Annotated in this window: 83 protein-coding genes, 1 other RNA gene and 2 riboswitches (1 of these 86 cut by a window edge); of the genes, 60 read left to right on the forward strand and 24 right to left on the reverse strand. The window is 68.0% G+C overall.

Annotation, left to right across the window (positions count from 1 at the left end):
* The 3 genes in view from gspD to DX912_RS05130 are tightly spaced (each overlapping or abutting the next) and all read left to right on the forward strand, a layout consistent with a single transcriptional unit that may run on beyond the window.
* Positions 1–439 carry the 3' portion of a type II secretion system secretin GspD gene (gene gspD / locus DX912_RS05120; protein ID WP_115841390.1) on the forward strand. It extends 1787 nt beyond the left edge of the window, so the window shows 439 of its 2226 coding nt (coding positions 1788–2226); its start codon lies off the left edge, out of view; the stop codon is at positions 437–439.
* Complete coding sequence (locus DX912_RS05125; protein ID WP_233433479.1) at positions 436–1293, forward strand: glycosyltransferase; 858 nt, start codon at positions 436–438, stop codon at positions 1291–1293. The genes gspD and DX912_RS05125 overlap by 4 nt, the downstream gene beginning before the upstream one ends.
* Positions 1280–2143 carry a glycosyltransferase family 2 protein gene (locus DX912_RS05130; RefSeq protein WP_115841503.1) on the forward strand — a complete coding sequence of 288 codons (864 nt, stop codon included), beginning with the start codon at positions 1280–1282 and terminating at the stop codon, positions 2141–2143. The genes DX912_RS05125 and DX912_RS05130 overlap by 14 nt, the downstream gene beginning before the upstream one ends.
* 3 nt (positions 2144–2146) lie before the next feature.
* On the opposite strand, the gene DX912_RS05135 is transcribed toward DX912_RS05130, so the two are convergent.
* The gene (locus DX912_RS05135) at positions 2147–3490 is read right to left on the reverse strand and encodes an NCS2 family permease (RefSeq protein WP_115841391.1); all 1344 of its coding nucleotides are present in this window, start codon (positions 3488–3490) and stop codon (positions 2147–2149) included.
* A gap of 302 nt (positions 3491–3792) precedes the next feature.
* Between DX912_RS05135 and DX912_RS05140 the strand changes: the two genes are divergently transcribed.
* Positions 3793–5511 carry a DUF1800 domain-containing protein gene (locus DX912_RS05140; RefSeq protein WP_181902710.1) on the forward strand — a complete coding sequence of 573 codons (1719 nt, stop codon included), beginning with the start codon at positions 3793–3795 and terminating at the stop codon, positions 5509–5511.
* Between the two features lie 9 nt (positions 5512–5520).
* A complete protein-coding gene (locus DX912_RS05145) occupies positions 5521–6966 on the forward strand; it encodes a DUF1501 domain-containing protein (protein ID WP_115841393.1) in 1446 nt (481 codons plus the stop codon).
* A 306-nt stretch (positions 6967–7272) separates the two neighbouring features.
* Here the strand turns inward: DX912_RS05145 and pyrF are convergent, their stop codons facing one another.
* From pyrF to lpxO, 3 genes are all read right to left on the reverse strand, one after another.
* Entirely contained in the window at positions 7273–8088 is an 816-nt protein-coding gene (gene pyrF, locus DX912_RS05150; RefSeq protein WP_115841394.1) for an orotidine-5'-phosphate decarboxylase, read from the reverse strand.
* A gap of 150 nt (positions 8089–8238) precedes the next feature.
* A complete protein-coding gene (gene ettA, locus DX912_RS05155; RefSeq protein WP_115841395.1) occupies positions 8239–9900 on the reverse strand; it encodes an energy-dependent translational throttle protein EttA in 1662 nt (553 codons plus the stop codon).
* 237 nt (positions 9901–10137) lie between these two features.
* Positions 10138–11043, reverse strand: coding sequence for a lipid A hydroxylase LpxO (lpxO, locus tag DX912_RS05160; RefSeq protein ID WP_233433480.1), 906 nt, complete (start codon positions 11041–11043; stop codon positions 10138–10140).
* A 168-nt stretch (positions 11044–11211) separates the two neighbouring features.
* On the opposite strand from lpxO, the gene glyA reads away from it, so the two are divergent.
* The 10 genes from glyA to DX912_RS05210 all read left to right on the forward strand — a co-directional run bounded on the left by glyA (position 11212) and on the right by DX912_RS05210 (position 19462).
* Positions 11212–12465 (forward strand): serine hydroxymethyltransferase, encoded by a 1254-nt coding sequence (gene glyA / locus DX912_RS05165; protein ID WP_115841397.1) that lies wholly within the window; start codon positions 11212–11214, stop codon positions 12463–12465.
* Between the two features lie 101 nt (positions 12466–12566).
* A complete protein-coding gene (nrdR, locus tag DX912_RS05170; RefSeq protein WP_115841398.1) occupies positions 12567–13088 on the forward strand; it encodes a transcriptional regulator NrdR in 522 nt (173 codons plus the stop codon).
* Entirely contained in the window at positions 13088–14191 is a 1104-nt protein-coding gene (ribD, locus tag DX912_RS05175; RefSeq protein ID WP_115841399.1) for a bifunctional diaminohydroxyphosphoribosylaminopyrimidine deaminase/5-amino-6-(5-phosphoribosylamino)uracil reductase RibD, read from the forward strand. Before nrdR ends, ribD begins: the two co-directional genes overlap by 1 nt.
* Before the next feature lie 22 nt (positions 14192–14213).
* Positions 14214–14969 carry a class I SAM-dependent methyltransferase gene (locus tag DX912_RS05180; protein WP_115841400.1) on the forward strand — a complete coding sequence of 252 codons (756 nt, stop codon included), beginning with the start codon at positions 14214–14216 and terminating at the stop codon, positions 14967–14969.
* A gap of 95 nt (positions 14970–15064) precedes the next feature.
* Positions 15065–15255, forward strand: a riboswitch (FMN riboswitch).
* 178 nt (positions 15256–15433) lie between these two features.
* Positions 15434–16036, forward strand: a complete 603-nt coding sequence (locus DX912_RS05185; protein ID WP_115841401.1) for a riboflavin synthase — start codon at positions 15434–15436, stop codon at positions 16034–16036.
* Between the two features lie 4 nt (positions 16037–16040).
* Entirely contained in the window at positions 16041–17153 is a 1113-nt protein-coding gene (ribB, locus tag DX912_RS05190; RefSeq protein WP_115841402.1) for a 3,4-dihydroxy-2-butanone-4-phosphate synthase, read from the forward strand.
* An 84-nt stretch (positions 17154–17237) separates the two neighbouring features.
* Entirely contained in the window at positions 17238–17705 is a 468-nt protein-coding gene (gene ribH / locus DX912_RS05195) for a 6,7-dimethyl-8-ribityllumazine synthase (RefSeq protein WP_115841403.1), read from the forward strand.
* Positions 17702–18163 carry a transcription antitermination factor NusB gene (gene nusB, locus DX912_RS05200; protein ID WP_115841404.1) on the forward strand — a complete coding sequence of 154 codons (462 nt, stop codon included), beginning with the start codon at positions 17702–17704 and terminating at the stop codon, positions 18161–18163. Before ribH ends, nusB begins: the two co-directional genes overlap by 4 nt.
* 70 nt (positions 18164–18233) lie before the next feature.
* Positions 18234–19202 (forward strand): thiamine-phosphate kinase, encoded by a 969-nt coding sequence (thiL, locus tag DX912_RS05205; RefSeq protein ID WP_115841405.1) that lies wholly within the window; start codon positions 18234–18236, stop codon positions 19200–19202.
* A 74-nt stretch (positions 19203–19276) separates the two neighbouring features.
* Positions 19277–19462 carry a hypothetical protein gene (locus tag DX912_RS05210; protein WP_115841406.1) on the forward strand — a complete coding sequence of 62 codons (186 nt, stop codon included), beginning with the start codon at positions 19277–19279 and terminating at the stop codon, positions 19460–19462.
* Positions 19463–19471: 9 nt separating this feature from the next.
* On the opposite strand, the gene DX912_RS05215 is transcribed toward DX912_RS05210, so the two are convergent.
* The 5 genes from DX912_RS05215 to DX912_RS05235 form a co-directional block, all read right to left on the reverse strand.
* Positions 19472–20854 carry an FAD-binding oxidoreductase gene (locus DX912_RS05215; RefSeq protein WP_115841407.1) on the reverse strand — a complete coding sequence of 461 codons (1383 nt, stop codon included), beginning with the start codon at positions 20852–20854 and terminating at the stop codon, positions 19472–19474.
* Positions 20851–21384, reverse strand: coding sequence for a metal-dependent hydrolase (locus tag DX912_RS05220; protein WP_115841408.1), 534 nt, complete (start codon positions 21382–21384; stop codon positions 20851–20853). Before DX912_RS05220 ends, DX912_RS05215 begins: the two co-directional genes overlap by 4 nt.
* Before the next feature lies 1 nt (position 21385).
* Positions 21386–22348 carry a DUF4349 domain-containing protein gene (locus tag DX912_RS05225; RefSeq protein WP_181902711.1) on the reverse strand — a complete coding sequence of 321 codons (963 nt, stop codon included), beginning with the start codon at positions 22346–22348 and terminating at the stop codon, positions 21386–21388.
* A gap of 95 nt (positions 22349–22443) precedes the next feature.
* Complete coding sequence (locus tag DX912_RS05230) at positions 22444–22824, reverse strand: YraN family protein (RefSeq protein ID WP_115841410.1); 381 nt, start codon at positions 22822–22824, stop codon at positions 22444–22446.
* Positions 22808–24202 (reverse strand): penicillin-binding protein activator, encoded by a 1395-nt coding sequence (locus DX912_RS05235; RefSeq protein ID WP_115841411.1) that lies wholly within the window; start codon positions 24200–24202, stop codon positions 22808–22810. Before DX912_RS05235 ends, DX912_RS05230 begins: the two co-directional genes overlap by 17 nt.
* A 68-nt stretch (positions 24203–24270) precedes the next feature.
* Here DX912_RS05235 and rsmI point away from each other — a divergent pair, with 68 nt between their 5' ends.
* From rsmI to lpxC, 17 genes are all read left to right on the forward strand, one after another.
* Positions 24271–25128 (forward strand): 16S rRNA (cytidine(1402)-2'-O)-methyltransferase, encoded by an 858-nt coding sequence (gene rsmI / locus DX912_RS05240; RefSeq protein WP_115841412.1) that lies wholly within the window; start codon positions 24271–24273, stop codon positions 25126–25128.
* Positions 25129–25360: 232 nt separating this feature from the next.
* Positions 25361–25714: RNase P RNA component class A (rnpB, locus tag DX912_RS05245), an RNA gene on the forward strand.
* A gap of 533 nt (positions 25715–26247) precedes the next feature.
* A complete protein-coding gene (gene mraZ, locus DX912_RS05250) occupies positions 26248–26694 on the forward strand; it encodes a division/cell wall cluster transcriptional repressor MraZ (RefSeq protein WP_115841413.1) in 447 nt (148 codons plus the stop codon).
* An 11-nt stretch (positions 26695–26705) separates the two neighbouring features.
* Positions 26706–27815 (forward strand): 16S rRNA (cytosine(1402)-N(4))-methyltransferase RsmH, encoded by a 1110-nt coding sequence (rsmH, locus tag DX912_RS05255; protein WP_115841414.1) that lies wholly within the window; start codon positions 26706–26708, stop codon positions 27813–27815.
* On the forward strand, positions 27812–28081 hold the full coding sequence (ftsL, locus tag DX912_RS05260) for a cell division protein FtsL (RefSeq protein ID WP_232338521.1): 270 nt from the start codon (positions 27812–27814) through the stop codon (positions 28079–28081). Before rsmH ends, ftsL begins: the two co-directional genes overlap by 4 nt.
* Positions 28078–30021 carry a peptidoglycan D,D-transpeptidase FtsI family protein gene (locus DX912_RS05265; RefSeq protein WP_115841415.1) on the forward strand — a complete coding sequence of 648 codons (1944 nt, stop codon included), beginning with the start codon at positions 28078–28080 and terminating at the stop codon, positions 30019–30021. Before ftsL ends, DX912_RS05265 begins: the two co-directional genes overlap by 4 nt.
* Positions 30018–31490: a UDP-N-acetylmuramoyl-L-alanyl-D-glutamate--2,6-diaminopimelate ligase gene (locus tag DX912_RS05270; RefSeq protein ID WP_115841416.1), complete on the forward strand. Its 1473-nt coding sequence runs from the start codon at positions 30018–30020 to the stop codon at positions 31488–31490. The genes DX912_RS05265 and DX912_RS05270 overlap by 4 nt, the downstream gene beginning before the upstream one ends.
* Positions 31487–32872, forward strand: coding sequence for a UDP-N-acetylmuramoyl-tripeptide--D-alanyl-D-alanine ligase (locus tag DX912_RS05275; protein WP_233433481.1), 1386 nt, complete (start codon positions 31487–31489; stop codon positions 32870–32872). Before DX912_RS05270 ends, DX912_RS05275 begins: the two co-directional genes overlap by 4 nt.
* Positions 32862–33947 carry a phospho-N-acetylmuramoyl-pentapeptide-transferase gene (mraY, locus tag DX912_RS05280; RefSeq protein WP_115841417.1) on the forward strand — a complete coding sequence of 362 codons (1086 nt, stop codon included), beginning with the start codon at positions 32862–32864 and terminating at the stop codon, positions 33945–33947. Before DX912_RS05275 ends, mraY begins: the two co-directional genes overlap by 11 nt.
* A complete protein-coding gene (gene ftsW / locus DX912_RS05285) occupies positions 33947–35275 on the forward strand; it encodes a putative lipid II flippase FtsW (protein ID WP_115841418.1) in 1329 nt (442 codons plus the stop codon). The genes mraY and ftsW overlap by 1 nt, the downstream gene beginning before the upstream one ends.
* Positions 35275–36366, forward strand: coding sequence for an undecaprenyldiphospho-muramoylpentapeptide beta-N-acetylglucosaminyltransferase (murG, locus tag DX912_RS05290; RefSeq protein ID WP_115841419.1), 1092 nt, complete (start codon positions 35275–35277; stop codon positions 36364–36366). Before ftsW ends, murG begins: the two co-directional genes overlap by 1 nt.
* The gene (gene murC / locus DX912_RS05295) at positions 36363–37817 is read left to right on the forward strand and encodes a UDP-N-acetylmuramate--L-alanine ligase (RefSeq protein ID WP_425477906.1); all 1455 of its coding nucleotides are present in this window, start codon (positions 36363–36365) and stop codon (positions 37815–37817) included. Before murG ends, murC begins: the two co-directional genes overlap by 4 nt.
* Positions 37814–38800, forward strand: a complete 987-nt coding sequence (locus DX912_RS05300) for a D-alanine--D-alanine ligase (RefSeq protein WP_267896496.1) — start codon at positions 37814–37816, stop codon at positions 38798–38800. Before murC ends, DX912_RS05300 begins: the two co-directional genes overlap by 4 nt.
* Entirely contained in the window at positions 38797–39534 is a 738-nt protein-coding gene (locus DX912_RS05305) for a cell division protein FtsQ/DivIB (protein ID WP_115841420.1), read from the forward strand. Before DX912_RS05300 ends, DX912_RS05305 begins: the two co-directional genes overlap by 4 nt.
* Positions 39531–40766: a cell division protein FtsA gene (gene ftsA, locus DX912_RS05310; protein ID WP_115841421.1), complete on the forward strand. Its 1236-nt coding sequence runs from the start codon at positions 39531–39533 to the stop codon at positions 40764–40766. Before DX912_RS05305 ends, ftsA begins: the two co-directional genes overlap by 4 nt.
* Before the next feature lie 181 nt (positions 40767–40947).
* Positions 40948–42171: a cell division protein FtsZ gene (ftsZ, locus tag DX912_RS05315; RefSeq protein ID WP_115841422.1), complete on the forward strand. Its 1224-nt coding sequence runs from the start codon at positions 40948–40950 to the stop codon at positions 42169–42171.
* A gap of 302 nt (positions 42172–42473) precedes the next feature.
* Positions 42474–43388 carry a UDP-3-O-acyl-N-acetylglucosamine deacetylase gene (gene lpxC / locus DX912_RS05320; RefSeq protein ID WP_115841423.1) on the forward strand — a complete coding sequence of 305 codons (915 nt, stop codon included), beginning with the start codon at positions 42474–42476 and terminating at the stop codon, positions 43386–43388.
* Between the two features lie 220 nt (positions 43389–43608).
* On the opposite strand, the gene DX912_RS05325 is transcribed toward lpxC, so the two are convergent.
* Entirely contained in the window at positions 43609–44064 is a 456-nt protein-coding gene (locus tag DX912_RS05325) for a DciA family protein (protein ID WP_115841424.1), read from the reverse strand.
* Between DX912_RS05325 and DX912_RS05330 the strand changes: the two genes are divergently transcribed.
* The 3 genes from DX912_RS05330 (at position 44063) to DX912_RS05345 (ending at position 49171) form a co-directional block, all read left to right on the forward strand.
* Positions 44063–44986 carry a M23 family metallopeptidase gene (locus tag DX912_RS05330; RefSeq protein ID WP_115841425.1) on the forward strand — a complete coding sequence of 308 codons (924 nt, stop codon included), beginning with the start codon at positions 44063–44065 and terminating at the stop codon, positions 44984–44986. The genes DX912_RS05325 and DX912_RS05330 overlap by 2 nt on opposite strands.
* Positions 44987–45358: 372 nt before the next feature.
* Positions 45359–48088, forward strand: a complete 2730-nt coding sequence (secA, locus tag DX912_RS05340; RefSeq protein ID WP_115841427.1) for a preprotein translocase subunit SecA — start codon at positions 45359–45361, stop codon at positions 48086–48088.
* A 141-nt stretch (positions 48089–48229) separates the two neighbouring features.
* Positions 48230–49171, forward strand: coding sequence for a Nudix family hydrolase (locus DX912_RS05345; protein ID WP_425477909.1), 942 nt, complete (start codon positions 48230–48232; stop codon positions 49169–49171).
* A 12-nt stretch (positions 49172–49183) separates the two neighbouring features.
* Here DX912_RS05345 and coaE read toward each other — a convergent pair whose 3' ends face one another.
* From coaE to DX912_RS05385, 8 genes are all read right to left on the reverse strand, one after another.
* Positions 49184–49801: a dephospho-CoA kinase gene (coaE, locus tag DX912_RS05350; RefSeq protein ID WP_115841428.1), complete on the reverse strand. Its 618-nt coding sequence runs from the start codon at positions 49799–49801 to the stop codon at positions 49184–49186.
* A 46-nt stretch (positions 49802–49847) separates the two neighbouring features.
* Entirely contained in the window at positions 49848–50711 is an 864-nt protein-coding gene (locus tag DX912_RS05355) for a prepilin peptidase (protein WP_115841429.1), read from the reverse strand.
* Positions 50712–50756: 45 nt separating this feature from the next.
* Entirely contained in the window at positions 50757–52016 is a 1260-nt protein-coding gene (locus tag DX912_RS05360; RefSeq protein ID WP_115841430.1) for a type II secretion system F family protein, read from the reverse strand.
* 3 nt (positions 52017–52019) lie between these two features.
* Positions 52020–53741 (reverse strand): type IV-A pilus assembly ATPase PilB, encoded by a 1722-nt coding sequence (gene pilB / locus DX912_RS05365; protein ID WP_115841431.1) that lies wholly within the window; start codon positions 53739–53741, stop codon positions 52020–52022.
* Positions 53742–53857: 116 nt separating this feature from the next.
* Entirely contained in the window at positions 53858–55804 is a 1947-nt protein-coding gene (locus DX912_RS05370) for a tetratricopeptide repeat protein (RefSeq protein ID WP_115841432.1), read from the reverse strand.
* Between the two features lie 78 nt (positions 55805–55882).
* On the reverse strand, positions 55883–56311 hold the full coding sequence (locus DX912_RS05375; protein WP_115841433.1) for a pilin: 429 nt from the start codon (positions 56309–56311) through the stop codon (positions 55883–55885).
* 487 nt (positions 56312–56798) lie between these two features.
* The gene (locus tag DX912_RS05380; RefSeq protein WP_115841434.1) at positions 56799–58262 is read right to left on the reverse strand and encodes a sigma-54-dependent transcriptional regulator; all 1464 of its coding nucleotides are present in this window, start codon (positions 58260–58262) and stop codon (positions 56799–56801) included.
* A gap of 83 nt (positions 58263–58345) precedes the next feature.
* Positions 58346–59971, reverse strand: a complete 1626-nt coding sequence (locus tag DX912_RS05385; RefSeq protein ID WP_233433483.1) for a sensor histidine kinase — start codon at positions 59969–59971, stop codon at positions 58346–58348.
* A gap of 216 nt (positions 59972–60187) precedes the next feature.
* Here DX912_RS05385 and sucC point away from each other — a divergent pair, with 216 nt between their 5' ends.
* From sucC to DX912_RS05405, 4 genes are all read left to right on the forward strand, one after another.
* Complete coding sequence (gene sucC, locus DX912_RS05390; RefSeq protein ID WP_115841435.1) at positions 60188–61354, forward strand: ADP-forming succinate--CoA ligase subunit beta; 1167 nt, start codon at positions 60188–60190, stop codon at positions 61352–61354.
* A gap of 12 nt (positions 61355–61366) precedes the next feature.
* Complete coding sequence (sucD, locus tag DX912_RS05395; protein WP_115841436.1) at positions 61367–62242, forward strand: succinate--CoA ligase subunit alpha; 876 nt, start codon at positions 61367–61369, stop codon at positions 62240–62242.
* 273 nt (positions 62243–62515) lie between these two features.
* On the forward strand, positions 62516–62899 hold the full coding sequence (locus DX912_RS05400; protein WP_115841437.1) for an endonuclease domain-containing protein: 384 nt from the start codon (positions 62516–62518) through the stop codon (positions 62897–62899).
* A 17-nt stretch (positions 62900–62916) separates the two neighbouring features.
* Entirely contained in the window at positions 62917–64551 is a 1635-nt protein-coding gene (locus DX912_RS05405; protein WP_115841438.1) for an NAD+ synthase, read from the forward strand.
* 190 nt (positions 64552–64741) lie between these two features.
* Here the strand turns inward: DX912_RS05405 and DX912_RS05410 are convergent, their stop codons facing one another.
* Positions 64742–65587: an outer membrane protein assembly factor BamD gene (locus DX912_RS05410; RefSeq protein WP_115841439.1), complete on the reverse strand. Its 846-nt coding sequence runs from the start codon at positions 65585–65587 to the stop codon at positions 64742–64744.
* A 79-nt stretch (positions 65588–65666) separates the two neighbouring features.
* Between DX912_RS05410 and rluD the strand changes: the two genes are divergently transcribed.
* The 7 genes from rluD (at position 65667) to gloA (ending at position 71109) form a co-directional block, all read left to right on the forward strand.
* Positions 65667–66653: a 23S rRNA pseudouridine(1911/1915/1917) synthase RluD gene (rluD, locus tag DX912_RS05415; protein WP_115841440.1), complete on the forward strand. Its 987-nt coding sequence runs from the start codon at positions 65667–65669 to the stop codon at positions 66651–66653.
* Between the two features lie 4 nt (positions 66654–66657).
* Positions 66658–67413, forward strand: a complete 756-nt coding sequence (gene pgeF, locus DX912_RS05420) for a peptidoglycan editing factor PgeF (protein WP_115841441.1) — start codon at positions 66658–66660, stop codon at positions 67411–67413.
* Positions 67410–67958 (forward strand): DUF4166 domain-containing protein, encoded by a 549-nt coding sequence (locus tag DX912_RS05425; protein ID WP_115841442.1) that lies wholly within the window; start codon positions 67410–67412, stop codon positions 67956–67958. The genes pgeF and DX912_RS05425 overlap by 4 nt, the downstream gene beginning before the upstream one ends.
* Positions 67948–68364 carry a thiol-disulfide oxidoreductase DCC family protein gene (locus DX912_RS05430; RefSeq protein ID WP_181902712.1) on the forward strand — a complete coding sequence of 139 codons (417 nt, stop codon included), beginning with the start codon at positions 67948–67950 and terminating at the stop codon, positions 68362–68364. Before DX912_RS05425 ends, DX912_RS05430 begins: the two co-directional genes overlap by 11 nt.
* Positions 68361–68795 (forward strand): DUF3574 domain-containing protein, encoded by a 435-nt coding sequence (locus DX912_RS05435; protein ID WP_115841444.1) that lies wholly within the window; start codon positions 68361–68363, stop codon positions 68793–68795. The genes DX912_RS05430 and DX912_RS05435 overlap by 4 nt, the downstream gene beginning before the upstream one ends.
* 116 nt (positions 68796–68911) lie before the next feature.
* Positions 68912–70525, forward strand: a complete 1614-nt coding sequence (locus DX912_RS05440) for a SulP family inorganic anion transporter (RefSeq protein ID WP_115841445.1) — start codon at positions 68912–68914, stop codon at positions 70523–70525.
* A gap of 56 nt (positions 70526–70581) precedes the next feature.
* Positions 70582–71109, forward strand: coding sequence for a lactoylglutathione lyase (gene gloA / locus DX912_RS05445; protein ID WP_115841446.1), 528 nt, complete (start codon positions 70582–70584; stop codon positions 71107–71109).
* Positions 71110–71155: 46 nt separating this feature from the next.
* Here the strand turns inward: gloA and otsA are convergent, their stop codons facing one another.
* Genes otsA through otsB form a run of 3 tightly spaced genes read right to left on the reverse strand, consistent with a single transcriptional unit; the run spans position 71156 to position 75106 of the window.
* On the reverse strand, positions 71156–72526 hold the full coding sequence (gene otsA / locus DX912_RS05450; RefSeq protein WP_115841447.1) for an alpha,alpha-trehalose-phosphate synthase (UDP-forming): 1371 nt from the start codon (positions 72524–72526) through the stop codon (positions 71156–71158).
* Positions 72523–74316, reverse strand: a complete 1794-nt coding sequence (locus DX912_RS05455; protein WP_115841448.1) for a glycoside hydrolase family 15 protein — start codon at positions 74314–74316, stop codon at positions 72523–72525. The genes otsA and DX912_RS05455 overlap by 4 nt, the downstream gene beginning before the upstream one ends.
* 40 nt (positions 74317–74356) lie before the next feature.
* Positions 74357–75106 carry a trehalose-phosphatase gene (gene otsB, locus DX912_RS05460; protein WP_115841449.1) on the reverse strand — a complete coding sequence of 250 codons (750 nt, stop codon included), beginning with the start codon at positions 75104–75106 and terminating at the stop codon, positions 74357–74359.
* Between the two features lie 159 nt (positions 75107–75265).
* On the opposite strand from otsB, the gene clpB reads away from it, so the two are divergent.
* The 13 genes from clpB (at position 75266) to DX912_RS05525 (ending at position 89520) form a co-directional block, all read left to right on the forward strand.
* A complete protein-coding gene (clpB, locus tag DX912_RS05465; protein ID WP_115841450.1) occupies positions 75266–77851 on the forward strand; it encodes an ATP-dependent chaperone ClpB in 2586 nt (861 codons plus the stop codon).
* Between the two features lie 105 nt (positions 77852–77956).
* A riboswitch (cobalamin riboswitch) is annotated at positions 77957–78177 on the forward strand.
* Between the two features lie 24 nt (positions 78178–78201).
* Complete coding sequence (gene btuB / locus DX912_RS05470; RefSeq protein ID WP_115841451.1) at positions 78202–80151, forward strand: TonB-dependent vitamin B12 receptor; 1950 nt, start codon at positions 78202–78204, stop codon at positions 80149–80151.
* 28 nt (positions 80152–80179) lie between these two features.
* Entirely contained in the window at positions 80180–80758 is a 579-nt protein-coding gene (locus DX912_RS05475; protein ID WP_115841452.1) for a hypothetical protein, read from the forward strand.
* Between the two features lie 12 nt (positions 80759–80770).
* The gene (locus DX912_RS05480; protein ID WP_181902713.1) at positions 80771–81382 is read left to right on the forward strand and encodes a hypothetical protein; all 612 of its coding nucleotides are present in this window, start codon (positions 80771–80773) and stop codon (positions 81380–81382) included.
* Complete coding sequence (cobO, locus tag DX912_RS05485; RefSeq protein ID WP_115841454.1) at positions 81379–82005, forward strand: cob(I)yrinic acid a,c-diamide adenosyltransferase; 627 nt, start codon at positions 81379–81381, stop codon at positions 82003–82005. Before DX912_RS05480 ends, cobO begins: the two co-directional genes overlap by 4 nt.
* Entirely contained in the window at positions 82002–83300 is a 1299-nt protein-coding gene (locus DX912_RS05490) for a cobyrinic acid a,c-diamide synthase CobB (protein ID WP_233433485.1), read from the forward strand. The genes cobO and DX912_RS05490 overlap by 4 nt, the downstream gene beginning before the upstream one ends.
* Positions 83297–84214 (forward strand): adenosylcobinamide-phosphate synthase CbiB, encoded by a 918-nt coding sequence (cbiB, locus tag DX912_RS05495; protein WP_115841456.1) that lies wholly within the window; start codon positions 83297–83299, stop codon positions 84212–84214. The genes DX912_RS05490 and cbiB overlap by 4 nt, the downstream gene beginning before the upstream one ends.
* Entirely contained in the window at positions 84207–85202 is a 996-nt protein-coding gene (gene cobD / locus DX912_RS05500) for a threonine-phosphate decarboxylase CobD (RefSeq protein WP_115841457.1), read from the forward strand. The genes cbiB and cobD overlap by 8 nt, the downstream gene beginning before the upstream one ends.
* Entirely contained in the window at positions 85199–86671 is a 1473-nt protein-coding gene (locus DX912_RS05505; protein ID WP_115841458.1) for a cobyric acid synthase, read from the forward strand. The genes cobD and DX912_RS05505 overlap by 4 nt, the downstream gene beginning before the upstream one ends.
* Complete coding sequence (gene cobU / locus DX912_RS05510; protein WP_115841459.1) at positions 86659–87180, forward strand: bifunctional adenosylcobinamide kinase/adenosylcobinamide-phosphate guanylyltransferase; 522 nt, start codon at positions 86659–86661, stop codon at positions 87178–87180. Before DX912_RS05505 ends, cobU begins: the two co-directional genes overlap by 13 nt.
* Positions 87177–88223 carry a nicotinate-nucleotide--dimethylbenzimidazole phosphoribosyltransferase gene (cobT, locus tag DX912_RS05515; protein WP_115841460.1) on the forward strand — a complete coding sequence of 349 codons (1047 nt, stop codon included), beginning with the start codon at positions 87177–87179 and terminating at the stop codon, positions 88221–88223. Before cobU ends, cobT begins: the two co-directional genes overlap by 4 nt.
* Positions 88220–88774, forward strand: coding sequence for a histidine phosphatase family protein (locus DX912_RS05520; RefSeq protein ID WP_115841461.1), 555 nt, complete (start codon positions 88220–88222; stop codon positions 88772–88774). Before cobT ends, DX912_RS05520 begins: the two co-directional genes overlap by 4 nt.
* Positions 88774–89520, forward strand: coding sequence for an adenosylcobinamide-GDP ribazoletransferase (locus DX912_RS05525; protein WP_425477907.1), 747 nt, complete (start codon positions 88774–88776; stop codon positions 89518–89520). Before DX912_RS05520 ends, DX912_RS05525 begins: the two co-directional genes overlap by 1 nt.
* A 3-nt stretch (positions 89521–89523) precedes the next feature.
* On the opposite strand, the gene DX912_RS05530 is transcribed toward DX912_RS05525, so the two are convergent.
* Together DX912_RS05530 and ybaL are read right to left on the reverse strand one after the other, a co-directional pair.
* Positions 89524–90171 carry a YceH family protein gene (locus DX912_RS05530; protein WP_115841463.1) on the reverse strand — a complete coding sequence of 216 codons (648 nt, stop codon included), beginning with the start codon at positions 90169–90171 and terminating at the stop codon, positions 89524–89526.
* A gap of 10 nt (positions 90172–90181) precedes the next feature.
* On the reverse strand, positions 90182–91867 hold the full coding sequence (ybaL, locus tag DX912_RS05535; protein WP_115841464.1) for a YbaL family putative K(+) efflux transporter: 1686 nt from the start codon (positions 91865–91867) through the stop codon (positions 90182–90184).
* A 200-nt stretch (positions 91868–92067) separates the two neighbouring features.
* On the opposite strand from ybaL, the gene DX912_RS05540 reads away from it, so the two are divergent.
* A partial coding sequence (locus tag DX912_RS05540; RefSeq protein ID WP_147298567.1) for an ATP-binding cassette domain-containing protein occupies positions 92068–92337 on the forward strand: 270 nt, incomplete at its 3' end.

A 92337-nucleotide genomic window follows, 5' to 3' on the forward strand; every position in this document is an offset into this window, starting at 1 on the left:
GGACACCGGCACGATCCTGAAGGTGCGCCCGCGCGTGGCGAAGGACGGCGTCGTGTTCCTGGACATCGTGCAGGAAGTCAGCTCGCCCGGCGCGCAGGACACCGCCGACCGCAACGGCAACGTGCGCATCGACACGCGCAAGCTCAAGACCGAAGCGGCCGTGCAGAGCGGCGACACGGTCATGCTCGCCGGTTTGATCAGCGACGGCGTGGAGCGCGGCGCGTCCGGCTTCCCGGGCCTGAGCCGCATTCCCGTGATCGGCGGCCTGTTCGGCCAGCAGCGTTCGAGCAAGACGCGCAATGAAGTCATCGTGCTGCTGACGCCCACCATCGTGCGCAACCCGCAGGAAGCGCGCGACATGACCGACGAATACACCCGCCGCTTCCGCGCGATGGAACCGCTGCAGAAGACGCCGCGCCGGCCAGGCCAGCAACAGTGACCAAGGCGGCCGCCGCGCCGGCGGTCGTCGGGCCCATCGTGATCGTCCCGGTCGGCACGGACGACGACGCGCTCGACGCCTGCCTGGCCGCACTCGATGCCGCCACCGCGCCGGGCACGCCGGTGTGGCTGGCCGACGACGCGCAGGCGGGCCCGCGCGGCTACGCGATCATCGAACGCTGGATCGCGCGCACCGCGTTGAAGGCGGACTACACACGCCGCCAGCGCAGCGTGGGCGAAGTCGCACACCTGGACGAAGTGCTCGCCGCGTGTGGCGATGCCGACGTCGCCGTGCTCGCGAGCGATGCCTTCCCGGCGCCCGGGTGGTTGTCGCGTCTGTCGTCGGCCCTCGCCAGCGATGGCGCGATCGCCACCGCCACGCCCTGGAGCAACGCGGGCGAAGCCGCGGCGTGGCCCCGCATCGGCGAGATCGACCCCGTGCCGGACGACCTGGAGCGCATCTCGCGCGCCGCGAAGGCGATGCCCGCGCTGCATCCCGAACTACCCGCTGCCGTGAGCCACGCCGTGCTGCTGCGCGGCGCGGCCCGTCGTCGCGCCGGCGGCCTGGACGCGACCAGTTACGCGTCGTGGTACGCCGCGCTGATCGACCTGTCGTTGCGACTGGCCGGGCTGGGATGGCGCAACGCGCTGTGCGATACCGCGTTCGTCGCCCGTCGCGGCGAAGGCGGCCCCTTCGACGGCGACATGGACGCGCTCGCCGCGCGCTGGCCCGACTGGCACGCGCGACTGGCCAATTACCTGATGCAGGATCCGCTGCGCGCCTCGCGCGTGCAGCTGGCGTCGCTGCTCGAACATCTCGGCCCCCCGGAACCGCAACGTGATCTCTTCGTCTGACGCCAGCGCCGGCATCGCCGCGGTGGTGGTGACCTACCGCAGCGCCGAAACCATCGACGATTGCCTCGCGCGCCTGCGCGCGGCCGACGGCGTGGCGGCCATCCGCGTGGTCGACAACAACTCCGACGACGGCACGCTGGAAATCGTCCAGCGCCACGCCAGCAGCGATGCGCGCGTGCGCTTCATCGCCAATCCCGACAACCCCGGCTTCGGCGTCGCCTGCAACCAGGGCGCGCGCGACGCGGGCGAAGGCGTGCAGTGGCTGGCCTTCGTCAACCCCGATTGCATGGTCGAACACGACACGCTCTCTCGCCTGCGCGCGCTGGCCGCACCGCAGGGCGAAGCGCTGCTGGGTGCCGACCTGGTCGACGACCATGGCGTGCGCGACGGCGCCGCGCGTCGTCGCGATCCCGACTTCGCCGCGATGCTCTCCGCGGCGCTCGGTGGCACGCCCGCGCCGAAACTCGAACTTCCCGTCGACGACACGCGCGCGCTGCAAGCGGTTGAAGCGGTGTCGGGTGCGTTGATGCTGATGCCGCGCGCGTTGTTCGAGCGCCTGCACGGCTTCGACGAAGGCTATCGCCTGCACGCCGAAGACCTCGACCTGTCCCGTCGCGCGCGCGAGTCCGGCGCGCTCGTCGCCGTCGCCAACCACGTGCGCGTGCTGCACGTGCGCGGCGTGTCGAGCCGCTCGCGTCCGTTCTTCGTCGAATGGCACAAGCATCGTGGCCTGTGGCGCTATTACCGCAAGTTCGAGGCGCCGCGCCGCAGTGCCGGCATGAGCGCGGCGGTGTTCGCGGCGATCTGGCTGCGGTTCCCGCTCGCCTACCTGAAAGCGAAGGCGCGCTGATCGCTACTCCAGCGCGAACCGCACCACGAACAACGCCGCCACCAGCCACACCGCTGCGTGCACTTCGCGCGCGCGGCCGGTGAAGAGTTTCAGCACCGCGTAGGTAATGAAGCCGAACGCCAGCCCGTTGGCGATCGAATACGTGAACGGCATCGCCAGCGTGCACAGCGCGGCGGGGATCGCTTCGGTGAGGTCGTCCCAGTGCACGTCGCCGAGTTCGCGCAACATCAACCCGGCGACGAAAAGCAGCGCCGGCGCGGTCGCGTACGGCGGCACCATGCCCGCCAGCGGCGAGAACAGCAGCGCCAGCAGGAACAGCGCGGCGACGACGAGCGCGGTAAGCCCGGTGCGTCCGCCGGCCTGCACGCCGGACGCGCTTTCGATATACGCCGTCGTGCTGCTGGTGCCGAGCACGGAACCGGCGAGGATCGCCGTGCTGTCGGCGAACAACGCACGGCCGAAGCGCTTCTGCTGCGCGGCGGAGGCGTCGTCGGGCGGAAGCAGGCCCGCGCGACGCGCGACGCCCATCAGCGTGCCGGTCGCATCGAACACTTCCACCAACACGAACACGATCACCACGTGGAGCATCGCGGCGATGGAGAACCCGTCGCCGCCGCCCAGTGCGCCGCGGATGTCCAGCTGCATGAACGTGGGCGCGAGGCTCGGCGGAAGATCGACGATGCCGTGGTACTGCACGCGTCCGAACACCAGCGCGGTGGCGGTGACGGCGAGGATCCCGATAAGGATCGCGCCACGCACGCGCCATGCTTCGAGCACGGCGATCAGCAGGAAACCGGCGACGGCGAGCAGCGGTTCGGGTTCGCGCAGATCGCCCAGCGCGACCAGCGTGTCGGGGTCGCCGACGATCAGTTCGGATTTCTGCAGCGCGATGATGGCAAGGAACAGCCCGATGCCGGCGGTGATCGCGCTGCGCAGCGAATGCGGAATGCCGGCGATCAGCCATGCGCGCGCGCCGGTGATGGTGAGCAGCAGGAACACGATGCCCGAAACGAACACCGCCCCCAGCGCCTGTTGCCACGTGTAACCCATCGCGCCGACGACGGTGAAGGCGAAGAACGCGTTCAGGCCCATGCCCGGCGCCATGCCGACCGGGTAGTTCGCGGCGAAGGCCATCACCAGCGAGCCGATCGCCGCCGCCAGGCAGGTCGCGACGAACACCGCTCCGGTGTCCATGCCCGTGTTGCCTAGCACGCTCGGGTTCACGAACACGATGTAGGACATCGTCAGGAACGTGGTCAGGCCGGCGACCAGTTCGGTGCGCACGTCGGTGCCGTGCTGGCGCAGCCTGAACAGCGAATCCAGCACGCGGGGGGCGGGGCGGGCCATCGGGAATCCTGGGGGAGCACGCGGGGGGCATGCGGGACGGTCGGAGAGGGTAGCCCGCGCCGACGACCCGAAGCATCGGGAAATGGTCGCCCGCGCGGCGTGACGTTCCCGACCGGCCCGGTGGCCGGTTTGTGTCGCTCGATGCCGTGGTTTTCACGCGTTGCACACATTGGATGCAAAACCTGCGGACGCCGTCACGTTCAGCATCTCCAAAAGGCGACGGAGCGCCGGTTGTGACGGCGCGGCGGACGCTACCGTGCGCACCGCTCGCCGCGTGCTCCGCGGCCGACAGGGGAAAACCGATGAACATCACGCAGGGTGCGCGAGCGGGCATGCTCGCGCTTGGGCTGTGCATGCTCGCCGCGTGCGGGGGAGGCGGTGGCGGCGATGACGGCGGCGGTACCTACGCTCCGCCGGCAAGCGGTGGCGGAACGCCGCCGACGCCCGAAGCGTATCCCGACGTCCCCGCGACCGACGCCGAGGCTGCGCGTTTCCTGACGCAGGCGACGTTCGGCCCGACCGCGACCGAAATCGCGCGGGTGCGGCAGATCGGCTACAAGCGCTGGATCGACGGCCAGCTCGCGCAAACGCCGACGCTGATCCTGCCGCACCTGCAGCAACTGGTCGCCAACGGCGTGACCACGCCGACGCCGCAGAATCGCCGCAACTACTGGCTGTGGCAGACGGCGAATGCGCCGGACCAGTTGCGCATGCGCATGGCCTTCGCGCTGAGCGAAATCCTGGTGGTGTCCGATCGGGAAACCGCCGATGACGACGCCACGGTCTTCCGCATCGCCGACTACCAGGACACCCTGTCGCGCGGTGCATTCGGCAGCTACCGCACCCTGCTGGAGAAGGTTACGGTGCATCCGGCGATGGGCTATTTCCTCAGCCACGTCGGCAACCGCAAGGCCGATCCCCGCCGCAACATCACGCCCGACGAGAACTACGGCCGCGAAGTGATGCAGCTGTTCTCCATCGGCCTGGTGAAGCGCAACAAGGACTTCAGCCCGGTGCTGGATGCCAACGGCCAGACCATCCCGACCTACGACGAGCAGGTCGTCAGCGCGATGGCGCGCGTGTTCACCGGCTGGACCTACGCGGGACAGACCGACGCGCAGTTCGGTCGCGGCGACAACACCAGCTACGCGCCGATGGAATGCCATCCCGCATTCCATGACGACCAGCCCAAGCAGATCTTCGACGGCATCGTCGTCAGCGAAGGCAACAACTGCACGGCGAGCATGACCAGGACGGTGCAGGCGCTCGCAGACCACAGCAACACCGCGCCGTTCATCAGCCGCCAGCTGATCCAGCGCTTCGTCACCAGCAATCCGACGCCGCAGTATGTCGAGCGTGTCGCCAAGGTGTGGGACACGAGCAAGGGCGACCTCGGCCAGGTGATCCGCGCGATCCTGCTCGACACCGAAGCGCGCCTGCCGCCGCCCAACGGCTCCTTCGGCAAGCCGCGCGAGCCGCTGGTGAAGCTGGCCACGCTGTGGCGCGCGTTCAACGCGCAGTACGTGCCCAACGCCATGGGAGAGGTGCGGTTCGCGTTCTCGAACGCGGGCGACCTGGCCAACTCGCTGCAACAGGATTCGCAGCGCGCGCCGTCGGTGTTCAACTTCTTCGAACCCGACTACCGACTGCCCGCGGCCGACGGCGTGCAGGGCATGTTCGCGCCGGAGTTCCAGATCCTCACCGAGGCGACGTACCTGAGCATGCTCAACCAGCACGATTCGCTGGTGTGGAACAACGCCGCGACGCCGCCCACGACCACGCCGAACGCGCCGTACCTCGACCTCACCAAACTCACCACGATGGCCGAAGGAAACGACCACGCTGGCATGGTGGCGCAGGTGAACCTGCTGCTGTTCCACGGCGCGCTGAGCAGCGCCAACGCGCAGGCGATGGTGGGCATGCTCGACCGCCTCGGCACCGCCAAAGAAACCGCCGCCAATCGCGCCAAATCGCTGGTGCTGCTGGCGATGGCCACTCCCGAATTCGCGATCCAGCGCTAGGAGCCCGTCATGTCCCGTCCCATTCGCGAAGACCGCCGCGCGTTCCTGCGTCGCGTGCAGGCCGTGATCGCCGGCGGCGCCGCGTACGCGCTGATGCCGCAGCTGGAGCTGGTCGGCCGCGCGTTCGCCGCCGAGCCGCTGCCCGGCAACGACTACAAGGCGCTCGTCTGCATCTTCCTGTTCGGCGGCAGCGATTCGTTCAACATGCTGATCCCGCATGACTCGGCCGAGCATGCGACGTACCTCACCAGTCGCGGCGGCGTGTTCGAAGCGACCTCGAACCCGTTCGGCCTGGGTTACGCGCGCGACACGCTGGTGCAGGTCGCCGACACCAACGGCAAGACCTGGGGCCTGAATCCCTTGTGCGCGGCGATGAAGCCGCTGTTCGATGCGGGCGAGCTGTCGTTCCTGGCCAACGTCGGTTCGCTGACGGTGCCGTTGACGAAGGAAGACGTCACCAAGCGCCTGAAGACGTTGCCGCCATACCTGTATTCGCACAACGACCAGCAGAAGCAGTGGATGCGCGGGCACACCAACCGCGCCGGCGTCACCGGCTGGGGTGGCCTGCTCGGCGATCGCGCGGAGGCGTCGAACCTCGGGCTGCAATCGCTGCCGCCGTCGATCTCGATCGCCGGCAGCAACCTGTTCCAGTTCGGCCGCACGACGCTGCCGTTCGCGATGGGCTCGGGCGGCGCGACGACGGTCAACCGTTTCCGCAACAACGGCAGCGCCACCGACCGCGTCCGCTACGAGTCGCTGCGCGCGATCATCGAGTCCCAGCACAACCCGATCCTGCAGGACCAGTACGCGGTGATCGGCGAAAGCGCGATCAACCTCAACGACACGCTGCGCGTCACGCTGGATCCGGCCAACGGCGGCGACATCGCCACGGTGTTCCCGACCGGCAGTGGCGTCGCTTCGCAGCTGCGCATGGTCGCGCGCATGATCAAGGCCGCGCGCACCTCGGCGATCAACCATCGTCGCCAGATCTACTTCGTGAGCCTCGGCGGCTTCGACACGCACCAGAACCAGATGGCCGCCAACGGCCACGGTCGCCTGCTGCAGCAGCTGGCCGAGGGCCTCGCGGCCTTCCGCACGGCGCTGTCGGAGATCAACGCGCTCAACGACACGGTGACGTTCACCATGAGCGACTTCGCGCGCACCCTCAACAGCAACGGCAACGGTACCGACCACGGTTGGGGCGGCGTGCAGCTGGTGATGGGCGGCTCGTCGACCAACGGCGGCGCGCTGCGCGGCAAGCAGGTGTGGGGCAGTTACCCGATCCTGGAACTGGACGGCGCGCAGGCCGTGGGCCGCGGCCGCATGGTGCCGACGATGTCGGTCAGCCAGATGGGGTCGACGCTGGCGCAGTGGTTCGGTTTGCCGGCCGGCGAAGTCGGAACGATCTTCCCGGGGATCGAGAACTTCGATCCGAAGATCGGGTTCCTTGGGTGAGGCTCGGTCGCCGACGACAGCGGCGACGGATCCGTTTCAAGCCCCTGTCCCACCGGGAGAGGGGTTGGGTGAGGGGGCGGAGCCACAGCGGTGAACGATCGCTCCCGCACAGCGCTGCGCTGTGGCTTCCCACCTCGATCGTCAAATCAGAATGGGTTCCAGCTTTCGCTGGAACGACGGTGAACGTTGTTCGCCGGAAAGGGAATGCCCGAAGGTCGCCGGCCTGGGTCCCGGCGTCCGCCGGGATGACGATGGGCGCGCGTCGGCAACTGGCGACCTCGTGCGCTGCCAAGGCAGCGCACCACCTCAGCGAAACCGGTTGATCTGATCCTGCAACTCGCGCGCCGCATTCGCCGCGGCTTCGGCGTAGTCGTCGCCCTTGGACGCGTACAGGATCGCGCGCGAACTGCTCACCATCAGGCCCGTGCCCGCGGCGTTCTTCGCGTTGGTGACGACGGCTTCGACATCGCCGCCCTGCGCACCGACGCCCGGCACCAGGAACGGCACGTCGTCGCCGACGATCGCGCGCACTTCCTTCAGCTGCGCCGGCCAGGTCGCACCCACCACGAGCGAGCAGTTGCCGTTCGTGTTCCATTCGCGCGCCACTTTTTCGGCGACGTGCTGGTACAGCGGACGGCCGTCGATGACGAGGTCCTGCAGGTCGCCCGCGCCGGGATTCGACGTGCGGCACAGGATCACCACGCCGCGGTCGGCGCGATCGAGGAACGGCTGCACCGAATCGCGGCCGAGATACGGATTGGCCGTCACCGCGTCGGCGGCGTAGCGGTCGAAGGCCTCGGCGGCGTAATGCTGCGCCGTGCTGCCGATGTCGCCGCGCTTGCTGTCGAGGATGACCGGCACGCCGGGATGCGTGGCGTGGATGTGCGCGATGAGCCGCGCGAGTGCGTCTTCGGCACCGAGCGCGGCGAAGTGCGCGATCTGCGGCTTGAACGCGCAGGCGTACTGCGCGGTGGCGTCGGCGATGTCGCGGCAGAAGGAGAACACGGCATCGGCGTCGTTGGCGAACCGGGCCGGGAATTTCGCCGGTTCCGGATCGAGGCCCACGCAGACCAGCGAGTCGGCGTCGTTCCAGCGCTGTTTCAGGGATGACGTGAAGGTCATGCTGGCCTCGGCATTCGATGGATCTTGTTGACGGGCGTCGATCCTGCGCCCGCAGGACCGACGCGTAACCGCAACGACACTGGGTCCCGGCTTTCGCCGGGATGACGAACCGGCAAAGGCGCCCGCGCTACGCGCGGACGCGCCGGTTCGTCACTTCAACGCCTTGAAACGCAGGCGGTGCGGCTGGGCGCCTTCCGCGCCGAGGCGACGCTTCTTGTCTTCCTCGTACTCGCGGTAGTTGCCCTGGAAGAACTCCACGTGCGAGTCGCCTTCGAAGGCGAGGATGTGCGTGGCGATGCGGTCCAGGAACCAGCGATCGTGCGAGATGACGAACGCGTTGCCCGGGAACTCGAGCAGCGCGTCTTCCAGCGCGCGCAGCGTTTCGATGTCCAGGTCGTTGGACGGTTCGTCGAGCAGCAGCACGTTGCCGCCCTGCAGCAGCGTCTTGGCCATGTGCAGGCGGCCGCGCTCACCGCCGGACAGCGAGCCGACCATCTTCTGCTGGTCCTGGCCCTTGAAGTTGAAGCGGCCGATGTAGGCGCGCGACTGGATCTCGATGCCGTTGATGTTGAGGATGTCCAGGCCGCCGGAGACTTCCTGGAACACGTTGTGGTTGCCGGTCAGCGCATCGCGGCTCTGGTCGACGTACGCGAGCTTCACCGTCGAGCCCATGTCGATCTCGCCCGAGTCCGGCTTCTCCTGCCCCGTGATCATCTTGAACAGCGTCGACTTGCCGGCGCCGTTGGGACCGATGATGCCGACGATCGCGCCCGGCGGAACCGAGAACGACAGGTTGTCGATCAGCAGGCGATCGCCGAACTTCTTGCTGACGTTCTTGAACTCGACGACCTTGTTGCCCAGGCGCTCGCCCGGCGGAATGAAGATCTCGTTGGTTTCCTGGCGGCGCTGATAGTCGACCGACTGCAGCTCTTCCATGCGCGCAAGGCGCGCCTTGCCCTTGGAACGGCCGCCCTTCGCGTTCTGGCGCGACCACTCCAGTTCCTTCTGGATGGCCTTCTGGCGGGCCTTTTCCTGGTTCTCTTCCTGCTTCAGGCGCTCGTCCTTCTGGACCAGCCATTCGGTGTAGTTGCCCTTCCACGGGATGCCGCGGCCGCGGTCGAGTTCGAGGATCCACTCGGCGGCGTTGTCGAGGAAGTAGCGATCGTGCGTGACGGCCACGACGGTGCCGGTGTAGCGCGCGAGGAACTGCTCCAGCCACTCGACCGATTCGGCGTCGAGGTGGTTGGTCGGTTCGTCGAGCAGCAGCATGTCCGGCTTCTGCAGCAGCAGGCGGCACAGCGCGACGCGGCGCTTCTCGCCGCCCGACAGGTTGCCGATCTTCGCGTCCCACGGCGGCAGGCGCAGCGCGTCGGCAGCGACTTCCAGCTGGTTTTCCAGCGTGTGCGCATCGCCGGCGGCGAGGATGGCTTCCAGGCGTTCCTGCTCCTTGGCCAGCGCGTCGAAGTCGGCGCCTTCCTCGGCGTAGGCGGCGTAGACCGCTTCCAGCGCGGCCTGGGCGTTGATGACCTCGCCCACGCCTTCCTCGACGGCCTGGCGCACCGTCATCTCGGGATCGAGCTGCGGTTCCTGCGGGAGGTAGCCGACCTTGATGCCCGGCTGCGGACGCGCCTCGCCGACGAAGTCGGTGTCCACGCCGGCCATGATCTTCAGCACGGTGGACTTGCCGGCGCCGTTGAGGCCGAGCAGGCCGATCTTCGCGCCCGGGAAGAAGGACAGCGAGATGTCCTTGATGATCTGACGCTTCGGCGGCACGACCTTGCTGACGCCGTTCATGGTGTAGATGTATTGCATGCGCTCTCCGGAACCGGGACGCGCCCATGCCGGCCGGGTTGGCCTGGTCGGGCGGATGGAAGCGGCGATTATCCCGCACGCGGCGCGGGTTTCCCAGTCTGATCGGCCGGTGCGCTTCAGTTTGGCGGCTCCCTTCTCCCCGCTCGCGGGAGAAGGTGCCCGGCAGGGCTGATGAGGGGCAGGGCGCCTGCCCTCACCCCAACCCCTCTCCCGCATGCGGGAGAGGGGCTTCAAGGCTCAGATCCAGACGATGAAAACCACCGCGAGCGCCACGGCGGCATATTTCAGCCCGTAATACAGCGACTTGTTGCGCTCGCGCAGGCCCTTGGCCTTCAGGCGCAGGGCGTAGAAGTACTTGAACAGCCGGTTGAAGCCGCCGGTCTTGTCGCCTTCCTGGTTCGGCGACGCGCCGGCGGCGATCAGGTTCCGCGCGACGAAACGGTTGAAGGCGCGGGCCGGGGCGGTGTGCAGCGGGCGCTCCACGTCGCAGAACAGGATGATCCGGTTGCCCTGCGTCTCGTTGCGGGCGCTGTGGATGTAGGTCTCGTCGAACATCGTCCACTCGCCATCCCGCCAGCTGTAGCGCTGGCCGTCGACCTCGATGAAGCAGCCGTCGTCGTTCGGCGTTTCCAGCCCCAGGTGCAGGCGCAGCGAGCCGGCGTAAGGGTCGCGGTGCGGGCGAAGCTCGCTGCCCGGCGGCAGCTCGGTGAACATCGCCGCTTTCACGCTCGGAATCTGCTTCAGCAGCGCGGTGGTCTGCGGGCACAGCTCGGCGGCCGAAGGGTGGGCGTCGTCGTACCACTTCAGGTAGAAGCGCTTCCAGCCGCGGCGGAAGAACGAGTTGAAGCCCACGTCCGTATAGCCGTCAGCAGCCTTGATGTGCTGCAGCTCGCGCAGGCGCAGGGCCTCGGCGCGGATTGCCTGCCAGTTCTGGCGGAGCGGTTCCAGCTCGGGGAAGTGGCGGCCCGGTTCGGCGATGAACGGCGTGGTCGGCACGCGCGAGAACGCGTACATCAGCACGTTGATCGGGGCCATGAAGGTGGAGTGGTCCAGCAATTGCCGGCCCAGGCGGTGCCGAACCCGGCCGCGGTAGTGCACGTACACCGCGCTGGCGAGGAACAGCAGGACGAAGACCCATTTCACGGTCGGAGGTTTCCCTGTGGGGGTGGGGGCGGAACGCTCGCATTGACGGCTGACCGGCCGGGTGCTCGCTGGCCGCATTTTAAGCCCTGGGCTACCATCTTCGACCCGGCCAAGGCAGCTTTTCCGGGCCCCCGCCGGCCCCCGCCCATCCACGCCCGAGGTTGCCGAATGTTCCCCAGCTCCGCCCGCATCGCCGGTTACGACGATGAACTCGCCCAGGCCATCGCCAACGAGGCGCGCCGCCAGGAGGACCATGTCGAGCTGATCGCCTCGGAGAACTACGCCTCGCCGCGCGTGATGGAGGCCCAGGGCAGCGTGCTGACCAACAAGTACGCCGAGGGCTATCCGGGCAAGCGCTATTACGGCGGCTGCGAGTACGTGGACGTCGCCGAGCAGCTCGCCATCGAGCGCCTGAAGCAGCTGTTCGGGGCCGATTACGCCAACGTCCAGCCGCATTCGGGCTCGCAGGCCAACCAGGCCGTGTACCTGGCGCTGCTGAACCCGGGCGACACGATCCTGGGCATGTCGCTGGCGCACGGCGGCCACCTGACCCACGGCGCCAAGGTCAACGTCAGCGGCAAGCTGTTCAACGCGATCCAGTACGGCGTGAACGACCAGGGCCTGATCGACTACGACGAAGTCGAGAAGCTCGCGCTGGAGCACAAGCCGAAGATGGTCGTCGCCGGTTTCTCGGCGTACTCGCAGCAGATCGACTGGGCGCGCTTCCGCGCCATCGCCGACAAGGTCGGCGCGTACCTGTTCGTCGACATGGCGCACGTGGCGGGCCTGGTCGCCGCCGGCGTCTACCCGAACCCGCTGCCGCACGCGCACGTGGTCACCTCGACCACGCACAAGACGCTGCGCGGCCCGCGCGGCGGCATCATCGTGGCGAAGGGCGCCGGTGAGGACATCGAGAAAAAGCTGCAGTCGATCGTCTTCCCGGGCATCCAGGGCGGTCCGCTGATGCACGTCATCGCCGCCAAGGCGGTGGCCTTCAAGGAAGCGCTGGAGCCGGAATTCACCGCCTACCAGCAGCAGGTCGTGAAGAACGCGCAGGCGATGGCGAAGACGATCATCTCGCGCGGCTACAAGATCGTGTCCGGCGGCACGCAGAACCACCTGATGCTGATCGACATGATCGGCAAGGGCGTGACGGGCAAGGACGCCGAAGCCGCACTCGGCAAGGCGCACATCACGGTCAACAAGAACGCGGTGCCGAACGACCCGCAAAAGCCGTTCGTTACCTCCGGCCTGCGCATCGGTACGCCGGCGGTCACCACGCGCGGTTACGGCGAGGCCGACTGCATCGAGCTCGCCAACTGGATCTGCGACGTGCTCGACGCGCCGAAGGACGAGAGCGTCATCGCCGCCGTGCGCGAGAAGGTGACGGCGCAGTGCGCGAAGTTCCCGGTGTACGGCTGAAAGGCGGGGATTCGGGATGAAGGAATTCGGGATTCGCAATCGACGTTACGCGCTTTCGCCTTTCCGAATCACGAATCCCGAATCACGAATCCCGGCCTGATATGCACTGCCCTTTCTGCCAGCACCCCGACACGCGCGTGATCGATTCGCGCGTGTCCGATGACGGCGCGACGATCCGCCGTCGTCGCGTCTGCGAAGCCTGCGGCGAGCGTTTCTCGACGCAGGAAACCATCGAGCTGAAGCTGCCGCTGATCATCAAGAGCGACGGCCGCCGCGAGGCGTTCGACGCGCGCAAGCTGCGCGCGAGTTTCGATCGCGCGCTGCAGAAGCGCCCCGTTTCGGAAGAACAGATCGAATCGTCCGTGCGTGCGGTCGTGCACCACCTGCGCATGACGGCCGAACGCGAATTGCCTTCGCGCCGCGTCGGCGATTTCGTCATGACCGAGCTGCGCAAGCTCGACCACGTCGCGTACGTGCGATTCGCGTCGGTGTATCGCGCGTTCCAGGACGTGGCGGATTTCCGCGAGGAACTCGATCGCCTGGAAAGTGACAGCTCCGCCGAAGGCCAGCTGCCGCTGCTCGACGAGGAAGCAGAGCCGTCGCCGCGCAAGGGCAAGCGCTGATGACAACGGATTCGTTCACCGCCACCGATCACGCGATGATGGCGCGCGCGCTGCGGCTCGCCGAGCGCGGCGCGTACACGACCAAGCCCAATCCGATGGTCGGCAGCGTGATCGCGCACGGCGAGGAAATCGTCGGCGAAGGCTGGCACGAGCGCGCCGGCGAGCCGCACGCGGAAGTGCATGCGCTGCGCGTCGCGGGCGAACGCGCGAAAGGCGCGACGGCCTACGTCACGCTGGAACCGTGCGCGCACACCGGGCGCACCGGTCCGTGCGCGGACGCACTGATCGCCGCTGGCGTTTCGCGCGTGATCGCGGCGATGCGCGATCCATTTCCGCAGGTCGACGGCGCGGGTTTCGACAAGCTCCGTGCCGCCGGCATCGAGGTTGCCTCGGGTTTGATGGAAGCGCAGGCGCGCGCGCTCAATCGCGGTTTCCTGTCGCGCGTGGAGCGCGGTCGTCCGTGGCTGCGCGTCAAACTCGCGACCAGCCTGGATGGGCGCAGCGCGCTCGCCAATGGCGAATCGAAGTGGATCAGCGGCGAGGCTTCGCGCCTGGACGTGCAGCACTGGCGTGCGCGTAGCGGCGCGATCGTCACCGGCGCAGGCACCGTACTCGCCGACGATCCCGCGCTCACGGTGCGCATGGGCGACGACACGCCGTTCGTGCCGCCGCTGCGCGTGGTGCTCGATCCCGGACTTGCGACCGTCGCGCGCGGACGCGTGCGCGAAGGCGATGCGCCGACGCTGTACCTGCACGCGCCCGACGCGAAGCCGCCGCGCGGTTTGCTCGCACAGCACGCGGCCGTGCCGCTGCGTGATGGCCGGTTCGACCTGCATGCGGTGCTTGCGCTGCTCGCCGAGCGCGGCGTCAACGAAATCCAGCTCGAAGCCGGTGCGACGCTGGCCGGCGCATTCCTCGGCGCAGGCCTGGTCGACGAAGTGCTGCTGTATGTCGCGCCCGTATTGCTCGGCGAACGCGCGCGGCCGATGTTCGACGGCCTCGCCATCGACACGATGACGCAGAAACTCAAGATGGCGATCGTGGAATCGCGCTACATCGGACAGGACATCCGCCTGCTGCTGCGGCCCGAATCGACAGTCTGATCGCACCACCGCGGGGGCGCAGATGAGCGGCTTCAAGGACCATTTCTCCGGCGTCGCCGATGCGTACGCACAGGCGCGGCCGGAGTATCCCGACGAATTGTTCGACACGATCGCCGCCGTCGTTCCGCGCGACGCACGCGTGTGGGAACCCGGCTGCGGCAGCGGGCAGGCGACGCGCGGACTCGCCGCGCGTTTCGCACACGTGCACGCGACCGAGCCGAGCGCGAAGCAGCTCGCGCAGCACTGGGCGCAGCCGGGCACGGACAAGGTGAGCCTCGCGGTGGAGCCGGGCGAGCGCACCGCGCTGCCGGATGCGAGCGTCGAGTTGATTGCGGTCGCGCAGGCGCTGCACTGGTTCGACCGGGCGAAGTTCTTCGCCGAATGCGAACGCGTGCTCGCGCCCGGCGGCGTCCTGGCCGCGTGGGGTTACGCGGATTTCGTCGCACCGGAAGGGATGGTCGACGAGGTCGAGGCGTTCCGCAGTCGCATCGACCCGTACTGGCCGCCGGAACGCGAACAGATCGACGCGCACTACGCCGGCTACGACTGGCCGTTCCCGGCGCTGCCCGCGCCATCGCTGTGGCTGGAGATGGACTGGTCGCTCGCGCATTTCCTGCGCTACCTGTCGAGCATGTCGGCCGTGGCGCGGTGCACCGCGGACACCGGCGGGGATCCGGTCGCCCGACACGCCCCGGCGCTGGCCGCCGCATGGGGCGATCCGGACGAGACGCGGGCGATCCGCTGGCCGCTGTTCCTGCACCTTCGCCGGAAGGGCTGACGGGCCGGCGTCATCGGCGGAACAGTCCATCCGGCGGGCCCTCCAGGGGCCGGATGCTAGAATCCGCGGGCCGGCTCGCCGGCAACCACAACACGTAACGTCTTCAGGGCGGGGTGCAATTCCCCACCGGCGGTAGGTGCGGTGGCGCTGTCGAAGGCGCCGTTCGCACGAGCCCGCGAGCGCTTAGTCGCCTCTGGCGAAGAAGGTCAGCAGATCCGGTCCGATGCCGGAGCCGACGGTCGGAAAGCGCGAGCTTTCCGGAAAGTCCGGATGAAAGAAGACAGCCGCACACGGCCCCGCGCCGTGTGCCTGCCTCATGCCTTGAGGCGTTTTTCGCTCATTCTTGAACGGGAAACGTTTCATATGCAGGTCCGTCTGCCAAAGCCCGCACATCCATGTGCGGGCATCTCAAAAAAAGCACAGCTTCGCTCTCGCGTCTTCGTGCGTTCAATGGAGGCGCGCTGATGTTCACCGGCATCATCGAAGGCGTCGGCCGGCTGGCCACGCTTGAACACCGCGGCGGCGACGTCCGCCTCACCATCGACGTCGGCACGCTGCCGTTCGACGCCGTGCAACTGGGCGAGAGCATCGCTGTCAACGGCGTGTGCCTGACGGTGATCGAGTTCGACGCACGCAGTTTCGCCGCCGACGCCTCCAACGAAACGCTCGCGCTCACCACGCTCGGCGCGCTCGCGATCGGCGACGCGGTGAACCTGGAGCGCGCGATGCGTCCGACCGATCGCCTCGGCGGACATCTGGTCAGCGGGCACGTCGATGGCCTCGGCCGCGTCGAGCGCATCGAACCCGACGCGCGCGCGCAACGCTGGCGTTTTTCCGCGCCGGCGCCGCTGCTGCGCTACATAGCGAAGAAGGGCTCGATCTGCGTCGATGGTGTCAGCCTCACGGTGAACGAAGTCGACGATGCGGGCTTCGACGTCGCGCTGATTCCGCATACCGTCGCGCACACGCGTTTCGCGCACACGCAGGTGGGCGACGCGGTGAACCTGGAAATCGACCTGGTCGCGCGCTACGTCGAGCGCCTGCTCGCCGGCCGCGCGGGGGAATAACGCCATGCCTTTCAGCCCGATCCCCGAACTGCTCGAGGAAATCCGCAACGGCTGCATGGTCGTCATCGTGGACGACGAAGACCGCGAGAACGAAGGCGACCTCATCATGGCCGCCGAACTCGTGCGGCCGCAGGACATCAACTTCATGGTCACGCATGCGCGCGGCCTGGTGTGTTTGTCGCTCACGCGCGAGCGATGCCGCCAGCTCGGCCTGCCACCGATGGTGCGTGACAACACCTCGCCGCACCACACCAACTTCACGGTGAGCATCGAAGCGGCCGAAGGCGTGACCACGGGCATCAGCGCCTACGATCGCGCGCATACCGTGCGCACGGCGGTGCGGCCGGATGCATCGGCAAGCGATCTCTCGCAGCCCGGCCACATCTTCCCGCTGCAGGCGCAGCCGGGCGGCGTGCTCAACCGCGCGGGACACACCGAAGCGGCGAGCGACCTGGCGCTGCTCGCGGGCCTTGAACCTGCCGGCGTGCTGGTGGAGATCCTCAACCCCGACGGCAGCATGGCGCGCCGGCCGGAACTGGAAGCCTTCGCTGCCGAGCACGGGCTGAAGATCGGCTCGATCGAGGAGCTGATCCGTTACCGTCTCGAGACCGAGCACACCATCGAGCGCGTGGATGCGCGCGAGATCGAGACCGAGCACGGCCCGTTCGAACTGTTCACCTACCGCGACCGCCTGAGCCACGCGCTGCATTTCGCGCTGCGCCGCGGCGAGCCGGACGTCGCCACGCCGACGCTGGTGCGCGTGCACGTGCAGAACCCGCTGGCCGACGCATTGCACTGGCGGCGCCCGGACTTCGGCCCGGCGGTGGGCGACGTGCTGAAGGCGATCGCCGCCGAAGGCCGCGGCGCGCTGGTGCTGCTGGCCGACCACGCCGATGCCGACGCGCTGCTGGCGCGCATCCGCGCACCCCAGCATGCCGACGAGGCCGGCGCGGGCCGCGGCCACGCGCTCGCCGAATGGCGGCGCAACGGCGCCGGCGGCCAGATCCTCGCCGACCTCGGCCTCGGCAAGCTCCGCGTGCTGGGCACGCCGCGCAAGCAGATCGGCCTGGCGGGGTTCGGGCTCGAGGTCGTCGAGTACGTCGAGATCTCGCACTGACCCCGCCACCGGCCGCGCCCGCCGCCCTTACCCGGGCTGGCGGGCCGGTCGGGTAAACTTCCCGCCCTTCACGAAGAACGCCCCATGACCCACTACGAAGGCGACCTGCGCAGCCCCCCGGGCGCGCGTTTCGCGATCATCGCCAGCCGCTGGAACCCGCGCATCACCGATACGCTGGTCGCTGGCGCGCGCAAGACCTTCGCCGAAAATGGCGTGGACGAGTCGGCGGTCGATGTCATCCGCGTGCCCGGCGCGTGGGAAATCCCGGTCGTCGCCACGCGGCTGGCCAAGGCGGGGCAGCATGCTGCGGTGGTCGCGCTAGGCTGCGTCGTGCGTGGCGACACGCGTCATTACGAGCAGGTCGCCGACGGGTGTTCCGACGGCCTGATGCGCGTGCAGCTGGATTACGGCCTGCCGGTCGCCAACGGCGTGCTGGCGGTGGAGCGCCACGAGGATGCCGAGGCCCGCGCCGGCGGCACGCACGGCAACAAGGGCGAGGAAGCGGCGCTGGCCGCACTTGAAATGAGTCACCTGCTGGGGCAACTGCCATGAACCGTCGTCGTCCGGATGGAATCGATCCCGTTGCCCGTTCGCGTGCGCGTCGCCGCGCGCTGCAGGCCGTCTATGCGTGGCAGATGTCCGGTTCGAGCGCGCGCGACGTGATCGGGCAGTTCGCGCACGAACAGGCCAAGGAACAGGCGGACCTGGAGTATTTCGAAGACCTCGTGCGCGGGGTCGAAGCGAACGTCGAGTCGTTGGACGACGCGCTCAAGCCGTTCCTGGATCGCGACATCGAGCAGGTCGACGCGATCGAACGCGCCGCGCTTCGCATCGCCGCGTACGAACTGCGCATGCGTCCGGACGTGCCGTATCGCGTGGTCATCAACGAGGCCATCGAAAGCGTGAAGCGCTTTGGCGCCGAGCACGGCCACACCTACGTCAACGGCGTGCTCGACCACGCCGCCGCCGACTGGCGCGCGGTCGAAGTGAAGGCGCCACGGCCGCGATGACGCCGCACGGCCGCGACGCTGGCAACGCATCGCGGCCGCAACGTTCCACCGCGTTGCATCGGAGCATGTCGTGACACAGCCGCCTTCCGATGCCCACGAATTCGACCTGATCGAACGCATCCGTCGCCGCGTGCATTCGCGCGACGATGTCGTGCTCGGCATCGGCGACGACGCTGCGCTGCTGAAAGTCCCCGCAGGGCAGCTACTCGTCGTCGCCATGGACACGCTCAATGCCGGCGTGCATTTCCCCGACGACACCGCAGCCGCCGACGTCGGTTGGAAATCGCTCGCGGTGAACCTGTCCGACCTCGCCGCAATGGGCGCCGAACCGGCGTGGTGCACGTTGTCGCTTTCGCTGCCCGATGGCGACACGCGCTGGGTGGACGGCTTCCTCGACGGCTTCCTCGAACTTGCCCACGCGCACGGCGTCGCGCTGGTGGGCGGCGACACCACGCGCGGCCCGCTGTCGATCAGCGTGACGGTGCACGGATTCGTCGCGCCGGGACGCGCGCTTCGTCGCGATGCGGCGCGTGTCGACGACGACGTCTGGGTCAGCGGCACGCCCGGCGATGCGGCCGGTGCGCTCGTGCAATGGCGCGAGCGCACGGTGCGCGACGCCTTCCTGCGTTCACGCCTGGACCGCCCGACGCCGCGCCTGACGCTTGGCGCCGCGTTGGCGGATGTCGCGAACGCCTGCATCGACGTATCGGACGGCCTGCTCGCCGATCTCGCGCACGTATGTCGCGCAAGCAAGGTCGGCGCGCGCATCGAACTCGATCGGCTGCCGGCATCGGACGCGCTTCGCGTGGCGTTCGACGAAGCCCATCGCCAAACGCTGCAGGCGACCGGTGGCGACGATTACGAACTGTGTTTCACCGCGTCGCCCGATCTGCGGGACGAGATCGAACGCATCGCGCTGGGGACCGGCACGCCGGTCACGCGGATCGGACGCATCGAGGCGGGCGAGGGCGCGCGCGCCTTCGACGCGCGCGGGCGGCTGTGGCAACCCGGGCGCGCCGGCTACCAGCACTTCGCCTGACTGCGGCGTAAGATCGGCCCACCGGCCGCCGGACGCCTCATCGCCGGTCCCGCCTTTCGCCAAGGAGGTCCCGCGTGGAAACGAGGTTCCTGATCGGCATGCTGTTCTTCATCGTGCCGACGGTGCTGCTGGCCATCGGCTTCTGGGTGCAGCGCAGGCGCGGGAAGACCGGCAGCAACTGGGGCGCGGTGCTGCTCGTCATCCTGTGCTGGGTGGTCGGCATGATGCTCGTGATGCGCAAGCTCGACCAGTTCCTCTGACGCGCGCGCTCAGTCGGGCAGCAGCTTGCCCGGATTGAGGATGCCGTCCGGATCGAACGCCGCCTTCACCGCGCGCATCATCGCGAGCGTCGGCGCGTCGATCGCCTGCGGCATGAATTCGCGCTTGGCCAGGCCGATGCCGTGCTCGCCCGACAGCGTGCCACCAAGCGACAGCGTCAACGCGAACACGCGCGCCATCGCCGCATGCGCGCGTGCGCTCTGCGCGTCGTCGTCGGGGTGATACAGCAGGTTGACGTGCAGGTTGCCGTTGCCTGCATGGCCGAAGCAGACGATGGGCAGGTCGAACTCGCGCGAGAGCGCATGCACGCCGTCGACGAGTTGCGGAATGCGCGAGACCGGCACCACGACGTCTTCGTTGATCTTGCCGGGCGCGAGCGTGCGCAGCGACGGCGAAAGCGCCTTGCGCGCGGCCCAGAGCTTTTCGCGCGTGGCTTCGTCGGCGGCGTCGTCCAGCGAGACCAGGCCCTCGCCGTCGGCGGCGCGCATCAATGCCTCGATGTCGTGCGGCAGCGTCTGCGCGTCGCCATCGGCTTCGATCATCAGCAGCGCGCCGGCGTCGCGTGGGAGATCGGCGCCACCGACATCGCGCGCCAGCCGCACCGCATCGGCATCCATGAATTCCAGCATCGACGGCGTCACGGGCTGCGCCATGAGTCGCGCGACGGCCTGCGCGGCGGATGACACATCGCGATAGATCGCCCGCAGTGCGCGTCGCGATTGTGGCGAGGGCGTGAGGCGCAGGCTGGCCTCGACGATCAGCGCCAGCGTGCCTTCGCTGCCGACGAGCAGTCGTTGGAGGTCGTAACCGGTCGCGCCCTTCGTCGTCGCGGTGCCGCAATGGATGAGGTCGCCCGTTCCGGTGACGGCGGTCAGCGCGAGCACGTTGTCGCGCGTGGCGCCGTACTTCACCGCGCGCGGACCGCCGGCGTTGCAGGCGAGATTGCCCCCGACACTGCTGTAGCCGGCGCTGGTCGGATCCGGTGGCCAGAACAGGCCGTGCGGTTTCAACGCGGCCTGCAGGTCGCCGTTGAGCACGCCCGGTTCCACGACCGCGCAGCGGTCGCCGGGCCGGATGTCGAGGATGCGGTTCATGCGTTCGAACGAGACCACCACGCCGCCCGCGACGGGCACTGCGGCGCCGGTCGTGTTGGTGCCACGACCGCGCGCGATCACCGGCACGCGCGCCGCGCGGCAAGCCCGCACCAGGCCGACGACCTGCTCGCGCGTGGTCGGCAGCGCCACCGCATCGGGCAGCGCCTGTCGGCGCGAATTGTCGAAGGCGTAGGTGAGGCGTTCGCTCTCGTCGGTGCGCCAGCCATCGCCGAGCAGGGAACGCAGTTCCGAATCGAGCGTGGTCGGCAACGGCGTCATGGACGCGAGGATAACGCCCGACGCAGCGCGAGGCCCGCCCCAGCGAGCGCCGCGCAAGGCAGCCACACCCAGCGCGCTTCCGAGGCCATCACGGCCACACCGCGGGCGCTGAAGAAGCCGCTTCCGATGGGCGACACGGCGATGGGCTGCCACGGCGCAAACACGCGCCCGCCCGACCAGGGCCACCACAGCGCAACGCCGAGACCGCCGTTGGTGAGCGAATCGAGCAGCGGATGCGAGGCCGCGCATGCGAACAGCCACAACGCGGCGATCCAGGGCCGCGTCTGCAGCGGGCGGTGCAACAAGGCGCCCAGCGCGGCCACCACGCCCGCGAACAACAGCGAATGGCTCGCACCGCGATGGCCGAAGTCGTCCGCATAGGCGATGCCAAGCTTGAAGGCGACGACATCGGCATCGGGCAGCATCGCGGCGAGCATGCCCGCCGCGATCAGCCTTGGCGGCAGCCTTCGCGTGCCGCAGGCGATCCCCACCGCCAGCGGCACCACGGCATGCGTGAAGATCGTCGGCACGTCAGCGCCCGCGCCGGCGCCACGCGCGGATGCCGAACACCGCGAGTGCTGCGGCCAGCCACAACGGCCACAGGTAGGTGATGCCGACGATCAGATCGAGCCCTAGTCGTCCGCCGTCGCTTAACGCCTCCCACACGCGCGCGAAAAAGCCAGGTCCTTCGCGGCGCATCGCGACGTCCAGATCGGGCCGCTCGGTTCGACGAAGCTGCGGCGGCTGGTGCACCGCCAGCCCGATCCGCGCGAACGCGATCCGGTCTTCAAGTTCCGCGCGGGCAACGGTCGCTTCATCGCGCTGCGCCTGCGCATCCGCGCGCGCGTCGAGGGCGTCCGCCTTCTCGCCGGTCTTGCCAGGCGCGCTGGCGACCTGCGCCAACGCCGCCTGCGCATCCTGGTGCCTCGCGAAGGCGAGTTGCTGGCGCAGCAGATCGAACTGCGCATCGGTCGCCTCGAAGCTGCGCGAATCGAGGAACTCGATCTCCCCGGCGAGGGCGCGGAGGAATTCCTGCGTGCGCTCGCTGGGCACGCGAACCGTCAGCACGCCTTGCGTCGTGTACATCGACAATTCGACGCGCATGCCGTCGCGACGGGTATGCGTGCGCGTTTGGTCCACTTCGGTGCGGATGTCGTTGCGCTCGACGAAGCCACCGTGCTTCGCGGCGAGATCCTCGATCGAGAGCGCCGAGCGGTATACGTCGCGCACGCCGAAGGCGACGCTGGCCGTCCGGATGAAGCGCCGCCCGTCCGTGGCCTGCGTGTTCGTCGCCGACTGGAGTTGCGCCTGCATGCCCGGCGGCGAGAGCGCCTTCACCGGAGCGGGAGGCGCTGCGGCGCGGGCCGGCCTCTCCGAGAGGTTCGCGTGGACGAGCTCCGCCGAAGCCTCCGCTGCCTCTTCCTTGCGGGAACACCCCGCCAGCACCAACGTCCATGCACAGACCAGTAAGGCCGTACGGATCACCGTTCGCATCATCGTCCCCTGATTGCGTCGTGGAATTGCGCGACCCGATGCCGCGCCTCATGACGAACGCGCGTGCGCGCGGAGCGGGGTTGGCGGATCTTGGCCTAGACGTCGTCCGCGCGGAAGGCGTCCTTCACCCAGGTCAGGCGGGGCGATGCGGGGTCGCCGTCGGCCTCGACGACATCGAAGCGACAGGGGACGTTTGCGTGCTTCGGGTGATGCGCGAGGAAGGCGCTCGCGGCCTGCACGAGCTTGCGGCGTTTATGCACATCGACCGAGGCCGCGCCGCCGCCGAAGCGGGCATCGCGCCGATAGCGCACTTCGACGAACACCAGCGTGCTGCCGTCGAGCATGACCACGTCGAGTTCGCCGAAGCGGTAGTTCGCGTTGGCCGCGACGTCGCGGAGTCCGGCGCGGCTCAGGTGCGCGCGCGCGGCGGCCTCGACCGCCGCGCCGCGGGAACGGCGATCAGCGGTTGGACGCATCCGCCAGGGCGGTCGGCAGTCCCGAACTGAAGGTCGACCACGACGGCGTGCGCTGCACGTTGCCGAAGCCGTCCAGGCGCAGAGTGCCGGTCGCGCCGTCGATGTGGCCGTCGGCGGTGGTCGCAAGCCGCTGCAGGTAGGCGGTGATCTGCCAGGCGTCGAAACCGAATGCGAACAGGCGCGCGGCGGGACCCTTGGCGTTGTTGAACTGCGAACCGGCAATCGCTGCCGGCGGCAGGCCCGGAACGCCGCGCGTGGTCCAGGTTTCGGTCGGGAACGCGATGCCGTCGAGCACGCGGTCTTCGTCCGCCTTGCCCGTACCGGACAGCAGTTGCGAGGTCGCCACGCGCGGCTTGCCGGCCAGGCCCGCGAGCGCGAGCTTGGGCATCAGCAGGCGCGCGCTGCTGCCCTTCACCGCGAGGAACACGGCGTCCACGCCGCCTTCCTTCTGCGCGAAGGGAATGAAATCGGACGTGCCTTCGCCCGCGACGTCGGTCACCGTCGCACCGCGCGCCACCAGCCGTTCGCGCAGGCTTGCGACAGCGCGCTGCTGCGTGTCGTCGACGCCCGCCACCACGAGCACGCGCTTGGCGCCCAGCGCCAGCAGGCGTTCGGCGGCCGCGTTGCCTTCGTCTTCCGGCGACAGCGAGAAGCTCGCATTGCCCGCCGGCGGTTCGCCGTCGCCGCGATTGAGCGCGAGGACCGGCACCTGCAGCGCGCCCTTGGCGAACAACGCGTTGACCTCGTCTCGGCCAAGCGGGCCGACGACGAAATCGTTGCCTTCCAGCGCGGCGCGGTCGTACGCGGCGAGCGCGCCACCGGGCGTGCCGGCGGTGTCGTAGAAGCTCACGTCGGGGCGGCGGCGCGGTTCGCCGTAGTAGCCGGCGAGGAAACCATCGCGCACCGGCGCGGCCGCGACGGCGAGGTTGCCCGACATCGGCAGCAGCACGGCGAGCTTCACCGGCGGGCGATAGCCATCGTGCTCGGCGGCCGGTCGGCCAGCCGCATCGAAGTTCCAGCCGGTGCGGTCGAACGCGCGCGGCAGCGGCAGGCCGCGACGCAGCAGCGCCTGGGCGGCGTGGTTGTACAGCGGATCGCCCGCGGCCAGCGACGCGGCTTCGCGCGAGAGCGTGGCGTTGTCGAGCGCGGACAGCAGGCGTTCGATCTCGCGATCGTTCGCGCTGCGCGCCGCGCCGGTGAGGGCGGCGCCGTTGCGCGCGAGCTCGCCGGCCTGCGCAATCGTTGGATTGCGGCTCTGCTGGGAGTTCGTGGTGCCGGTCGTGGCTACGGTCGCGCAACCGCCGAGCAGCATGGCGCCCAGCGCCGCCGCACACATCCACGTCATCGTCCAGCGGTTGGAAGCTCGGATCATCTGCATGCAATGCCGCGACGCGGCGTTCCTGAGGGACCGGTTAGGATTCTACCCGGCCCCACCGCAGACGCACGATGCACACGTCCCAGCCCGCCACCGGCGGCAAGAAATCTCCCGGCACGCTTCACGTGGTCGCCACGCCTATCGGCAACCTGGGCGATCTTTCCGCCCGCGCGCTGGAAACGCTGAAGACGGTCGACGCGATCTGCGCCGAGGACACGCGCCACACGCGCCAGCTGCTCTCGCACTTCGGCCTGGAGCGCCCGCTGATCGCGCTGCACGAACACAACGAGGACGCGCAGGCGGCGCAGCTGGTCGCGCGCCTGCAATTGGGAGAAAGCTTCGCGCTGGTGTCCGACGCCGGCACACCGCTGGTGAGCGATCCGGGCTTCCGCCTCGTTCGTGCCGCGCGCGCGGCGGGATTGCGTGTGTCCCCCGTGCCGGGCGCCTGTGCGGCGATTGCGGCGTTGAGCATCGCCGGCATGCCGAGCGACCGTTTCGTGTTCGAAGGATTCCTGCCGGCGAAGGCGTCGGCGCGTCGGGAGCGGCTCTCCCGCCTGACGGGCGAAGTGCGCACGCTGATCTTCTACGAGTCCGCGCACCGCATCGAGGAATCGCTGGACGACCTCGTCGCCGCTTTCGGCGAAGCACGCCGCGGCACCATCGCGCGCGAACTGACGAAGCTGTTCGAAACCGTCCTCGACGGAACCCTGGCCGACTTGCGCCAGCGCGTCGGTGCCGATGCCAACCAGCGCAAGGGCGAGTTCGTCCTGATCGTCGAAGGTGCCGGCGAAGACGCCGATGCCGCCGTCGCCGAAGGCAAGCGCCTGTACGCCAAGCTCACCGAATACCTCAAGCCCTCGCAGGCGGCCAAGCTCGCCGCCGAGCTGAGCGGCGCGCCGCGGAAGGCGTTGTACGGCGCGGAGGAGTGAGGCGGGAATAGGTACTCCCAACGGTGATGGGGCGGACGCATGGATTCCCGCCTTCGCGGGAATGACAGCAAACGAGTGTGACCCCTCGTGCAGCCATCGGAGCGTTAGCCCCCTTTAGTAAAGGGGGCGCGCCGGCAGGCGCGGGGAATTGGAGGTCGTGAGCCGGGGCACGAAGTTTTGCTTCAGCAAAACTTTGGGGGCAATTCGCTGCGAAGCAGTAGAATGCCGGCGCGGAGTCGGCCAGGCAGTCGCGTCATCCGGAAGGATGCCGAGGAAAGTCCGGGCTCCACAGGGCACGGTGCCAGGTAACGCCTGGGCGGCGAGAGCCGACGGAAAGTGCAACAGAGAGCAGACCGCCGAACGGCGTCGCAAGACGTGCGTGGTAAGGGTGAAACGGTGCGGTAAGAGCGCACCGCGAGTCCGGCAACGGACCGGCACGGCAAACCCCACCGGGAGCAAAACCAAATAGGGAGACTATGCCGCGGCCCGCGGTGTCTCCGGGTAGGTTGCTTGAGCGTCGCGGTGACGCGGCGCCTAGAGGAATGACTGTCCACGACAGAACCCGGCTTATCGGCCGACTTCGCGCTTTTTCTCTCCGCTTCGCGGCTTCGAAAAAGCCCCAAAGTTTCGCCGCGGCGTTGCCGCGGCAAAACTTCGGGCCCCGGCTCGGTGCCTCCAAATCCCCGCGCCTGCCGGCGCGCCCCCTTTACTAAAGGGGGCTGGTTACTAGAGGGGACTGGCTTCTCCGCTTTGGAAGCGAGGGGGCTTTGGGGTCTTAGGTCTGGGACATCGATCGGCGGATCTCGATCGTCGGCGCAAATGGACGGCCGGTGCTGCGGCGCAGCATCGGCCTTTCGCTTTTGCGGACTTGGGTCGCGCAGGTGGGCGGCATACGTGGCCAGTCTCAAAATTTGAGACGAAACAATGGGTAGTGGATAAGTCTTGAACAAACCTGTGAAGTTCTTCGCAAGTCATTGACCGGACAGGTGAATTTGCCTCCCGAAACTTGTTGACAACCCTGTGGGGCGTGCCTAAGGTGGGCATCTGAGGGAAAACCGGGTTTTTTGTGGTTTTCCAGGATCAAGCCGCCCGCCTAGAGGCGGCCCCAACAGGTGAGCAATGTTCCAGGGCGAGACCGCCATCACGATCGACGACAAGGGCCGGTTGGCGGTACCCACCGTCTACCGCGATGCCGTCGCGCGCGAGTGCGAAAACCGCCTGGTCATCACCTACAACCCCTTCGAGTCCGGCTCGCTGTACCTCTACCCGCATGCCGCGTGGGAGCGGCTGCGCGACCAGGTCAATGCGCTGCCCAAGGCCAAGGCGGTCAACCGCAGCATGCAGCTCAAGCTCGTTGGCGCCGCGGCGTTCGTCGAGCTCGACGGCAACGGACGCATCAGCATCCCGGCCAGCCACCGCAGCGCGGTAGGCATCGAGAAGAAGGCCGTGCTGCTGGGCATGGGCGACAAGTTCGAACTGTGGAGCGAGCAGGCGCACCACGCGCAGATCCGTCAGACGATTTCTGACGCCGATCTGAGCGAGGAGCTGCTCGACCTTCAGCTGTGACGGTGGGTGGCATGGAGCGCGGCGCGCTATCCGGCCACCTTCCCGTGATGTACGCGCAGGTGCTCGACGGCCTGGACGTGCGCGGGAGTGGAACGTACCTGGACGGCACGTTCGGGCGTGGTGGTCACGCGCGCGGCGTGCTGGAACGACTCGGCCCCGGAGGCCGCCTGCTGCTCATGGACAAGGACCCCGAAGCGATTGCGGTGGCGATGCGCGAATTCGCGCAGGACGCCCGCGTCGCGGTCTTCCGTGGCAGCTTCGCCGAACTTTCGAACTGGGACGAAACCGCCGCCGGCCTGGACGGCGTGCTGTTCGACCTGGGCGTGTCGTCGCCGCAGCTGGACGTCGCCGAGCGCGGTTTCAGCTTCGGCAAGGACGGCCCGCTGGACATGCGCATGGACCCGGACAGCGGCGAGAGCGCGGCGCAGTGGCTCGCGCGCGCCGATGACCGCGAGATCGCCGATGTCCTGTGGACCTACGGCGAGGAGCGCATGAGCCGCAAGATCGCGCGCGCCATCGTCGCCCGGCGCGATGCGCAGCCGCTGGAGCGCACCGCACAGCTGGCCGACCTCATCGCGTCGGTCGTGCCGCGCGGCGACCAGAAGATCCATCCGGCCACGCGCAGCTTCCAGGCCATCCGCATCTTCATCAACCGCGAACTGGTCGACCTGGAAACGGGCCTCGACGCCGCGCTGGCGCGCCTGAAGCCCGGTGGGCGTCTGGCCGTGATCAGCTTCCACTCGCTGGAAGACCGCATCGTCAAGCAGTTCATCGCGCGCCACAGCAAGGCGCCGCCGGCCAACCGCCGCATGCCGGTGGAAGTGGCCTTCACGCCCGTGCTGCGCGCCATCGGCGGCGCGCAGAAGGCGACGGACGAAGAAACCTCGGCGAATCCGCGTGCCCGCAGTGCGGTGCTGCGCGTGGCGGAGAAGCTGGGAATCGGGAACGAGGAAGGCGAGAGCGCATCGGACGGCGTCTCCGACACGGCACAGCCGGCAACGGGCCGTGGAGACCGGCGGAACGCGATGGCGCCCGGCGAGCCGGCACTCCAGCGACCGCGTCTTTCCCGTACCCGATTCCCGGCTGGTGCTGTCGAACTGCATGCGGAGGTGCGCGCGTGAGCGTCCTTCGCCTGCTGCTGAGCGTGCTCGTGGTGGCCAACGTCGTCTCGGCGCTGGCCGTCGTGCAGGCGCGCCATGAACACCGCCAGCTGTTCGTCCAGCTCAGCCGCCTGGAGCGCGCGCGCGACGAGCTCAACATCGAATTCGGTCGCCTGCAGCTTGAGCAGGCGACGTGGTCGGAAAGCAACCGCATCGATCAGGTCGCGCGCGACCGGCTGGGCATGAAGTTCCCCGAAGGCGCCGAGACCGTGGTGATCCGCCCATGAACGGCGCATCGCGCAATCCTCGAAACGCAAGCCAGCGCAGCGGCCGAAGCGGGCCGCTCGACGCCGTGCTCGCACTTCGCGACAAGTTCGGCGGTGGCAACGATCGCGTCGCCGGCAAGGGCCGCGGCCGCGCCTCGTTCAACCTGCGCAACCGGCTGCTCCTGGTGGGCGGTGCGCTCGGCCTGTGCTCGATCGCGCTGGTCGGCCGCGCGCTGGACCTGCAGGTCATCAGCAACGATTTCTACCGCCAGCAGGGCGATGCGCGCTCGCTGCGCGAGATCCCGATCCCGACCTCGCGCGGCATGATCACCGACCGCAATGGCGAGCCGCTGGCGGTGTCCACGCCGGTCGAATCGGTGTGGGCGAACCCGCAGGAACTGCTCAAGAACCCGGCGCGCATTCCGCAGTTGGCCAAGGCGCTGGGCGTGTCGCCCGACGCGCTGACGCGCAAGCTCAGCCAGCGCGCCGGCAAGGAATTCGTTTACCTCAAGCGCCGCATCAATCCGGACGAAGCCAAGCGCATCCTCGCCGCGAAGATCCCCGGCGTGTTCTCGCAGCGCGAATTCCGCCGCTTCTACCCGCAAGGCGAAGCGATGGCGCACATCCTGGGCTTCACCAACATCGACGACCTGGGCCAGGAAGGCCTGGAGCTCGCGTTCGACGACTGGCTTCGCGGCAAGCCGGGCGCCAAGCGCGTGATCCGCGACGGCGCCGGCCGCATCGTCGAAAGCGTGGACCTGGTGAAGGCCGCCGAACCGGGCCGCGACCTCACACTCACCATCGATCGCCGCATCCAGTTCCTGGCGATGCGCGAACTGCGCAGCGCGCTGGAGCGCACTGGCGCCAGCAGCGGCTCGACCGTCGTGCTCGACATCGCCACCGGCGAAGTGCTCGCGATGGCGAACCTGCCGACCTACAACCCCAATGCGCTTTCCGTCGGCAATCCGGACACGCACCGCAACCGCGCCGTGACCGACGTGATCGAGCCCGGCTCGACGATGAAGCCGCTGACCGTCGCCTCCGCCCTGGAAGCGGGCGTCATCACGCCACACACGAAGTTCGACACGAATCCGGGCTGGATGCCGAACGGCAAGTACCGCACGACCGACCACCACAATTACGGCGTGCTCGACACGACGGGCGTGATCACCAAGAGCTCCAACGTCGGCGCGGCGAAGATCGTCGCCAAGGTGCCGAACCAGGAGTACTACGAGTTCCTCAAGCGCTTCGGTTACGGCCACAAGACCAACAGCGGCTTCCCGGGCGAGTCGTCGGGCGTGCTCGCGCCGCCATCGCGCTGGAGCGGCACGACCAAGCAGACGATGTCGTACGGCTACGGCCTGTCGGCCACGCCGCTGCAGATCGCGCAGGCGTACGCAGCGCTGGGCAACGGCGGAAAGCTGATCGCGCCGACGTTCGTGAAGGGCGAGCGCCACGAGCCGGTACAGGTGCTCGATCCGGCCATCGCCGGAACGATCATGCGCATGATGCAGACCGTGACCGAGCCCGGCGGCACCGCCACGCAGGCGGCGATCCTGGGTTACCACGTCGCCGGCAAGACCGGCACGGCGCGCAAGTTCAACGAGTTCGGCGGCTACTCGCGCCGCTACGTGTCGTTCTTCGCCGGCGTCGTGCCGGTGAACAACCCGCGCTTCTCGATGGTGGTGGTGATCAACGATCCGGATCCGGCGAAGGGCTACTTCGGCGGTTTCGTTTCCGGCCCGGTATTCAAGAGCGTGATGGAAGGCTCGCTGCGCCTGATGGACGTCGCGCCGGACGACATCGACACCTGGATGGCCGCGCAGGCCGCCGCCGAAGCCAAGCGTGCGAAGGCCAACGGCGGCAAGCCGACCGGCACCGTGCTGCCGGCACCGACGCATGCCTCGGCCGCGCTGCCCGCGCCGGTCGGGCTGGTGACGCCGCCTGGAGGTGCGCGATGAGCCGCCTCATGCCGCTGGCCGAACTGCTGCCGGACGTCGCCGGCATTCCGCCGGAACTGACGATCACCGGCCTGGTGCTCGACAGCCGCGCCGTGCGTCCGGGCAACGCGTTCGTCGCGATCGCCGGCTTCGGTGCGCACGGGCTGCGCTTCGTCGACCAGGCGCGTGCGGCCGGCGCCGCGGCCATCCTTTTCGAGCCGCCCGCGCCCGATGACCTTCCCGCGCCGCACGACGCGATCGCCGTGCCGGGCCTGCGTTCGCGCCTGGGCGAAATGGGCGATCGCTTCCACGGTCGCGCCACCGAGGCGATGACCGTCGTCGGCGTCACCGGAACCAACGGCAAGACCTCGACCGTGCAGCTGCTCACGCAGGCGTGGCACGCGCGCGGGATCGTCAGCGGCAGCGTCGGCACGCTCGGCGCTGGGCTTTACGGGCACGTGGTGCCGACCGGCTTCACCACGCCACTGGTGCTGCAGACGCACGAACTGCTGGCGACGATGCACGACGACGGCGCGCAGGCCATCGCGATGGAAGCCAGCTCGCACGCGCTCGACCAGGGCCGCGTCGACGGCGTGCACTTCGACGTTGCGGTCTTCACCAACCTCACGCGCGATCACCTCGATTACCACGGCGACATGGCGACCTACGGCGCCGCGAAGGCGCGCCTGTTCGCGTGGAAGGGCCTGAAGGCCGCCGTCATCAACCTCGACGACGCGTTCGGTCGCGAGCTCATCGCCACGCTGCCGCACGACGTGCGCGCGATCGGCGTGAGTTCGCGCGGCGATGCGTCGGCCACGCTGCAGGCGCGCAACCTGCGCTTCGACAACGCAGGCATCGGTTTCGACCTGGTCGTGGACGGGCAGTCGCATGCGGTGCAGTCGCCGCTGCTCGGCCGCTTCAACGTCGACAACCTTCTCGCGGTCGCCGGCGTGCTCATCGCGCTGGGCGACGCGCCGGCGCAGGTCGCCGGAACGCTCGCGACGCTGCAGCCGATCCACGGCCGCATGAACCGTCTCGGCGGCGATGGCCGCCTGCCGCTGGTCGTCGTCGATTACGCACACACGCCCGATGCGCTGGAGCAGGCGCTGACTTCGCTGCGCGCGCATGTCCAGGCGAAGCTGATCTGCGTGTTCGGCTGCGGCGGCGATCGCGATCGGGGCAAGCGCCCGCAGATGGCGGCGATCGCGGAACAGCACGCCGACGTTGTCATCGTGACCGACGACAACCCGCGTTTCGAGGACGGCGACGTCATCGTGGCCGACATCATGGCCGGCTTCGCGCATCCCGAGCGCGTCACCGTGCAGCGCGATCGCGCCGCGGCGATCGCGCATGCGGTGGGCAGGGCCGGTCCGAACGACATCGTGCTGATCGCAGGCAAGGGCCACGAGCCCTACCAGGACGTGCAGGGCGTGCAGTATCCCTTCGACGACACGCAGGTGGCGCGTTCCGCGCTGGAGGCTCGCCAGTGAAAGCGCGCAAGCTCTCCGACATTGCCCGCATCACCCGCGGCCGCCTCATTGGCGAGGACCGCATGGTCGACGCGATCGCCACCGACACGCGCGCGCTGCCGCACGGCGGCGCGGCGCTGTTCGTCGCACTGAAAGGCGAGCGTTTCGACGGCCACGACCACGTCGCGAAAGCCGCACAGGCGGGTGTCGCCGCCGCGCTCGTGTCGCGCGAAGTCGAGGCGCCCGTCGCCCAGATCGTCGTCGCCGACACCGAACGCGCGCTGGCCGACTTCGCCGCTGCCGTGCACCGCGAACGCATCGAGGGCAACGCGCAGAAGGTCGTCGCGATCACCGGCAGCAACGGCAAGACCAGCGTGAAGGCGCTGACGTTGGCGATCCTGGAGCGCGTCGGCAAGACCTTCGCGACGCCCGGCAACCGCAACAACGAGATCGGCCTGCCATTGGCCGTGATCGACGGGCCGGACGACGCCGTCTTCGCGATTTACGAAATGGGCGCCGGCAAGCCGGGCGACATCGCGTACCTCACCGACATCGTGCGTCCCGACGTGTCGATCGTGAACAACATCGCGCCCGGTCACCTGGAGCGCATGGGCAGCCTGCTCGGCGTGGCCGACACGAAGGCGGCGATCTACGACGCGCTGCCGGGTGAGGGCGTGGCGGTGATCAACGCCGACGACGCGTTCGCGCCGTACTTCGCCGAACGCGCGCACGGCCGTCGCCTGCTGCGCTTCGGCTTGGAATCAAGCGCGGACCTCACCGCGAAGAATATCGAGGCGCTGCCGGACGGCTCGCGCTTCACGCTTGTCGCGCCGCAGGGCGAGGCCGCGGTGTCGCTCGCGTTGCCGGGTCGTCACAACGTGAGCAACGCACTCGCCGCTGCGGCGCTTTCGCTCAGCGTCGGCGCGACCCTGCAGCAGTTCGCCGAAGGCCTCAACGCCGCGCGTCCCGTCGCTGGACGGCTGATCACGCATCGCCTCGCCAACGGCGCGGTGCTGATCGACGACAGCTACAACGCGAATCCGGGCTCGCTTGCCGCGGCCATCGACACGCTCGCGGCCGGTGGCGGCGAAGCGTGGCTGGTGCTGGGCGACATGCGCGAACTGGGCGCCGATGCCGAAGCGATGCACGCCGAAGCCGGACGTCGCGCGAAGAGCGCCGGCATCCGCCGCCTGCTGACGTTGGGGCCGTACAGCGCGGCGGCCTCGCGCACGTTCGGCGAAGGCGCGACGCACTTCGAAACGCATGACGCGCTGGCCGATGTGCTGAAGAACGAATTGCGCGAAGGCGTCCGGGTACTGGTGAAAGGCTCGCGCGGAAGCGCGATGGACAGGATCGTGGCCGCGCTCGTGGGCCCGCAAGAAGGGGACACCCATGCTGCTTGAACTCACGCGTTGGCTCGAACAACTGCAGAGCCTGTTCGGCCTGTTCGGCTACCTCACCTTCCGCGGCATCCTGAGCGCGCTCACCGCGCTCGCGCTGTCGCTCTGGTGGGGCCCGGCGGTGATCCGCAAGCTTGGCCAGCTCAAGGGCGGCCAGCCGATCCGCAAGGACGGCCCGCAGTCGCACTTCTCCAAGGCCGGTACGCCGACGATGGGCGGCGCACTGATCCTGTTCACGGTGATGGCCTCCGTGCTGCTGTGGGGCGACCTGCGCAACAAGTACGTGTGGGTCGTGCTGCTGGTGATGCTCGCCTTCGGCGCGATCGGCTGGTACGACGACTGGATCAAGATCGTCAAGCGCGATCCGAATGGCCTGAAGTCGCGCTGGAAGTACCTCGCGCAGTCGGTGTTCGGCCTCGGCGCCGGCCTCTACCTGTGGTATTTCGCCGACGTTCCGGCGGCGACGAACTTCTACGTGCCGTTCTTCAAGTCGATCGCGCTGCCGCTGGCGGGCGTGGGCTTCGTGGCGATCGCGTACTTCTGGATCGTCGGTTTCTCCAACGCGGTGAACCTCACCGACGGCCTGGACGGCCTCGCGATCATGCCGACGGTGCTGGTCGCGTGCGCGCTGGGCATCTTCGCGTACGCGTCGGGCCACGCGGAATTCTCGAAGTACCTGCAGATTCCCGCCGTACCCGGAGCGGGTGAGCTGGTGATCATCTGCGCGGCGATCGCCGGCGCGGGCCTGGGCTTTCTGTGGTTCAACACCTATCCGGCGATGGTGTTCATGGGCGACATCGGTGCGCTCGCGCTCGGCGCCGTGCTCGGCACCATCGCGGTGATCGTGCGCCAGGAACTGGTGCTGGTGATCATGGGCGGCATCTTCGTCATCGAAACGCTCTCGGTGATGATCCAGGTCGCCTCGTTCAAGCTCACCGGCAAGCGCGTGTTCCGCATGGCCCCGATCCACCATCACTTCGAGCTGAAGGGCTGGCCGGAGCCGCGCGTGATCGTGCGCTTCTGGATCATCTCCGTCGTACTCGTCCTCGTCGGCCTGGCCACGCTGAAGGTACGTTGATGAGCGACTCCGCGCGCCAGGCAACACGACTCGACGCGATCGGCGGCCACTTCGACCCGTGGCTGCTCGGGATCTCGTGCGCGCTCGCGTGCCTGGGCGTGGTGATGGTCGGCTCGGCGTCGATCGGCGTCGCGGACGGCCACGACGTCGGCCCGTTCTACTTCCTCACACGTCACGTCGTGTTCCTCGCCATCGGCCTGGTCGGCGCGGTGTGGGTCATGCGGACGGAACTGAAGACCATCGAGCAGCACAACCAGTGGCTGCTGCTGGTGTGCTTCGTGCTGCTGATCGCGGTATTCGTGCCCGGCATCGGCCGCAGCGTCAATGGCGCGCGCCGCTGGCTGAACCTCGGGTTCTCGAATTTCCAGGCCGTCGAAGCGGTCAAGCTGCTCTACATCGTCTGGCTCGCCAGCTACCTCAAGCGCTACAGCGAGGAAGTGACGGCGACCTGGGGCGCGATGCTCAAGCCGATCGGCGTCGCCGTCGCGCTGGTGATGATGCTGCTGTTGCAGCCGGACTTCGGTTCGTCCTCGCTGCTGCTGGCGATCACCGCCGGCATGCTCGTGCTCGGCGGCGTGAACATGCCGCGCATGTTCGGCCCGGTGCTGATCGGCCTGCCCGTGCTGGCGGTGGTGGCGATCGCAGAGCCCTACCGCGTCGTGCGCCTGACCTCGTTCCTCGACCCGTGGCAGGACCCGTTCAAGACCGGTTACCAGCTGACCAACGCGCTGATGGCCGTGGGTCGCGGCGAATGGCTCGGGGTCGGGCTCGGTGCATCTGTGCAGAAGCTCTCGTACCTGCCCGAGGCGCACACCGACTTCATCATGGCGGTGATCGCGGAGGAGTTCGGATTCCTCGGCGTGTGCCTCGTCGTCGGCCTGTACGCGGGCCTTGCCGGTCGCGCCTTCTGGCTCGGCTTGAAGTGCGTGGAGATGCGCCGCCACTTCGCGGGGTATTGCGCGTTCGGCATCGCGCTGTGGATGAGCCTGCAGAGCTTCGTCTCGATCGGCGTGAACCTCGGTTTGCTGCCCACGAAGGGCCTGACGCTGCCGATGATTTCCTACGGCGGTTCCAGCGTGATCATGACCTGCGCCGCGCTCGGCCTGCTGCTGCGCGTGTCGTACGAACTCGATCGCGCGCAGCGCCAGGTGGCGCGCGTGCGCAACGAGACCGCGCCGCCGTCGGCCGCGAACGATCCGGGCGCGCCGTCGCCGACCGCCGCGCCGATGCCGTCGCGCAAGCCCGCGCCGGTTGCGTCGGCGATGACGTCGCGCGGCACCAGCCGCCTGCAGCAGCGCGTCGAGCCGACGCTGGGGAGGATCGCGTGATGCACGCCGCGACCGATTCCGACCTGCATCCGGTGATGATCCTCGCCGGCGGCACCGGCGGGCATATCTTCCCGGGCCTGGCCGTGGCCAAGGCGCTGAACGGGCGCAACGTCCCGGTGCTGTGGCTCGGCGCGGAAGGCGGCATGGAGACGCGCCTGGTCCCGCAGCACGGCATCGCCATCGACACCATTGCCGTGCGCGGCATGCGCGGCAAGGGCGTCGCGACGCTGCTGGCCACGCCGTTCCGCCTCATCGGCGCCGTGCGCGCCGCGATGCAGACGCTTCGCGAGCGCCAGCCGCGCGCGGTGATCAGCTTCGGCGGTTATGCGGCCGGCCCGGGCGGTCTGGCGGCGAAGCTCGCCGGCATTCCGCTGATCGTGCACGAACAGAACCGCGCGCCGGGCCTGACCAACCGCGTGCTCGCGCGTTTCGCGCGCCACGTGCTGACGGGCTTTCCGGACACGTTCCCGAACGAGGAAGTCGTCGGCAATCCCGTACGCGCCGAGATCGCCGCGGCCGCGCCGCCGGCGCAGCGTTTCGCCGGACGCACCGGCGCGCTGCGCGTACTCGTGCTCGGCGGCAGCCAGGGCGCGCGTGCGTTGAACACCGCGGTGCCGAAGGCCGTCGCCGGCCTGCGTGGCCGCATCCAGTGCGAAGTGCGCCACCAGTGCGGCGAGAAGCTGCGCGAGGAAGCCGAGCGCGCGTACGCCGAAGCAGGTGTGCAGGCGTCGGTGGAACCCTTCATCGCCGACATGGCGTCCGCCTACGCGTGGGCCGACATCGTCGTATGCCGCGCCGGTGCGCTGACGCTCGCGGAGCTGTGCGCGGTCGGAGTGGGCAGCGTGCTGGTGCCGTTCCCGCAGGCGGTGGACGACCACCAGACCAAGAACGCGCAATACCTCGTCGACCGCGGCGCCGCACACCTCGTGCCGCAGGGCACGGCGGGCGACCTGGCGCAGCGGCTGTCGGCCACCCTCGAAATCCTCGGCGAGCGCGGCGCCCTGCTGCAGATGGCGCAGGCGGCGCGCGCGATCGCCAAACCCGACGCAGCCGAACGCGTCGCACAACTGGTTCTGGAGCAAGTCGAATGAGTACGGCCCTGCGTCGCCGCCTGCAGCACACCGGCGACCTCGCCAAAGCCTTCCCGCGCGTCCACTTCGTGGGCGTCGGCGGCGTGGGCATGAGCGGCCTGGCCGAAGTGATGTGCACGCTCGGTTACCAGGTGTCGGGTTCGGACAACGCCGACAATGCGGTGACGCGCCGTCTCGCCTCGCTGGGCGTCACCGTGAACAAGGGCCACGCTGCCGCGAACGTGCTCGGCACCGATTGCGTCGTGGTGTCGAGTGCGATCAAGCCCGACAACCCGGAGCTGATGGAAGCGCGCGCGCAGCGCATCCCGGTCGTGCCGCGCGCGGAAATGCTTGCCGAGCTGATGCGCTTCAAGCGCGGCATCGCGGTGGCGGGCACGCACGGCAAGACCACGACGACATCGCTCGCGGCCAGCGTGCTCGCCGAAGGCGGCATCGATCCCACGTTCGTGATCGGCGGCCAGCTGCTCGCAGCCGGCGCGAACGCGCGCCTGGGCACGGGCGAATGGCTCGTGGCCGAAGCCGACGAAAGCGACGGCAGCTTCCTGCGCCTGAATCCGCAGATCGCCATCGTCACCAACATCGACGCCGATCACCTGGAGAACTACGGCGGCGATTTCGCCCGCGTGCAGGCGGCGTTCGAGGAATTCATGCATCGCCTGCCGTTCTACGGGCTGGCGGTGCTGTGCATCGACGATGCGGAAGTCGCCGCGCTCGCGAAGAGAACGCCACGCCACGTGATGACGTACGGCTTCAGCATCGAAGCCGACGTGCGCGCCGAGGACGTGCAGCAGGACGGCCCGAACATGCGCTTCACGCTGTGCCTGCCCGATGCGACACGCACGCCGATCACGCTCGCGCTGCCGGGCCGCCACAACGTGCTCAACGCGCTGGCCGCCGCTTCGGTCGCGTGGCAGCTGGGCGTCGCGGCCGATGCGATCGCCCGCGCGTTGCAGAACTTCGCCGGTGTCGGTCGCCGCTTCAACCTGCTTGCGAGCCCGACCACGTCGAAGGGCGCGACGGTGCAGCTGGTCGACGACTACGGCCATCACCCCAAGGAACTGGACGCGGTGTTCGCCGCTGCACGCGGTGGCTGGCCGGACAAGCGGCTGGTCGTCGCGTTCCAGCCGCATCGCTACAGCCGCACGCGCGATCTGTTCGACGAGTTCGCCGCGGTGCTGTCGACGGTCGACGTGCTCGTGCTGACCGAGGTGTATCCGGCCGGCGAAGCGCCGATCGCCGGTGCGGACGCGAAGTCGCTGGCGCGCGCGATCCGCGCGCGCGGCCGCATCGATCCCGTGGTCGTCAGCGGCGCGGCCGATCTGTCGAGCGTGCTGCCCGACGTCCTCAACGACGGCGACCTGCTGCTGATGATGGGCGCGGGCGACATCGGCTACGCCGCGCAGCAGATCGCTGCGAACGGCTTCAACGCATCCAACGGAGAGAAGAAGTGAGCGCGCAGTCCGCAGCGGCGAAACTCGGTCCGACCCGCATCACCGATCCGGCCGCGTTCGGTCGCGTCGCCGTGCTGATGGGCGGCACCAGCGCCGAACGCGAGGTCTCGCTGGACTCGGGCCGCAACGTGCTCGACGCGCTGCGCTCGCGCGGCGTCGATGCGTTCGCGGTCGATGGCATCCCGGCACTGATCGACGCGATCCGCGCCGGCAGCGTCGATCGCGTCTTCAACATCCTCCACGGCAACAAGGGCGGAGGCGAAGACGGCGTGCTGCAGGGCCTGTGCGAAGCGCTTGGCGTTCCGTACACCGGTTCGGACGTGCTGGGTTCGGCGCTCACGATGGACAAGATCCGCACCAAGCAGGTGTGGCTCAGCATTGGCCTGCCGACGCCGCGCTACGTGCGCCTGGCGAAGGGTGGTGACGTGCACGCCGCCGCGCGCGAACTGGGCCTGCCGGTGTTCATCAAGCCGTCGAGCGAAGGCTCCAGTGTCGGCGTGTCGCGCGTGCTGAGCGATGCCGATCTCGATGCCGCCGTCGAACTCGCCGCGAACTATCCCGGCGAGATGCTGATGGAGCAGCTGATCGTCGGCGAGGAACTCACCGTGCCGGTGCTCAACGACATCGCGCTGCCGTCGATCCGCATCGTCCCGAAGGGCGAGTGGTACGACTACCACGCCAAGTACATTTCCGACGACACGCAGTACCTGTGCCCCGGCCTGGAAGGCGCGGCGGAAGCGGAGATCGGCCGCATCGCGGCGGAGGCGTTCGTCGCCGCCGGTTGTCGCGGCTGGGGTCGCGTGGACTTCATGCGCGATCGCGCGACCGGCCAGCTGTATCTGCTCGAAGTGAACACCGCGCCGGGCATGACCAGCCATTCGCTGGTGCCCAAGGCCGCGCGCCAGATCGGCATCGGATTCGATGAACTGTGCTGGCGCGTGCTCGAGTCGAGCCTGGCGAACGCGGGAGGTGCGGCGGCGTGAACGCCATGCTTCGCCTCGTCGGATGGATCCTCGCGCTGGCGCTGGTCGCGCTGCCGGTCGTCGCCGTGCTCAACGGCTGGATCGGTGCCGCGCACTGGCCGCTGACGAAGCTGCGCGCGACGGGCCAGTTCGAACGGGTCGATGGCGTGCTGCTGCAGAAGACGCTGCTGCCGTATGCGCAGCGCGGGTTCTTCGCGGTGGACCTGGCGGGCGCGCAGGACGCGGTGTCGAAGCTGCCGTGGGTCGAGCGCGCCGAAGTGCGCAAGCGCTGGCCCGACGTGCTGGAAGTGACGGTGTTCGAACACCGCCCGTTCGCGCGCTGGAGTGGCGACCTGCTGCTGTCCGAGCAGGGCAGGCTGTTCCCGGCGAAGGGCATCGACGTGCCGAAGGGCCTGCCGCTGCTCGGCGGTCCGGAAGCGCGCGTCAGTGAAGTCGTAGAGCTCTACAACGAGTCGCGCGCGATGTTCGCGCCGATCGGTCTTGAAGTGCGCGAAGTCGGCCTCGATCCGCGCGGCAGCTGGACGCTCGGTCTGGACAACGGCGCGCGCATCGTCGTCGGCCGCAGCGAAGCGCGTGCACGTCTGTCGCGTTTCGTGCGCCTGCTGCCGCAGTTGCTCACGCAGCAGGCGCAGGTGCTCAAGCTCGCCGACCTTCGTTACACCAATGGTTTTGCATTGACGTGGGCGCCCGTGCCGGCGCCGGCGGCAGTACCGCAGCAGCAGGGACAATCATGAATCGCAAGGGTGACAAGTCGCTGATCGTCGGCCTCGACATCGGCACCTCGAAGGTGGTGGCTCTGGTGGGTGAATACTCGCCGGGCAACCCGATCGAAGTGATCGGTATCGGCTCGCACGAATCGCGCGGCCTCAAGCGCGGCGTCGTGGTGGACATCGAGTCCACCGTGCAGTCGATCCAGCGCGCCATCGAGGAAGCCGAGCTGATGGCCGGCTGCGAGATCCGTTCGGTCTACGCGTCGATCTCCGGCAACCACGTGCAGTGCCGCAACTCGCAGGGCATCGCACCGATCCGCGACGGCGAAGTCACCTACGGCGACCTGGACCGCGTGCTCGAAGCGGCCAAGGCCGTCGCGATCCCGGCCGACCAGAAGATCCTGCACGCGATCCCGCGCGACTACGTGCTCGACGATTCGCAGGAAGGCATCCGCAATCCCGTCGGCATGACCGGCGTGCGCCTGGAAGTGCATGCGCACCTGGTCGTGTGCGCGCAATCGGCGGCGGCGAACATCAGCAAGTGCGTGCAGCGCTGCGGCCTGCAGGTGGACGACCTGATCCTCAGCGTGCTCGCTTCCAGCCAGGCCGTGCTCACCAGCGACGAGCGGGAACTCGGCGTGGTGCTGGTCGACATCGGCGCGGGCACGACCGACATCGCGGTGTTCGTCGGCGGCGCGATCGCGCACAGCGCGAGCCTGCCGATCGCCGGCGACAAGGTGACCGAGGACATCGCGCACATGCTGCGCACGCCGACGCCGGAAGCCGAGCAGATCAAGGTGCGCTACGCCTGCGCGCTGGCGCAGATGGCGACGGCGGAAGAGTCCATCCAGGTTCCGAGCGTCGGCGATCGCCCGCCGCGCCGCATGCCGCGCGCGTCGCTCGCGCAGGCCGTGCAGGCGCGCTACGAGGAGATCTTCGAAATGATCCAGGCGGAGCTTCGCCGCAGCGGCTTCGAGCAGCACGTGCGCGCCGGCATGGTGCTCACCGGCGGCGCCGCGAAGATGGAAGGCGTGGTCGAACTGGCCGAGGAAATGCTGCAGATGCCGGTGCGCGTGGGCATTCCGCAGCACGTGACCGGTCTTGGCGAAGTGGTCGGCAACCCGGTGCACGCCACCGGCGTGGGCCTGCTGCTGATGGGCAGCCAGATCGAGAACCCGCGCCGCCCGGTGATTCCGACCGGCCGCGCGGGCAGCTTCTTCAACAAGATCAAGAACTGGTATCGCGGCGAGTTCTGACGACGCGGCGACGAGGGGTTTTCAAGGAATCGACGCGGCATGGGCCGACGCCGGTTCCCGATCCGGGCAGGGCCTGGATCGAGCGGGCAGGCGAGGCGATGACGGCAGTACTTGCGGTTCCGGCACTACGACGATTCGAAAGCACAGCAAATAACTAGCACTACATAACGAGGACGACGACATGGCACATTTCGAACTGGTTGAAAAAATGGCCCCGAACGCGGTCATCAAGGTGGTCGGCGTGGGCGGCGGCGGCGGCAACGCCGTGGCGCACATGGTCAGCGGCAACGTCGATGGCGTGGAGTTCATCACCGCCAACACCGACGCGCAGGCCATCAAGAACTGCGGCGCGAAGCTGCAGCTGCAGCTCGGCAGCAACGTCACCAAGGGCCTGGGCGCAGGCGCGAATCCGGAAGTCGGCCGCCAGGCTGCGCTGGAAGACCGCGAACGCATCATGGACGCGCTGACCGGCGCCGACATGGTGTTCATCACCGCCGGCATGGGCGGCGGCACGGGCACCGGCGCTGCGCCGGTCGTGGCGCAGCTGGCCAAGGAGATGGGCATCCTGACGGTGGCCGTGGTCACCAAGCCGTTCCCGTTCGAAGGCCGTCGCCGCATGCAGGTCGCGCTGAAGGGCATCGAGGAACTGAGCCACCACTGCGATTCGCTGATCACCATCCCGAACGAGAAGCTGATCACCGTGCTCGGTCGCAACGCGACGATGATCCAGGCCTTCCGCGCCGCCAACGACGTGCTGCTCGGCGCCGTGCAGGGCATCGCCGACCTGATCGTGCGTCCGGGCCTGATCAACGTCGACTTCGCCGACGTGCGCACCGTGATGAGCGAGATGGGCCTGGCGATGATGGGCACGGGCGCCGCCCGCGGCGACGATCGTGCACAGGCCGCGGCGGAAGCGGCGATCCAGAACCCGCTGCTGGACGACGTGAACCTGTCCGGCGCCAACGGCATCCTGGTCAACATCACCGCCGGTCCGGACTTCACGATGGCCGAGTTCGACGAAGTCGGCCGCACCATCGAGAACTTCGCCTCCGAGGACGCGACCGTCGTCATCGGCACCGTGCTGGATCCGGACATGCAGGACGAGGTGAAGGTCACCGTGGTCGCCACGGGCCTGAACCGCGCGGTCGCCCGCCAGTCGGTGCGCGGCAACGAGCGCGAGGCGCAGCGCGCCCCGATCTCGCTGGTTCGCAACGCCACGACCGGCCAGCCGGAGTTCTCGGCGATGGACGAAATGCCGACCGCGCGTCCGAGCTTCGGCAACAGCCTGCGCGGCAGCGCCGGCAGCCGCAGCGTGGAACCGTCGTCGACTCCGGCCGTCGCCGATTTCGGCAGCGACAGCAGCTACCTGGACATCCCGGCGTTCCTCCGCCGCCAGGCCGACTGATGCAGTAGGCCGCCGTCGGCCCGGTCCGGGCTGACGGCAGGCCGGGTTCCAACCGGTCCTCCCTCGCCATGGGGAGGGCTGGGGTGTCGTCGTCCTTCTGGCCCCCGGTGGGGCGGGGTCGGCCGGTCCGCCTCGGCGGGTCCGGCCGGCCGTCTTGCCTTCACGGGATCGTGACTTGTTTCCGTCATGGTTCAGCGTGCGCGGTGCTATTCTTGCCGGCCGTTCAGGCGAGAACCATTTGCATCTGCCTGCGGTCGCACACACGTAAACGAAGAAGCACGCCGCCCCCCAAGGTCGCCCCCATGCTGCGTCAGCGCACCCTCAAGAACGTGATCCGCGCCACCGGCGTGGGCCTGCACAGTGGAGAAAAGGTCTTTCTCACGCTGCGCCCGGCGCCGGTCGATACCGGCATCGTGTTCCGTCGCGTCGACCTGGACCCGGTGGTGGAAGTGCCGGCCAGCGCCGAGCTGGTGACCGAGACGACGCTGTGCACCGGCCTGACCTGCGGTCCGGCCAAGATCCAGACCGTCGAACACCTGCTGTCCGCGCTCGCGGGCCTGGGCGTCGACAATCTATATGTGGAACTGTCCGCGGCCGAAGTGCCGATCATGGACGGCTCCTCCGGCCCGTTCGTGTTCCTGCTGCAGTCGGCAGGCATCTACGAGCAGGACGCACCGAAGCGTTTCATCCGCATCCGCCAGCCGGTGGAAGTGCGCGAGGGCGACAAGGTCGCGCGGTTCGAGCCGTACGACGGCTTCCGCCTCGACTTCACCGTGCAGTTCGACCACCCGGCGATCCCGGCGTCGCAGTCGCGGGCCGTCGTGGAGTTCTCCACGGCCAACTACATCCAGGAAGTCAGCCGCGCCCGCACGTTCGGCTTCATGCGCGACCTGGAATACATGCGCGAGCGCAACCTCGGCCTGGGCGGCTCGATGGACAACGCGATCGTGCTGGACGAGTTCCGCGTCCTCAACGACGACGGCCTGCGTTACGCCGACGAGTTCGTGCGGCACAAGATCCTGGATGCCGTCGGCGATCTGTATCTCGCGGGTCGTCCGATCATCGGCGCCTACGTCGGCTTCAAGTCCGGCCACGCGCTCAACAACAAGCTGGTGCGCGCCCTCCTGGCCGAGCGTTCGGCCTGGGACGAGGTGAGTTTCACCGAGTCGGACGTGCACGAAGCGCCCGTGACCTACGGGATTCCGGCAACCGCCTGAGCGGTTCGCGCAACGCGGCTGGGCACACGCCGCAAGCGTTTTCATGAATTGGGCGGACGTCACAGACGTGAACTCTGCGTGACGCCTTAACGTTTATTTAACGAATTTCTTCCGAAAGGTTTCTAACCTCTTAACAAATTCAAGGGGTTAGGCCTTTAGCATGCCCCGAACCCTGGCGTATCGACGTGGCGGCAATAAACCTGCCAATACGGCGAAAACTTCAGGTGGAGTCACTGGAACCGGTGGAACCGGGCTCCTTCAGCGACTCCAGCGCTGCCTGCAGGGCTTGTAGTGCGGTGGCGGAGATGGGTTTGGCTTTCCGGTCCGATTGCGGGGAGGCGATCACCGGCGTTGTCGTTTTGACGATGAGTTCAGCCGCATCCAGCCCGATGGAACGGGCCGCGTCGAGCAGTTCAGGGGCAGCGAGCCGCATCTTGGCTCGCCACACCGGGGCATCGACGACAAACACGAGCCTGCCGCGTTCGTAGTTGGCCAGTCGCGCATGCGCGGCCAGCGACGGCGGCAGGAGCGGGCGAAACCGTTGGTCCAGCTCGTCGAGCCACAAGGCACGACGCACCGGACCGCCAGCGGGCTCGGCGAGCAGCGCATCCAGCGCGGCGCGTGGAGTCGATGGGCCGCCTTTGCGCGACCTGGGCTTGGAATCAGAACTGGACATGACTTATTCAACCATCGTAAACAAAACCCGCGTGCAGCTTTCGTCGATGCTGCAGCGTGCGGGCTACTGGGGCGCACAGCGCCCGGCGCTGGCGATGGCGCTGCTGCTGGGTACCGGCACCGCGCTCGGCGCGGGCGTCACCCTCGCCGACAACGCCATGCTGCGCAGCAAGGCCGACCGGCAGGAGGCGCTGATCGCAGCGACCCGCCGCGACGCCCAGCGCGAAATCAATGCCCTGGCCGCCCGCATGGGCGAGCTGCAGGCCGAGGCCAACCGCCTCAACGCCCTCGGCGAACGCCTGACCCGGATCGGCCAGCTGCAGGACGGCGAGTTCGACTTCGACAAGCCGGTCGGCGTCGGTGGTGTCGGCCCGGTGCGCGACATGACCAAGCCCGAGCTGGACGAGGGCATGGCCACGCTCGGTGCGCAGTTCAAGGCGTCCGGTGAGCAGCTCTCGGTGCTCGAGTCGCTGCTGTTCAACCGCCAGCTCGACATGAACTCCGTGCCGGGCCGCGAACCGATCGCCAACAGTTACATCACCTCCGGCTTCGGCGGCCGCGCCGATCCGTTCAGCGGCGGCCATGCCAACCACAAGGGCATCGACTTCAAGGCCAACGTCGGCGATCCGGTGCTGGCGGTGGCCGACGGCGTCGTCAGCTACTCGGGCGTGCGCTCGGGCTACGGCAACGTCATCGAGGTCGACCACGGCAACGGCTACGTCACCCGCTACGCCCACAACTCGCGCCTGACCCGCAAGGTCGGCGAGCTGGTGCGCGCCGGGCAGGAAATCGCGAAGGCCGGCTCGACGGGCCGCTCGACCGGTGCCCACGTGCACTTCGAGGTGTGGGAGAACAACCGCGTCGTGAACCCGCGCAAGTTCCTCAGCCAGCAGTCGCCGCTGAAGATGGAGATCAAGGGCTGAGGCAGGGAGCGGGGCTCCTGCGGGTGGCATAGGCCGCCTCCAGGGGATCCCCGGCCTCCGCGGCAGGCTCCGGGCGCTCGGCCCGATGCAAGGCGGTGCCTTGCAAGCATCGGTCCTCGATCCGGCCCTCCGCGGCACGCTCCGGGCGCTCGCCGGGGCGCAAGCCGATGGCTTGCAAGCACCCCGGCTCGCCCACACGCTACAATCGGCGCGGCCACAGTTCAGGCTCGATACTTTCGGGGCGCGCGGCGCCCCGATTTCATTTGAGCCGGCCAGAGCCTTCCTTCGGGGAACTCGCCGGTGGACACGGACTCTGAATGCGTCCGGCCCGCCGGTATCCCTGTTCCGCTACAACGGACCCAGTCGCACTCCATGCTCAACAGCCTGCTTACCCGCGTTTTCGGCAGCCGTAACGATCGCCTGCTGCGCCAACTGCAACGCTCCGTCGCCAAGATCAACGCGCTTGAGCCGGAGATGCAGAAGCTCTCCGATGCGCAACTGCAGGCCAAGACGGCGGAGTTCCAGAAGCGCATCGCCGATGGCGAGTCGCTCGACAAGATCCTGCCCGAGGCATTCGCCGTCTGTCGCGAGGCGTCCAAGCGCGTGCTCGGCATGCGCCATTACGACGTCCAGCTGATCGGCGGCATGGTCCTGCACCTGGGCAAGATCGCCGAGATGCGCACCGGCGAAGGCAAGACCCTGGTCGCGACACTGCCGGTCTACCTCAACGCGCTGGAAGGCAAGGGCGTCCACGTCGTCACCGTGAACGACTACCTGGCCCGCCGCGACTCGGCCTGGATGGGCCGCCTGTACAACTGGCTGGGCCTGTCGGTCGGCGTGGTCTACCCGGGCATGCCGCACAGCGACAAGCACGCCGCGTACGCCGCCGACATCACCTACGGCACCAACAACGAGTTCGGCTTCGACTACCTGCGCGACAACATGGCGCTGTCGAAGGAAGACCGTTTCCAGCGCAGCCTGCATTACGCGATCGTCGACGAGGTCGACTCGATCCTGATCGACGAGGCGCGCACGCCGCTCATCATCTCCGGCCCGGCCGACGAGTCGCCGGAGCTGTACATCAAGGTCAACCGCATCGTTCCGCAGCTGTCGCGCCAGGCGACGGAAGAAAGCGAAGGCGATTACTGGGTCGACGAGAAGGGCAAGCAGGTGCACCTGTCCGAAGCCGGCCAGGAACGCGCCGAACACCTGCTGCGCCAGGCCGGCATCCTGCAGGGTGAGGACGACACGCTCTACGGCGCGCAGAACCTCAGCGTCGTGCATCACCTCAACGCCGCCATGCGCGCGCACGCCATCTACCAGCGCGACGTGGACTACATCGTCCGCGACGGCGAAGTGGTGATCGTCGACGAGTTCACCGGCCGCACGCTGGCTGGCCGTCGCTGGTCGGACGGCCTGCACCAGGCGGTCGAGGCGAAGGAAGGCGTGCCGGTCCAGCGCGAGAACCAGACGCTGGCGAGCATCACCTTCCAGAACCTGTTCCGCATGTACAAGAAGCTGTCCGGCATGACCGGTACGGCCGACACCGAAGCGTACGAATTCCAGAGCATCTACGGCCTGGAAGTCATCGTGATCCCGACCCACAAGCCGGTGCAGCGAAAGGACCACCCCGACGCGGTGTTCCTCAATCGCAATGGCAAGTACCGCGCGGTGCTCAACGAGATCAAGGACGCCAACGCCCGCAAGCAGCCGGTGCTGGTCGGCACGACCTCGATCGAAGTGTCGGAAATGCTCAGCCAGCAGCTGCGCGACGCCGGCATCCACCACGAAGTCCTCAACGCCAAGCAGCACGAGCGCGAGGCGCAGATCGTCGCGCAGGCCGGTCGCCCGGGCGCGATCACCATCGCCACCAACATGGCCGGCCGCGGTACCGACATCGTGCTGGGCGGTTCGCTCGAGAACGAAATCGCCGAGCTGGAAGCCAAGACCGGCGCGCCGATCGACGAGGTCACCAAGGCCCGCCTGAAGTCCGAATGGCAGGCGCGCCATGAAGCGGTGAAGGCCGCCGGCGGCCTACACATCGTGGGCACCGAGCGTCACGAAAGCCGCCGCATCGACAACCAGCTGCGCGGCCGCGCAGGTCGCCAGGGCGACCCGGGTTCCTCGCGCTTCTACCTGTCGCTCGAAGACAACCTGATGCGCATCTTCGCGGCCGACTGGGTGCAGCGCGTGATGGCGCGCATGGGCCTGAAGGAAGACGACATCATCGAAAGCGCGCTGGTGACCAAGCAGATCGCCAACGCGCAACGCAAGGTCGAGGCCCACAACTTCGACATCCGCAAGAACCTGCTCGACTTCGACGACGTCAACAACGACCAGCGCAAGGTGATCTACAGCCAGCGCGACGAACTGCTGGAAGCCGACAGCGTCAACGAGAACGTCGAAGGCATCCGCGGCGACGTCGTGGCCGACATCGTGGCGCGCTTCGTGCCGCCGAATTCGGTCGACGACCAGTGGGACCTGCCGGGCCTGGAAGCGACGCTCGCGTCCGAGTTCGGGGTGCAGATGTCGTTGCGCGAGTTCGTCGGCAAGAGCGAGGAAGTCGACGCCGAGACGATCGAGCGCCTGGTGCAGGAGGCCGTCGAAGGCCACTTCGCGCAGCGCGAGGAGCAGCTCGGCAGCGAGACGATGCGCCTGCTCGAGAAGCACATCATGCTCAACGTGCTCGACCAGAACTGGAAGGAGCACCTGGCGCGAATGGATTACCTGCGCCAGGGCATCCACCTGCGCGGCTACGCGCAGAAGCAGCCCAAGCAGGAATACAAGAAGGAAGCCTTCGAGCTGTTCTCCGAGATGCTGGAGAAGGTGAAGCGCGAAGTCGTCACGCTGCTGGCGCGCGTGCGCATCCGCAGCGAGGACGAAGTCGCCGCGCTGGAAGCGCAGGAGCGCGCCGCCGCCGAAGCGCAGGCGCGCCAGATGCAGTTCCAGCACGCCTCGGCCGGTGGGTTCGGTGCCGACGAGGAAGCCGCGCAGGCGCAGGCCGCTGCCGGTGGCGACGTGTTCGCCAATGTCGGCCGCAACGACCCCTGCCCCTGCGGCAGCGGCAAGAAGTACAAGCATTGCCATGGGCAGATCGCCTGACGGCACTGGCTCCAGACGCCCTCTCCCGCAAGCGGGGGAGGGCGGCGCCCGGGACGGCCTCTTCGTCCGGGTAAGCAGGTGAGCAGCACTTCCATTCCCGATGTCTCGCGCACGGTCGATCCGGGCGCGGTTGACGGTGCGTTGCGCCGTGTCGAAGTGGTCGCGGGCGTCATCCGCGATGCGCGCGGCCGCGTGCTGCTGGCACGTCGTACGGAAGGGCGCGACCTCGCCGGCCTGTGGGAATTCCCCGGCGGCAAGCACGAACCCGGCGAATCCGCCGAAGCGGCGCTGGCGCGCGAGCTGCACGAGGAGCTCGGCATCGAGGTCGACATCGGCGCGCCGCTGATCAACGTTCCCCAGCGCTATCCCGACAAACGCTTGCGCCTCGATGTGCGCAGCATCGCCGCGTGGCGCGGCCATGCACGCGGCCTGGAAGGGCAGGCGTTGGTCTGGGTACCGCCGCAGAAGCTCCCCAGCTACGCGATGCCGCCGGCCGATCGGCCCGTCGTCGCGGCCTTGCTTCAGCCGGCGCACTACCTCGTGACGCCGCCGCCCGCTGGCGAGGACGCCGTCTGGCTCGGGCGTCTCGAACATGCGTTGGCCAACGGCGTCAGGCGCGTGCAGCTGCGCGCGCCGGAGCTGGATGCAGGACGATGGCGCGCGCTGGTCGCCCAGGCCGCGCGCCTGTGCCGCCAGGCGGGCGCGGAAGCGCTGGTGAATGGCAATGTCGCGCTGGCGATCGAGTTCGGCCTCGGTCTGCATCTGCCTTCGCGCCTGCTGCACGGCCTGTCGGAGCGTCAGATCCCGCCCGGCCTTCCCTTGGCGGCCTCCTGCCACGGCGTGGACGACCTGCTCGCCGCCGAGTCACTCGGGTGCGATTTCGCCGTGCTCGGCACGCTGAAACCGACGCCGAGTCATCCGGGCGTCGAGGGCATCGGTTGGGACGGTTTCGCGGCAATGCGCGAACGCGTGTCGCTGCCGATCTACGCCATCGGCGGCCTGACTACGGCGGATGTGGATGAGGCGCGGTCGCACGGCGCCCAGGGCATCGCCGCAATCCGCGGCCTCTGGCCGTCGGCCTGACGGGTCGGGCGCTTACGCGTGCGCGCCAGCCAGGGCGCGGTAGCGGCGATCCAGCGCCGCGACATGGGAAACGAGCAGCTCTACGGGGCCGTCGTTCACGATGACATCGTCCGCGATCGCCAGCCGCTGGTCGCGCGTCGCCTGAGCGGCGATCATCCGCTGCGCCAGCTCGGCATCCACGCGGTCGCGCGCCATCACGCGCGCGCGTTGCACATCGACCGGCACGTCGACCACGAGGATGCGCGACAGCCACGGGTAGGCCTCGCGTCCGCCGCCTTCGGCGAGCAGCGGAATGGCCGCGATGGCGTAGGGCCCTGACGCGGCCTCGCAGGCCGCACGAAGGTTCGCCCGCACGCGGGGGTGGATGATGGCTTCAAGTCGCCGGCGTGCGGTGTCGTCGCCGAACACGTGGCGACGCATCGCGGCGCGATCGAGGCTTCCGTCCGGCGCGAGGACATCCGCTCCGAAGGTCGCGACGACCTCGGCCAACCCGTCCGAGCCCGGCTCGACCGCGGTGCGGGCCGCGACGTCCGCATCCGCGACGGGAACGCCCAGCGCCTCGAAGCGGCGCGTGACTTCGCTCTTGCCGGAGGCCACGCCTCCGGTGACGCCGACGATGAACTCACTCATGGGCCTGTACGCCGCTTCAGAGCGGGTAGGGTAAACCGGCTGGACCTTACTTCAGCCCGGCGAACTGCATGTAGGCGCCGACCATCTGCTCGCCCCAGAAGAAGGTGATCCAGCCGGCGATGGCGAGGTACGGGCCGAACGGAATCGGCGTCGCCCGATCACGGCCCTTCATGGCCAGCCAGATCGAGCCGATCACCGCGCCTACCACGGAGGACAGCAGGATCGTCGGCAGGATGCCCTTCAGGCCCGTCCAGGCGCCGATGGCCGCCAGCAACTTGAAGTCGCCGTGCCCCATGCCTTCCTTCCCGGTGAGCTGCTTGAACAGCCACCACACGATCCAGAGGCTCAGGTAGCCCGCCACCGCGCCCAGCAGCGCCGGTTTGGCGGGGAAGTAGAGATTGTCGGACGCGGCGATCAGGCCCAGCCACATCAGTGGCAACGTCAGCTGGTCTGGCAACAACTGCGTGCGCAGGTCGATGCCCGACAGCACGATCAGGAAGCAGGTGAAGACGATTGCGCCAAAGCCCTGCCAGCCGAAGCCGAAGCGCCATACGCTTGCGACCACCAGGAGCATCGTCAGCAGCTCGACCAGCGGGTACTGCGGTGAGATCGGCGCCTTGCAGTTGCGGCACTTCCCGCCCAGCACTAGGTAGCTGAACACCGGAATGTTCTCGTACCACGACAGCTGATGCTTGCAGTGCGGGCAGTGCGAGCGCTCCACCACGATGCCCGGTGGCGGCGGATCGTAGGTGTCGGGTTCACCGAGCACCTCGCGACTGTCGCGGCGCCACTGCCACTCCAGCCGCTTGGGCAGGCGCAGGATCACCACGTTGAGGAAGCTGCCGACCAGCAGGCCGAGTCCGGCCGCCAGCGGAAATCCGATGGCGGGGTTTTGATCGAGGAATGCCATGCGCGGGATTGTGCCCGAAGTTCAGAACGGCGTGATCGGGGGCGCTTAGCCCACGACCGCGCCGAGCTTGAAGATCGGCAGGTACATCGCGATGACCATGCCGCCGACGATCACGCCCAGGAACACCATGATCAGCGGTTCCAGCAGGCTGGAAAGCGCGTCGACGGCGTTGTTGACTTCCTGCTCGTAGAACTCGGCGACCTTGAACAGCATCGTGTCGAGCGCGCCGGCCTCTTCGCCGATGGCGGTCATCTGCACCACCATGTGCGGGAAGATGTTGACCTGCTTCATGGACATGTTGACCGAGTAGCCGACCGAGACGTCGTCGCGGATGTTGCGGACGGCGTCCTCGTAGAGGCTGTTGCCGGTGGCGCCGGCGACGATGTCCAGTGCTTCCACCAACGGTACGCCCGCGCGGAAGGTGACGCCCAGCGTGCGCGAGAATCGCGCGATCGCCGAGTTGTGCATGATCTGCCCGATCACCGGCAGCTTGAGGATGGCGCGATCGAGGAAGCGCGAGAACGCGACCGAACGCTTCTTCGCCATGATGAAGGCTACGCCGGCGCCGACGACCGCGAACAGCACCATCCACCAGTAGGCGACCATGAAATCGCTCATGCGGATGATCAGCTTGGTGAAGGCCGGAAGGTCGGCGCCGAAGCTCTGGAAGACGGTTTCGAACTGCGGCACCACAAACACCAGCAGGATCGCGCTGACGATGAGCGCCACCGCGACGACCATCGCGGGATAGAACATCGCCTTCTTGATCTTGCCCTTCAGGGCTTCGATGTTTTCCTTGTATGTCGCGATCGTATCGAGCACGGTCTCGAGCACACCGGCCGTCTCGCCCGCCTTGACCAGGTTGCGGTACAACTCGTCGAACTGTACGGGGTGCTTGCTCAGCGCCTCGTAAAGCGAGGAACCGCTCTCGATGTCGGAGCGGATCGTGTTGAGCATCTTCGCCATGCGCTGGTTCTTGTGGCCGTTCGCCACGATTTCCAGCGAGCTGACGATGGGCACGCCCGACTTCATCATCGTCGCGAGCTGGCGACTGAACACCGCGATCTCGAGCGGCGTGATCGTCTTGCCTGCCGCGCCGAACAGGGGTTTGCCCTTGGCTTTCACCACGCGCGGCGTGATGCCCTGGCGGCGCAGCTCGGCGCGAAGCGCATTGGCGTTCTTCGCTTCCTGCTCGCCCTTCATCACCTTGCCGCGCTTGTCCGTTCCATTCCAGACAAACGTGCTCATCGGGTTGGGGCGGCGGGCGGCAGCGGCCGGCTTGACTGCACTACGGGTCGCGGACATGGGTTAGTCCTTGGTTACGCGGTTGATTTCGGCGAGGCTTGTCACGCCGTTCTTTACTTTCAGCAATGCCGACTGACGCAGGTCACGCACGCCGGATTGCTTGGAGGCTTCGGCGATATCCAGGGCGTTGCCGCCCTGCAGGACGATCGACTGGATCTTCTCGCTCATCGGCATCACCTGATAGATGCCGGTTCGACCCTTGTAGCCTTCGGTGCAATCGGGGCAACCGACGGCTTCGTAGATCTTCAATCCGGCCGCCACTTCCTGGTGGGTGAACCCCTCCGCGAGCAAGGCATGCTCGGGCAGCGATACTTCGCGCTTGCAGTCGTGCAGGCGACGGGCAAGTCGCTGCGCGATGATCAGCGTTACCGACGAGGTGATGTTGTAGGGCGCGATGCCCATGTTCATCAGTCGCGACACGGTTTGCGGCGCGTCGTTGGTGTGCAGCGTGGACAGCACCAGGTGGCCCGTCTGCGCCGCCTTCACTGCGATCTCCGCGGTCTCGAGGTCGCGGATTTCGCCGACCATCACGACGTCCGGGTCCTGTCGCAGGAAGCTGCGTAGCGCGGCGGCGAAGGTCATGCCGCGCTTGACGTTCATCTGCACCTGGTTGATGCCCGGCACGCGGATTTCGACCGGATCCTCGACCGTGGAGATGTTGCGTTCCTCTTCGTTGAGGATGTTCAGGCCGGTGTAGAGCGACACGGTCTTGCCCGAGCCGGTCGGTCCGGTGACCAGCACCATTCCGTACGGCTTGGCGAGCGCGGCTTCGTACAACGCGCGCTGGTCGTCTTCGTAACCGAGCTTGTCGATGCCAAGCTTGGCGGCACTGCCGTCCAGGATACGCAGCACGACCTTTTCGCCGAACAGCGTCGGCAACGTGCTCACGCGGAAGTCGACCTGCTTGGTCTTGGAGATGTTGAGCTTGATGCGGCCGTCCTGCGGCACGCGCTTTTCGGCAATATCCAGCTGCGCCATCACCTTCAGGCGCGCGGCGATGCGCGCCGACAGGTTCGGGGGCACCTTGCTGACCTGCTTGAGCAGGCCGTCGATGCGCAGGCGCACCCGGTAGTCGGTTTCGTAAGGCTCGAAGTGGATGTCCGAGGCGCCGCGACGGATGGCATCGACCAGCACCTTGTTGACGAACTTCACGACCGGGGTGTCGTCGGTCTTGACGTCCACGCCGCTTTCGTTCGCGACGTCGTCGCCACCGGATACGTCCAGCGTCTCCAGGCCTTCCTCGCCGCCGACCGCATCGGAGAGCGAGTCGCTCTGCTCCAGCCAGAGGTCGATGGTGCGCTGCAGGCGCTCGGCGTCGAGCAGGATCGGCTCGACGGCCAGGTTGGTCTGGAATTTGACTTCGTCCAGGGCCTGGGCGTTGGTCGGGTCGCTAATGCCGATGAAGAGGCGGTTACCGCGCCGGTAAAGTGGCAGGATCTGGTGCTTTCGCACCAGAGCCTCGTTTACCAGCTTGATTGCAGATTGGCCGGCGTCGAAGGCGCCGACGTCAAACAGCGGCACCCCGAATTCGACCGAATTGGCGGCAGCGAGCTGGGCCGGAGAAACGAGGCGCTTCTCGGCGAGATACGCACCGAGCGGCTGCTTGGCGGCCGTTGCGGCAGCCTGCGCCTGGCGTGCGACCACGTCCTCGAGCGCGCCATCGAGCACCAGGCGCCGGGCGATGCCAGTGATTCCCACCAGATTGGCGGTAGCCACGGTATTCATGCTTTCCCCTAAAACAATTTCTGCTTCCCCAGCCGGAATGTACCGCATTCGGGCGGCACAAGATCGGACGGTCGTCGCTCAAAAGCGAATCCGGCGAGCTCCTCCTACGACCAGGGTCAGGCTGAACCGGGGTGGGCCTTGGGCGAAGGCTCTGGACTCCGTTCGTCGATCAGCTTCCTGACCGCCGCAACGGCCGATTGTCCCTGAACGTCGTCGGGGCGGATCTGGGTTTCCGCGATGGCGAGCACTTCGCGGGCGTCTTCCAGCTGGCCGGAATGGACGTAGGCACGCGCGAGGAAAACGCCGATCTTCTTGTCCCCGCTGGCCTTCCACGCGAGTTCCGCCTGATGGGCCGCCTCCGGCCATTGGCCGACACTGGCGTACATCTGCGACAGAAGATTGCGGAAAAACCATTTGGGCGTTGCCGACTCGGGCTGGGCCGCCGCGGCATCGACAACTTCGCGGAGATAGCCGGCGATGGCCGCCCGGTCGACGTCGCCACACGTCGGCTTGCGGCTCGCGTTGGACAGGCGCGTGACCGCGTAGGTGTCAAAGACCGTGATGCGCTGCAGCCGCTTCGCTTCGACTACGGCATCTTCCAGGACGAGCCGGTTGTCGCCAGCGCCCTTGCGGCAGTTGCCGGCGACCAATTCGAAGCGGGCCATCTGGCGGCTGCGCGGGTCCTGGCTTTCCATCAGGCGCCGGATCAGCACTTCATGCGTGCCGTAGTCGCCACGAGCCGATGCTACGTCGGCCGCGTCGAAATTCGCCCGAAGCGAGTTCGGATGGAAGCGCAGCGCCTGCACGAGGATGCCGTCTAGGCTCTGCCAGACCAGCACGCGTCCGAACGTCGCCACGGTCAGGACCAGCGCGAAGCCGGTGGCGGCAAGCGTTCCGATCTGCTTGGGTGTCAGGACATTGAACGGCGGGTTCGCCGGTACCAAAGCGACACAGCCGAGCAGGCCAATGAGCAGTCCCACGGACGGCAGATAATTGCGGTGCTCGTAATACATCTCGATCGGCAGGAAGGTCGACTCGACCACGTGCGCGCCGAGGAAGAAGAACCAGCCCACGAACAATGACGGCGCGCGCTTGCGCAGCGCGATAGCGCCTACGCTGATGCCGATGAGCGCGACGATGGCCATCCATGTCGTAGCGGGAGAAGTAAGGCTGGAGGAGATCGCGAAGTCGTCGGTGTACAGCCCCATCCGCGGGCCACGCGGGAACAGCAGCATGCCGACGTAGTCCATCAGCGCTCGCGGCTGGGTCAGCAGGCGCTGACCGAGCGTGAAGTCCCACTCCGCATAACCGCCCAGGACTTTTTGCGGATACAGCGCGAGTACCAGACAGGCGCCGACTGCAGGCAGCAGCAGGAACAGGCCATAGAACACGGACAGGGTCCCGCGCTGCGTGCGCCAGCCACGGAAGTAGCCGAGCTCGCAGGCGAGGCATAGCAGTGGGGCGACCGCAGCGTTCTGTTTGCTCATCAGGCCCGCGAAGACCATCAGGGGCAGGGCCACGAACAGCTTCGCCCATGCAGCGCGCGTGGTTCCGGCGTCGAGGTCGCGACGTGCGCCCAGGTAGAGGAGCACCGCGGCGAGCGTGAAGAGGGTGCTGAGCTGTGCCATCCGCTGCACCGAATACAGCACGGTGCTGACGTGCAGCGGATGCAGGAGCCAGAAAACCGTAAGCAATGCGGCGAGCAGTTCCGAATGCCGCGCCAGGCGCTGGTCGAGCGAGAAAGCCTGGCGCCCGATGCGCCAGACCAGCAGGCCGCACAGCAGATGAACGACGAGGTTGCCGAGCTTGAAGGAGAAGCTGTCCGGGCCCCCAAGCCAGGTGGTCAGCATGAAGCTGAGCATGGCGAGCGGGCGCGCGAGCAACAGAGAGCCGTCCCCAAACACTTCCTGCCAGATCCGTTCGCCGCGGTACCACTCCGAGATGGGGGCCAATGCGTAGCCATCGTCAAAAAGGAACGGACCCTTGAGGCCCAGCCAGTAGACGGCGGCGGTGAGAACGAATGCCGCGGGCAGGAGCCACGACGTGGCGCGAGTGAATTTCATGTCGGATTCGGTTCCACCGAGGCCAAAAACAGCGAACCCCGGCCGAAGCCGGGGTTCGCGTTCAAACAACCGCGTCAGTTAGCTCTGCGGACGGCATTCGGCCGGCAGGAACTTCGCCTCGATGTCTTCCGAGGCGCAGATCCAAGTGACCTGGGCGGTGTCGTTGATGGTGCTCGGGGTCAGCGTGATATCGCCCTCAGCATTCGGGACCGTCGAGGTGATGGTGACGGTGCCCTCCTCGTCGGTGATCACGATGTCGCTGACGTACTTGGTGGCGCCCGGGAAGGTGTAGCCCGAGTTTTCAGCGGTCACCGAAGCCAGAGAACCCATCGACGAGGCGGTCTCGGCAACGGCGAGCTTGGCCGGAGCAGCCATCACCAGCGCTTCGGAGATCTTGGCGCGGGTGGTGTAGTCCTGGTAGGCAGGCAGCGCGATGGCGGCCAGGATGGCGATGATCGCGACGACGATCATCAGTTCGATGAGGGTAAAGCCCTGCTGCTTCTTCATTACGATTTCCCCTAGGAGTGTTTTGGAACTTCACGTGCCTGTGGGCCGGCGTTTCCGGTCCTCGGGCAGCCGTGCTCACTGCACGTGCCGCTAAGGTACACGCATAAGCCGTGCCAACAAGACTTCCGGGCCACGTGCGTGCTGAACTGGAGATGAGGTCACGCTAAATGTCAGAACCGGTCAGAGGGCGGGTGACGCTGAGTGTCACGCCCGCTGCGAGCTGACGAATTGCGTCACTCTGTCCGGGGCTCCCCGACGTGGCGGTACGGGTGCGTACGGCCTCACGTAGGGACAGTCTTCAGGACGGAGTGCCTGAAGCCCGGTCGATCATGGACGTGATGAGCCAAGCGAGGGACGTCCAGGCTGTCGCACCCCAGTTGGACGAGGACGCACTGTTCGCGCCCCGCGCGTTCGCGGAATTCTTCCGGTGCGTCGATGAAAAGCGGCTGCGGGCGCCTGCGTCCGATCGACGAAAGGCGCGGCACCGTCAATCGATGCCGAGCTTCTTCAGCTTGTATCGCAGCGCGCGGAAGGTGATGCCGAGCGCCGCCGCGGTGCGCGTCTTGTTGTAGCGGTTTTCCTGCAGCGCCTGCTGGATGGCGGCGCGTTCGATTTCCTCGATGTACGAGGGCAGGGGGCTGCTGGCCGTATCGCGCGGGTTGAGCGTGCGCGGATCGATCGCCTGCGTCGGCTGGCCCGGCACCATCAGCGGCGGCGCTGCGGAATTCGCGGGCGCAGTCGCCGACGTTGCACCCGTAGCCGGAATCGGCGTCGCGGCGGACACCGTATTCGCGGCCTTCGGCAGGCGCAGGTCCTCGGCGGTCAGGCTGTCGCCTTCGGCCAGTGCAAGCGCGCGTTCGAGGATGTTCTCCAGCTCGCGCACGTTGCCCGGGAAGGCATACGCACGCAGCGTATCGAGCGCGTCGGCCGACAGCGTCGGCGGGAACACGCGGCCCTGCGCAAGCGAAAGACGCTGCAGCACCTTCTCGGCGAGGCCGGGCAGGTCGTCCTGGCGTTCGCGCAGCGGCGGCACGCGCAGTTCGATCACGTTGATGCGGTAGTACAGGTCCTGGCGGAAACGGCCGTCGGCGACGAGCGCCGCCAGATCCTTGTGCGTCGCCGACAGGATGCGCACGTCGACCGGGACTTCGGCGTTTGCGCCCACCGGGCGGATCGATTTTTCCTGGATCGCGCGCAGCAGCTTGACCTGCATCGCCAGCGGAAGCTCGGCGATTTCGTCCAAGAACAGCGTGCCGCCGTCGGCGCTCTGGAACAGGCCCGGCTTGTCGGCATGCGCGCCGGTGAAGCTGCCCTTCTTGTGGCCGAAGAACTCGCTTTCCATCAGTTCGGCCGGGATCGCGCCGCAGTTCACCGGGACGAACGGTCCGGTCGAACGCGCGCCTTCGGCGTGGATCGTGCGGGCGACGAGCTCCTTGCCCACACCCGATTCGCCCACGATGTACACAGGCGCCTGGCTGCGGGCGACCTTGGCGATCGTGCCGCGCAGGGTAGCCATCGCGGGTGACTGGCCGTACAGGCGTGCGGCGACGATGTCGGCCGGCGGCGCGCTCTTGCGGCGTTCGTTGAGGTCGAGCGCGTGGCGGACCAGATCGCGCAGCACGGCCAGGTCCACGGGCTTTGCGACGAAGTCGAATGCGCCGGCCTTCAAGGCCTCGACCGCGGCTTCGACGTTGCCGAAGGCGGTGATCATCGCGACCGGCGTTTCCGGATGCTTCTGGCTGATCTCGGCGACCAGGTCCATGCCCGAGCCGTCCGGCAAGCGCATGTCCGTCAGGCACAGGTCATAGCGATTGCGCGCGAGCTGGCCGCGGGCTTCGCCGAGCGTGGAGGCGGTGTCGCATCGAAGGCCCATGCGGCCCAGGGTCATGACGAGCAGTTCGCGGATGTCGCGTTCGTCGTCGACCACCAATGCACTACGTGTTTCAGCCATTTTCCCTCCGGCCTTCACGATAACTTAAGGTCGTGCGGGGCGCCAAGCACGCGCAGAGCGATTTGCCCTGTTCAGGTTTAGCCTCAGGACGACAGCAACGTGTGGCTCCCGATCAGGCGCACCCGGAAGCACCCGCCGCCGCCCGGCATGGCGACGTAGTCGAGCGTGGCCTGGTTGGCCCGACACAATTCGCGCGCGATGTAGAGCCCAAGCCCGGTGCCGTGGCTGGAGGTCGTGAAGAACGGGCGGAACAGCCGCGACGCCACCGATTCGGGAATGCCCGGTCCACGATCGAGCACGTCGATGCACGGAAGTCCCGCATCGTCCGGATACACGCTCACCGTCACTCGCGCCGGCTCGCCCGGCATGCGGCCATAGCTCAGTGCATTCGACACGAGCACCGTGAGCACCTGGTGCAGATGGCGCGGATCGATCAGCACCGGCAGGCGCGGGATCTGCGAGGTGCTGCGCAGCGTGTCGAGGTCCAGCGGGTGGCTCGCGAGGTATTCGTCGACGAACAGCTTCGCGAAGGCGACCAGTTCCACGTGCTCGGGTTTGGCTGGTTCACGCCGCGCCATGCCCAGCACGTTCTCGACGATGCCGTTCATGCGGATGCCCTGCTGGCGGATGATTTCCAGCAGGCGCCGCTCGGCGGTGGGTATGTCGTCGGACTCTTCCAGCAGCTGCACGGCGTAGTTGATCGCGGCGAGAGGGTTGCGGATCTCGTGCGCGAGGCTTGCCGAAAAACGGCCCAGCGTCGCCAGCGTCATCGATTCGGCATGGCGCGAGAGCAGCGAGGTGTCGTCGAGGAAGACCAGCACCTGCTCGCTGCCGGCGAGCAGCCGGGTGAAACGCGGCACCACTTCCGGAAGATCCGGCGCCAGCTGCAGCGGGCTGTCGTTGTGTGTGCCGTCCTGGCGCCAGCGTTCGAGCCGGCGCGCCAGTTCCGGCGCGGCGACCGCCAGGCTGCGCTGGCCGTGCAGGTCGGTGCTTTCGCCTGCATCGCCGAGCAGCAGCATGGCCGCCTCGTTCGCCAGGCGGATGCGGTCGCCACGGTCGACGAGCAGCACGCCCGTGCGCAGGCGGCGGATGATCAGCTCGTTGATCTCGCCCAGGTGCGCGGCCTCGGCGCCGCGGCGTTCGGCGAGGTCGTAGCTCTCGCGCATCTGCCGGCCGAGGATGCTGGTCAGCGTGGCGATCGCCATGTAACCCACCGCGAACATCATCGGTTCGGCGAGCGTGCGGTCGGCAGCGTCGGGCGCGAACCGGCTCCAGACGAACTCGCCGAACAGGCCCAGCACCGCCACCACTGCCGCACCCAGGCCGTACCGCGCCGGCAGCAGCAGCGAGGCCGCGCCCACGTTGAACAGCAGCATCAGCGCGATGCCGGTGCCGGCGGCGGGCATCGCATGCATCGCCAGCAAACCGAAGAAAAGATCGGCGGCGATGCCCGTCAGCGTCTGCGCGCGCAGCTCGCCACGTCGGCCGAACACGAACAGCAGCGCGGCGATGAAGAGGTAGGACAGGGCGATCGAGCGCGCGCCCAGCGCGTTGCGCAGCGGTTCGACCAGCCCGGTGGCCGGTCCGAACAGGAAGAACACCAGCAAGGCCGCCTCGAACAGGCGGTAGAGCGTGAAGAAGTACAGCTCGCGGCGAAGCGCGCTGTCGGCGTCGGCGGCGACGGGCGGCCGGGCGGAGGCGATCGACAAGCGGCGTTCCTTCCGTGCGAAAACGATGTGCCGAGTATGGCTGGCGGCGCCGGCGAACCGCTACCGCCGGCGCGTGGCCGCCGGGCGGTTTTGCCCGGGCCGCGTGGATGGGCGACAATACCGCCCCCTCGCGCTCGACGTCACGACGGTCCTGGGTTTCCCGGACCTCGGAGCGAAGCCGGCCGCGGGGATTCTTTTCACTCCCCTCGGTGACGCATGAATTTTCACGAATATCAGGCAAAGCAGCTGTTTGCCGACTACGGCATCGCGGTGCCGACCGGGCGCGTCGCGCGCACTCCGGACGAAGCCGTCGCGGCCGCCAAGGCCATCCCGGGCGACCTGTGGGTCGTCAAGGCGCAGATCCACGCGGGCGGCCGCGGCAAGGCCGGCGGCGTCAAGCTGGCCAAGTCGTACGACGAGGTGAAGCAGTACGCCGCCGCGATGCTCGGCACGAAGATGGCGACCTACCAGACGGCGGGCGTCGAGCTGCCGATCGATGCGGTCCTGATCTCCGAAGGCACCGACATCGCCAAGGAGCTGTACCTGTCGGTGCTGGTCGACCGCTCGACCAAGTCGGTCACCTTCATCGCCTCGGCCGAGGGCGGCATGGACATCGAACAGGTGGCCGCCGAGAAGCCGGAAGCCATCCACGCGCTGCACGTGAACTACGTGCAGGGCCTGCAGCCCTACGAGTGCCGCGACCTCGGCTTCGCGATGGGCCTGAACGCCAAGCAGGTCAACCAGCTGACCAAGATCATGCTGGGCCTGTACAAGCTGTTCAACGAGAAGGACCTGGCGCTGGTCGAACTGAACCCGCTGGCCATCCTCACCAACGGCGACCTCGCCGTGCTCGACGGCAAGGTCGACTCCGACGACAACGCCTCGTTCCGTCATCCGGAACTGGTCGCCATGCGCGACATCCGCCAGGAAGACGAGACCGAAGTGCTGGCCAGCCAGCACGACCTCAACTACGTCACGATGGACGGCAACATCGGCTGCATGGTCAACGGCGCAGGCCTGGCCATGGCGACGATGGACGTCATCAAGCTCAACGGCGGCGAGCCGGCGAACTTCCTGGACGTCGGCGGCGGCGCCACCAAGGAGCGCGTGACTGAAGCCTTCAAGCTGATCCTGTCGTCCGACAAGGTGAAGGCGATCTTCGTGAACATCTTCGGCGGCATCGTCCGCTGCGACATGATCGCCGAGGGCATCATCGCCGCGGTGAAGGAAGTCGACGTCAAGGTCCCGGTGATCGTCCGCCTCGAAGGCACGAACGTCGAAGCCGGCAAGGAACTGCTGAAGAACTCGGGTCTGGCCATTACCCCGGCCGACGACATCAACGATGGCGCGAAGAAGGCCGTTGCGGCCGTCGCTGGCAAGTAAGGGGCTGATGACATGTCCGTTTTGATCAACAAGAACACGAAGGTCATCGTCCAGGGCTTCACCGGCTCGCAGGGCACCTTCCACGCGCAGCAGATGCTGGAATACGGCACCCAGGTCGTCGGCGGCGTCACGCCGGGCAAGGGCGGCACGCAGCACCTCGGCCTGCCGGTCTTCAACACCGTCGCCGAAGCCGTGAAGACCACCGGCGCCGACGCGTCCGTCATCTACGTCCCGCCGCCGTTCGCGGCCGACGCGATCATGGAAGCGGCCGCTGCCGGCATCAAGGTCATCGTGTGCATCACCGAGGGCATCCCGGTGCTGGACATGCTGCGTGCGAAGAACGCGCTGAAGGGCTACCCGGACACCGTGCTGGTCGGCCCGAACTGCCCGGGCGTGATCACGCCGGGCGAGTGCAAGATCGGCATCATGCCGGGCCACATCCACATGCCGGGCAAGATCGGCATCGTGTCGCGCTCGGGCACGCTGACGTATGAAGCCGTGAAGCAGACCACCGACGTCGGCCTCGGCCAGTCGACCTGCATCGGCATCGGCGGCGACCCGATCAACGGCACCAACTTCATCGACGCGCTGAAGCTGTTCCAGGAAGACCCGCAGACCGAAGGCATCATCATGGTCGGCGAGATCGGCGGTTCGGCCGAGGAAGAAGCGGCCGAGTTCATCGCCAAGCACGTGACCAAGCCGGTCGTGGGCTTCATCGCCGGCGCCTCCGCCCCGAAGGGCAAGCGCATGGGCCACGCGGGCGCGATCGCCTCGGGCGGCTCGGGCACGGCGGAAGGCAAGTTCGCCGCGATGGAAAAGGCGGGCGTGACCACGGTGAAGTCGCCCGGCGACCTCGGCGCGGCGATCGCCAAGCGTCTGGCGAAGTAAGCGTTTCTGTACATCGCCGTCAGGAAAAGGCCGCCTTCGGGCGGCCTTTTTCTTTCAGGACTTGGGTCGGAATGTCTCAGCCGATTGCCCTCACCCCAACCCCTCTCCCGTAAACGGGAGAGAGGCTTCGGATCTCTGGGCGTCGGACGCCTCTGACAAGCTGTAGCCCCTCTCCCGCATGCGGGAGAGGGGTTGGGGTGAGGGCAATCGAGGCATCGCCCGATACGACGTCGAAAGCAAGGTCGGCATGTTGTTTCCCTTTCGGGGAAGCACATGCGCCCAGGTCAAAAACGCAACTTCGCGCGCCATCTGCGAAGGGAAATGACCGACGCCGAGCGCCATCTCTGGTTCTTCCTGCGCAATCGAACACTCGTGGGCCACAAGTTCCGTCGCCAGCTTCCGATCGGCCCCTACATCGTCGACTTCGCATGCATCCAGGCAAGGCTGATCGTTGAACTGGACGGTGGCCAGCACGTCAGCGCAGGTGTCGCCGACACGACGAGGACGGCCCATTTACAAAGCCGGGGCTACCGTGTCCTCAGATTCTGGAACAATGACGTTCTGACTCGGACCGACGCAGTGATGATGGCGATCCATTCAGCCCTCGCCGACGGCCCTCACCCCAACCCCTCTCCCGCAGGCGGGAGAGGGGCTTAGTGCGAATCACCCCTCACATGCCGAACCCCCTCCGCATCGCCCTCGCGCAGTTCGACTTTCCCGTCGGTGCCGTCCAGCGCAACGCCGAGCGCATCGCCGCGATGATCGAACAGGCGCGCGACGAATACGGCGCCGACATCGTGCTGTTCCCCGAACTCGCGCTCAGCGGCTATCCGCCCGAAGACCTGCTGCTGCGGCCGTCCTTCCTGGCCGACTGCCAGGCCGAACTCGAGCGCATCGCCACGAACGTGCGCGACATCGTCGCCGTGGTTGGCTGGCCGCAGGCGGCGGGAAGCGTCGTCTACAACGCGGCGAGCGTGCTGCGCGACGGCCACGTCTCGCACACCTATCGCAAGCGCGAACTGCCCAACTACGCGGTGTTCGACGAACGCCGCTACTTCGATGTCGATCCCGATCGCGACGATTGCGTCTTCGACGTCGACGGCGTGCAGGTCGGCCTGCTGGTCTGCGAGGACCTGTGGTTTCCCGAGCCGCTCGCCAGCACGGTGGCGAAGGGCGCCGAGCTCGTGCTCGTCCCGAACGCCTCGCCGTTCGAGCGCGACAAGCATGCCGATCGCGATGCACTGCTGGCCCAGCGCGTGCAGGAAACCGGCGTTGGCCTGGTCTACGTCAACACCGTCGGCGGCCAGGACGCGGTCGTGTTCGATGGTGGCTCGGTCGTAGCCGACGGCGACGGCACCGTGCATCCTGCGGCTGCGGCATTCACCGACCAGTGGCTGGTGGTGGACTTCGATTCCGACTCGCGCCGCTTCTCGCCGGTGCAGTGGATGGAAGACGGGGACGAAAGCCGCGATGCGCTCGCGTGGCGCGCGGTCGTGCGCGGCACGCGCGACTACTTCGCCAAGAACGGCTTCAAGCATGCGTGGCTGGGTCTGTCGGGCGGAATCGATTCCTCGCTCGTGCTGGCGATCGCCGTCGATGCGCTCGGTGCCGAGAACGTCACCGCCGTGCGCATGCCCTCGCGCTACACGGCGGGCATGTCGAACGACCTCGCCGAGGAGCAGTGCCGCATGCAGGGCGTGCGACTGATGACGGTGCCGATCGAGAAGCCGTTCCAGGGCTTCCTCGATGCGCTATCGGAGACCTTCGCCGGCCGGCCGGTCGACACCGCCGAGGAGAACCTGCAGTCGCGCATCCGCGGCGCGCTGCTGATGGCGATGAGCAACAAGTTCGGCGGCCTGCTGCTGACCACCGGCAACAAGAGCGAGTACGCGGTCGGCTACGCGACGATCTACGGCGACATGGCCGGCGGTTACGCGCCGCTGAAGGACATCTACAAGACCGAGGTCTTCGCGCTCGCGCGCTGGCGCAACACGGTGGGCGACCGCGTGATCCCGCAGGCGGTGATCGACCGCCCGCCGTCGGCCGAGCTGCGCGAAAACCAGAAGGACCAAGATTCGCTGCCGCCGTACGACGTGCTCGACGCGATCCTGCTTCGCTACGTCGACCAGGAGCAGTCGCGCGAGGACATCATCGGAGCCGGGTTTGACCAGGCCACGGTGGACCGCGTGTTGCGGCTGGTGCGCATCAGCGAATGGAAGCGCCACCAGGCGGCGCCGGGGCCGAAGGTGTCGCGGCGCGCGTTCGGGCGCGAGCGGCGGTATCCGATCACCAACGGGTACGGACACTGATCGATGCTGTCATTCCCGCGAAGGCGGGAATCCGTCGTGAAGGCACATCACCGTAGGGTGACCTTGATGGATCGCGTGGATGGGTCCCCGCCTCCGCGGGAATGAAAGGTTAGAAGCTCGGCGCGTCGCATTGGCCAAACAAAAACGCCGCCAGAGGGCGGCGTTTTCATTGCGTTTCGATCGACCGGAATCAGTCGTTGTCCAGCGCCGACTTCTCGCCCGCGAACGGATTGAGCTTGCGCCAGTTGCTCGGGTAATCCGGCCACTTGCCGGCGAGGAACGGGTGGCTCGGGTCGTTGAGCTGCAGCACGCGGCGCGCGTCGGCGGCCAGCACTTCGTTGCCCAGGCCCTCGTAGGCGGCGGCTAGCGTGGCCACGGCGTCGTTCTGGTACGAGCTCTGCGGGTAGGTTTCCAGCAGGAACTTGGCGCGCTCGGCCGCGGCGACGTACGCGGTGCGGCGCAGGTAATAGAGCGCCGTGTCGAGCTCGTGGCGGGCGAACATGTCGCGCAGGCCGGCCATGCGGATGCGGGCATCGGGGGCGTAGCGGCTGTTCGGGTAGCGGTCGGCGACGATCGAGAAATCGTTGAACGCCTGCAGCGGCGTCGCCAGGTCGCGGCGGCTGGCGTCCAGCGTCCACACCTTCTGCAGGAACACCGTGTCGCGGCTGGAGTTCGACAGGCCGCGCAGGTAGTACATGTACGCGATGTTCTTGTGCGTCGGGTAGGTGCGGATGAAGCGGTCGATGCTGCTGATCGCGTCGTCGTGCTTGCCTGCCTTGTACTGCGCGTAGGCGGTCTCGACCAGCGCCTGCTCGGTGTACGGGCCGTATGGGTACTGCGCGACCAGGCGCTTGAACGTGGTCTCGGCGGCCGCCCAGTTGCCGTTGGTCATCGACTTGTGGGCCTTTTCGTAGAGCGTCTCGACCGGGACACCCTCGTCCGCATCCTTGTCTTTGAATTTGCTGCAGCCCACGCCGGCGAAGGCAACGATCAGCAGCAGGGCCAGCAGGCGCGAAGGGGCGGAACGTAGGCTCATGGGATCTCGACGGGCGCCGAAGGTACGAAGACCGGATAATAGCAGTCCACACCTGCCTGCCCTGAATCCTGCCCGTCCGATGACCGACCCATCCCCCGCGCCCGCCGCCCCCATGCAGGCGACCGTTCCGGACGCCGCCGCCGGCCGTCGCTTCGACGCGGTCCTGGCCGAGCTGTTCCCGGATTTCTCCCGTTCCCGCCTCGCCGCCTGGATCAAGTCCGGCGACGCCCGCCTCGACGGCCGCGAAGTGCGCCCGCGCGATCCGGTGCGCGGCGGCGAGACGGTCACGCTGCACGCGCAGCTCGACGTCCAGACGCATTCGGAGCCCGAGGACATCGCGCTCGACGTCCTCTACGAGGACGAGCACGTCATCGTGATCAACAAGCCCGCCGGGCTGGTCGTGCATCCGGGCGCGGGCAATCCGGCCGGCACGCTGGTCAACGCGCTGCTGCATCGCGACCCGTCGCTCAACGTGCTGCCGCGCGCGGGCATCGTGCACCGGCTCGACAAAGACACCTCCGGCGTCATGGTCGTCGCGCGCACGCTGCCGGCGCACACGGCGCTGATCGAGCAATTGTCCTCGCGCGAAGTCCACCGCCAGTACCTGGCCGTGGTGGTCGGTTCGCTGGTCTCCGGCGGCACGGCGAACGCGCCGATCGACCGCCATCCGCGCGACCGCATCCGCATGGCGGTGCGCGAGGATGGCCGCGACGCCGTCACGCACTTCCGCCTGCGCGAGCGCTTCCGCGCGCACACGCTGCTGGAATGCCGCCTCGAAACCGGCCGCACGCACCAGATCCGCGTGCACATGGCGCACCTGAAGCATCCGATCGTCGGCGACCCGCTGTACGGCGGCCCGCTGAAACTGCCGCGCGGTGCCACGGAGGACCTCGTCGCGACGCTGCGCGGTTTCAAGCGGCAGGCGCTGCATGCCGAGACGCTGGAGTTCTCGCATCCGGTGACCGGCGAGCCCGTGCGCTGCACCGCGCCGGTTCCGGATGACCTGACGCACCTGGTCCGCGTGCTGCGCGACGACACGGCCGCCGCGGCCGAGAAGGAACGCTGACGCGATGGCCGCCGCCTGGATCGACGCGCAGTGGCCGGCGCCGGCGAACGTGCGTGGCCTGACCACGCTGCGGCACGGCCTGGGTGTATCCAGGCCGCCGTTCGACGACCTCAACCTCGGCCTGCGCGCCGGCGACGAAGCCGAGGCGGTGCAGGCCAACCGCGCATTGCTGGTCGAACACGCGCACTTGCCGTCCGCACCGTGCTGGCTGCGTCAGGTCCACGGCACGCAGGTGCACCGGTTCGATGCGCCTTCGACGGAAGAAGTCGAAGCCGATGCCTCGGTGACATCCGAAGCTGGCGTCGTGCTCGCGATCCTCACCGCCGACTGCCTGCCGGTGCTGTTCTGCGCCGACGATGGCAGCGAGGTCGGCGGCGCACACGCGGGTTGGCGCGGTCTCGCGGGCGGCGTGCTCGAAAACACGCTGGCTGCGATGCGCACCCAACCGGATCGCGTGCAGGCGTGGCTCGGCCCTGCCGCCGGGCCGCAGGCGTACGAAATCGGGCGCGAGGTCTTCGACGCGTTCGTCGCGAACGATGTCGGGGCGGAAAGCGCCTTCGTCGCCACGCGGCCGGATCACTGGCGCGTGGATCTCTACGCACTCGCGCGGCGTCGCCTGCAGGCCGCCGGCATGCGCGCCGATCGCATCCGCGGCGGCGGCCTGTGCACGATTTCCGATCCGCAACGCTTCTTCTCGCACCGTCGCGACCAGCGCGGCGGACGCATGGCCTCGCTGGTCTGGATCGAGCCTCGCGGATGAGCGCTTCAGCGCCGACGCCGCTGTACCGTCAGCTGCTTCCGGCGCGTTTCGATGACCTGCCGCGGACGTTGCGCGTATTGCACGAACGCGCCGGGTTTCATCGTTATCGCGGCAAGGTCGAGGTCGAGCGCGGCCATGGCGTGTTCTCGCGCCTGTTTGCGTGGGCGACGCGCTTGCCGGTTGCAGGGCGAGGCACGATCGACGTCGAGATCGACAGCGGCCCGCATCACGAACGCTGGGCGCGCATCATCAAAGGGCGCGCCATGCGCTCGCGCCTTTGGGTCGACGACGGGCTGCTGTGCGAACGCCTGGGCCTGGTGACGTTCGGATTCCGCCTCGACGTCGAGCCGCTCGGTGCCGGCAATTCAATCGTGTGGCGTGTGGCGAAAGTGCGTGCGCTAGGCGCGCCATTACCGCCGCGCTGGTTCGATGAAGTCATTGCACGCGAGTACGAACGCGACCGCCGTTACCGTTTCGACGTGTTCGCGACGATGCCGTGGATCGGCCGGCTCGTGCATTACCGGGGGTGGCTGGATGTCGAGTGAACTTCAGGGCAGCGGCGCCGTGATCGTCTTCGACGGTGTATGCGTGCTGTGCAACGGCTGGGTGCGCTTCCTGCTCCGGCATGACGTGCGCGGCCGTTACCGCTTTGCGGCGATGCAGGGCGAAACCGGTCGTGCGCTGCTGTTCGCGCATGGGCTGGACGCTGACGACCCAGCGTCGTTCCTGCTGGTCGAGAATGGCATCGCGTGGACCGACACGGACGCGATGATGCGTGTGCTGTCCGGCCTCGGCGGCGCATGGCGGCTCGCCACGCTGCTGCGCGTGTTGCCGCGCGGCATGCGCGACCGCCTGTACCGCTGGTTCGCGCGCAACCGGTATCGGGTATTCGGTCGATACGACGCCTGCGCGTTGCCGCCGCCGGGCCAGATGGCGAGATTCCTTCCATGACGCGCTTCCGCATTCTGCTTGCGACGTTGCTCTTCGCCGCGGTGCTGAACGGCTGCGCGACGACCGCCTCGATGCACGGCGATGCGTCCCGGCCCGCGCAATCGTCCGGCTGGATCCGCAGCGAGCTGTACTTCGCCGTCGGCAACGAGGACGGCACCGGCGTGATCGACGATGCGCGGTGGCGCGCGTTCCTCGATGCCGAAGTCACGCCGCGCTTTCCCGATGGGCTGACGGTGCTGGATGGGTACGGCCAGTGGCGCTTCCAGCAGGACGGACGCCTGGTGCGGCAACGCGTCAAGGTGCTCGTGGTGCTGCACGAGGACGGCGCCAGGCGGCGGGAGGACATCGAGGCGATCCGCCTCGCGTGGAAGCGCATGACCGGGCACGAGTCGGTGCTGTGGGCCCGCTCGGCGGTCGAGGTTTCGTTCTAGACGCAAGCGCCGACAGACGCGCCATCGCGGCACGCGCATGTCGTCATTCCGGATCCTTCGGGCGGGGAAGGGGGCAAAGCCGCTACGATCCGCCCATCCCACGCCGCGAGCCCTCCATGCCGCCCATCACCCAACGCCGCTGGTTCGTCCCCGGCGACCTCAATGGCTTCTTCGGCCTGGTCGTCGACAACCTGTCGATCCTGGGCTTCATCTCCGCCGCGTTGATCGGCATCTTCGGCTTCCCGGCCGACGTCGTGTTCACGCGCATGTTCCCCGGCACGGCATTCGGCGTGCTGATCGGCAACCTGATCTACACGTGGATGGCGCATCGCCTCGCGCGCGAGAGCGGACGCAGCGACGTTACCGCGATGCCGCTCGGCCTCGATGCGCCGACCAGCATCGGCATGGCGTTGCTGGTGCTCGGCCCGGCATTCGTGGCGTTCAAGCAGCAGGGCATGGACGAAGCGGCGGCGGCCAACGCCACCTGGCAGCTCGGCATGGCGTCGCTGGTCGTGATGGGGCTGCTCAAACTCGTGCTGTCGTTCTTCGGCGATGCCATCACGCGGGCGGTGCCGCGCGCGGCGCTGCTGGGCTCCATCGGCGGCGCGGCGCTTGCGCTGCTGGGCTTCCTGCCGCTGATCGAAACGCTGCGCTCGCCGGTCGTGGGCCTCGTCACCTTCGGCCTGCTGATGTATGTGCTGGTGGCGAAGGGCAAGCTGCCGATCCGCATGCCCGGCGTGCTGTTCGCCTTCATCGTCGGCACCGTGCTGTATTACGGGCTCGGCATCGCCGGCCTCGGCACGCCGGGCTTCAAGCTGCCCGACGCCGCACCGCTGCGCTTCACGCTGCCGCTGCCGACGCTGCAGTTCCTCGACGGTTTGCCGTACACCGTCCCGTACCTTCCGCTGCTGCTCCCGTTCGGCCTGCTGATGGTGGTCGGCGGGATCAACGTGAGCGAAAGCGCGCGCGCTGCCGGCGACAATTACCGCACGCGCGACGTGCTGCTCGCCGAAGCGGTGGCGACACTGGTCGCGGGCTTCTGCGGCGGCGTCGCGCAGACCACGCCGTACATCGGCCAGCCTGCGTACAAGCACATGGGCGCGCGCATGGGCTACACGCTGCTGACGGGTCTTTTCATCGGTCTCGGCGGCATCTTCGGTTACGTGTCGGGGCTGGTGCAGTGGCTGCCGATCGCCGTGCTCGCGCCGATCATCGTCTACGTCGGCATGGACATCACCGTGCAGGCATTCCACGACAGCCCGCGTCGGCACGCGCTCGCGGTCGCGCTGGCGTTCCTGCCGTCGGTCGCCTACCTGCTGGTGATCAAGCTGGGCAATCCGGCGTGGATCGCGCCGGATCGATTCGCCGCGCTGTACGAAGGCGTCGACGGTCACGGCCTGCCGGACCTCGCGACGATCGTGACGCTCGGCAACGGCTTCATCATCACCGCGATGATCTGGTCCACCGCGCTGGTGGCGATGATCGACCACCGCTTCCGCCGCGCCGCCGTGGTGCTGCTGATCGGCGCCGTGCTGACGCTGTTCGGCTTCATCCACTCGGTCGATCCGCGCGGCAGTATCTACTGGCCGTGGATGCTCGACGGCCTGCGTCGCGCCATCGCGTGGCAGTTCGCCGGCGCGTACGTTGCGCTGGCTGTGCTGCTGGGGCTGCTGTCGTTGCAGCGGCAGTCCCCGCCGGAGCATCTGGAATCGACCGACCGCGCACATTGATCGCGCGGCCTTCCGGCCTTATCTCGTTATCCCGATCCCCCACGAAGAACCGATCCATGTCCCTGCAGGAACAAATCAACGCCACCCCGGGCGTCGCCGCGCGCGATGCGGCCACGCACGGTTTCGTCTTCAACCACACGATGCTGCGCGTGAAGGACATCGCGAAGTCGCTGGACTTCTACACGCGCGTGCTCGGTTTCACGCTGGTGCGCCGGCGCGATTTCGATGAGGCGAAGTTCAGCCTGTACTTCCTGGTGCTGGTGGATGACCCGTCGCAGATCCCCGCCGAAGAACCTGCGCGCGGCCAGTGGCTGCTGAGCCAGCGCGGCGTGCTCGAACTCACGCACAACCACGGCACCGAGTCCGATGCGGAATTCCGCTACCACGACGGCAACGCCGAGCCGCGCGGCTTCGGTCATATCTGCGTGTCGGTGCCGGACGTGGAAGCGGCGTGCGCGCGCTTCGAGCAACTTGGCGTCGCGTTCCAGAAGCGCCTGACCGACGGACGCATGAAGGACATCGCCTTCATCAAGGATCCCGACGGTTACTGGGTGGAGATCCTGCAGCCCACCGCGCGCGTTTGATCTCGAGCCCTCTCCCGCGTGCGGGTGAGGGCTGCAGGGAGCCGCCCTAGATCGGCTCCCGCAATGCCGCCAGGTACTTCCGGCGCCAGGCCGTGATGTCGTTCTCGCGCAACACGGCCATCATCGTTTCGTAGCGCTCGCGGCGTTCTTCCAGCGGCATTTCCATCGCGGTGGCGAGCGCGTCGGCAACGCCGTCCATGTCGTAGGGATTGACCAGCAGCGCCGCGCCGAGCTCGCGCGCGGCGCCTGCAAAGGTCGACAGCACGAGCACGCCGGGATCCTTCGGGTCCTGCGCGGCCACGTACTCCTTCGCCACCAGGTTCATGCCGTCGCGCAGCGGCGTCACCAGCCCCACGCGCGAAAGCCGGTAGAAACCGGTCAACGTTGGATGCGGGTAGTTGCGGTTGACGTAGCGCACCGGCGTCCAGTCGGGCTCGGCGTGCGCGCCGTTTATGTGGCCCGACAACTGCTCCAGCTCGCTGCGCAGCTTCTGGTATTCGAGCACCTCGCCGCGCGAGACCGGCGCGATCTGCAGGAACGTCAGCTTGCCGCGGTGTTCGGGATGGCGCTTCAGGAATCGCCCGAAGGAACGGAAGCGTTCCGGTAGTCCCTTCGAATAATCCAGCCGGTCCACGCCGATCGCGAGCTCGCGCCCGGACAGGCTCGTCGCCAGCCGCTTTACGCCGACCTTGCTTGCGGCCGCGCGCGCCTGTTCCTCGATCTGCGCGGTGTCGATGCTGATCGGGAACGCGCCCGCGCGCAGGCGCTTGCCCTTGTGCGTTTCGAGCACGCCGTGCGAGATCACGCGGCCGCGGCCGAACAGGCGCACGTAGTCCTGGAAGCGCTCCAGGTCGCGCTCGGTCTGGAAGCCGATGAGGTCGTACGACGACAGGCCTTCGAACAGCCGCTCGTGCTGCGGCAGCGCGGCGAGCAGGTCCGACGAGGGCATCGGCACGTGCAGGAAGAAGCCCAGCCGGCACTTCACGCCGAGCTCGCGCAGCAGCTTCGCCATCGGGATCAGGTGGTAGTCATGGATCCAGACGATGTCGTCGTCGCGCAGCAAGGGCGCGAGCTTCTCGGCGAACAGCGCATTGACGCGGCGATACGCGGCGTAGGTGATGCGGCTGTAGTCGACCAGGTCCACGCGGAAATGCAGCAGCGGCCACAGCGTGCGGTTGGCGAAGCCGTTGTAGTAGTCGTCGTGGTCGCGCTTGGACAGATCGACCGTGACGTAACGGATGTTGCCGGCGTCGTGTTCGTGCACCTGCCCGGAATCGCTCGGGTCGATGCGGCCGCTCCAGCCGAACCACATACCGCCGGTTTCCTCCAGCGCGGCCTGCAGGGCCACCGCCAATCCGCCGGCACTGCTGACTCCAGGGACCGCAACCCGATTCGAAACGACGACCAGACGACTCATGCCGCATCCTGCCAGGGCCGCGACAGGCGCATGGCGGCGTTGATGAGACCGACGTGTGAGTACGTCTGCGGGAAATTGCCCCACGCTTCGCCGCCGTCGAATTCCAGGTCTTCCGACAGCAGGCCGAGGTGGTTGCGCCGCGCGAGGATGCGCTCGAACAGCGACCTCGCTTCCTCGTGCCTGCCGATCGACGCGAGCGCGTCGATGTACCAGAAGGTGCAGATCGTGAAGCTCGTTTCCGGCGCGCCGAAATCGTCGGGCATCACGTAGCGGAACAGCGCGTCGCCGCGCTTGAGGCCCTTGCCGATAGCCTCGACGGTGCGGACGAAACGCGGGTCGTCCGGTTTGACGAAGCCGAGATCGGCGAGCAGCAGCAGCGAGGCGTCGAGGCGATTGCCGTCGAGGGATTCGACGAAATGCCCTAGTTCCTCGTTGTACGCATGCGCGACGATGCGCGCGTGCATCTCGTCCGCGCGCTGGCGCCACAACTGAACTTGCGGTGCGAGCTTCAGGTGCACGGCAATGCGCGCGAGCCGGTCGCACGCGGCCCAGCACATCACGCTGGAATAGGTATGCACTTCCTCGCGGCCGCGGAATTCCCACAGCCCCGCGTCGGGCTTGTCGTGCAGCGCGTAGGCGGCTTCGCCCACGGGCTCGAGTCGGGCGAAGATCGAGGCGTCGCCCACGCGCGCCAGTCGCGTATCGAAGAACAGCTGCGTGGTGGCAAGCACCACGCTGCCGTACACGTCGTGCTGCTTCTGCAGCCACGCCAGGTTTCCGCGTCGTACCGGGCCCATGCCGCGATAACCGGCGAGCGATTCGACTTCCGATTCGGCCAGCTGCCGTTCGTAGCCGATGCCGTAGAGCGGTTGCAGCTCGCCATCGTCCGACGCGATGTTGGCGAGGTAACGCAGGTACTCCTCCATCGTGCGCGTCGCGCCGAGGCGGTTGAGCGCGCGCACGACGAAGGCCGAATCACGCAGCCAGCAGAAGCGGTAATCCCAGTTGCGCACGGTGTTCGCCGCCTCGGGGATCGAGGTCGTCATCGCGGCGACGATGGCGCCGGTCTCGTCGTACTGGCACAGCTTGAGCGTGATCGCGCTGCGGATCACCGCCTCCTGCCATTCCAGCGGAATGGAAAGATTGCGCACCCAGCTGCGCCAGTAATTGAGCGTCTGCTCTTCGGCCATGCGCACGAAGCCCGACACCGACTGCGTCAGGGTTTCGTCCGGGCCGAGCACGAAATGCGCATCGCGATCGAGCACGAACGGCAGCGAATCGCGTACCAGGCGCACGGGGACGTCGCTGGTCATGCGCAGCGTGAATTCGGGAATGAGGTAGCGGATGTGGTTGCTGCCCCACGTCGTTTCCGGCTTCACCGAACCGTACTCGGCGAGCGGGCGCAGGTGCACGCGGATGCGCGGCGTGCCCGACAGCGGACGCAGGCGGCGCATCAGCATCACCGGACGGTAGAAGCGGTCGTTCTGGTGCCAGCGCGGGGCGAAGTCGACGATCTCCACCGCACCGCCGTTCGCGTCGCGCAACACGGTGCGCAGCATCGCGGTGTTGGGGATGTAGGACTGCTCGGCCGACACGAAGCCTTCCAGTTCGATCGACCAGTCGCCGCCTTCGTGTTCGCGCGGCGAAAGCAGGCCGCAGAAGACCGGGTCGCCGTCGAACGCCGGCACGCAGCCCCACACGATGCGCGCGTGCTGGTCGACGAGCGCGGCGATGCTGCAGTTGCCGATCAGGCCAAGCTCGAGGCTCGAAGGAAGGGCGGTCGGGCTCATCCGTTCTCCAGGTCTGTGATCACGTTGCGTGATGCGTGGGTCATGCGAGGTCGAGGCCTTCCTCCAGCCACGCGCGCACCGCGGCCGGATCGTGCAGCGCGTAGCGCGCCGCGCTCGGTTGGCGCGAGCCCACGAGCACGCCGAAGCCCGCATGGCTGCAGACCGCCTGGAACGCGTGTTCGTCGGTCAGGTCGTCGCCCACGAACACCGGACGTCGGCCGTGGAACGGCGGATGCGCGAGCAGGTCGACCACCGCGCTGCCCTTGTGGGCGCCATCGGGACGCAGTTCCACGACCATGTTCCCGTGCTGCAGGTGATAGCCGGGCAGCTCGATCAGGATCGAGTCGGCGTACTGGCGCAGCAGGTCTTCCGCGTCGGGCGCGGCACGCCAGTGCAGCGCGATCGTGGTGCCCTTGTCCTCGACGCGCGCGCCCGGATACCGCTGAGCAAGCGCCCGGCCCCAGGCCACGGCCTGGTCGAGCGCCACCGGGCGCGGATGGCGTTCCTGGTGCCCGTCCTCGCGCCGTTCCAGCCCGTGCAGGCCGACGGCGGGCAGTTTCAGCGGGGCGAACAGCTCATCCAGCTGCGCCAGGCGCCGGCCGCTCACCAGCGCGAGCGCGCCATCCAAGCGCCCGTGCAGCACGGCGAGCACATCGATGAGGCCCGGGTCCACCGCCACGTCGCCCGGAACATCGGCGAAATCCAGCAGCGTGCCGTCGACATCGAGGAACAGCGCCCATTCGGAGGACACCGCGGGCGGGGCGGGCAGGGAGAGGGTCGGCGTGGACATGCACGCATTGTGAACACGGGCATGTCAGCATGAAGTGGACGCGTCGTAATGACGGCGATCCGCGGGCCCGGGCGTTGAATCGGGCAAGGCGAGCCCGCATCTGGTGCACATCCGCGGTCGCGTATTGCCGGCCGCCACCAAGTGACAAGGGAATCCTCCATGCGAATGGACAAACTCACCTCGCGCTTCCAGCAGGCACTGCAGGACGCGCAGTCGCTGGCGCTCGGCCGCGACCACACCATCATCGAACCCGTGCACCTGATGACGGCGCTGCTCGACCAGGACGGCGGCAGCACGCGCCCGCTGCTCGCGCAGGCCGGCGTCAACGTGCCGCTGCTGCGCGAACGCCTCGGCGAAGCGCTGGAAAAGCTGCCGAAAGTGACGGGACAGGCCGGGCAGATCAGCGTCGGCAACGACCTGTCGCGCCTGCTCAATGTCACCGACAAGCTCGCGCAGCAGCGCGGCGATGCGTTCATCGCCAGCGAACTCTTCGTGCTGGCCGCGCTGGACGACAACGGCGACGTCGGCCGCGCACTGAAGGCCGCCGGCGCCAGCAAGGACAAACTCGAAGCGGCCATCGCCAAGGTCCGCGGAGGCGAAAGCGTGCAGTCCGAAAATGCCGAAGACCAGCGCCAGGCGCTGGAGAAGTACACCATCGACCTCACCGCGCGCGCGGAGAACGGAAAGCTCGATCCGGTTATCGGTCGCGATGAGGAGATCCGTCGCACCATCCAGGTGCTGCAGCGTCGCACCAAGAACAATCCGGTGCTGATCGGCGAACCCGGCGTGGGCAAGACGGCGATCGTCGAAGGCCTCGCGCAGCGCATCATCAACGGCGAAGTGCCCGAAGGCCTGCGCGGAAAGCGCGTGCTTTCGCTCGACATGGGCGCGTTGATCGCCGGTGCGAAGTTCCGCGGCGAATTCGAGGAGCGCCTGAAGGCCGTGCTCAACGACCTGGCGAAGAACGAAGGCCAGATCATCCTGTTCATCGACGAACTGCACACGATGGTCGGCGCCGGCAAGGCCGAAGGCGCGATGGACGCCGGCAACATGCTCAAGCCCGCGCTCGCGCGTGGCGAGCTGCACTGCATCGGTGCCACGACGCTGGACGAATACCGCCAGTACATCGAGAAGGACGCCGCGCTCGAACGCCGCTTCCAGAAGGTGTTCGTCGGCGAGCCGAGCGTGGAAGACACCATCGCGATCCTGCGCGGACTGAAGGAGAAGTACGCCGTGCACCACGGCGTGGAGATCACCGATCCGGCGATCGTCGCCGCGGCCACGCTGTCCAACCGCTACATCAGCGATCGCCAGCTGCCGGACAAGGCCATCGACCTGATGGACGAGGCGGCATCGCGCATCCGCATGGAGATCGACTCCAAGCCGGAGGAGCTCGATCGCAAGGAACGTCGACTCATCCAGCTCAAGATCCAGCGCGAGGCGCTGAAGAAGGAGAAGGACGCCGAATCCCGTCAGCGACTGGCCGACCTGGAAGACGAGATCGCGCGCCTGGAGCGCGAGTTCAACGACCTGGAAGAAGTGTGGAGGGCCGAAAAGGCCACGCTGCAGGGTGCCACGAAGATCAAGGAGCAGATCGAGCAGGCCAAGCTCGAACTCGAAGCCGCGCAGCGCCGGCAGGACTTCGCGAAGATGAGCGAGATCCAGTACGGCACGCTGCCCGAACTCGAAAAGCAGCTGCGCGCCGCGCAGGAGGCCGAAACCAAGGGCTTCACGCTGCTGCAGGACAAAGTGACCGCGGAGGAAATCGCCGAGGTCGTCGCGCGCTGGACGGGCATTCCGGTCAGCAAGATGCTCGAAGGCGAGCGCGAGAAACTGCTGCGCATGGAAGAGCAGCTGCACACGCGCGTGGTCGGGCAGGAAGAGGCGATCAAGGTCGTGTCCGACGCGGTGCGTCGTTCGCGCGCGGGGTTGTCGGATCCGAACCGGCCGTCGGGCTCGTTCCTGTTCCTCGGCCCGACGGGCGTGGGCAAGACGGAACTGTGCAAGGCGCTGGCCGAATTCCTGTTCGACTCCTCCGATGCGATGGTGCGCATCGACATGAGCGAGTTCATGGAGAAGCACTCGGTGAGCCGCCTCGTCGGCGCGCCCCCGGGCTACGTCGGCTATGAAGAGGGCGGTTACCTCACCGAAGCGGTGCGTCGTCGCCCGTACAGCGTGATCCTGCTCGACGAAGTCGAGAAGGCGCATCCGGACGTGTTCAACATCCTGTTGCAGGTGCTGGACGATGGCCGCCTCACCGACGGCCAGGGCCGCACGGTGGATTTCCGCAACACGGTCATCGTGATGACGAGCAACCTCGGCAGCCAGATGATCCAGGAGATGTCTGGCGACGATACGCCGCAGGCCTACCTGCAGATGAAGAGCGCGGTGATGGGCGTGGTGCAGTCGCACTTCCGTCCGGAGTTCATCAATCGCCTCGACGACATCGTCGTCTTCCATCCGCTGGACAAGCAGCAGATTCGCCAGATCGCGCGCATCCAGCTCAACGGACTGGAAAAGCGCCTCGCCGAGCGCGGCCTGAAGCTGGTGCTGTCGGACGATGCGCTGAACCTGCTCGGCAACGTCGGCTTCGATCCGGTCTACGGCGCGCGTCCGTTGAAGCGGGCGATCCAGCAGCAGCTGGAGAATCCGCTGGCATCGAAGATCCTCGCCGGCGAGTTCACCAGCGGCGACACAGTGCACGTCGAAGCGCAGGGCGGGCAGCCGGTATTCCGCAGGGACTGACACGCGTCGGCATCGACGAGCGCCGCCAACGAAAGCCCCGCAGCCTCTGCGGGGCTTTTCCTTTTTACAGGCGGCCACGCAGGTTGCCGGAGCGTCCGATGCTGTTACCATGCCCGCGCCCAAGGTGACCGCCGGCTTGTCCGGTGGTTGAAACGGGAATCCGGTGCGCCCTTCGTGGCAATTCCGGAGCTGCCCCCGCAACGGTAGGCGAGACAAGGTTCCGCACACAGCCACTGTGCTCACGCATGGGAAGGCGCGGACCGGAAGCGCAGGAACTCCTGCCTTCGCTCGCGAGCCCGGAGACCGGCCCTGGTGCGACGTGACATGCGGTGGGCGAATGTCATGCGGCCATGATCTCTCCGTGCGCCGTCATCACGCCGTCCTTCCGCCTGTCCTTTCCAACGTTCCCGCGCGGGCAGGCGCGGTCAAGGAGTGTGCTCGTGCATCCGCATCACCGGTTGTTCCGCCGCCGCGCGCTGGCGGTTTCGCTGTTGTCGTGTGTTTTTTCCGCATCGCCCGCATGGGCCGACGCCGCCACCGACCTGGACCAGGTCGTCGTCACCGCCACCCGCACTGCGCAGACGCAGGACCAGGCGCTCGCCGCGATCACCGTCATCGCGCGCGAGGAGATCGAACGCCTGCAGCCGGCCTCGCTGCCCGACCTGCTGACCGGTCGCGCGGGCATTTCGATGGCCAACAACGGCGGGCCGGGCAAATCGACGTCGGTGTTCCTGCGCGGTACCGAATCCGACCACGTGCTGGTGCTCGTCGATGGCGTGAAGATCGGGTCGGCCACCAGCGGCGGCGCATCGCTGCAGGACATCCCGGTCGAACAGATTGAACGGGTGGAGATCGTCCGCGGGCCCTTCTCCAGCCTCTATGGGTCCGAAGCGATCGGCGGCGTGATCCAGATCTTCACCCGTCGCCCGCAAGGCACGTTTACGCCGAGTGCCAGCGCGGCCGTGGGCAGCGAGAACACGCAGCGATTCGCTGCCGGGTTGAGTGGAACGTCGCAGGATGAATCACGCGGCGGCTGGTACGTCGTCAATGCCGCGCATGAAAACACCGACGGCATCAACGCGTATCGCGGCACCCGCAACTTCGATCCTGACAAGGACGGCTATCGCAACAGTTCGCTAGCGCTGCAGGGCGGCATGCGCTTCTCCGAGCGCTGGGACGCCGACCTGCGCGCCTTCCGCGCGGAAGGCCACAACGAGTACGACGGCAGCGTCAACAACGAAGCCGACACGGTGCAGCAGGTCGTCGGCGCTCGCGTCCGCTACGTGCCGAGCGAACGCGCGGAGTTCACCGCGAGCGTCGGCACCAGCGCGGACCTGAGCGAGAACTTCCTCGACGGCGAGTATTCGTCGACGTTCGACACGCGACGTGAGCTCGGTTCGTTGCAGGCCGATGTCGACGTTGCGTCCGGGTTGCTCACGCTCGGCTTCGACTGGCTTGGCGACGACGTGGACAGCAACACCGATTACGAACGCGATCGCCGGATCAACCGCGGCGTGTTCGGCCAATGGCAGCAGGCCTTCGGCACGCAGTCGCTGCAGGCCAGCGTGCGCCGCGACGACGACAGCCAGTTCGGCGGAAAGACCACCGGCAGCGTGCTGTGGGGCTGGGACTTCACCGATGAACTGCGCCTGGGCGCGAGCTACGGCACCGCGTTCAAGGCGCCGACGTTCAACGAACTGTACTTCCCCGGCTACGGCAACCCCGAACTCGGGCCCGAGAACTCGCGCAGCGTCGAACTCAGCCTGCGCGGCGAGCACGGCTGGGGCACGTGGTCGCTCAATGCGTTCGAGACGAAGATCGACGACCTGATCGCCTTCGATGCCTCGCTGGGCGACATGGGCGGGCCGAACAACATCGATCGCGCGCGCATCCGCGGCGCCGAAGCGGTCGCAGGCGTCACGTGGTGGGACTGGAACCTGCGCACGAGCCTGACGTGGCTGGATCCGGTCAACGACGGCGACAACGCCAGCCACGGCAACGTGCTGCCGCGTCGCGCGAAGCAGTCCGGCCGCATCGATGCCGACCGGCGTTTCGGGCGGTTCAGTGCTGGCGCGAGCGTCACCGGCGCGGGCGAGCGCTACGACAACCTGACCAACACCACGCGGTTGGCCGGTTATGGGCTGGCCGACTTCCGCGTCGGCTTCGCGATCACCGATGGGTGGAGCGTGCAGGCCACGCTGCGCAACGCGTTCGACAAGCGCTACGAAACCGCCGCGCTCTACAACCAGCCCGGTCGCACCTGGCTGCTGACCGTCCGCTATCAACCCGTCGTCCGCTGATCGGACGACATCACCTGCGAGGTCGTCGATGAAACCCCTGCCACGCAACGTCAACCTGACACTGTTCGCCGCGTTCGCGACGTTCATGGTCGCCACGCGCTTCCATCACTTCGGCGACGTGCTGCACCTGCCGGATGCGTCGATGGCGCTGTTCTTCCTCGGCGGGCTTTACCTGCGGAAGCACTGGCAGTTCGCGGCGTTCATCGCACTGGCGGTGGTCATCGACTGGATCGCGATCGAACACGCCGGCGTCAGCGATTTCTGCGTGACGCCGGCGTACTCGTTCCTGCTCCCGGCATACGGCGTGCTCTGGTACGCCGGGCGGCTCTACGCAAGCCGCTTCGACACGCGGTGGCGCTCGCTGCTGGGCACGACGGGTGTGGCGTTCGTCGCGTCGGCGCTGTCGTTCGCGATCTCCAACGGCGCGTTCTACTGGCTGGGCGGACGCTATGCGGATCCGCATTTCGCCGAGTACGTGGCGCGCGCGTGGCAATGGGGCCCGCTGTTCGTGCGCACGACGATGACCTACGTCGTCGTTGCCCTGGCAATGCATGCGATCGCGGCGTCCGCGCTCGCCTTCCGTGCCGAACGCACGGCCGACCGCTGAACGGAGACGATCATGTCCGACGTTCCTGTTGCTTCCTCGACGCCACTTCCGATTGCCTCGACACGGACGCAGATCCTAGTCGGTGGTGCGCTCGCCGCGCTGATGATCGCCACGCGCGGCCAGCACTTCGCCAGCGTGGATGCGCTGCCGAGTGCATCGTGGGCCGTGTTCTTCCTTGCCGGCGCGTTGTTGCGGCCGATGTGGGCGCTGCCGACGTTCTTCGTGTTGTCGTCGGTTCTGGATTTCGCCAGCCTCGCGACGGGCACGATCACCGACTGGTGCCTGTCGCCTGCGTACTGGGCCGTGGCGCTGGCCTACGCGGCGCTGTGGTTCGGCGGCACGTTCTACGCGCGCCTGCACCGCGACCGCTGGATCACGATCCCGCGGCTGGCGCTGGCGCTCGTCGTGACGGCGAGCATCGCGTACCTGATCTCGAAAGGCGGATTCTGGTTCTTCTCGGGCCGCTATCCGGAGCCCACGCTCAGCGGCTTCCTGGCGCGCATCCCGCAGTACTACCCGCGGGCGCTCGGCACACTCGCCGGGTATGTGGGCGTCGCCTTCGCGGTGCGCGCGGTGATCGTCAAGTCGATCTCGCTGCGCGCGGCGAAGGGCGCGCACGCATGAGCGCGGGCGCCGACCGTCGCGGTCTCACGCCCGACGAACACCATCGCGAGCGCGCTCAGCGAAAGAAGGAACTGGTGGACCGCCGCATCGCGCGCGCCACGATCGATCGCGGCGTCGTCGTGGTGAATACCGGCAATGGCAAGGGCAAGAGTTCGTCCGGCTTCGGCATGCTCGCGCGGTCGCTCGGTCACGGTTTCCGCTGCGGCGTGGTGCAGTTCATCAAGGGCAGCTTTTCGACGGGCGAAGAGGCGTTCTTCCGGCGATTCGACGATCTGGTCGACTACCACGTGATGGGCGAGGGGTACACCTGGGAAACGCAGGACCGCGCGCGCGATGTCGTTGCCGCAGGCGCGGCGTGGGACGTCGCGGCGCGCATGCTCGCCGATCCGGCGTACGACTTCGTGCTGCTGGACGAGTTGAACATCGCGCTGACCAAGCAGTACGTCGACCTCGACGCCGTGCTTGCCGCGCTCGCATCGCGGCCGGAGCGGCAGCATGTGGTGATTACCGGGCGTGGCGCGCCGGATGCGCTGGTCGATGCCGCCGACACCGTCACCGAGATGCGCGTGGTCAAGCACGCGTTCAAGGCCGGCATCAAGGCGCAGCACGGCATCGAGCTGTGAGCGCGCACCTTCGCCACTGCCCGGCGTTGCTGGTCTCGGCGCCTGCGTCCGGGCAGGGCAAGACGAGCGTGACCGCGGCCCTCGCGCGCTGGCACACGCGCCAGGGACGTCGCGTTCGCGTGTTCAAGACCGGGCCGGATTTCCTCGACCCGATGATCCTCGAACGTGCCAGCGGCGCGCCGGCCTATCAGCTCGACCTGTGGATGAACGGCGAAGCGGATGTGCGCGCGCGTCTTCATGCCGCCGCCGGCGAGGCCGACCTCATCCTCGTGGAAGGCGTGATGGGCCTGTTCGACGGCGCGCCATCGAGCGCGGACCTCGCGCAGGCCTTCGGCTTGCCTGTGCTTGCGGTGATCGACGGCTCGGCGATGGCGCAGACCTTCGGCGCACTGGCCACGGGCCTGGCGCGATATCGTGACGGTCTCGTCGTGCACGGCATCGCGGCGAACCGCGTGGGCAGCGCGCACCATGCACGCCTGCTGCGCGAAAGCCTTCCTGCGGACCTTCATTGGCTGGGCGCGTTGCCGCGCGATCCCGTTCTGGCACTGCCCGAACGCCATCTCGGCCTCGTGTCGGCCGGCGAGTTGCACGACATCGACGCGCGGCTGGATGCACTGGCCGACGCGTGGGAGCAGCACGCGACGACCGCATTGCCGCCACGCGTGGCGTTCGATTCGAACGAGGCGTTGCGCGTCCCGAAGAGCCTGCAAGGCGTGCGCATCGCCATCGCGCGCGATGCGGCGTTCTGCTTCCTCTATCCGGCCAATCTCGATCTGTTGCGCGAAGCCGGCGCCGACCTGCGCTTCTTCTCGCCGCTGGCGGGCGATGCGCTGCCCGAATGCGATGCCGCCTGGTTGCCGGGCGGCTACCCCGAACTGCACCTGCATGCGTTGTCGCAACGCATCGATCTGCACGTCGCGTTGCGTGCCCATCGCGCTGCGGGAAAGCCGTTGGTCGCAGAATGCGGCGGCCTGCTGTTCGCGCTGGATTCGCTGGCCGATCGCGACGGGAATCGCGCCCCCATGGCGGGGTTGCTGCGCGGTACGGCCGCGATGCAGCCACGGCTCGCGGCGCTTGGCCTGCAGTCGGTCGTGTTGCCCGAGGGCACGCTGCGCGGCCACACGTTCCATTACGCGAAGGCGACGGTCGATGCCGCACCCATCGCGTTTGCGACGAATCCGAACAAGGGGCCGAGTGCGGAAGCCGTGTATCGCGAAGGGCGGATGACGGCAAGCTTCGTGCACTTCTACTTCCCGTCCGACCCGCTTGCGGCGGTGAGGTTGTTCTCGCCATGAGCACCGCGTTCGCCATGCTCGCCGCCGTCGTGCTCGACGCACTGCTCGGCGAGCCGCGGCGTGCGCATCCCCTCGTGATGTTCGGGCGGATCGCATCCCTGATCGAACGCACGCTCCATGCCGACAGCCGCGTGGTCGGCGCGCTGGCGTGGTCGTTGGCCGTCGCGCCGCCGGTGCTCGCGGTGGCATGGCTAACGCACGCGTTGGCGTCGTGGATGTCCTGGATCATCGCCGCCTTCGTGCTGTATCTCGCCATCGGCCATCGCAGTCTCGCCGAGCACGCGCGAGCGGTGGAATCCGCATTGCGCGCGGGAGACCTGGAGACGGCGCGTACGGCGGTCGCGCGCATGGTCAGTCGCGACACCGACGCACTGGATGCATCACAGGTCGCCGCAGCGGCCACCGAATCGGTGCTCGAGAACGGCAGTGACGCGGTGTTCGGCGCGTTGTTCTGGTTTGCGCTGCTCGGCGCACCGGGCGCGGTGCTGTACCGGTTGGCGAATACGCTCGACGCGATGTGGGGCTATCGGACGCCGCGCTTCGAGCGGTTCGGCTGGGCATCGGCGCGCATCGACGACGTGCTGAACTTCGTGCCCGCGCGATTCACGGCATTGACGTACGCCCTGCTCGGCGACCGCGCGAGCGCGTGGCGCAGCTGGCGCGCGCAGGCACCGTCATGGGACAGCCCGAACGCGGGCCCCGTGATGGCCGCCGGCGCGGGCGCGTTGCGCGTGCGCCTGGGCGGGGCCGCGCCCTACCACGGCCGGTGGGAAGAGCGCCCCGCGCTCGGCGAAGGTTCGGCACCCGATGCGGATTCGATCGCGGCGGCGCTGCGACTGGTGCGGCGCGGTGTCTGGCTCTGGCTGGCGCTGATCGTCGCTGCATCGGTGCTCGTGGGAGGTTTCGATGCTTGAACATGGAGGCCGCCTGCTGCGCGCCGCGCGCACGTACGGGATCGCGCCGGAACACTGGCTGGACGTGTCGACCGGCATCAGCCCGTTCGCGTGGCCGGTGCCGCCGATTCCTGCGGCCGCGTGGCATCGCCTGCCGGAAGACGACGACGGACTGCTGGCGGTCGCAAGCGACTACTACGGCGCTTCGGCGTTGCTTCCCGTCGCGGGATCGCAAGCTGCGATTCAGGCGCTTCCGCGCTTGCGCGCGCGATCGCGCGTCGGCGTGATCGCGCCCGGCTACGCGGAGCACGCGCACGCGTGGCGCGCCGCCGGCCATGACGTCGAATGCCTTCCGGCGGCGGCGTTGCTGGCGGAACACGCGCGCTTCGACGTGATCGTGCTGATCCATCCGAACAATCCCGCCGGCGAACGCTTCGAGCGAACGCAGCTGCTCGCGCTGCATTCGACGCTGGCACGACGCGGAGGGTGGCTCGTCGTCGACGAAGCGTTCATGGATGCGACGCCGCAGGACAGCCTCTGCGACGTTAGCGATCGCGACGGATTGATCGTGCTGCGTTCGGTCGGGAAGTTCTTCGGCCTTGCGGGGGCGCGCGCAGGCTTCGTGTGCGCGGCACCGTCGATGCTCGCTGCCATGAACGAAGTCCTGGGGCCGTGGACGATCCCGGGCCCGAGCCGCCACGTGTTGCGAGCTGCGCTGGCAGACACGGCATGGCATGCGATGCAGCGCGAACGACTCTCCGCGTACGGCTCGCGATTGCGCACGACGCTTGAAAGCACCGGCTTCCTGCCGGACGCCGGCTGCGCTTTCTTCCAGTGGAAGCGCGATCCGCGCGCCGCTGCGTTGCACGAAGCGCTGGCGCGACGCGGCATCCTGACGCGGCTGTTCGATACACCGTCGAGCCTGCGGTTCGGCCTGCCGCCGGACGATGCGGGATTCCGCCGGCTCGACGAGGGCCTGTGCTCGGCGTTGCAGGAGATCGGACCGTGAGCGCACGCGTGCTGATGGTGCAGGGTTGCACGTCGGATGCAGGCAAGAGCACGCTCGTCGCCGCGCTGTGCCGGTGGCTGCGTCGCCGCGGCGTCGCCGTGGCGCCGTTCAAGCCGCAGAACATGGCGCTGAATTCGGCAGTGACCGAGGACGGCGGCGAGATCGGCCGCGCTCAGGCCGTGCAGGCGCAGGCCTGCGGCCTGGCGCCGCACACCGACTTCAATCCCGTCCTTCTCAAACCGAGCAGCGACACTGGCGCGCAGGTCATCGTGCACGGCCGCGCGGTCGCGCAGCTGGATGCGCGCACGTACCACGACTACAAACGCATCGCGCGCGACGCGGTGCTCGCCTCGCATGCACGCCTGTGCGAGCGGTTCGAAGCCGTCATCGTCGAAGGCGCCGGCAGTCCAGCGGAGATCAACCTGCGCGCGAACGACATCGCCAACATGGGCTACGCCGAAGCGGTGGATTGCCCGGTGATCCTGGTCGCCGACATTGACCGCGGCGGCGTATTCGCGCACCTGGTCGGCACGCTGGCGCTGCTCAGCCCCAGCGAGCGTGCGCGCGTGCGGGGCTTCGTCATCAACCGCTTCCGCGGCGATATCGCGCTGCTGCAGCCCGGCCTTGAATGGCTGGAGCGTGAAACTGGCAAGCCCGTGCTCGGCGTGCTGCCGTACCTGCAGGGCCTGCATCTGGAAGCGGAGGATGCGTTGCCGGAGTCCAGCGACAAACATGGCGCATCACTGCGCGTCGTCGTGCCGGTGCTGCCGCGCATCAGCAACCATACCGATCTTGACGCGCTGCGCGCGCATCCGCAGGTCGAGGTGATCTTCGTTGGGCCGAACGGTACACCGCCGCCTTGCGACCTGATCGTGTTGCCCGGCAGCAAGGCGACCCGCGCCGACCTCGCATGGTTGCGCGCGAACGGCTGGGAGGAGGCGATCTCGCGCCACCTGCGTTACGGCGGAAAGCTGCTGGGTATCTGCGGCGGGCTGCAGATGCTCGGGCGCGCGGTGCATGATCCGCACGGCATCGAGGGCGAGTCGGGCACCAGCGCGGGTTTCGCGTTGCTCGATCTGGAAACGACGCTCGAACCGGAGAAGCAGCTGCGCAATGTCGCCGGGCGTCTGGCGCTCGATGATGCGCCAATGCGTGGCTACGAGATCCACTGCGGCACGAGCGTCGGCGCCGCGTTGTCATCTCCGTCGAACCGGCGCGACGACGGGCGCGTCGATGGTGCGATGTCCGACGATCGGCAGATCATCGGCACGTATGTCCACGGCATTTTCGATCACCCCGATGCGCTGGCGGCGCTGCTGCGATGGGCGGGACTGCGCGACGCGCAGCGCGTCGACATCCACGCGCTGCGCGATGCGTCGATCGAGCGCATCGCCGATGCGATCAACGCGCACCTGGACTGCGATGCGCTGCTCAGGATTCTGGACCGGGAGGACGCATGCGAAGTCTGATCCTCGGCGGTGCACGCTCGGGAAAGAGCGCGCTGGCCGAACGAATCGCGACCGAAACCGGCCGCGAGGTGGTCTACATCGCAACCGCGCAGGGCGGCGACGGCGAGATGCGCGAGCGCATCGCGCATCACCGTTCGCAGCGGCCCTCGCATTGGCGATGCGTCGAGGAACCGGTGGCGCTGGCGACGACATTGCGCGGGCACGCGGGCGACGGGCGTTGCGTGCTGGTCGACTGCCTCACGCTGTGGCTCACCAACCTGCTCGCGGATCCGGATGCCGCGCGCTTCGAGCATGAGCGCGTCGCGCTGCTTGACGTGCTGCCGGACCTCCGCGGCGACATCGTGCTGGTGAGCAACGAGGTCGGCCTCGGCGTCGTGCCGATGGGCGCGCTGACGCGGCGCTTCGTCGACGAGGCCGGTCGCCTGCACCAGGCGCTCGCACGCCGCTGCGATCGCGTGTTGTTTGTCGCGGCGGGGTTGCCGCTCGCACTGAAGGGAACATACGAATGAACGATGCATGGTGGTCGCGCCCGTGCGCCGCGGCGGACGCCGACGCCGCGTGCGCCGCGCGCGCGCGACAGGGCAGGTTGACGAAGCCGCCGGGTTCGCTCGGGAAGCTGGAAGACATCGCGGTGTGGTGGGCGGCGCGGCAAGGCACGGAGCGCCCCGGCGTGGAACGCGTCTGGATCAGCGTGTTCGCCGCGGACCATGGTGTCGCGGAGGAGGGCGTGTCCGCATTTCCGCAAGCCGTGACGGGCGAAATGCTCCGGAACTTCGCGACCGGCGGCGCGGCCATCGCGGTGCTCGCGCGTCATCTCGGCGCGCGGCTGGACGTGGTGAACCTCGGCACCGTCAACGATCCGGGCGAACTGCCCGACGTGCATCGCGCGGTCATCGCCCCCACCACGGCGAACTTCTGCGAGGCGCCCGCGATGACGCGCGAGCAGCTGCGCGAGGCGATGCAGGTCGGCGCCGATCGCGTCGCGCTCGCGCTCGACCACGACGCCGATCTGTTCATCGGTGGCGAAATGGGCATCGGCAACACGACGGCCGCGACGGCGCTGTCGTGCGCGCTGCTCGACGAAGCGCCTGAAGCATTGGCCGGCAGCGGAACGGGGCTCGATGACGCCGGCATCGCACGCAAGTGCGGCGTGGTGCGGCGTGCGCTCGCGCGTCAGGCCGATGCAGACGGCGCAGTGGACTACCTGCAGCGCCTGGGCGGCTTCGAGATCGCAGCGCTCGCCGGCGCTTACATTGCGGCAGCGCAAGCGCGACTGCCGGTGCTGGTCGATGGTTTCATCACGACGGCGGCGGCGCTCACGGCCGTGCGCCTGAACGAAGGCGTGCGCGACTGGCTCTGCTTCTCGCATCGCTCGCACGAACGCGGCCATCAACGCCTGCTGGACGCGCTTCACGCGCAGCCGCTGCTCGACCTGGACATGCGTCTGGGCGAAGCCAGCGGCGCGGCCGTGGCCGTCCCGCTGTTGCGCATGGCATGTGCGCTGCATCGCGAGATGGCGACATTCGAACAGGCGGGTGTCTCGCGCGCATGAACTGGCCAGGAAACATCGAACTGCTGCGCCACGGCGACACGGGCCAGCGCAGCTATCGCGGCCAGCTGGATGATGCGCTGATCGAACTGGGCTGGTCGCAATTGCGCGAGGCAGTGATCGGGCGAGAGTGGACACACATCGTGTCCTCGACGCTGCAACGCTGCGCGCGATTCGCGCGCGAACTGGCGAACGCGCGCGGTTTGCCCCTGCATCTGGATGCGCGGCTGGCGGAATACCATTTCGGCCAGTGGCAAGGCGTGCCGATCGAGACGCTTGCGCAGGAGCAGGGCGACGCACTTGGACGCTTCTGGGCCGATCCCGTGGCGAACCCGCCGCCCGGTGGCGAGACGTTCGCGCAGTTCCGTGCGCGTCTTGCAGCGGCGATGGACGACGTCGCCGCGATGGCCGCGCACGGCCGCGTGCTCGTGATCACGCATGGCGGCGCGATCCGCCTGCTGCGCTGCGTGGCCGAGCGACGCGACTTCGGCGACATGGCCGGCATCGACGTGCCGCATGCGTCGCTGCATCCGATCGCCTGGCCGCCGGCGTGATGCGCGGACTACTGGTCGCGATCGGTTTCCTCACGCGCATCCCGGTTCCGGCACGCGTGTTCGACGATGCTTCGGCGAGGTCGCGATCCCTCGCGTGGTACCCGCTGGTCGGCGTGCTCATCGGCACGTTGTTGTGCGCGCTCGTTTCGGCCTTGCCGGACGCGAAGCCGCTGCTCGTTGCGGCCGTCGTGCTGCTTGCCTGGGTCGCGATCACCGGCGCCTTGCACCTGGACGGGCTGGCCGACAGCGCCGACGCGTGGATCGGCGGCATGGGCGGCACGTGGGACCAGCGGCGCGCCCGCACGCTCGAAATCATGAAGGATCCGCGCTGCGGACCGGCGGGCGTGACCGCGCTCGTTCTCGTGCTGCTGGTGAAATTCGCGGCACTGGCGAGCCTGCCGGCCGATGCGTGGACATCGCTCTGGCTCGCGCCGTTGCTCGCGCGGATGGCCGCGACGATCGCATTCGTGACCACGCCTTACGTGCGAAGCGGCGGCCTGGGGAGCGGTCTCACGAATGCGCCACGCGTCGGATGCGCGGTCGCGCTGCTGCTGGGTTCCGCGGCATGTGCGAGCGCAGGCACGCGGGGCGCGCTTGCGCTCGTGCTCGCGACAATCATTTTCCTGCTGTGGCGACGCGCGTGCGTGCGCCGGCTCGGCGGCATTACCGGCGATACGACGGGCGCGCTGGTGGAGATGATCGAAGCAGTCGTGCTGCTCGGCATCGCGCTGATGCCGGACGTGTGACGCTCAGCCCGCGTCGCGTGCGGATTCGAGCGCGCTCAAGCGTGCTTCCAGTTCCGCCACGCGTTGTTCCAGCTCCGTCACGCGCTCCGACATCGGCGAAGGCGACGCGCCTGCGCCGCTTGGCGCAGACGACATCACGCCCGGATCCGGCTCGCCGCTGAGCAGGTGCGCGAAGCGCTCGCCACGCTGGCCCGACTGCCGCGGCAGCGCAACGACGAGCGCGGGCGAGCGGCGCGACAGGCGTTCGAGCGCGTGCTGCACGTCCTCGATGTTCTCGAAACGCGCGAGGCGATCGGTGCGCGACATCAACTCGTACGCGGTCTGCGGGCCGCGCAGCATGAGCAGGACGAGCAGCGCCGTCTGCGGTCGCGTCAGGCTGAGCACGGCTTCGAGGCGATGCGAATAGCGTTCCGCGCGCGCCGTGTGTTGCGACTTCACCCAGCCGCGCGTTTCCAGTCGGCGCAGCGCGTTGCCCACTTCGCCCGGTTCGAGCTCCATCACCGGCTCGCGTGCGGTCTTCTGGTTGCACGCGAGCACGATCGCGTTGAGCGTGAGCGGATAGGCGTCGGGCGTCGTCGCTTCCTTCTCGAACAGCGACGCGAGGATGCGCGCGTCGATCGGCGACAACTGCGGTGCGGCTTCTTCAGTCATGCGTGTTTCCTCAGGCGGTTGCCGGCGGCAGGTGCCTCGATCCGCGGTAGTGCGGCGTGGCCATCACCATCTCGGCGAGGCTGTGCGCAAGTTCGCGTTCGGCCATTACCGCACCGTCGGCGCCGTGCTGCAGCAGGTGCTTCACTTCCGCATCGCTGTGCGCGCGCGCGACGATGGTCAGCGCCGGATTGATTTCGCGGAGCCGCGCGATGATCTCGCCGGCTTCCAGTGCATTGGGAATGGCGACCATCACGGTGTTCGCGCGTTCCGGCGCGGCCTCGCGCAGCACGCGTTCGTTGGCCGCATTGCCACGGATCGCGGGAATGCCGGCGGCACGTGCGCGCGCGACGAGGTCTTCCTCGCCGTCGATGACGACCAGGCCGACGCCACGTTCGGTGAGCAGCCGGCCCAGTTCGCTGCCGACGCGGCCGTAGCCGATCTGGATCACGTGGTCGCGCAGGTCCGGCGCGATGGGCGGGTACATGTGCTCTTCGACGACGTCTTCGCGCAGCGCTTCCTCGCGGGCCTCGCGGCGGTCGAGCCAGGCGAACAGGATCGGGTTGACGATGATCGACAGCAGCGCGCCGGCGAGGATCAGGTCCTGGCCTTCCTTCGGCAGCACTTCCAGCTGCAGGCCGAGGCCGGCGAGGATGAAGGAGAACTCGCCGATCTGCGCCAGGCTGGTGGAGATCAGCAACGCCGTGTTGCGCGGCTTCCCGAACGCGCGGACGATCGCGTACGCAGCGATCGACTTGCCCACCACGATGATCAGGAACGTCGCCAGCACCTGCAGCGGGCGCTCGATCAGGATCATCGGATCGAACAGCATGCCGACCGAGACGAAGAACAGCACCGCGAACGCATCGCGCAGCGGCAGCGTTTCGTTCGCCGCCTGGTGGCTGAATTCGGATTCGTTGAGCACCATGCCGGCGAAGAACGCGCCCAGCGCGAACGACACGCCGAACAGCCCGGCCGAACCGAACGCGACGCCCAGCGCGATGGCGAGCACGCACAGCGTGAACAGCTCGCGCGAGCCGGTGCCGGCCACGCGCTCGAGGATCCAGGGAATCACGCGGCGGCCGACGATGAGCATCACCGCGACGAAACCGCCGACCTTCGCCAGCGTCTTGAACAGCGCTTCCCACACGGCCACGGCACTGGTGTCGCCGCCCTTGAGCAGGCCGGCCAGCGCAGGCAGCAGCACCAGCGCGAGCACCATCGCGAGGTCCTCGACGATGAGCCAGCCCACCGCGATGCGGCCGCGGCCGGTTTCCACCAGGCGCCGTTCCTCCAGCGCGCGCAACAGCACGACGGTGCTCGCGACGGAAAGCGAGAGGCCGAACACCAGTCCCGCGCCGTGCGACCAGCCCAGCAGCAGTGCCATGCCCCAGCCCAGCGCGGTGGCAAGCGCGATCTGCGCCAGCGCGCCGGGCAGGGCGATCGCCTTCACATCGAGCAGATCGCGCAGCGAGAAATGCAGTCCCACGCCGAACATCAGCAGGATCACGCCGATCTCCGCCAGCTGCGGCGCGAGGGTCTGGTCGCCCACGAAGCCGGGCGTGAACGGGCCGGCGACCACGCCGGCGAGCAGGTAACCCACCAGGGGCGACAGGCGCAGTTTCTGCGCCATCGCGCCGAAGACGAACGCCAGCACGAAGCCGGCCACGAGGATCGCGATGAGGGACGTGTGGTGCATCGGCTCTCCGATGAGGGATCCTGTTCAGGATGTGGGCCGGACCGGATCCATGCAACCCGCAAGTCCGCACGCCGCTGCCGAGGCAGCAGATTGCGTCAAGGCGCGTCAATCGCGGGTCAGCGCAGCAGCGGCGCCCGGGCAGCGGGCCGAACCTTTAGACTACGCGGCCCGGATTGCATCCGATCTGCGCGACCCGTCCCGTGATTTCCTTCCGCAATTTCGCCCTTCGCCGGGGCGAGCGCCTGCTGTTGTCCAACGTCGACCTGTCCCTGCATGCGGGCTGGCGCGTGGGCGTGATCGGCCGCAACGGCACCGGCAAATCGTCGTTGTTCGCCGCGCTGCAGGGCGAGGTCGAAGCCGACCAGGGCGACATCGACATCCCCGCGCGCGTGCGCATCGCCAGCGTCGCGCAGGAAACGCCGGCACTGGACGATCCGGCGCTGGATTTCGTGCTCTCCGGCGATGCGGCC

The sequence above is a fragment of the Lysobacter soli genome (assembly GCF_003382285.1).
GTDB lineage: Bacteria > Pseudomonadota > Gammaproteobacteria > Xanthomonadales > Xanthomonadaceae > Lysobacter_J > Lysobacter_J soli.

Bases quoted from the DNA above. Each gene is read 5' to 3' on its own strand.
- DX912_RS05135 (WP_115841391.1), bottom strand. From the start codon at position 3,490: ATGGCCCGCCCCGCCCCCCGCGTGCTGGATTCGCTGTTCAGGCTGCGC.
- DX912_RS05140 (WP_181902710.1), top strand. From the start codon at position 3,793: ATGAACATCACGCAGGGTGCGCGAGCGGGCATGCTCGCGCTTGGGCTG.
- DX912_RS05145 (WP_115841393.1), top strand. From the start codon at position 5,521: ATGTCCCGTCCCATTCGCGAAGACCGCCGCGCGTTCCTGCGTCGCGTG.
- pyrF (WP_115841394.1), bottom strand. From the start codon at position 8,088: ATGACCTTCACGTCATCCCTGAAACAGCGCTGGAACGACGCCGACTCG.
- ettA (WP_115841395.1), bottom strand. From the start codon at position 9,900: ATGCAATACATCTACACCATGAACGGCGTCAGCAAGGTCGTGCCGCCG.
- glyA (WP_115841397.1), top strand. From the start codon at position 11,212: ATGTTCCCCAGCTCCGCCCGCATCGCCGGTTACGACGATGAACTCGCC.
- nrdR (WP_115841398.1), top strand. From the start codon at position 12,567: ATGCACTGCCCTTTCTGCCAGCACCCCGACACGCGCGTGATCGATTCG.
- ribD (WP_115841399.1), top strand. From the start codon at position 13,088: ATGACAACGGATTCGTTCACCGCCACCGATCACGCGATGATGGCGCGC.
- DX912_RS05180 (WP_115841400.1), top strand. From the start codon at position 14,214: ATGAGCGGCTTCAAGGACCATTTCTCCGGCGTCGCCGATGCGTACGCA.
- DX912_RS05185 (WP_115841401.1), top strand. From the start codon at position 15,434: ATGTTCACCGGCATCATCGAAGGCGTCGGCCGGCTGGCCACGCTTGAA.
- ribB (WP_115841402.1), top strand. From the start codon at position 16,041: ATGCCTTTCAGCCCGATCCCCGAACTGCTCGAGGAAATCCGCAACGGC.
- ribH (WP_115841403.1), top strand. From the start codon at position 17,238: ATGACCCACTACGAAGGCGACCTGCGCAGCCCCCCGGGCGCGCGTTTC.
- nusB (WP_115841404.1), top strand. From the start codon at position 17,702: ATGAACCGTCGTCGTCCGGATGGAATCGATCCCGTTGCCCGTTCGCGT.
- DX912_RS05215 (WP_115841407.1), bottom strand. From the start codon at position 20,854: ATGACGCCGTTGCCGACCACGCTCGATTCGGAACTGCGTTCCCTGCTC.
- DX912_RS05225 (WP_181902711.1), bottom strand. From the start codon at position 22,348: ATGCGAACGGTGATCCGTACGGCCTTACTGGTCTGTGCATGGACGTTG.
- DX912_RS05230 (WP_115841410.1), bottom strand. From the start codon at position 22,824: ATGCGTCCAACCGCTGATCGCCGTTCCCGCGGCGCGGCGGTCGAGGCC.
- DX912_RS05235 (WP_115841411.1), bottom strand. From the start codon at position 24,202: ATGCAGATGATCCGAGCTTCCAACCGCTGGACGATGACGTGGATGTGT.
- rsmI (WP_115841412.1), top strand. From the start codon at position 24,271: ATGCACACGTCCCAGCCCGCCACCGGCGGCAAGAAATCTCCCGGCACG.
- mraZ (WP_115841413.1), top strand. From the start codon at position 26,248: ATGTTCCAGGGCGAGACCGCCATCACGATCGACGACAAGGGCCGGTTG.
- rsmH (WP_115841414.1), top strand. From the start codon at position 26,706: ATGGAGCGCGGCGCGCTATCCGGCCACCTTCCCGTGATGTACGCGCAG.
- DX912_RS05265 (WP_115841415.1), top strand. From the start codon at position 28,078: ATGAACGGCGCATCGCGCAATCCTCGAAACGCAAGCCAGCGCAGCGGC.
- DX912_RS05270 (WP_115841416.1), top strand. From the start codon at position 30,018: ATGAGCCGCCTCATGCCGCTGGCCGAACTGCTGCCGGACGTCGCCGGC.
- mraY (WP_115841417.1), top strand. From the start codon at position 32,862: ATGCTGCTTGAACTCACGCGTTGGCTCGAACAACTGCAGAGCCTGTTC.
- ftsW (WP_115841418.1), top strand. From the start codon at position 33,947: ATGAGCGACTCCGCGCGCCAGGCAACACGACTCGACGCGATCGGCGGC.
- murG (WP_115841419.1), top strand. From the start codon at position 35,275: ATGCACGCCGCGACCGATTCCGACCTGCATCCGGTGATGATCCTCGCC.
- murC (WP_425477906.1), top strand. From the start codon at position 36,363: ATGAGTACGGCCCTGCGTCGCCGCCTGCAGCACACCGGCGACCTCGCC.
- ftsA (WP_115841421.1), top strand. From the start codon at position 39,531: ATGAATCGCAAGGGTGACAAGTCGCTGATCGTCGGCCTCGACATCGGC.
- ftsZ (WP_115841422.1), top strand. From the start codon at position 40,948: ATGGCACATTTCGAACTGGTTGAAAAAATGGCCCCGAACGCGGTCATC.
- lpxC (WP_115841423.1), top strand. From the start codon at position 42,474: ATGCTGCGTCAGCGCACCCTCAAGAACGTGATCCGCGCCACCGGCGTG.
- DX912_RS05330 (WP_115841425.1), top strand. From the start codon at position 44,063: ATGACTTATTCAACCATCGTAAACAAAACCCGCGTGCAGCTTTCGTCG.
- DX912_RS05325 (WP_115841424.1), bottom strand. From the start codon at position 44,064: ATGTCCAGTTCTGATTCCAAGCCCAGGTCGCGCAAAGGCGGCCCATCG.
- secA (WP_115841427.1), top strand. From the start codon at position 45,359: ATGCTCAACAGCCTGCTTACCCGCGTTTTCGGCAGCCGTAACGATCGC.
- coaE (WP_115841428.1), bottom strand. From the start codon at position 49,801: ATGAGTGAGTTCATCGTCGGCGTCACCGGAGGCGTGGCCTCCGGCAAG.
- DX912_RS05355 (WP_115841429.1), bottom strand. From the start codon at position 50,711: ATGGCATTCCTCGATCAAAACCCCGCCATCGGATTTCCGCTGGCGGCC.
- DX912_RS05360 (WP_115841430.1), bottom strand. From the start codon at position 52,016: ATGTCCGCGACCCGTAGTGCAGTCAAGCCGGCCGCTGCCGCCCGCCGC.
- pilB (WP_115841431.1), bottom strand. From the start codon at position 53,741: ATGAATACCGTGGCTACCGCCAATCTGGTGGGAATCACTGGCATCGCC.
- DX912_RS05370 (WP_115841432.1), bottom strand. From the start codon at position 55,804: ATGAAATTCACTCGCGCCACGTCGTGGCTCCTGCCCGCGGCATTCGTT.
- DX912_RS05375 (WP_115841433.1), bottom strand. From the start codon at position 56,311: ATGAAGAAGCAGCAGGGCTTTACCCTCATCGAACTGATGATCGTCGTC.
- DX912_RS05380 (WP_115841434.1), bottom strand. From the start codon at position 58,262: ATGGCTGAAACACGTAGTGCATTGGTGGTCGACGACGAACGCGACATC.
- sucC (WP_115841435.1), top strand. From the start codon at position 60,188: ATGAATTTTCACGAATATCAGGCAAAGCAGCTGTTTGCCGACTACGGC.
- sucD (WP_115841436.1), top strand. From the start codon at position 61,367: ATGTCCGTTTTGATCAACAAGAACACGAAGGTCATCGTCCAGGGCTTC.
- DX912_RS05400 (WP_115841437.1), top strand. From the start codon at position 62,516: ATGCGCCCAGGTCAAAAACGCAACTTCGCGCGCCATCTGCGAAGGGAA.
- DX912_RS05405 (WP_115841438.1), top strand. From the start codon at position 62,917: ATGCCGAACCCCCTCCGCATCGCCCTCGCGCAGTTCGACTTTCCCGTC.
- DX912_RS05410 (WP_115841439.1), bottom strand. From the start codon at position 65,587: ATGAGCCTACGTTCCGCCCCTTCGCGCCTGCTGGCCCTGCTGCTGATC.
- rluD (WP_115841440.1), top strand. From the start codon at position 65,667: ATGACCGACCCATCCCCCGCGCCCGCCGCCCCCATGCAGGCGACCGTT.
- pgeF (WP_115841441.1), top strand. From the start codon at position 66,658: ATGGCCGCCGCCTGGATCGACGCGCAGTGGCCGGCGCCGGCGAACGTG.
- DX912_RS05425 (WP_115841442.1), top strand. From the start codon at position 67,410: ATGAGCGCTTCAGCGCCGACGCCGCTGTACCGTCAGCTGCTTCCGGCG.
- DX912_RS05430 (WP_181902712.1), top strand. From the start codon at position 67,948: ATGTCGAGTGAACTTCAGGGCAGCGGCGCCGTGATCGTCTTCGACGGT.
- DX912_RS05435 (WP_115841444.1), top strand. From the start codon at position 68,361: ATGACGCGCTTCCGCATTCTGCTTGCGACGTTGCTCTTCGCCGCGGTG.
- DX912_RS05440 (WP_115841445.1), top strand. From the start codon at position 68,912: ATGCCGCCCATCACCCAACGCCGCTGGTTCGTCCCCGGCGACCTCAAT.
- gloA (WP_115841446.1), top strand. From the start codon at position 70,582: ATGTCCCTGCAGGAACAAATCAACGCCACCCCGGGCGTCGCCGCGCGC.
- otsA (WP_115841447.1), bottom strand. From the start codon at position 72,526: ATGAGTCGTCTGGTCGTCGTTTCGAATCGGGTTGCGGTCCCTGGAGTC.
- DX912_RS05455 (WP_115841448.1), bottom strand. From the start codon at position 74,316: ATGAGCCCGACCGCCCTTCCTTCGAGCCTCGAGCTTGGCCTGATCGGC.
- otsB (WP_115841449.1), bottom strand. From the start codon at position 75,106: ATGTCCACGCCGACCCTCTCCCTGCCCGCCCCGCCCGCGGTGTCCTCC.
- clpB (WP_115841450.1), top strand. From the start codon at position 75,266: ATGCGAATGGACAAACTCACCTCGCGCTTCCAGCAGGCACTGCAGGAC.
- btuB (WP_115841451.1), top strand. From the start codon at position 78,202: ATGATCTCTCCGTGCGCCGTCATCACGCCGTCCTTCCGCCTGTCCTTT.
- DX912_RS05475 (WP_115841452.1), top strand. From the start codon at position 80,180: ATGAAACCCCTGCCACGCAACGTCAACCTGACACTGTTCGCCGCGTTC.
- DX912_RS05480 (WP_181902713.1), top strand. From the start codon at position 80,771: ATGTCCGACGTTCCTGTTGCTTCCTCGACGCCACTTCCGATTGCCTCG.
- cobO (WP_115841454.1), top strand. From the start codon at position 81,379: ATGAGCGCGGGCGCCGACCGTCGCGGTCTCACGCCCGACGAACACCAT.
- cbiB (WP_115841456.1), top strand. From the start codon at position 83,297: ATGAGCACCGCGTTCGCCATGCTCGCCGCCGTCGTGCTCGACGCACTG.
- cobD (WP_115841457.1), top strand. From the start codon at position 84,207: ATGCTTGAACATGGAGGCCGCCTGCTGCGCGCCGCGCGCACGTACGGG.
- cobU (WP_115841459.1), top strand. From the start codon at position 86,659: ATGCGAAGTCTGATCCTCGGCGGTGCACGCTCGGGAAAGAGCGCGCTG.
- cobT (WP_115841460.1), top strand. From the start codon at position 87,177: ATGAACGATGCATGGTGGTCGCGCCCGTGCGCCGCGGCGGACGCCGAC.
- DX912_RS05520 (WP_115841461.1), top strand. From the start codon at position 88,220: ATGAACTGGCCAGGAAACATCGAACTGCTGCGCCACGGCGACACGGGC.
- DX912_RS05525 (WP_425477907.1), top strand. From the start codon at position 88,774: ATGCGCGGACTACTGGTCGCGATCGGTTTCCTCACGCGCATCCCGGTT.
- DX912_RS05530 (WP_115841463.1), bottom strand. From the start codon at position 90,171: ATGACTGAAGAAGCCGCACCGCAGTTGTCGCCGATCGACGCGCGCATC.
- ybaL (WP_115841464.1), bottom strand. From the start codon at position 91,867: ATGCACCACACGTCCCTCATCGCGATCCTCGTGGCCGGCTTCGTGCTG.